This is a genomic window from Nostoc sp. (assembly GCF_036917415.1).
Taxonomy (GTDB): domain Bacteria; phylum Cyanobacteriota; class Cyanobacteriia; order Cyanobacteriales; family Nostocaceae; genus Nostoc.
Window position 1 is genome coordinate 57,672 of the sequence record NZ_JBALDJ010000021.1, and the last position, 91,689, is coordinate 149,360.

78 protein-coding genes and 2 pseudogenes (1 of these 80 cut by a window edge) are annotated in these 91,689 nt (G+C 41.4%); 44 read left to right on the top strand and 36 right to left on the bottom strand.

The window, feature by feature from the left end:
• The 7 genes from V7K41_RS02340 to V7K41_RS02370 all read left to right on the top strand — a co-directional run.
• Window positions 1-542 carry the 3' portion of a 4-hydroxybenzoate solanesyltransferase gene (locus tag V7K41_RS02340; RefSeq protein WP_334845540.1) on the top strand. The gene continues 340 nt to the left of window position 1, outside the view, so 542 of the gene's 882 nt are visible here — the last part of the coding sequence; its start codon lies off the left edge, out of view; the stop codon is at window positions 540-542.
• A 123-nt stretch (window positions 543-665) separates the two neighbouring features.
• Window positions 666-2,486, top strand: a complete 1,821-nt coding sequence (locus tag V7K41_RS02345; RefSeq protein WP_334845541.1) for an asparagine synthetase B family protein — start codon at window positions 666-668, stop codon at window positions 2,484-2,486.
• Window positions 2,487-3,006: 520 nt separating this feature from the next.
• Window positions 3,007-3,663 (top strand): pentapeptide repeat-containing protein, encoded by a 657-nt coding sequence (locus tag V7K41_RS02350; RefSeq protein WP_334845542.1) that lies wholly within the window; start codon window positions 3,007-3,009, stop codon window positions 3,661-3,663.
• 316 nt (window positions 3,664-3,979) lie between these two features.
• A complete protein-coding gene (locus tag V7K41_RS02355; protein ID WP_334845543.1) occupies window positions 3,980-4,141 on the top strand; it encodes a hypothetical protein in 162 nt (53 codons plus the stop codon).
• 173 nt (window positions 4,142-4,314) lie between these two features.
• A complete protein-coding gene (locus tag V7K41_RS02360) occupies window positions 4,315-4,464 on the top strand; it encodes a hypothetical protein (protein ID WP_334845544.1) in 150 nt (49 codons plus the stop codon).
• Window positions 4,465-4,469: 5 nt separating this feature from the next.
• A complete protein-coding gene (locus V7K41_RS02365) occupies window positions 4,470-4,772 on the top strand; it encodes a hypothetical protein (protein WP_334845545.1) in 303 nt (100 codons plus the stop codon).
• Window positions 4,773-5,065: 293 nt separating this feature from the next.
• A complete protein-coding gene (locus V7K41_RS02370; RefSeq protein ID WP_334845546.1) occupies window positions 5,066-5,461 on the top strand; it encodes a hypothetical protein in 396 nt (131 codons plus the stop codon).
• A gap of 153 nt (window positions 5,462-5,614) precedes the next feature.
• On the opposite strand, the gene V7K41_RS02375 is transcribed toward V7K41_RS02370, so the two are convergent.
• The 3 genes from V7K41_RS02375 to fraC all read right to left on the bottom strand — a co-directional run bounded on the left by V7K41_RS02375 (window position 5,615) and on the right by fraC (window position 8,215).
• Window positions 5,615-6,394 (bottom strand): ABC transporter permease, encoded by a 780-nt coding sequence (locus V7K41_RS02375; protein ID WP_334845547.1) that lies wholly within the window; start codon window positions 6,392-6,394, stop codon window positions 5,615-5,617.
• A gap of 213 nt (window positions 6,395-6,607) precedes the next feature.
• Window positions 6,608-7,615, bottom strand: a complete 1,008-nt coding sequence (gene fraD / locus V7K41_RS02380; protein WP_334845548.1) for a septal junction protein FraD — start codon at window positions 7,613-7,615, stop codon at window positions 6,608-6,610.
• A 60-nt stretch (window positions 7,616-7,675) separates the two neighbouring features.
• Complete coding sequence (gene fraC / locus V7K41_RS02385; protein WP_334845549.1) at window positions 7,676-8,215, bottom strand: filament integrity protein FraC; 540 nt, start codon at window positions 8,213-8,215, stop codon at window positions 7,676-7,678.
• 237 nt (window positions 8,216-8,452) lie between these two features.
• On the opposite strand from fraC, the gene V7K41_RS02390 reads away from it, so the two are divergent.
• Complete coding sequence (locus V7K41_RS02390; RefSeq protein ID WP_334845550.1) at window positions 8,453-9,589, top strand: cob(I)yrinic acid a,c-diamide adenosyltransferase; 1,137 nt, start codon at window positions 8,453-8,455, stop codon at window positions 9,587-9,589.
• A 280-nt stretch (window positions 9,590-9,869) separates the two neighbouring features.
• Here the strand turns inward: V7K41_RS02390 and V7K41_RS02395 are convergent, their stop codons facing one another.
• The 4 genes from V7K41_RS02395 to V7K41_RS02410 form a co-directional block, all read right to left on the bottom strand.
• Entirely contained in the window at window positions 9,870-13,568 is a 3,699-nt protein-coding gene (locus V7K41_RS02395; protein WP_334845551.1) for a beta strand repeat-containing protein, read from the bottom strand.
• A gap of 441 nt (window positions 13,569-14,009) precedes the next feature.
• Window positions 14,010-14,978, bottom strand: a complete 969-nt coding sequence (locus V7K41_RS02400; protein WP_334845552.1) for a PleD family two-component system response regulator — start codon at window positions 14,976-14,978, stop codon at window positions 14,010-14,012.
• Window positions 14,975-19,129, bottom strand: a complete 4,155-nt coding sequence (locus V7K41_RS02405) for a PAS domain S-box protein (protein WP_334845553.1) — start codon at window positions 19,127-19,129, stop codon at window positions 14,975-14,977. The genes V7K41_RS02400 and V7K41_RS02405 overlap by 4 nt, the downstream gene beginning before the upstream one ends.
• Window positions 19,130-19,796: 667 nt before the next feature.
• Window positions 19,797-20,033, bottom strand: a complete 237-nt coding sequence (locus V7K41_RS02410; protein WP_104908728.1) for a hypothetical protein — start codon at window positions 20,031-20,033, stop codon at window positions 19,797-19,799.
• An 808-nt stretch (window positions 20,034-20,841) separates the two neighbouring features.
• Here V7K41_RS02410 and V7K41_RS02415 point away from each other — a divergent pair.
• The gene (locus V7K41_RS02415) at window positions 20,842-21,204 is read left to right on the top strand and encodes a hypothetical protein (protein ID WP_334845554.1); all 363 of its coding nucleotides are present in this window, start codon (window positions 20,842-20,844) and stop codon (window positions 21,202-21,204) included.
• A 217-nt stretch (window positions 21,205-21,421) separates the two neighbouring features.
• Here the strand turns inward: V7K41_RS02415 and V7K41_RS02420 are convergent, their stop codons facing one another.
• The 9 genes from V7K41_RS02420 to gatB form a co-directional block, all read right to left on the bottom strand.
• The gene (locus V7K41_RS02420; protein WP_334845555.1) at window positions 21,422-21,772 is read right to left on the bottom strand and encodes a hypothetical protein; all 351 of its coding nucleotides are present in this window, start codon (window positions 21,770-21,772) and stop codon (window positions 21,422-21,424) included.
• Between the two features lie 495 nt (window positions 21,773-22,267).
• Window positions 22,268-22,405: a hypothetical protein gene (locus V7K41_RS02425; protein WP_334845556.1), complete on the bottom strand. Its 138-nt coding sequence runs from the start codon at window positions 22,403-22,405 to the stop codon at window positions 22,268-22,270.
• 203 nt (window positions 22,406-22,608) lie between these two features.
• The gene (locus V7K41_RS02430; protein ID WP_334845557.1) at window positions 22,609-23,088 is read right to left on the bottom strand and encodes a YbjN domain-containing protein; all 480 of its coding nucleotides are present in this window, start codon (window positions 23,086-23,088) and stop codon (window positions 22,609-22,611) included.
• A 148-nt stretch (window positions 23,089-23,236) separates the two neighbouring features.
• Entirely contained in the window at window positions 23,237-24,091 is an 855-nt protein-coding gene (locus V7K41_RS02435; RefSeq protein WP_334845558.1) for a nitrate ABC transporter ATP-binding protein, read from the bottom strand.
• Between the two features lie 381 nt (window positions 24,092-24,472).
• Window positions 24,473-26,479, bottom strand: a complete 2,007-nt coding sequence (locus tag V7K41_RS02440; protein WP_334845610.1) for an ABC transporter ATP-binding/substrate-binding protein — start codon at window positions 26,477-26,479, stop codon at window positions 24,473-24,475.
• A gap of 136 nt (window positions 26,480-26,615) precedes the next feature.
• Window positions 26,616-27,455 (bottom strand): nitrate ABC transporter permease, encoded by an 840-nt coding sequence (gene ntrB, locus V7K41_RS02445; RefSeq protein ID WP_334845559.1) that lies wholly within the window; start codon window positions 27,453-27,455, stop codon window positions 26,616-26,618.
• 134 nt (window positions 27,456-27,589) lie between these two features.
• Window positions 27,590-28,972, bottom strand: coding sequence for a CmpA/NrtA family ABC transporter substrate-binding protein (locus V7K41_RS02450; RefSeq protein WP_334845560.1), 1,383 nt, complete (start codon window positions 28,970-28,972; stop codon window positions 27,590-27,592).
• A gap of 683 nt (window positions 28,973-29,655) precedes the next feature.
• Window positions 29,656-30,897: a bifunctional ornithine acetyltransferase/N-acetylglutamate synthase gene (gene argJ, locus V7K41_RS02455; protein WP_334845561.1), complete on the bottom strand. Its 1,242-nt coding sequence runs from the start codon at window positions 30,895-30,897 to the stop codon at window positions 29,656-29,658.
• A 1,118-nt stretch (window positions 30,898-32,015) separates the two neighbouring features.
• Entirely contained in the window at window positions 32,016-33,491 is a 1,476-nt protein-coding gene (gatB, locus tag V7K41_RS02460; RefSeq protein ID WP_334845562.1) for an Asp-tRNA(Asn)/Glu-tRNA(Gln) amidotransferase subunit GatB, read from the bottom strand.
• Window positions 33,492-33,620: 129 nt separating this feature from the next.
• Here gatB and V7K41_RS02465 point away from each other — a divergent pair, with 129 nt between their 5' ends.
• The 3 genes from V7K41_RS02465 to V7K41_RS02475 all read left to right on the top strand — a co-directional run bounded on the left by V7K41_RS02465 (window position 33,621) and on the right by V7K41_RS02475 (window position 35,089).
• Entirely contained in the window at window positions 33,621-34,139 is a 519-nt protein-coding gene (locus tag V7K41_RS02465; RefSeq protein ID WP_334845563.1) for a DNA topology modulation protein, read from the top strand.
• A 144-nt stretch (window positions 34,140-34,283) separates the two neighbouring features.
• Window positions 34,284-34,583: a hypothetical protein gene (locus tag V7K41_RS02470; protein WP_334845564.1), complete on the top strand. Its 300-nt coding sequence runs from the start codon at window positions 34,284-34,286 to the stop codon at window positions 34,581-34,583.
• Window positions 34,580-35,089, top strand: coding sequence for a PIN domain-containing protein (locus V7K41_RS02475; protein WP_334845565.1), 510 nt, complete (start codon window positions 34,580-34,582; stop codon window positions 35,087-35,089). The genes V7K41_RS02470 and V7K41_RS02475 overlap by 4 nt, the downstream gene beginning before the upstream one ends.
• Window positions 35,090-35,936: 847 nt before the next feature.
• Here the strand turns inward: V7K41_RS02475 and purH are convergent.
• Complete coding sequence (gene purH / locus V7K41_RS02480) at window positions 35,937-37,457, bottom strand: bifunctional phosphoribosylaminoimidazolecarboxamide formyltransferase/IMP cyclohydrolase (RefSeq protein WP_334845566.1); 1,521 nt, start codon at window positions 37,455-37,457, stop codon at window positions 35,937-35,939.
• A 229-nt stretch (window positions 37,458-37,686) separates the two neighbouring features.
• Between purH and V7K41_RS02485 the strand changes: the two genes are divergently transcribed.
• Window positions 37,687-38,265: a Uma2 family endonuclease gene (locus V7K41_RS02485; RefSeq protein ID WP_334845567.1), complete on the top strand. Its 579-nt coding sequence runs from the start codon at window positions 37,687-37,689 to the stop codon at window positions 38,263-38,265.
• Window positions 38,266-38,514: 249 nt separating this feature from the next.
• Here V7K41_RS02485 and V7K41_RS02490 read toward each other — a convergent pair whose 3' ends face one another.
• A complete protein-coding gene (locus V7K41_RS02490; RefSeq protein ID WP_334845568.1) occupies window positions 38,515-39,813 on the bottom strand; it encodes an MFS transporter in 1,299 nt (432 codons plus the stop codon).
• A gap of 941 nt (window positions 39,814-40,754) precedes the next feature.
• Between V7K41_RS02490 and V7K41_RS02495 the strand changes: the two genes are divergently transcribed.
• The 9 genes from V7K41_RS02495 (at window position 40,755) to V7K41_RS02535 (ending at window position 48,688) form a co-directional block, all read left to right on the top strand.
• A complete protein-coding gene (locus tag V7K41_RS02495; protein ID WP_334845569.1) occupies window positions 40,755-41,504 on the top strand; it encodes an SDR family oxidoreductase in 750 nt (249 codons plus the stop codon).
• Between the two features lie 128 nt (window positions 41,505-41,632).
• The gene (locus V7K41_RS02500) at window positions 41,633-42,238 is read left to right on the top strand and encodes an alpha/beta hydrolase (protein ID WP_442943106.1); all 606 of its coding nucleotides are present in this window, start codon (window positions 41,633-41,635) and stop codon (window positions 42,236-42,238) included.
• A gap of 153 nt (window positions 42,239-42,391) precedes the next feature.
• Entirely contained in the window at window positions 42,392-42,604 is a 213-nt protein-coding gene (isiD, locus tag V7K41_RS02505) for a protein IsiD (RefSeq protein WP_094351471.1), read from the top strand.
• A 96-nt stretch (window positions 42,605-42,700) separates the two neighbouring features.
• Window positions 42,701-43,903 carry a bifunctional phosphopantothenoylcysteine decarboxylase/phosphopantothenate--cysteine ligase CoaBC gene (gene coaBC, locus V7K41_RS02510; protein ID WP_334845570.1) on the top strand — a complete coding sequence of 401 codons (1,203 nt, stop codon included), beginning with the start codon at window positions 42,701-42,703 and terminating at the stop codon, window positions 43,901-43,903.
• Window positions 43,904-43,983: 80 nt separating this feature from the next.
• Complete coding sequence (locus V7K41_RS02515) at window positions 43,984-44,754, top strand: biotin/lipoate A/B protein ligase family protein (RefSeq protein WP_334845571.1); 771 nt, start codon at window positions 43,984-43,986, stop codon at window positions 44,752-44,754.
• Window positions 44,755-44,766: 12 nt separating this feature from the next.
• Window positions 44,767-44,916 carry a hypothetical protein gene (locus V7K41_RS02520; protein WP_334845572.1) on the top strand — a complete coding sequence of 50 codons (150 nt, stop codon included), beginning with the start codon at window positions 44,767-44,769 and terminating at the stop codon, window positions 44,914-44,916.
• A 306-nt stretch (window positions 44,917-45,222) separates the two neighbouring features.
• Complete coding sequence (locus V7K41_RS02525; protein WP_334845573.1) at window positions 45,223-45,579, top strand: hypothetical protein; 357 nt, start codon at window positions 45,223-45,225, stop codon at window positions 45,577-45,579.
• A gap of 103 nt (window positions 45,580-45,682) precedes the next feature.
• Window positions 45,683-46,705, top strand: a complete 1,023-nt coding sequence (locus tag V7K41_RS02530; RefSeq protein ID WP_334845612.1) for a spore photoproduct lyase family protein — start codon at window positions 45,683-45,685, stop codon at window positions 46,703-46,705.
• A gap of 501 nt (window positions 46,706-47,206) precedes the next feature.
• On the top strand, window positions 47,207-48,688 hold the full coding sequence (locus tag V7K41_RS02535) for a site-2 protease family protein (RefSeq protein ID WP_334845613.1): 1,482 nt from the start codon (window positions 47,207-47,209) through the stop codon (window positions 48,686-48,688).
• Between the two features lie 280 nt (window positions 48,689-48,968).
• Here the strand turns inward: V7K41_RS02535 and V7K41_RS02540 are convergent, their stop codons facing one another.
• The 5 genes and pseudogenes from V7K41_RS02540 to V7K41_RS02560 form a co-directional block, all read right to left on the bottom strand.
• Entirely contained in the window at window positions 48,969-50,228 is a 1,260-nt protein-coding gene (locus V7K41_RS02540; protein ID WP_334845574.1) for a glycoside hydrolase family 10 protein, read from the bottom strand.
• 53 nt (window positions 50,229-50,281) lie between these two features.
• Window positions 50,282-51,592, bottom strand: coding sequence for a nitrogenase iron-molybdenum cofactor biosynthesis protein NifN (nifN, locus tag V7K41_RS02545; protein WP_334845575.1), 1,311 nt, complete (start codon window positions 51,590-51,592; stop codon window positions 50,282-50,284).
• Entirely contained in the window at window positions 51,592-52,995 is a 1,404-nt protein-coding gene (gene nifE, locus V7K41_RS02550; RefSeq protein ID WP_334845576.1) for a nitrogenase iron-molybdenum cofactor biosynthesis protein NifE, read from the bottom strand. The genes nifN and nifE overlap by 1 nt, the downstream gene beginning before the upstream one ends.
• Window positions 52,996-53,563: 568 nt before the next feature.
• Window positions 53,564-53,902 (bottom strand): annotated as a pseudogene (nifH, locus tag V7K41_RS02555) (nitrogenase reductase); the annotation flags it as partial.
• A 426-nt stretch (window positions 53,903-54,328) separates the two neighbouring features.
• Window positions 54,329-55,621, bottom strand: coding sequence for a substrate-binding domain-containing protein (locus V7K41_RS02560; RefSeq protein WP_334845577.1), 1,293 nt, complete (start codon window positions 55,619-55,621; stop codon window positions 54,329-54,331).
• 541 nt (window positions 55,622-56,162) lie between these two features.
• On the opposite strand from V7K41_RS02560, the gene V7K41_RS02565 reads away from it, so the two are divergent.
• From V7K41_RS02565 to V7K41_RS02575, 3 genes are all read left to right on the top strand, one after another.
• Window positions 56,163-56,528: a hypothetical protein gene (locus tag V7K41_RS02565; protein ID WP_334845578.1), complete on the top strand. Its 366-nt coding sequence runs from the start codon at window positions 56,163-56,165 to the stop codon at window positions 56,526-56,528.
• Between the two features lie 99 nt (window positions 56,529-56,627).
• Entirely contained in the window at window positions 56,628-57,002 is a 375-nt protein-coding gene (locus V7K41_RS02570) for a hypothetical protein (protein ID WP_334845579.1), read from the top strand.
• Window positions 56,968-57,135 (top strand): hypothetical protein, encoded by a 168-nt coding sequence (locus V7K41_RS02575; protein WP_334845580.1) that lies wholly within the window; start codon window positions 56,968-56,970, stop codon window positions 57,133-57,135. The genes V7K41_RS02570 and V7K41_RS02575 overlap by 35 nt, the downstream gene beginning before the upstream one ends.
• Before the next feature lie 59 nt (window positions 57,136-57,194).
• On the opposite strand, the gene V7K41_RS02580 is transcribed toward V7K41_RS02575, so the two are convergent.
• A complete protein-coding gene (locus V7K41_RS02580) occupies window positions 57,195-57,416 on the bottom strand; it encodes a hypothetical protein (RefSeq protein ID WP_334845581.1) in 222 nt (73 codons plus the stop codon).
• 113 nt (window positions 57,417-57,529) lie between these two features.
• Between V7K41_RS02580 and V7K41_RS02585 the strand changes: the two genes are divergently transcribed.
• The 3 genes from V7K41_RS02585 to V7K41_RS02595 all read left to right on the top strand — a co-directional run bounded on the left by V7K41_RS02585 (window position 57,530) and on the right by V7K41_RS02595 (window position 61,243).
• Entirely contained in the window at window positions 57,530-58,171 is a 642-nt protein-coding gene (locus tag V7K41_RS02585) for a hypothetical protein (RefSeq protein WP_292856419.1), read from the top strand.
• 10 nt (window positions 58,172-58,181) lie between these two features.
• Entirely contained in the window at window positions 58,182-58,988 is an 807-nt protein-coding gene (locus V7K41_RS02590; RefSeq protein ID WP_334845582.1) for a pentapeptide repeat-containing protein, read from the top strand.
• Window positions 58,989-59,797: 809 nt separating this feature from the next.
• Window positions 59,798-61,243, top strand: a complete 1,446-nt coding sequence (locus V7K41_RS02595; protein WP_334845583.1) for a PQQ-dependent sugar dehydrogenase — start codon at window positions 59,798-59,800, stop codon at window positions 61,241-61,243.
• A 394-nt stretch (window positions 61,244-61,637) separates the two neighbouring features.
• Here V7K41_RS02595 and V7K41_RS02600 read toward each other — a convergent pair whose 3' ends face one another.
• Both V7K41_RS02600 and V7K41_RS02605 read right to left on the bottom strand, forming a co-directional pair.
• Window positions 61,638-62,993 (bottom strand): (Fe-S)-binding protein, encoded by a 1,356-nt coding sequence (locus tag V7K41_RS02600; protein WP_334845584.1) that lies wholly within the window; start codon window positions 62,991-62,993, stop codon window positions 61,638-61,640.
• 56 nt (window positions 62,994-63,049) lie between these two features.
• Window positions 63,050-64,399, bottom strand: a complete 1,350-nt coding sequence (locus tag V7K41_RS02605; protein WP_334845585.1) for an FAD-binding oxidoreductase — start codon at window positions 64,397-64,399, stop codon at window positions 63,050-63,052.
• Window positions 64,400-64,628: 229 nt separating this feature from the next.
• On the opposite strand from V7K41_RS02605, the gene V7K41_RS02610 reads away from it, so the two are divergent.
• A complete protein-coding gene (locus V7K41_RS02610; protein ID WP_334845586.1) occupies window positions 64,629-65,951 on the top strand; it encodes an FAD-dependent oxidoreductase in 1,323 nt (440 codons plus the stop codon).
• Window positions 65,952-66,105: 154 nt separating this feature from the next.
• Entirely contained in the window at window positions 66,106-66,864 is a 759-nt protein-coding gene (locus V7K41_RS02615; protein ID WP_334845587.1) for a red chlorophyll catabolite reductase, read from the top strand.
• A 127-nt stretch (window positions 66,865-66,991) separates the two neighbouring features.
• Here the strand turns inward: V7K41_RS02615 and ssuE are convergent, their stop codons facing one another.
• From ssuE to ssuD, 3 genes are read right to left on the bottom strand one after another with little or no spacing between them, the layout of a single operon-like run.
• Entirely contained in the window at window positions 66,992-67,558 is a 567-nt protein-coding gene (ssuE, locus tag V7K41_RS02620) for an NADPH-dependent FMN reductase (RefSeq protein WP_334845588.1), read from the bottom strand.
• 20 nt (window positions 67,559-67,578) lie between these two features.
• A complete protein-coding gene (locus V7K41_RS02625; protein WP_334845589.1) occupies window positions 67,579-68,193 on the bottom strand; it encodes a beta-class carbonic anhydrase in 615 nt (204 codons plus the stop codon).
• A gap of 27 nt (window positions 68,194-68,220) precedes the next feature.
• A complete protein-coding gene (ssuD, locus tag V7K41_RS02630; protein WP_334845590.1) occupies window positions 68,221-69,423 on the bottom strand; it encodes an FMNH2-dependent alkanesulfonate monooxygenase in 1,203 nt (400 codons plus the stop codon).
• Window positions 69,424-70,052: 629 nt separating this feature from the next.
• On the opposite strand from ssuD, the gene V7K41_RS02635 reads away from it, so the two are divergent.
• Entirely contained in the window at window positions 70,053-70,439 is a 387-nt protein-coding gene (locus V7K41_RS02635; RefSeq protein WP_442943104.1) for an MgtC/SapB family protein, read from the top strand.
• A 361-nt stretch (window positions 70,440-70,800) separates the two neighbouring features.
• Window positions 70,801-71,295, top strand: coding sequence for a peptide-methionine (R)-S-oxide reductase MsrB (msrB, locus tag V7K41_RS02640; protein WP_334845591.1), 495 nt, complete (start codon window positions 70,801-70,803; stop codon window positions 71,293-71,295).
• A gap of 570 nt (window positions 71,296-71,865) precedes the next feature.
• Here the strand turns inward: msrB and V7K41_RS02645 are convergent.
• From V7K41_RS02645 to V7K41_RS02655, 3 genes are all read right to left on the bottom strand, one after another.
• Complete coding sequence (locus V7K41_RS02645; protein WP_334845592.1) at window positions 71,866-72,309, bottom strand: DoxX family protein; 444 nt, start codon at window positions 72,307-72,309, stop codon at window positions 71,866-71,868.
• A 444-nt stretch (window positions 72,310-72,753) separates the two neighbouring features.
• Window positions 72,754-74,016, bottom strand: a complete 1,263-nt coding sequence (locus tag V7K41_RS02650) for an NAD(P)/FAD-dependent oxidoreductase (protein WP_334845593.1) — start codon at window positions 74,014-74,016, stop codon at window positions 72,754-72,756.
• Window positions 74,017-74,346: 330 nt separating this feature from the next.
• A complete protein-coding gene (locus V7K41_RS02655; RefSeq protein ID WP_334845594.1) occupies window positions 74,347-74,946 on the bottom strand; it encodes an MBL fold metallo-hydrolase in 600 nt (199 codons plus the stop codon).
• Between the two features lie 188 nt (window positions 74,947-75,134).
• Between V7K41_RS02655 and V7K41_RS02660 the strand changes: the two genes are divergently transcribed.
• The 4 genes from V7K41_RS02660 (at window position 75,135) to V7K41_RS02675 (ending at window position 79,410) form a co-directional block, all read left to right on the top strand.
• Window positions 75,135-76,076, top strand: a complete 942-nt coding sequence (locus tag V7K41_RS02660) for a pyridoxal phosphate-dependent aminotransferase (RefSeq protein ID WP_334845595.1) — start codon at window positions 75,135-75,137, stop codon at window positions 76,074-76,076.
• A 728-nt stretch (window positions 76,077-76,804) separates the two neighbouring features.
• The gene (locus tag V7K41_RS02665) at window positions 76,805-77,176 is read left to right on the top strand and encodes a four-helix bundle copper-binding protein (protein WP_322727073.1); all 372 of its coding nucleotides are present in this window, start codon (window positions 76,805-76,807) and stop codon (window positions 77,174-77,176) included.
• A 653-nt stretch (window positions 77,177-77,829) separates the two neighbouring features.
• Window positions 77,830-78,138, top strand: a complete 309-nt coding sequence (locus tag V7K41_RS02670; RefSeq protein ID WP_334845596.1) for an RNA polymerase sigma factor — start codon at window positions 77,830-77,832, stop codon at window positions 78,136-78,138.
• 132 nt (window positions 78,139-78,270) lie between these two features.
• Window positions 78,271-79,410, top strand: a complete 1,140-nt coding sequence (locus V7K41_RS02675; RefSeq protein WP_334845597.1) for a patatin-like phospholipase family protein — start codon at window positions 78,271-78,273, stop codon at window positions 79,408-79,410.
• A 40-nt stretch (window positions 79,411-79,450) separates the two neighbouring features.
• On the opposite strand, the gene V7K41_RS02680 is transcribed toward V7K41_RS02675, so the two are convergent.
• The gene (locus tag V7K41_RS02680; protein WP_334845598.1) at window positions 79,451-79,654 is read right to left on the bottom strand and encodes a hypothetical protein; all 204 of its coding nucleotides are present in this window, start codon (window positions 79,652-79,654) and stop codon (window positions 79,451-79,453) included.
• Window positions 79,655-79,689: 35 nt separating this feature from the next.
• Window positions 79,690-81,579 carry a molybdate ABC transporter permease subunit gene (gene modB, locus V7K41_RS02685; RefSeq protein WP_334845599.1) on the bottom strand — a complete coding sequence of 630 codons (1,890 nt, stop codon included), beginning with the start codon at window positions 81,577-81,579 and terminating at the stop codon, window positions 79,690-79,692.
• 2 nt (window positions 81,580-81,581) lie between these two features.
• Between modB and V7K41_RS02690 the strand changes: the two genes are divergently transcribed.
• The 4 genes and pseudogenes from V7K41_RS02690 (at window position 81,582) to V7K41_RS02700 (ending at window position 83,415) form a co-directional block, all read left to right on the top strand.
• Window positions 81,582-81,809 (top strand): hypothetical protein, encoded by a 228-nt coding sequence (locus V7K41_RS02690; RefSeq protein ID WP_334845600.1) that lies wholly within the window; start codon window positions 81,582-81,584, stop codon window positions 81,807-81,809.
• 47 nt (window positions 81,810-81,856) lie between these two features.
• Window positions 81,857-82,093, top strand: a complete 237-nt coding sequence (locus V7K41_RS02695) for a hypothetical protein (RefSeq protein WP_334845601.1) — start codon at window positions 81,857-81,859, stop codon at window positions 82,091-82,093.
• 93 nt (window positions 82,094-82,186) lie between these two features.
• A pseudogene (locus V7K41_RS32785) lies at window positions 82,187-82,273 on the top strand (IS5/IS1182 family transposase); the annotation flags it as partial.
• Between the two features lie 251 nt (window positions 82,274-82,524).
• On the top strand, window positions 82,525-83,415 hold the full coding sequence (locus V7K41_RS02700; protein WP_334845602.1) for a hypothetical protein: 891 nt from the start codon (window positions 82,525-82,527) through the stop codon (window positions 83,413-83,415).
• Between the two features lie 218 nt (window positions 83,416-83,633).
• Here V7K41_RS02700 and V7K41_RS02705 read toward each other — a convergent pair whose 3' ends face one another.
• Window positions 83,634-84,536, bottom strand: a complete 903-nt coding sequence (locus V7K41_RS02705; RefSeq protein ID WP_334845603.1) for a class I SAM-dependent methyltransferase — start codon at window positions 84,534-84,536, stop codon at window positions 83,634-83,636.
• A 271-nt stretch (window positions 84,537-84,807) separates the two neighbouring features.
• Here V7K41_RS02705 and V7K41_RS02710 point away from each other — a divergent pair, with 271 nt between their 5' ends.
• Together V7K41_RS02710 and V7K41_RS02715 are read left to right on the top strand one after the other, a co-directional pair.
• On the top strand, window positions 84,808-86,319 hold the full coding sequence (locus V7K41_RS02710) for a hydroxysqualene dehydroxylase (RefSeq protein WP_334845604.1): 1,512 nt from the start codon (window positions 84,808-84,810) through the stop codon (window positions 86,317-86,319).
• A 145-nt stretch (window positions 86,320-86,464) separates the two neighbouring features.
• The gene (locus V7K41_RS02715) at window positions 86,465-86,818 is read left to right on the top strand and encodes a DUF6464 family protein (protein ID WP_334845605.1); all 354 of its coding nucleotides are present in this window, start codon (window positions 86,465-86,467) and stop codon (window positions 86,816-86,818) included.
• A gap of 83 nt (window positions 86,819-86,901) precedes the next feature.
• On the opposite strand, the gene fmt is transcribed toward V7K41_RS02715, so the two are convergent.
• Window positions 86,902-87,906: a methionyl-tRNA formyltransferase gene (gene fmt / locus V7K41_RS02720; RefSeq protein ID WP_334845606.1), complete on the bottom strand. Its 1,005-nt coding sequence runs from the start codon at window positions 87,904-87,906 to the stop codon at window positions 86,902-86,904.
• Window positions 87,907-88,882: 976 nt separating this feature from the next.
• Here fmt and V7K41_RS02725 point away from each other — a divergent pair.
• Together V7K41_RS02725 and V7K41_RS02730 are read left to right on the top strand one after the other, a co-directional pair.
• Window positions 88,883-90,217, top strand: a complete 1,335-nt coding sequence (locus tag V7K41_RS02725; RefSeq protein ID WP_334845607.1) for a hypothetical protein — start codon at window positions 88,883-88,885, stop codon at window positions 90,215-90,217.
• Between the two features lie 614 nt (window positions 90,218-90,831).
• The coding region (locus V7K41_RS02730) for a DUF4347 domain-containing protein (protein WP_334845608.1) at window positions 90,832-91,689 on the top strand (858 nt) is incomplete at its 3' end.

The window sequence follows — 91,689 nt, forward strand, 5'->3', positions numbered from 1 at the left end:
CTTTTTATCTTAACCCCTTGAGTTTCTGGTTATGCGTGGCAGCAGTGCCTGTAATTCTGCTTTATCCAGGCGCAAAGCGGGTGTTTCCTATACCGCAACTAGTGCTTTCCATCGCTTGGGGTTTTGGGGTATTGATTAGCTGGAGTGCAGTCACACAAACCATTTCCCAACCAACTTGGTTACTTTGGGGCGCGACAGTACTGTGGACATTGGGATTTGATACAGTTTACGCCATGAGCGACAAGGAAGACGATCGCCGCATTGGTGTTAATTCTAGCGCCCTATTTTTTGGTAATTATGCCCCTCTAGCCATTGGAATTTTCTTTGCTGGCACAATCTTGTTGTTGTCTTGGTTAGGCGTAGTTATACATCTGCACTTAGCCTTCTGGATTAGCCTTGCAGTTGCTACTATCGGATGGGTTTGGCAGTCTCTGCGATTAAGAAAGCGATACTTACCTAATTCTGCTTATGGTAAGATGTTCCAGCAAAACGTGTGGATTGGTTTTATTTTACTTGCTGGGATGATTGCTGGATCTTTCTAAGGAGGCAGGAGGCAGGAGGCAGGAGGCAGGAGGCAGGAGGCAGGAGACCTTGTGTGTACACCGTAGCTTCGCTTGCTCTTAGGTGGTTGGGGATGGGGTTCTAATATGCGTTAAAACTTTCCCATGCTATTTGATGTGTTTAAAAATCGTAAATCTTCTAAAATCGAATTCATCAAAACTAACCCAACCTGGCGCGTAGCGTGGGGAACAGTTGATGCAAATTATGAAAATATAGCTTGGGGAGATGAAAAAATTTCTGTAATTTTACCACGCACAACTTCGGAATTTCCGACGGAGAAATTAGCAATTAGTTCTAGAGGACGATTTGTTGTTGTTGGTGATGTTTGGTTAACTAACCGAGTGCAGTTGTTGCAAAAGTTGGGAATTGAACCGGATAGCTTTCAAAGAAGTTCTTTGCAACTGGTGGCCAATCTTTGGGAACGATGGGGTAATGAAAGTCTTAGCCAACTTGTGGGGATGTTTGCGTTAGTGGTTTGGGATAGAGAGAAACAGGTGTTGAGATTGATTCGCGATCGCATCGGTGTTCGTACTCTCTATTACACTACCACTGGTTCAGTTCGTTGGATTGCGCCTCAACTGAGAACTTTAGCACCCCATCGTTCATCTGATTTAGATTTGGTGGCGTTGCGAGATTATCTTTGTTGTGCTTTTGTTCCCGGAGAACGAACCCTTTGGGAACAGGTACGGGAACTGCGACCTGGAACCGTTTTAGAATTTCCCGATTGCAAAGTTACAGCTTACTGGCAGCTTCAAGAACAGATTACAGCAATCGATCGACCCTTAGCATGGCATGGCGATCGCTTGCGAGAACTTTTAGACCAAGTTGTTCAAGAATATTTACCACCAGCAAATGAACCCGTTGGCGTTTTTCTTTCCGGTGGTTTGGACTCTAGCAGTATCACTGCTTTAGTAGCAAAATTCCACAAAGCACCAGTTCACACCTTCTCGATTCATTTTGGTTCGGAATGTCCCAATGAGTTAGAATTTTCCAGTCTCGTTGCATCCCATTGTCAGACGCAGCACCACATTTTAGAAATTACTTTTAAGGATATGTGGTCACGCCTGCCGGAAACAATGGCTTATTTGGATGACCCCATTGGCGACCCACTGACTGTTCCCAACCTGTTGCTGGGACGACTGGCGAGAGAAAGCGTAGAAGTAGTTTTGAATGGTGAAGGTGGCGATCCTTGTTTTGGCGGGCCAAAAAATCAGCCGATGTTAATTAATAGTTTATATGGCTCTGTCACCAATCAGGATGCATTGCAAGCTTATTTAATTTCCTTTCAAAAGTGTGCTGCTGACTTACCGCAACTTTTAAAACCAGAAGTTTGGACAGCAGTACAAACAGCGCCTTGGGTTTTTGCAGAAGACTTATATTCTCAAGCCAGCTATCTGAATCGTTTGATGGCAATGAATATCAAATTTAAAGGCGCTGACCAAATTTTGACGAAAGTCAGTAACTTGACTCAAGCTGCTCTTTTACAAGGTCGTTCTCCTCTGTTTGACCAACGAATAGTAGACTTAAGCATGGAGATACCTCCAGAGTATAAGCTTTCTGGAGTAGAAGAAAAAGCAGTTTTAAAGCAAGCGATTACCTGCGGTACGTCTTCTCTACAAGACGCTCCGCATAGCTTGCTTTCCTGTAAAGGTACGGCGATCGCAGATATTTTACCAGATAAAATTATTCATCGTCCCAAAAGTGGCATGATGGTACCGGTGCAGTTAGGGTTTCGTAAATATTGGCAGCAAGAAGCCAGAGATTTATTGCTCAATCAAAATGCATGTATTACTCCTTACTTAAACCAGTTGCCAATTCAGAATTGGTTAAATTATCAAGGAGATACTTGGAGTCGTTATGGAGTCAAGCTGTGGTTGCTTGCTAGTTTAGAAATTTGGTTACAAGTAAATCAAAAAGCGCAGTAGTGAAAGCAACAAAAGGATACGTCATGACTAAATTGGGTTATGCCTTCGCTATCAGTGCTGGGTAATAAGCGAAAAGAAGTACTCAGTACTGATGGAAATTTTGCATCTTACCTCATCCCCCGGCTTCTCATAAAAAGCCGTCGGGAAATAGAAGTCATATCATGTCCGCTTAAAGACTTATCATGAAGACCGCAGTTCTTGCAAGGAGCAGGGATAAAGAGGGTTTTCCGGTTTTTGCACAGATGTGGTAATCATAACTAATTAACCGGACATGATATTATTAGTACCAATGACAAATGACCAAGGACAAATGACTCTTCTTATATGAATATTTCCTGACTTATGTCAGCATTTTTTGTTTTAAAAACCACTGAGAAAACGTATTTTCAACTGATTGCCGATTTTTTGTTAATTTATTTTTGATTATTTACTGAGCTAATCTCCGTTTGCGGTGTACTCTCAATATACGGTAACTACCACACTCAACCTTTGAGATCAATTACACCCAGAGGTGAATACCATGAAAAATTATACTCAACAACAGGAATTTATTTTAAGTCAAATCACAAATAAATATTTTCAGCGTCGGGATTTCAGTGGATGTGACTTGAGAGGAATCGACCTGAAAGGAATTGATTTAAGTGGTATTAATTTAATTGGAGCAGATTTGCGTGATGCAAATTTGTCTGGCTGTGTTCTGACTCGTGCTAATTTAAGTGGCGCAAATTTGATGCAAGCTAGCTTACATGAAGCTAATTTGTATGAAGCATCTTTATGTGAAGCCAATTTGACTAATGCTGATTTAACACGAGCAAATTTGTGCGGAACATTCTTATGGCGAGTAAAATTCATAAATAGTAACCTTTGGGGTACTTCTTTATGTGATGTGGATTTGAGAGAAGCAGACTTAAGTGAAGCCAAATTAATTGAAGCATCGCTGATTGAAGCTAACTTAAGTTTTGCAAATCTCACACGAGCCAAGCTATGTGGAGCAAAATTACTAGAAGCTAATTTGACTGAGGCTAACTTAACTAGTGCAGACTTGACATGGGCAAATTTAACTAAAGCAAACTTGAATAAGGCAAACCTTTGGAAGACAAATTTGATTTATGCGAAGTTGCGAGATACTATCATGCCTGATGGTACAATTGAGCAACCTCAGATAGTTATTTATTAGCTAGAAATAGCTCTGTCAAAGTGAGATAATCTTGCGATTTCGTTTCCATGCAGAGCATGGAAACGAGATATAGCATAATTCAGAATTCAAAAGTCAGAATAAGTAAACTTGAAACCCAATACTTCTCGGGTTTTGGGGAAGAGGAAAGGGGAAAGAAAAAACCTTTAACCCTTAGTCTTTTCCTAAAACCCAATTCGGAATTAAAAATGCTTAACCGAGAAGTCTTGAAGCCTTAGTTAATACAACTTCAGCATTAATTATAAATATTTATTGTATGATAAGTAATCCTTAAGCTGTAATTAATACGACTTCTTCTGTGATTATGAATGCTCAAGGCGTAGTTAACACAGCTTCTTCTGTGATTATGAATGTTCAAGGCGTAGTTAACACAGCTTCTTCTGTAGTTATGAATGCTCAAGCTGTAGTTAACACAGCTTCTTTTGTAGTTAGGAATGCTCAAACTGTAATTAAAATTTAGATATAGCCGTTCCCATTCCGATGCAGTACAGCATTATACCGAAGGGTGTAGGGCACAACATTGCCCATTGGTGTCAACTTAAGAAGATGTAGAACCTCAAAGTTCACTCGCTGACTGACAAGAAATAAACACAGGAGAGAGAAAATCATGGCTAATTCATCATTATCTATGGCTTGAGTGGCAATGATTTATTGCGAGGCGGTGCTGGGAATGATACTCTCGTGGGTGGTGCTGGCAATGATACTCTTGTCGGCGGTGCTGGCGCTGACTGTTTCGTTTACAAAACACCGATGCAGTTTTTGGCGCGACTAATGTTAGTGTAGATGCGATGTCTACGACGGGCTACGCCTACGCTGACTTCAATAGTTCCCAAGCTGATAAGATTGTCCTAGATAAAACTATCTTTAGTGCGATCGCTTCAATTGCTGGAACAGGTTTTAGTAACAAGAGTGATTTTAAAATCATTTCTAATGGGGGAACCAGCACAGCGAAAATTATCTACGACGCTGTGAGTGGACAGCTATTTTACAACCAAAATGGCAGTGCGGCTGGTTTTGGTAGTGGCGGTCTATTTGCAACTCTGACTGGTGCGCCAACTCTGAGTGCATCAGATTTTGTTGTGGAAGTTTAGATGCTATTTTCAAGTAAACATAACGTGAGTTCGACAAGCCCTTTTTTGACCTCTCCCCCAACCCCTCTCCGACACGGAGAGGGGAGCCAAAACCCTAATTTCTCGTTGCTCCTCCCTTTCCCCGTGGGAGAGGGAGGTTGGCAGGGAGAGGTTCATCGAACTCACGTTAAATTAAGAGAATTTACCAGTATCTATCTCATAAAAAGTATCATTATTTTTGTGGATTTTGCTGAACCAGAATATATTTTTAATAGGGCATAGTAACTGTAGAAATGTTATAAGTAACTAAGTTTATGTCTTTGAGAAAACGTACATCCCGCGTTCTAGAAAATGCTGAGTTAAGATTTGCTGGACTCAAAGCAATTGATGCCAATCTGGATCTTGGAGAGACTTGCAATTTAAAAATACTGACAGAACTAATTGAACAATTACGCAGCAAGTTAGAAGCTCATAATACTGCTCTCAGCACGATTGACTCTTCCAAAGTAGAAATTGAAGAGTTAGAACAAACCTTGGGTGGTTTCTCCGAAAAAATGCTCATGGGAATCGGCTTTAAATATGGCAAAGATAGCCGCGAATATGAGATGGCTGGTGGAGTTCGCAAAAGTGAACGTATCCGTAAAAGTAGAGCGACTCGCTTGAAAACTATTGCACAAAAAGTATCTAGCCAAGGCACTCAACCCTTGTAGATGTGTAAACAATACAGTTTGGATAAGCGGGGGAGCAAGGGAGAAATCAATTCAAAATTCAAAATGACGCTCGCGGACTCGCTAACGCTGCGCTAACAAAATTCAAAATTAAAGAACTTCTGCCTCCTGCCTCCTCTGCCCAATGCCCAATGCCTAAAATTCGCGTTGTGAAAAGATCAGAATAGCGATCGCTAACAACAAGGTACTATAAACTAAGCCGTAACCAGCATTCATAATTAGTGTAATGTTGTCAGGTAGTGCTTGCAGACCATAAACGGCATCATTTTTCAAATCTAATCGAGATAAATCTGGCAAGAAAAGAAACAAAGCTTGAGTTAGACGTTCCATACCAGGGTTACGGCTCAGACGACCAAGTTGTACTAAATCTTGAGTAATATTTCCGATTAAATATACCGCAAAGGTTAAAACAGTCGCTAGCAAAGAAGCAGTAAAAACACCAAAGGTAATAGCTACGGCAGTAATTAATGACAACTGCAAAAATAAGAAAATTGCAGCAATTAGAATGCTTGCCGTCGGATGAGGAATATTACCAAATTGCAGAAATAGCAGATAAATTACTGTCATCGTGGCGACAAGCACAGCTAGGACTGCCGATAAACCCAAGTATTTGCCGACGATAATTTCGCTGCGACTAACAGGTTTAGCAATTAATACTAAAACAGTGCGTTTTTCAATTTCTTTATTAATTAGTCCCGTACCAATAAATATCGTAATAATTAACCCGATGGCATTCATCGCTGCCATCCCAAAGTCTAAAAACATTTTATCTTCAGCCGTAGCTGCAAATTCAGGAAGGACGCGGAAGGCAGTGGCGAGTACTAGCGCATAAAAACCAATAATATATAGGATGCGATCGCGTACCACTTCTTGAAACACATTCTTTGCCAATACAAAAATTCTGTTAATAGTCATTTGTCATTTGTCATTTGTCATTTGTCATTTGTCATTGGGAAGAGGCAGAGGGGAAAGAGGTAATTTTATTATTCTTCCTCCTGCCCTCTGCCCCCTGCCCCCTGCCTCCTGCCTCCTGCCCCCTGCCCCCTGCCCCCTGCCTCCTCTGCCTCCTGCCCCCTGCCCCCTGCCTCCTGCCCCCTGCCCTCTGCCCCCTGCCCCCTGCCCCACTCCTCACTGCTGCGGAGGCGGTGAACCAGAAATTAATTTACTGGCGCGATCGCATTCAATTTCTGCAACTGTAATCTTATTTTCTGAATTATTGGCTGCTGCAACTGGTTCAATGCGACAAGATTTTTTTAAGTAATAGCCTCGTGGGTTAGAACTTGGACCTATCCAAATACTTAATAAATCTAATATATATCCAGACTTTGTATTAGCTACACGCGGTTCAACACGCCATAGTTCCTTCTCTTCATATTTACTCAGGTTTTTTTGAATTATTCCCCTACCCAGATTTCCTACCCGTTGTTTCGCATCTAGCAACCATTTCTCTACTTCTGACCAAGGTCTTTTGGCTATTTGTTCTACTACCATTGGTTGAAGTTTTTCTAGAATTACAACGCCGTTTTGGGGAATTTTTACTAATTCTTCTGTTCTGGGAACAAAGGTACTATGTTTAAAAGTATCTGCCTGTAAACTGGGATATTGTCGTAACCAATTATCCATTACAAAGTGAAACTGAATCCAGCAACTTAGCAGCATACTACTAGCAACTAAAATTATAATTCTTTGGCGGTCTTCTGGCTTAGGAATGCGAGCTTTTGCATCGGTGTCATTTCCTTCAATAAACTCTGGTATTGCCGTAATTAGTGCTGAAATTGTCGGCCAAAAAACGATTGTTCTGGGTGTAATTACATCTCGTTGATCTCCAAATGCAAAAACACTCACTAAGAATCCGGTGATTACTGCCCCGACTGGCATAAAAGTACCAGGAACCCTTAAAGGATCTTCAGTTGTATACCAAGCTGTACCAGCAATTAAAAACAACCAACCGAAAAAGGCAATTATATCTTTGATATAACCTGTGGCACAATATGAAAGTATCCAAGAAAAAATACTCAAATAAATGAATGTCTGCCAAGAATAAGCTTTGGGTGGAACTAATATTTTTCTAATTCCTGCATAAAGCCCTTCAGCAAATTTAAAAACCCCAAAGACATCTTTTAGTAGCGTATTCATATTCCTCCTTACACCTGATTCATCAATAATTTTTCTCTAAATTAAACAAGTAATTTCTTGCTATTTTGAACGAAATAATAAAATAAGGGTTATTGCACTATAGCTCAGAGAATTTGCTATTAGTATAGTAGTAACTAAATTAGTATTTTGGAAATTCAGGGTGGTAAAACGACGCCGTTGCAGCCGCTGAGATGTTTGAGGTTCCTCTTCTTTTTTAGTAAATGATTCATTTAATGAGAATAGCAAAACCCTTAAAGTGAAAAATTTCATCAAAAAAGTAGTAAAAAAAATTATACAAGCAGTTAAAATAATTAAAGTCTGTGTATTCGACGATTTAAAGTTATTAAAAAGCATATAGTTAATTAATTCTGATTTCACCTGTATCGGCAACAGTGGTTCTGATACAAAAAATATAAACCAACCAATGACACTCGAAAACAGATTGATAGAAATTGCATAAAAAGTACTGGTTTTTTTGTCAAATTTTAGTCGATAATGCAAAACATAAGCTTCGATGGAGATGGCAATCAGTACAAATAAAAAGTCAAACAGAAATCCACCAATGGGAAAAATCCTGGGAAGCATCCAATTGTCAGGCATAAATGGTTAAGGGTAAGGGTTAACTGTAGTGAGTATAACTGGGATAGTAAGGGTGATGGGGGAAATTATCCCATTGTTCTTGTCCTTTACTATGTGGGTGTGCCAGTATTCCTCTATTGATATTGTTAATAGATCGAACTGACCCTTATACAGACGGGTTAGAGGGATAGTTTCTAAGATGAGAGTACAAGAGGTTAGGTAAGATTAAAGACTGCCATAGTTATAGCTTTTCGAGAGATGACAAGAAACGGTATTGGTATTCGGACAGCGCAAGCGCGTCAAGAACGGCTTATTGGTCAAATTCACGTCTACGATGGTCTGGGTAAAGGTAAATCTCAAGCGGCTTTGGGGGTGGTTTTGCGCTCCATTGGCTTGGGAATAAATACGCCTAGCAATTCTAATCGTGTTTTACTGCTGCGGTTTTTAAAAGGGCCAGAACGTGATTATGACGAAGATGGCGCGATCGCAGCTTTACAACGCGGGTTTCCCCATTTAATTGACCAGGTTCGCACCGGGAGAGCGGAATTTTTTGGAAGTGAGGAAATTACCCCCTTTGACCGAGATGAAGCAATGCGGGGTTGGGATGTGGCTAAAGGTGCGATCGCTAGTGGTTTATATTCAGTCGTCGTCTTGGATGAAATTAACCCAGTTTTGGATTTAGGTTTGCTACCAGTGGATGAAGTGGTAAAGACATTAAAATCCAAACCCCAAGAGTTGGAAATCATTGCTACCGGACGCGCCGCACCCCAAAAGTTGCTCGATATTGCAGATTTGCACTCAGAAATGAAACCTCATCACCACCCAACAGCCAAAGCCCTCTTCCTGGAAGGGATTGAAATTTATACTGGTGCTGGTAAAGGCAAGTCTACTAGTGCTTTGGGCAAAGCTTTACAGGCGATTGGTAGGGGAATTAATCATCCAGGGTCTACCCGTGTATTGATTATGCAGTGGCTAAAAGGTGGTAGCGGCTACACAGAAGACGCAGCGATCGCCGCTTTGCAGCAATCATATCCAGAAGTGGTGGATCATCAGCGTTGCGGTGGAGATGCGATCGTCTGGCGAAATTCCCGACAAGAATTAGACTACGTAGAAGCCGAACGAGGTTGGGAAATTGCAAAAGTTGCGATCGCCTCTGGATTGTATAAAACTATTATTCTCGATGAGCTCAACCCCACTGTTGACTTAGAACTACTCCCCGTTGAACCCATTGTCCAAGCTTTACTCCGCAAACCCCGCGATACCGAAATTATTATCACTGGCCGTTGCCAAAATCCACCAGCGTACTTTGATTTGGCTAGCGTCCACTCAGAGGTTTATTGCCACAAACACTATGCTAATCAAGGTGTAGAACTTAAACGAGGTGTAGATTTTTAGGCATTGCTGATTAATAGAAGGAAGGAAGCATTGATTGGTCAAAAGTTACTGTTTGGATAAATTTTCAATGCATGGAATAAGTAGACGATAATATAAATCGATATAACGAATTTACTTTCTAGGTTAGAAAATGCTGCTTGGTTTAACGGGAGCAATGCCTGACCCGTCTTGCTACGCCTCAAGGGTTGGCGAAGCAATCGGCGTGGCTGACGGTAAACCATTTTCCAACAAATACCATAGCTTTAACCTTGCCATCAGTGAGAGGTTTGTTGAACTTACATTAATTAGAACATTCTCGACTCAATAGCAATTGCCCATTATTCAGCCGATATAGACCAGTCGGTTCGATAATCGGATCACCTTTTTTCCAGGGACTGGATGTAGTTTCTACACCTCTGACCTCTCCAGTTGTGTAGTTAGAAACCGAAACACCAGGACGATTAGTGGTCAAGGCACCGGAACCTGTGATAGTAAAAGAGTTTTCTTGTCGCTTGGTGCCACGTGAAATACAACTATTGGCGATGAGTGCGTTGGCATCAATGACTGGGGGTAATTCGGTGAAGCTGTTTTGGATGGAACTGGTATCGGGTGCATTAATGTTGATTACACCTGAAACGCCTTGTTCAGAACTGGCTGTAATATCACTTTTTTCGGTTGGCTTTGTCCGCGACTCAATACCGAAGATACCTTGCGAGTTAATTTGGATGTTTCCACCTGTTCCCGTAAAGGCATTGGCTGTGATATCGCTATTTTCTTGGGGAATGGCGATGATAAATCTGGAATTGATATCGATGTTACCACCATCGCCACCTGATTGCGCTGTACCTGCGGTGGTCGAAATTTGGCTACCATGACGCAATATTAAGCGATCGCTAGCAGTTAAATTTATATTTCCACCATTACCTTGACCACTAGTAAAAGCGCCAAGTATACCAAGATTTTTTAGAAATAATTCTTTGGTGTTAATGCTGATATTCCCCGCGTTACCCGTGCTACTGCCTGTCCCAGCAGTGTTTAGGGAAGTAACTAAACCATTTTTCCCACCATCAAAAGTTACTGTATCATGGGCGTTGATGGTGATATTGCCTCCATTTCCCTGTCCACCTGTTAGTGCAGAAATGCTTGCACCGTTGGTGACAGAAAATGACTCTGTTGTAATTTCGATGTCACCTCCTTTACCTTCACCACTCAGCAAGGAACTAAATAAACCGCTACTTATATCAATTTCGCCACTACTAAAAGTTACACCCTTGACGACACCATCAATTCTGACGGTATCACGAGCATTTATGGTGATATTTCCACCATTACCTTTTCCTCCGCCATGTGAAGAAGATATCCTACCGCCATTTGTTAAAGACAATGATCCTGTTTCAATTTGAATATTTCCGGCGTTACCATTGGATGCTTCCGTATTGACAGTATTAGTTAAACTATTACCGCCAATTCCATCCAAAGTAATAGTATTGCCAACATCAAGAAAGATATTTCCTCCATTTCCTTGTCCGCTATTTTGAGCATTTAGTTGCCCGCCATCTTTCAGTAGTAAATTACTTGCAGTAATGCGAATATCGCCACCATTACCTATTGCGTTAGAAGCACCATCACTTAATACTTGACTATCAAAATTTCCCCTGCCTCCAAAACCTGAAAATGTCACATTATCGTGGGCATTAATAGTGATATTTCCGGCATTTCCATATCCAGCAGTATAGCTGGATATTCTGGCACCATTAGCAACAAAAAGTGATCCGGTTGTAACCTGAATGTTTCCTGCTTTCCCGACACCTCCAATCTCTAAGTTGCTTTGCAAACCACTGAACGCATCAGAATCCAAGTTATCTAGCTTGACATAATCAGAGGCTTCAACGTTAATCTTTCCAGCATTACCCTGTCCTAATACATTTGTTGATATTCCACCGCCATTAGTTAACGAGAGTGAACCTGTTTTAAGGTAAATATTTCCTCCGTCACCTATCCCCTGATTGTACACATCACTACTAGCATTGCTCTTGCTATCAAAGGCTATATTATCAAGGGCATTAATGCTAATATTCCCAGCGTTTCCTTTGCTAAAGGTACTGCTACTAATAAAGGCTCCATTAGTAGCTTTTAGCGTACCTGTAGTGATTTGAATATTACCTGCATTCCCTTCAGCAGTTGGTTGCACATCATTAATAATTCGGCTAAAAACATCACCGCTCCTACCATCTAACGAAATATGATTACGAGCATTAATGATGATATTACCAGAATTACCTTTTCCTCTAGTGCTACCTTGAATTTCTGAACCATCGTTTATTTCCAAGGAATCGGTATTGATAGTAACGTTTGCACCATTACCTCTTGCACCTTCACCTACCTGGGAAATAATTCCGTTAGTTTCCCCAGGTCTTGAGTTCCAAAAACTGATATCACCTTGGACGTTAATATTTATATTACCTGCATTTCCTTGTCCTCCTGGTAGTTGATCGTCAGCACCTTCAACTTGCGATTGAATCTGTGAGCTATCTGTTAAAGAAAGTGAACCCGCAGTAATGTTAATTTCACCACCTTTACCCACACCCCCAGTTCCAATACTGCTAAATATGAAGCCACGGGTAAGTTCAACCGCATCTGATGTTTGAATTGATATATTACCACCATTACCCTGTCCTGAAATACCAGTATTAAGGAAAGCATTATTACTTAGTGTAAAAGAATTAGATGTGATGTTGATATTACCACTATTACCCGTTGCTCCTGTCAATACAGCGCTACCAATTCCACTAGCTAAATCATCTTTTTGACCTGTAATAGTAACAGCACCTTGAGCATTGATATTTACATTTCCTGCATTGCCTTGTCCGAAAAGACTAGTATTGATTTTTCCATCATTGCGCAATGTCAATGTCCCAGTTGCAATATTGATATCGCCAGCATTACCAAATGCTCTTTCTTGTACTACGTTAGCGATAAAGCTCCCATCTATTAACTTTGTCTCTCCTGTGGCATTAATAATAATATCTCCACCTTTACTATTTGGAGTACCTAAACCTATATCTATTCCTGCTCTTAATTTACTTTGCTCTGCCAAGTTGACATTTCGAGCCTGAATTGTGATATTCCCGCCATCAGCACCGCGAACATTAACTTCTGCGCCATTACTCAGCGAAACATCGGCGCGTTCCACATTTTCAGGTATTACTAAACCCAGATTATCGTCTGCAATATTTAACCCTACATTTCCCGGTGCAGCCAAACCTGCTAACTCAATATTTCCGCCATAAGCGTGAATTCCACCACTATCTATATTGATATTTCCACCAACCAGCAGCAAACTTTTACCATCAGCAACTCGCAAACCCGTAACAGGTTCATCGATAGGATTAACACCTGCGGGTGCTTGGGATTGATTGATAATTCCCCCATTTGCTTGGATTTGATTAAACAGCAATACCGAAGGATTAATAGTCAACAATGGCGCTGTTTGGGGATTTGTGGCACTAAAAACCCCTTGATTGCCAAACTGCACACCGTTGGCAGTCGTCCCTATAAATGAACCCTGCACATCTAAACTGGCATTTTGCCCAAACACAATCCCATTGGGATTTATCAAAAATATATTCGGACTAGAATTACCAAATGTGCCAAGTGTCCCCAAAATTTCTGAACGGTTACTACCTGTTACCCGTGCCAAAATATTCTGAATATCTGCGCTAGGACTGAAGAAATAAGCCCCACGTCCCTCGCTGATATTAAATTCTTGAAAGCTGTGAAAAAGATTGATTTGGCGAGTTGTACCACCTGTAATTACTTCTATCGGTAGTCTCTGAAAGTTGTCTATAACTTGAGAGGACTCAGCCCCAAGTGTGTTATCAGGAATGATATTGCTTTGCTGTGCCAGGGTTTTACTAGTGAAGATACTGAAAACTAAGCAGCCTAGCGAACCTGCCAATCCGAACTGCAAACACTTGTGTAATCCGTATTTTCTCGTCATCAGACGCACTTTCATATAGATTATTTCAGTATCTAATAAAGCTGCACTTTTGGACAATAAACAAGCGAATATTCGTTAATTATGCAGTTTTCTGCAATCAGGTGATGTCTGAAGACAAGGACTGCATCTAAACAAGCAGAAAATGTGTGGATGTGTGGCATGAATATCTCGGATATTGTGTAACGTCATTGGCAACAGTAAAACTACTGTCCGCTAAGTAGTTCCTTGCTATTCCCATTAATGAAGATTGAAGTAATAATTGGGGAAGTATACACGGAGATGAAGAACTCACTGGTTATTGGTAATAACGTGTTAAATATTACACCTTGTTAGTAATTGAGCAAATAGACTACGGCGTTGAGCGTAAATAAAACACGCATTCCAAATCAATAAAACGCTTACGGTGTATTAATTTTAACTTTTGACTTTTGCCTTGTGGTACTAGCGGGAATTTGTACTTTCGGGTAGTAAAATATTTCGCACAAAGCGATCGCGTCCTGCTGCCTTTGCTTTATATAACGCCCGATCCGCTGCGGCAATCATTTCTTCTAAGTCAGAATCTGGCTGAGGAATTTCTGTCGTAAAGCCGACACTAATAGTTACGTAAGAACTAACTTGGGAATTTTGATGAGGAATTGCTAGTGCTCGGACAGCATGACAAATTTGATCGGCAACATGAGTCGCCCCCTTGGTGTCTGTGTTAGGTAAAATCACAGCAAATTCTTCCCCACCATAACGGGCAACTAAATCTCCGGGACGTTTAATAATATCTTTGAAAGCTTGAGCAATTTTCTGAAGACAGCGATCGCCTACCCGATGACCATAGGTATCATTATATAATTTGAAGAAATCAACATCGCAAAGAACCAGAGAAAGCGGACGTTGCTCGCGTTTTAGGCGCTGCCACTCTTGGTAAAAATACTCTTCAAACCGTCGGCGATTAGCTACTTGAGTTAATCCATCGATAGTAACTAATCGCTGTAATTCCAGATTCACGGCTTCCAGTTTTTCCTGTAACTGAGATTGCTGAATCAAGCGTTTTACCCGTTGTCGCAAAACTGGCCAGTGAATCGGTTTGGTAACAAAATCCATTGCTCCCACCGCAAATGCACGGTCAACTGACTCTTGATCTTCAAGTCCTGTAATCATTAAAACTGGAGTGTACTTGTTACAATCCAGAAGCTCCAACTGAGTGCAACACTCGAATCCATCCATATCCGGCATTATGGCATCAAGGAGTACTATATCAGGGTGCAATTGGTTAAAAACATTTATTGCCTCTATGCCATTTTGAGCTTCCGCTATTTGATAGCCTTCCCGCTCTAAGAAATGCCGCAATATCAGGCGAATAAAAGGTTCGTCATCAACAATTAAAACTAAAGATTGGCTTTCTTGAGCAGTGGCTTTCATGGTGCTTCCTTCGCAAGTTCTTTTTCTAAGGCAGTTTTAACTTGTTCATATTCCTGATACAGTAGTGAAAGTAATTCTAGATTGTTTTCTAAGTTACTGCTGCGTGCCTGTGATTCTAACACCTTGCAAAGCTGCGCTAGGGCGATCGCTCCAATAGAAGCACTGCTGGACTTGAGTTTGTGCGCTGTCTTCCATATAGTCTGGATATCCTGACTTGCGATCGCTGTGCTGATATATTGCACTAATTTGGCTGTCTCTGTAAGATAACACTCAATTAGTTCAGCAAATGCCACACGATCTCCTCCAACCATATTTTGCAAGGATTGGAGGATTTTGGCATCAATTTTGGTGCTTTTTAATATCTGGTTTTGCCCTGACTGTAAGATATTTGGCGAAGGTTGCAATTCTGGGCGCATCACTTCCCTTTGTTGTTTGATGGAAGTGAATTCAAAATTTCTTTGGGGTAGACATTTACTAAGTGCCTGAGCTAACTCTTGCAGCTGAATGGGTTTGCTAATGTAGTCATCCATACCAGCAGCAAGACAAACTTTGCGATCGCCCCGCATGGCATTGGCAGTTATGGCGATGATATGGGGACGAAAACCCACCTCCCATTCTTGACAGATTCTCCGAGCTGCTTCTAAACCATCCATTTGGGGCATATGAACATCCATCAAAACTACGTCAAATCGCTGTTTTTGCAGAGCTTCGATCGCTTCTAGCCCATTGCTGACGACATCTGCGCCATAACCTATTTTCTGTAGCATCAGTAGAGCAACTTTCTGATTAACAACCGTGTCCTCTGCCAGAAGAATTCGCAGTGGCAGTCGATGGCCCAAATGCCGATCTACCAAGGGAAAATGAGAAATACTGGCTAGGATCGGCTGATTTCCTAAAACACGAGTAATAACATCGTAGAGTTGAGAGTATTTGATGGGTTTACTCAAAGAAGCAGCAAACTGAACATCATTAAAGTCAGAAGAAGTTTCTACTTTCACTAAAGAGGTCATAATCACCAAAGGCAGATTTTGACAACCAGATTGCTTGCGGATTTGACGAGCTAGAGTTATGCCATCCATTTCCGGCATCTGTATATCTAAAATAGCAATATCAAACTGTGTTCCCTGAGCAAGTTTAACTAAAGCTTCTTTTCCAGATTTGGCAGCATAAGTTTCCATCTTCCAAGACTCAGCTTGCAAGCTGAGAATTTGGCGATTGGTTAGATTGTCATCTACAATCAATAGTCGCTTGCAGGCAAGCAGCGATCGCGAAGTGCTTAATTCAGCTTGTACTGACTTAGCAGCCACTTTGGTAATAATGGTGAAGTAAAATGTTGAACCTGATAAAGAGTCAGGAGATGATAATAATTTTCCATTATCCCATCTAGGGCTAGGATTGCCACCAATAAATCCCTGGCTTTCTACCCAAAGAGTGCCGCCCATCATCTTACTGAGCCGCTTACTAATCGCCAGTCCTAGCCCTGTGCCACCATATCGTCGAGTCATGGAGACATCAGCTTGAGTGAAGGGTTGAAATAACCGCTCTATTTTCTCTGGTGCTATGCCAATACCTGTATCTTTGATCGCAAATTGAATTTCGTAGAGAAGTTGCTCTTTTTCAACAGGTATCGGGGATTGGGAAGAAGTTTTTTTATTCAACTCAAGAGTCCCCAGTTCAACAGAGAGTACTACTTCTCCGGTTTCGGTAAACTTGATAGCATTATTGAGAAGATTCATCAAGACTTGGCGCAGACGAGTCAAATCACCGACGATCTGAATGGGAACTTGAGGTTGGATCAGATAAATTAGTTCGATATCCTTTTGGGCAGCTTTCGGAGCTAAAAAGAAAATAGCTTCCTCCACACAAGCTCTCAAATCAAAAGGTTGTTCTTCTAATTCCAGTTTGCCCGACTCAATTTTAGAGAAATCTAGAATATCGTTGATGATGGTGAGTAAAGTATCTCCGCTACTGTGAACTATTTCCACAAAGTCTTGCTGTTGAGGTGTGAGGTCAGTATCCAGCAGTAGACCTGTCATGGCAATAACAGCATTCATTGGAGTCCGAATTTCATGGCTCATCATCGCCAAAAACTCACTTTTTGCCCGATTTGCGGCTTCTGCTTGACGTTTTGCCTGCTCCAAGGCAAAGTTTTTCAAGGTAAGTTCTTCACGTTGGCGCGTTTCTTGTTCCAATAACTGAGCTTGTGCTAGAGCAATACCTAGTTGAGCCGCCACAGCTTCTAGTAATTCGATTTCGTCTTGTGTCCACTGGCGAAAATAGCTGCACTGATGTAAGCCGATCGCACCATTGGGTTCTCCTTGATAGGAGGTGCGGATTGACAGCATAGACTTTAGCCCAATTTCTCGGCAGATCGGTTCAGCCATTTGGAGTAAAGGCTCAACGTACACATCTGGAGAAGCGATCGCACTTTCTTGGGCCATCATCTGCTCGGCATGGGGATTGTTAGTCATGGAAACTTCCAATTTCAACATGGAGCAGTAACCAGGGATTGTATTATACTCTGCTACTAAGGGAATTCGGGGTGTGGGGTTACAAATGTAAGAGTGGATCAGACAGCGATCGGCTGCAAATGTTTGTCCAATTTGGGTAGCAGCCGTCTCAAAAATTTTGTTGGTATCAAGACTTTGACGAATTTCCTGAGTAATTTGTTCAAGTAGTAAGGTGCGATGCAATTGCCTTTGCAGCGCTTCTTTAGCTCGTTTGTTTTCAGTAATGTCGTGATTGATGCCAACAGTGGCAACAGTTTCCCCCTGTTCATCCTGTAAAGAGACTACGGTTGTTTCGCAAATTCCCTCACTGCCATCTTTGCGAATAAAGTGTATTTCCCCTGACCAGCGTCCTTGCTGGTTGACTGTTGACAAAATTTTGGTGCTTAATGTTGCAGCTACTTCCGGCTGATGCAAAATACTGGGATGTTGAGCTAAAATCTCGGCTTTGGTATAGCCAAACATGCTTTCAGCAGCAGGATTCCAGTCAATAATACTTCCGGTTAAATCTGTGATAATTACGCCATCATGCATATTTTCAAAGGTGAGAGCTTGGCGACGCAGACTGGCTTCGGCTTGCTTACGTAAGCAAAGCTCGTTGTAGACATCGCTAATATCTTTCTGAATGCCAATAAAGTGGCTTAACTCACCATTGTCGTCATGAATAGGAGAAATACTCAATTCATTCCAAAACAAAGTACTATCTTTGCGATAGTTGCGGAGAACAACTTTGCAACTTGTTCCAGCTTGAATAGATGAGCGCAATTCATTAAGTGCCGCTTGCTGGGTATCTGTGCGTTGCAAAAATCGACAACTTTGCCCAATTACATCAGTAGTACTATAGCCTGTTATTTGCTCAAAGGCAGGGTTGGCGTAAATAACTGGATTGGACGCGAGTCTGGCATCGGCAATAATAATTCCATTACTGGTAGCGGCAAGTGCCCTTTCCCTCAGTCTCAAGGTTTCTTCAACCAGCTTCAAATCAGTAATGTCAAACATAAACCCCCTCAGCCCGATCGCAGTTCCGGCTTCCTCAACGACACTAACAATGTCTCGCAGCCAAACAACTCGCCCATCAGCAGCTAACATCCGGTATTCCAATTCGTGATTTTCGCATTTAGCAGTTGCTTCTTGACAAAAACGAACAGAATTTTTCTTGTCATCTGGATGCAGATGATTAACCCAAAAATTTTCCTCGTACCACTCTGCGATCGGATAATTTAGCAAATCTACCACTTGCGGCCCTACGTAAATAAATCGCCAAGTTTTCAAGTCTAATTCCCAAGGGATGACTTTGACAGTTTCCAGTTGCTGTCGCAAACGATTTTCACTGGCGATCAGGGCAATTTCTACTTGTTTCTGTTCAAAAATCCTGTGAGTTAACTCCTGATTGATTGCTGTTATTTGTTGGTTTCTTGCATTCATTGCCAGGGCAAAATAGATTGATAATGTCAACATGACAACAACTAATAACCCTGCAATCAATTCTACTTGTGTTAATAACCCCGGATTTTGGATTAAAAGTCTCTGCCAGAGTAGGAATACAGAGATTGAGAAGAAAATCCCTAGCAACAGGGCGAGTAATTCTCGTTGACGGAAAAATATCACAGCTTTGAACCAGTCATATCGATGCTGTTTTATCACTTATTAACTCTCTAGCACTTTCAGGGCTTATTACACTAACTTTTACTTTTAAGTAATCTAAAATACCAGTAGCAAGGGGGCAATTACGGAATTTATTTTTAGTTAATATATCAAGATTTTTATCTATTGGCAGAAACACTTAATCATTTCTGATTGTCATTACGCTTTTTTTGATACCAATTCTGTATGAAGACGCATAGTAAAGAATCCCACCACCTGCGGCACATCTCTTTGCTGAGGTGGGGAGGGATCAAAATAATGTGCAGGTTCACAGAGAATTAGTATAAGAGCGGCATCTGTACTAGTACACTGTGGCGGAAGTTTGTTTACCTTTAACAAGTTGCTTTGAGCAACTTGTCTGGTTAATTGAGATGCTAGAAGTTACTACAAACCAAAAGATCCCCTACTTTTTGAAGAAAGTAGGGGATTTAAGCCTCTCGGTAGAGAGCAAATCAAATATAGTGGTTCCCGCAGATTTTAAGTAGAATACACCCGCGATCGCAAGAAAAGGGTAATGGAGATTTAAAACCAATACAGTCCAGATAAGCCCAAAACCCAGATTGTAGAGACGCGATAAATCGCGTCTTGAAAGATCAATTATCTACACCAATAACCCTTAACCCAAGGTATTGGATTAAAAACAAGGGTTAATGCCTATGCTTGTACTTTAAATTACAGCTTCTTGGCGTTGACAATCAAAAACAACCATGTAGGAAGCATTTGGTATTTCTTGAGGAAGGTGCCGCATATAGCCATCGGCATCAGAACGGCTGCGGAAGCGAGCAACAATCTCCCGTTGCGTATTAGGAAGTTGACGAGCGATCGCCCAAGAATTGAGGCGTTCTTTATACGCAATAGTTTGATTGTCTGATTGAGAAGTTTTGTTATCCGTATTTTCTGGCATAATTATGTTAACCGTATGAAGTTTAATGAAGGGCGTTAATTAGTTTCTAGGTAGGAATGCACCAACGCTTTTTTTAATGCTACTGCCACCTTGTTATTCGATTATTTATAAGTTGTCAACACTGAGCGCTATATTTTAGACCAATTAAGCTGGAATTTTCAGGTGGCAATGAATCTCAAAGCCTTAAATTGCAATTGTTTCCACGACACAACAATGTTCAAGCAGAAAGTTTGGCAATTATTGGGTTTGCATGATTTGTATGCATACACATAAGTAAAGTCCGCATCAGTGGTTAAACCAAGATTAGTGTCTGAAAAAATACTATTATCATCTGAGGAGAAAAGGAATAATAACGTGCGTAGAATTAATCAGCACGTACTTTCTATAGTGTGATTAGTAAAGCTGCATTGCGAGCATTTACATTTTTATAGTTATAGGACTTACGCAAAAACCCTTTCAAACTCTCATTTCTCCGTGACCTCTGCGTCCTCTGTGGTTCGTTTTCCGTTACCTGTGCGTAAGTCCTAAGTTAGTTGAAAATACAGCAGTTTTCATTTGCATGAAGTACAAAACTACGGGTTTGAAGGCAGGAGGCAGAAGGCAGGAGGCAGAAGGCAGGAGGTAGAAACTCTTTATATCTGATGCGTGAGTCCTGGATTTTGTACCTTACTTACTTGCAAACTGCTGTAATTAAATTTTCAAGTTTTTTGAAATATTCAAAAATGAATTTTTCTTCAGCTTTTGACTAGAGCTTTAGAAACAACACATAGTATAATATAGATTTTGAAGATTATAGAATAAAAAAAAATTGCGAAGACGGAAGCTAAATTTTAGTAATATTATACCTAAGAATAATATAATCTATCTTTTAGACAATGCAAATTTCTCAACTGGAGGTGAAGCAATAGATTTCACTGAAAATATCCATCCTGATTTTAAAAAATTAGCAGTAAATATTACAAAACATATGGAATTGAGATTATCAGGTGTGAATATTATTGCTAATGATATAACGTCACCAATGGGAGATTATACAATTATTGAAGTAAATGGCGCTCATAGCTTAACTCACTATGCGTCATTTGGTGAAGTTCAAATGAAAAGAGTAGAAAATTTATATCTCCAAGTTCTCAAAGTACTTGAAAACGAGAATAATATCATGTCCAGTTAAACATTTATAATATCTGTAGGTTGGGTTGAGAAACGAAACCCAACATTTTATCCTTGTTTATGTTGGGTTTCACTGGTATTCAACCCAACCTATATTGATAGATTTTATTACAAGTAATAACCCAAACTTGATATAATAGAGTAAATAATTGATTTCTACTGGAGGCGGAGCAGGGATTGCTCCCCTCTTGAATTCTTTTTCAATTCTACCTATCTCTTCACCACTCCCGATCTAGTAGGGATTCAAATTCAGCTTGTAAGGCGGTTATATCCGCCAACCTTGTGACTAATAAATTATCCTTACCAGCATCATTTAAACGTACTTTCCAATAACGAATACTGTCTGAGTTATTCAACCAAAACTTAATCACGGTATCTACCACTTGATCCAGATTCCAATCCCACTTTGCTGGAACTGATTCTACCGATTCTAAAAACGTATCTAGCGTACACGTATGCATTCCCAAGTATTCCACACCTTGTTGGGGTGGTTTTTGCCTATTTTGCTGTTGGTGATTAAAAAACTGCAACAGTGGAGATATTCCTACAATATCAAAAGTGTATTTCATGCCATTATTCCCAATTTTATATTACTTACAGGAAATATTTAATTTTTTCTCTTTATAAAATAATATCTGAAAAGGAACTAAAGCATCTACAAAAAGTGCAGTTTTGGTCTATATCATAGGCGTTAAACTTCAGTGAGGAATTAGCACTTACAAGCATTGAGTGCTAATATTTATTTGAGAGTTTGATTGATTACTAAAGAGTTTCAGGCATTATTAAGGAATGCATATATCTTTAATAATTATTTAATTAGTTATGTTAAGACTTGTAAAAGCTAGATCCTCCCTAATATCATGTTCGGTAAAAGACTTATCATTAAGAGCGCAGGGGGCAGGGGGCAGGGGGCAGGGGCTAGGGAGCAGGGAGCAGGGGGAAAGAGGGTTTTAAGATTTTTGCATAGATGCCCGGAATAATAACTAATCAAGCGGACATGATATAACTCAGTTTTTGAAGGCTGGTGATTACCAACAAAACGGCTATGTAATGAAATCAGTAGGTCAATACATATCTTGGACGCGATCGAGTCTGTCAAGTAAACCGCCTTTCTGGAGCGATCGCACCCAAAATGCAGATGTGGTCAAGTCAGGGTAATATAAACCTAAATTCAATTGACGGTGCAGTTTTAAAAGTGTCACTTACTAGACTCGCTTTTTGATTGAAGCAGTGATACTATTTATTTGTGTGAGGAGCAAGTTAAAAATAAAAAGCGCCTGGGGTGGAAACACGGCAACACTCCCAGGCGCTTTTAATTGGTACACAGAAAAAAGTCTTTGCATCGCCTAAACCGGATTGCTATGCATCGGATGTAGCAATAGCGCAATCTAAAATCTCAAATTCCTTAAGCCGCACCAAATTCAGCTTGTAAGGCTTCATCGTTATTATCAGCGATCGTTGCCACAATAGTAATTAGCCGAGACACTTCGCCAGGAGATAACTCTGCTAAAGTGCGTGTCGATATTACAACTACCCGGTTTTCAATAATACCGAAACGCGCTTCAAAAGTACTAGAGCAGTTTAACTCCAAAAGATACCGCATCAACTTAGGTTCATTTTTGGCAGGTAAATTTAGCACCGCAGACCAAACCGTTATTGTGTCTTCATCGGTTGTCCCGTTGAGTTGGACAAATACTTCCACACTTCCATATTTAAACTTCCATTGATAACCACCCTCTGGAGTTTGGCTAACCATCGCACTATCATCTTGTTCCAAAGAGTCGATAACATTTTCAATGACCTCAAGATGGCTAATGCTCGTCGTCTCGCCGATTAAAGCATTAACGGATTCGTTATTATTTAGGGTCTCTGGGTAGCTTGTCATACAGATTTTTTCTCAACATACTGGCTCTACACATACTTTATAACTTGTAGACGTAGTTGTAGGGGCAATCTATGAATTGCCCCTACTGATTGCAGGGTTCTTCCCGCCACCATCTGGTATTATTCTGGAAAAATGAATGACGATTAGCTCAACCTACGTCATCATGGGCAAAGCGGTTAAAGAGGAAGTCTAAGGCATAGTTACGCAGTTGGTAGTATTGTGGATCTTCCATAATGCGGCTGCGATCGCGGGGACGACCAAAAGGAATTTCCATAACTTCACCAATTTTTGCATGGGGGCCATTGGTCATCATTACCAATTTATCTGCTAAAAATAGTGCCTCGTCGATGTCGTGGGTAATCATCAGCACTGTACAACGGTTATCGCCCCATATTTTGAGCAATTCTTCTTGTAATTCTTCTTTGGTGATGGCATCCAGCGCCCCAAAAGGTTCATCTAAAATTAAAACTTTCGGACGAATCGCCAAAGCACGGGCGATAGAAACCCTTTGTCTCATCCCGCCAGACATTTGCATTGGTTTCTTTTCCATTGCATCAGCCAGTCCCACCATTGCTAAATGATCTCGGACGATCGCTCTTTTTTCGGCTTGTGGTTTGTTGGGATAAACGGCGTTGACAGCTAAGTAGATGTTTTCAAAAGCAGTCCGCCACGGTAACAGGGCATAGTTTTGGAAGACAACCATCCTGTCTGGGCCTGGTTGGGTAATGGGTTCTCCTTCGAGTAACACTTGCCCGGAGGTGGGAAAGTTAAAACCGGATACCATATTTAACAGTGTCGATTTGCCACAGCCAGAGTGACCGATGAGGCAAATAAATTCGCCCTGTTCGACGTTGAGGTTAACGCCATCAAGGACGGTGAAGGGGCCTTTCTTTGTGGGGTAGACTTTGGTAACGTCTTTAATTTCTAGGAAAGGTCTGCGGCTGGTGGCAGGGGATAATGGTTTTCCTAGTGTGTTTGTAGCTGTAAAGTTGGGATTTGGCATGGTGATTTGGGGATTAAAATGCTTAATGTAGGCGATGTGTCTGCAACGAATATTCTGACCTCACTTCCATTCCTCTCCCCTTCTAGGGGAGAGGCTTTGAATTTTCTTCCCCCTTCCCTTGTAGGGAAGGGGGTAGGGGGTTAGGTCTTTGGTTGGTTTTTCCAGATGACATGAAAAATCAAATCATTAACGGAGTTCAGAGGTTCATTAACGGAGTTCAGAGGTTCATTAACGGAGTTCAGAGGTTCATTAACGGAGTTCAGAGGTTCATTAACGGAGTTCAGAGGTTCATTAACGAAGTTCAGAGGTTCATTAACGGAGTTCAAAGACTCACGCATGATTTTCCTATTTCTTCCACTCCCTCTTTCACTTACCATTTTTTTATGATGCGAGTTTTCTTCTTGGTGCATCAAGAATAACTTCCGCCACTGAAAAATCACGTTTAATTTTCAAGCTGTTGAGATAAGCGATCGGATTGTCAGCGTTAAAGGGAGTACCATCGAACAGTTTGATCGGTTGGCGAATATAGCTAATATCCAAACCTAATTCTCGTGCGGCGGTGCTGAAAACACGCACTCGACACACCCGTTCAACAACTTCTACCCAATTTCTGGGGAAGGGAGTGTCACCCCAACGCGCCAATTGACTCATAATCCAAATTTGTTCGGTGCGACTGGGGCGGTTAATGGCAGACTGAGAATAAAACTGGTGATGGGCATAGTCCCGCAACGGATGATCTAAGTCACAGGTAAGACTATCTGGATCTTCCAGTTGAATGTATTCTAAATCAGTGCTGACGTACTCTCGCCCTGCTAAAATTTGGCGAATTTCTTGGGCATTTTCGGGATTTGCACAATATTGGCAAGCTTCTAACAAAGCTTTAGTCAAAGCAATATGCGTATTTGGATAATTTTCTGCCCAATCTTCCCGCACACCAAGAACTTTACCGGGGTGTCCCAACCAAACTTCTAAGTCGGTAGCGATAGTAAAGCCGACATTTTCCACAGCCGCGCGGTAGTTCCAAGGTTCGCCGACGCAGTAACCATCAATGCTTCCGGCTTTTAAGTCGGCTACCATCTGCGCTGGGGGAATGGTTTTCATGTCCACATCACCATCGGGGTCAATTCCACCAGCCGCTAGCCAGTAACGCAGTAGCAAATTGTGCATAGATGCGGGATGCACTACTCCCATCATGTGCCGTTGTTCGCGGGTGAGAATCAGGTGATTTCTGAAATCTGATAAGGTTTGCACACCTTGGTCGTAAAAGCGTTTTGCTAAGGTGATGGCGTTACCGTTGCGAGTCATGGTAAGGGCGGTGACAACGGGCAAAGGTTGGTTATTATGTCCTCCCAAAGTTAGCCACATCGGCATCCCTGAAGGCATTTGAGCCGCATCCAAATAACCGCCAGTCATGCCATCGACGATACCCCGCCAGTTACTTTCCCGCACCAGGTTAACTTCATCTAAACCGTGCTTGACAAAAAAGCCTTTTTCTTTAGCAACTGCTAAGGGGGCGCAAGCTGTCAGAGGTAAAAAGCCAATTTCTAGGTTAACTTTTTCCAATCCATGACGGGCAATGTCGGCAGTTTTCCGCGCCCGAATTTTCTTGATGCGTTTCTGCTGATTGAGGAAGTAAATCATCTCACTCCGCAAACTGTAGTAGCTGGGATGTTCTACTACTTCCATCCGCTTGCGGGGTCTGGGAATATCCACTTCTAAAATGTCACCAATTTTAGATTCGGGGCCGTTGGTTAGCATCACAATTCTGTCAGATAACAGCACCGCTTCATCTACATCATGTGTCACCATCACGGCGGTAACTTCATTTTCTTCGCAAATTTGCATCAGTTGTTCTTGCAAATTACCGCGTGTGAGTGCATCCAATGCACCAAAGGGTTCATCTAGCAAGAGTAATTTGGGACGAATTGCTAAGGCGCGGGCGATCGCAACTCGCTGCTTTTGTCCACCTGATAACATTCCCGGCTGTTTGTCAGCATGGGGACGCAAACCCACCATATTAATATGTTTTTCGATAATAGCGTTGCGATCGCTTGCGGGTAAACCTTTCATTACTGAGTCCACAGCGAGGGCAATATTTTCTCTCACCGTCCGCCAAGGTAATAGGGAATAATTTTGGAACACCACCATCCTGTCTGGGCCGGGTTTGGTGATTTTTTGTCCTTCTAAGGTGACAAGACCTTCTGTAGGCAAATCCAAACCTGCAATCATATTTAATAGTGTGGATTTGCCGCAGCCAGAGTGACCAATCAAAGAAATGAATTCTCCTTTTTTAATTTGGAGGTCGATTCCTTTAAGGGCAATATATTTGCCACCACCAGTTAATTCAAAAACTTTTTCAATTTGATCGACAGCTACAAACATACTTATTTGTCCTTTGTCATTTGTCCTTTGTCATTTTTCATTTGTCTTTCGTCATTAGCCCTTTGTCTTTTGTCCTTGGTACGTAGTCATTATTCTTTAGTTTTTTACAAATGACCAATGACCAATGACCAATGACCAATGACTATTTTTGCTCTGCTGGTAAAATTTTGTTTTGTAGCCAACCCATTGCTTTATCTAGGAGTAAACCAACGACACCGATATAAACTAGAGCTAAAATCACTTCGCTGACGTTGTTATTTTGATAGGCATCCCAGATAAAGAAGCCAATGCCGACAATACCGGACATGACAATTTCGGCGGCGATAATCGCTAACCAAGCTAAACCGATCGCAATTCTCAATCCGGTAAAAATGTAGGGTAATGCCGCCGGAATCAAAATATTAGTGAAATATTCTTTGCGGCTAAGTTGCAGAACCTTGGCGACGTTGTTGTAATCTTGAGGAATTTGAGTAACGCCGACAGCAGTGTTAATTAAGATGGGCCAAATGGCGGTAATGAAAATTACGAATAAGGCGGCTGGTTCGTTTTGTCGTAAAGCTGCTAAAGAAATGGGTACCCAAGCTAGAGGTGGTACAGTCCGTAGTAATTGAAAGATGGGGTCTAAAGCTTTGGACATGGTTTTATTAACCCCAATCAAAACGCCCAAGCCAATACCAACGATCGCAGCTAGAGTATAACTGATAGCAACCCGTTGCAGACTGGCGAGAATCTGCCAAAATAAACCTTTATCAATGCCACCTCGGTCATAAAATGGCCAGAAAATGAGAACCCAAGTATCTTGAATAACCTGTATTGGCCCTGGTAATGTGGCTCCCGGAGTGAAAGCGAAAAGTTGCCAGATAATCAGGAAGATTGCGATCGCGATCGTTGGTGGTATCAGGTCAGGAAATTGCTTTTTCAGGCTGGATATAAAGCTATTATTCAATCTAGGGCTTGCAGGGCGTTTTTGGGCTATTGTCATGATGCTGTATTCTCCTCAAATTTTATTTTTTATTTGTCCGTTGTCATTTGTCATTTGTCAGTTGTCCTTTGTCCTTTGCAAATCACCAGTGACCAATGACCAATGACCAATGACCAATGACCAATGACCAATGACTAAATACTAACCTTTTTGATTGTGAGACTCTTCAAATATGCTTCTGGATTTTCGGGGTCAAATTTGATGCCATCAAAAAACTCTTCTACACCACGGGATGTATTTGTGGGAATATCAGCAGTAGCAATTCCAACTTCTTTGGCAGCTTCTTTCCAAATATCTTCGCGGTTGACTTTGTTAATCAGTTCCTTAGCCTTAGCAGCATTATTGTCAATGTAATCTTTTGGCAAAAATCCCCAGCGAACATTTTCAGTTATGAACCATAAATCATGACTCTTATATGGATAAGAAACATTACCTTTTTCATCTTTCCAGTAGTAAGCAGCCATTGATTTATCATCAATTTTGCGACCATCACCCATGTCATACTTACCTTGGTATGGATCGGCCAGAATTTCTGGTGACGAAAGATTGAAATAATTTCGTCCAGCCAAAATTTCAGCGGCTTCTTTGCGATTATCAAAATTATCTAACCATTGTTGGGCTTCCATAATTCCTTTTAAAATTGCTTTGGTAGCCTTGGGATTTTTATCAACCCAGTCGCCTCTCATCGCAAAGTATTCTTCAGGATGATTCTTCCAAATTTCTGCGGTTAATGCTGCTACGTAGCCAATTTTTTCTTGTACCAAACGATATGGCCAAGGGTCGCCTGTACTAAAGGCATCCATTGTTCCTGTTTTCATGTTGGCTACAGTTTGCGCCGCTGGTACTGTGAGCAATTTGACATCTGCATCGGGGTCTAAGCCACCTGCTGCTAACCAGTAACGAATCCATAAATCTTGGTTGACATGGGGAAAGGTGAATGCAGCAGTGAAGGGTGTTGAAGATTTTAATTCCTTAAATAAGGACTTAGCGCCGGCAAGTTGTAAACTAATACCTTTGCCTTGGTGCTTGCTGGCGATCGCAATTCCATTTCCATGCGTAATTAATTGACATAATACATACATGGGAATTTTTTGATTGCCCTTGGTAATTAAACCTTCTGTAATTAAATGTGGCATTGGCATCTGCCATTGACCACCATCTATACCACCACCCGCCGAACCAATTTCTACGTTGTCTCTGGCTGCACCCCAAGAAGCTTGTTTGGAAAGGTCAACATTCTTCATGCCATACTTTGCAAAAAAGCCTTTTTCTTTAGCAATAATTAAAGGAGCCGCTTCCACTATGGGAATATATCCCAACTTGGCTGTAGTAGTTTCTGGTGTTTGTTCGGGACTAATATTAACTACTGATTGAGCAGTTGGTTGTGCTTGAGTATTTCCACCCGTGAGGTTTTCAGGAGGATTACCCAAACAGCCTTTGAGGAATACACTACCCGCCGATACTCCGGCTGTAAAGATGAATTTGCGACGAGAAATTTGATTAAAAAATTCTGTCATAATATCTCCTGAAAACGTAAATTTTATTTTTTATAGCTATGACAATTTAGGCAAGAAACACAACATTTTTTGCACTATTAATGATTAATCAAGCTATATTTGAACAAGCGATCGCAGCCATTTCCTCAATAAAATAGCTACCTATATAAAAACTCGGTTAAATTATTGGCTCTGCTTTTTTAGTGTAATGCAGAGGTATCATTCACCTTGTTGAAATCAGTTTACAGCCTTTGAAGCCGAAATTGTTAACTTGGGGTCGGGATTATTAAACAAATATTAAATTGGATGTATAAAGAAAAATTTATCTATTTTCCTTAACTACAGGAATAATTTTTAATATATAAACTCTTATTTATGAAGGCTATTATGTTTGCTTTATGATTCCCTATTTTTACTTTCTTCTTTTGTAACTTAATTTTAGTAGCGATTTGTCAGTCATATATAAGTTGTTATTTATAACAACTATTATGTTATCTCTATAACTTAATCGCGGACTGCGATGAGATTGAAATGGTAAGGCTAGGGAAGTTGGAGGCTTAAGCAAACAGCCATTTTCCCCGTCCAGCCACAGCATGAGAAACTGTAAGACTATTCTGATACCAATTCAATTAATGATTGCAACACATCACTTGGGTAAAGACGCGATGAATCGCGTCTTTACAGCGCAAACAATTGGGAGTAGTTTACGTAGTGTATTCGGCGTTAATCTTCACGTAGTCATAACTCAAATCACAACCCCAAGCTTTACCTACACTATAACCATTGCCAACATTAACGGAAATTAACACCGTATCCTGTTGCAGATAAGCACCCACTGATGCTTTTTTCAAATAAGCACTTGCTGCTGCCCGGTCAAATTGTAGAGGTTGTCCATTTTCTAACATTAAGAAATTCCCTAGCTTAATTTGCAAGTTTTCTTGCTCAAAGGGCACACCTGCACGTCCGGCGGCGGCGGCGATGCGTCCCCAATTTGGATCGCGTCCAAAGATTGCAGATTTGACTAAGGATGAACCAGCGATGGTTTTGGCTATTTGTCGGGCTGAGAGTTCATCATGGGCCCCTGTTACTTCTACTTCAATGAGACAGGTTGCGCCTTCACCATCACGAGCGATCGCTTTGGCTAAATGCTGGCAAACTGCTGTTAACATCGCCTCTAATTTCTCTGCTTCTGCGCCCCATTCTATAATTGCTGGGGTGCGAGATTGACCATTTGCCAAGGCAATTAAGCTGTCGTTGGTGCTGGTGTCACCATCCACAGTAATGGAATTAAAGCTTCTATCAGCTGCTCTTGCTAACATCTGTTGCCAAAGGTGAGGCGAAACCACAGCATCACAAGTCACAAATGCCAGCATGGTTGCCATATTGGGGTGAATCATGCCGGAACCTTTGGCAATGCCGCCAATTCGTACCGAGCGGTCGCCTATAGTTGTCTCTAGGGCAATGGATTTTGTTACCAAGTCTGTAGTGATAATCGCCCCAGCGGCCGCATCCGATCCTGTTTCTGATAGTGCTGCTACTACTTTGGGAATCCCGCTTCGCAAAGCATCCATCTTAATTCTTTGACCAATCACACCAGTGGAAGCCAATAACACAGATTCAGACGAGATGTTTAGAGCTTGGGCTATTGCCATAGCAGATTCTAGGGTATCAAGGTAGCCTTGAGTTCCTGTAGCAGCGTTTGCTTGTCCTGCGTTGCAGAGGATGGCACGAGCGCTTTGTTTGGCTTGCAAGCGTTGGCGACAATATTCTACGCAGGCAGCTTTGACTTGGCTGGTGGTGAACACACCCGCTGCGATCGCTTCCACCTCTGAGAATATCAAAGCTAAATCTGGCAACCCCGAAGGTTTTAATCCTGCGGTAATTCCCGCCGCCTGATACCCCCTTGGTGCTGTAATACCACCTGTTATTTCTTGCCAATCTGCCATTATTCTTCCTTACTAACTATCAGGTTGGATAGGTCAATATGTACTTTATAAAAGTGCCTTGGAAAAGTTCCCAGTGCTGAGTTAGGAGTTAAAAGTTATTAGTTTTGCCCTACTCCCCAGTCCCCAGTCCTTTTTATTGTGAGTTTATTTGCTGATGGCAATAATAATGCACCAATTGGCGATTGGCATAATTGTTTTTACCTTTCTTATGACGAAAAACAAAAACAAAAAAGGAGAGCCACTTGGGCTGCTCTGTAGATCGTTAGGATACATCTACTTACTAATCTCTCTGATTTCCTTTTTAAGGGTTAGTACTTATTTATTGAGATTATTTCTAAAATTGTTTGAATTTTATCCGTAAATACCACGAAAATAAAATAAAAAAGAGAGCTACTTAGGCAGCTCTCCAGATCATCAGGGTGCATCTACTTACCACAGCATATCATTTTACGTATGAGGGTTGTCACCAGTTTTTATATGAAGATTGTGTGAAGTAAGACCGGGAAAATACTTAGTTGGGGAATTTGGGCATGGGGCATTGGGCATTAGTCATTTGTCATTAGTCATTAGTCATTTGTCATTGGTTATTACAGCAGTTTTCATGTATTTGAACCACATCTGTCGTAAGGGCACAGCATTGCTCATACGTGTCAACTTAAGCCGAAAACTATATCAGACAGGCGTTTTGTAAATCTCTCACGCCCTCATCCCCTAACCGAGCAGTATTGATCCCCTAACCCCTTCTCCCAAGGGAGAAGGGGTTAGGGGATGAGGGTTCCCCTCTCTCTTGGGAGAGGGGCTGGGGGTGAGGGCAAAATGTTTTCACCAAGCGGGTTTAGCGTTAAGTTGACACCAATGAGCATTGCTGTGCCCCTACCGCGTGGTCTATTTACCTGAAAATAGCTGTAATTCTTCTTCCTCACTCCCTTATCTCCCCTTGTCCCCTTGTCCCTCCTGCTTCCTCACCCAGCAAAATTAATGGGACAGACCACTAGTGGTCTGTGTCATTAATTCTGAGGGGTAAAGGAACGAACCACAGAGGCGCAGAGAACACAGAGTAGGAGAAAAACAGAGAGATTAAAAATGAGTTTACCTAGCAAAATTAATGGGACAAACGACTAGGCGTTCAGTTTTTTCTCGACCAATTCGTTAGTCAGCTTAGGATCGGCACGTTTGCCTGTCTTTTTGAGAACTTGTCCGACAAAGAAGCCTTTGAGGTTAGTGTTACCGTTGCGATATTTTTCTAGTTCTTTGGAGTTGGCGGCTATGACTTCATCAACAATCGGTTCCAGTACGCTAGGATCGGTAATTAACTCTTGTCCGGCAAAGGCTTTCTCAGGAGAAATACCACTAAGCAAATCTGGCAACTTTTGTTTAGCTTGAGCATTGCTAATTTTGCCTGTTTCAATGCGAGTGATAATATCTGCTAAATTGGTGGGAGTCAGGGCGATTTGAGTAATAGTGAGTTTTTGCTTATTCAGGTGGGCTGCAATATCTTGAGTAATCCAGTTGGCAGCAGCTTTGGGATTTGCTCCAGATGCGATCGCAGTTTCAAAATATTCGGCGATTGAACGATCTTCTGTCAACACTCGTGCATCGTAAGGGGAAAGTCCCAACTCACTTTCATAATGATGGCGTTTTTGGGCTGGTAATTCTGGTAGTTCGCTACGCCATTGCTCTAATTGTTCATTTGAGACCTCAATTGGTGCTAAATCTGGTTCGGGGAAGTAGCGGTAATCGCTAGAACCTTCTTTCACCCGCATACTACTTGTGCATTGAGCGCCTTCTTGCCACAGCCGAGTTTCTTGGATGATGCGATCGCCTGCTTCGATTGCGGCGATTTGGCGTTCAATTTCGTAGTCAATCGCCCGTTGAATGGCGCTGAAAGAGTTCATGTTTTTAATTTCTACCTTGGTGCCAAACTCCTTTCGTCCCACTGGACGCACGGAAATGTTGACATCGCAGCGCAGAGATCCTTGTTCCATATTGCCGTCACTCACGCCGAGATATCGGACAATCCGGCGTAACTCTTCGGCATATTCAGCAGCTTCTAGTCCAGAACGCAGATCGGGTTCTGAAACAATTTCTACTAATGGGATACCTGCGCGATTGTAGTCTACTAGAGAATAGGAAGAACCAGAAAGGCGATCGCTACCTGCGTGTACCAATTTTCCAGCATCTTCTTCCATGTGCAGACGCGTAATGCCAATGCGTTTGCGAATCGGATTCCCCTCAGCATCTACCAACTCAATTTCTAACCAACCATGTTCTGCGATCGGTAGGTCGTATTGAGAAATTTGGTAATTTTTCGGCAAATCTGGATAAAAATACTGTTTTCGGTCAAACTTGCTATATTTAGCGATTTGACAATTAAGTGCCAAACCAGCTTTGACGGCGTATTCTAATACTTTTTCATTGAGTACAGGTAAGACCCCAGGTAAACCCATACAAATCGGGTCAATGTTAGTATTGGGGTCAGAGCCGAATGCCGTAGAGCTATTAGAGAAAATCTTAGTATTGGTACTCAGTTGACAATGGGTTTCTAAACCAATAATCGCTTCATACTCAGTTTTTACGGTCGTAGCAGTGGTCATAATATCAATAATTTGGGCATAATCCTTGTAGTGGTACTATTGTAGCGGCGTATTGAGTTGCCCTGAAGACGGTTATTGGGGTGAGCAATGCTTACCTCTTGAGCTTGAGAAGGGAGATGCACATTTAAGGTGAAGAAAATCTTAATCATTGGTTCTGGAGGTGCTGGTAAATCTACCCTAGCCCGCGAACTGGGAACCATCTTAGGTTTAGAAGTGATTCACTTTGATGCTTGGTACTGGAATCCTGGTTGGGTTGAAACTTCAAAAACTGAATGGCAGAGCATAATCCAAGACCTAACTCTACGAGAATCTTGGATTATGGATGGTAACTATAGCGGTACTCTCGACGTTCGTTTGTCGGTTGCAGATACGGTAATTTTTTTGGATTTTCCCCGGATTTTATGTTTGTCGCGAGTGATTAAACGTCGCTTCATATATGCAGGACAATCCAAACCCGATATGGCATCAGATTGTCCTGAAAGATTGAACTGGGAATTTCTCAAATATATCTGGTCATACCCAATTATTCGCCGTCCTGGAATTCTAAAAAAACTTAGTCAAGTAACACCAAACCAGCAAGTTATTATTCTCCCCAAACCAACAGAAGTCAGAGAGTTTTTGCAAAAGATTTCCCACTATTCAGATTGACTCAATTGATTTTTATTAAAATTTTCTGAAAAAATAGGTAAAGTAGATATTGTTACTTATGTGCTAACCAATTACCATAACCAAGGTTAAATTACTATAAAAAAGTATTTAATTAGTAAATTAAGTCAGGGAGTAACTAAGATTATGATTGATGTCAAAAGAGCAGTAAATGCTGCCTATGAATACATAAAATCCATACAAGACATGATGGGTTCTTCATTAAAAGATTTGAGACTTGAAGAAGTTGAACTTTCTGAGGATAAAAGCTTCTGGTTGATTACTTTAGGGTTTGATATTCCTAAAAAACCTCCTAAAAGCCAATTTGAAAACTTAATTGCTACCTCTAGGGCTTCTACCCCTGTGTTGTATGAACGAGAATATAAACTTTTTAAAGTAAATTCTCAAACTGGCAAAGTAGAAGCAATGAAAATTAGACAAGTATGAAAGATGTGATTAATTCCCTAATTCGTCGTTATCACCAAAAGGGAATTTTAATTGATACAAATATCTTACTTCTCTACTTTGTTGGGACGGTCAATCGAGAAAGAATAACCCGATTTAATCGAACGCAGCAATTTATACCAGAAGATTATGATCTTTTGCTAAGAATCATTAACAGATTTCGGAAACTTGTAACAACCCCAAATATTTTGACTGAAGTCTCTAACTTTGTCGATAAACTTGTTGAACCTGAACGTTCTCAGTGCTTTGCAATATTTGCTCTATTTGTTCAAAATGTTGATATATTGGATGAATACTATATAAAAAGTTTAGATGTTGTTAATACTGAAAAATTTGTCAAATTCGGACTTACTGACAGTGGAATCCTGATTTTATCTAAAGGGAAATATCTTATACTAACTGATGACTTTAAGCTAGCAAATTATCTTAAAAGTGTAGAAATTGACGTGATTAACTTTAACAATATTCGTGTCTTAAACTGGAAGTAAAAATATGAAATTAAACTACTATAGCTGTCGCCAGTCCAGTTAGGACATAGACTAAAAAGCGTATTGTGTTCCTCAATCAGGACTGACTACCAATGCCCATTGGTGTCAACTTAAGAAAAAATCCGCTTTGAGAGGACGTTTTGCCCTCATCCCCTAACCCCTTCTCCCAACTTGGGATAAGGGGAACTAGAGAATTTGCTCCCCTCTCCCAAAATTGGGAGAGGGGTTGGGGGTGAGGGTCAAACCTGGAAAGTTCGCCAAATCTAGCTTATATGTTTAAGTTGACACCAATGACCAATGCCAAACCCGTACAGTTATGATTTTTGGCAAAGTTTTTGGAAGCGTTAATTTCTATAATTTCTATACACAAATTAAAAAATGCCTGGGAGTGTTGCCGTGTTTCCACCCCAGACATTTTTTTATTCTTAACTTGCTCCTCACACACAAATAAACCGTATCACTACTTCTATCAAATGGCAAGTACTTTGAGTGACATTTTCAAAACTGCATAAGCAATCAAATTTCTGACAAATTAAAAAGCGCCTGGTAGTGTTGCCGTGTTTCCACCCCAAACGCTCTTTATTTTTAACTTGCTCCTCACACACGACTCAAGAATATCACTACCTCTATCAAAGGTCAAGTATATTGAGTGAGACTTTCAAAACTGTACAAGCGATCTAATTTCTGACAAATTAAAAAGCGCCTGGGAGTGTTGCCGTGTTTCCACCCCAAACGCTTTTTATTTTTAACTTGCTCCTCACACACAACTAAAGAATATCACTGCTTCTATCAAAAGGCAAGTATATTGAGTGACACTTTTAAAACTGCACACCTTACAACCAATAATTTAGTGTAAAAAGTGACGTACACCAGTTAAGACCATCAGTAAACCGAGTTCGTTAGCAGCTTTGATTGAATCTTTATCGCGCAAACTTCCTCCTGGTTGGACAATGGCTGTAATTCCTGCGGCTGCGGCTGTTCTGACTGAATCATCAAAGGGGAAGAATCCATCACTGGCGAGAGTTGCACCTTTGGCTTTTTCTTGAGCTTGTTCTAGAGCTATTTTAACTGAGCCAACGCGGTTCATTTGACCAGCACCTACTCCTAGTGTAGTGCGATCGCTGGTAACAACAATGGCATTAGATTTAACGTGTTTGCAAACTTTCCAAGCAAACAGCAATTCGGCTAACTCGTCGGGTGTGGGTTGACGTTCAGTCACAACTTGCCATTGACTGGTATCCGCAATGATGTCATCGCTAGCTTGGACAAGGAAACCACCTGCGATCGCTTTTACTGCATCTTTAGGGCCACTGCTTAAATCTGCTAGAGTCAAAACCCGTACTTTCGATTTAGCAGCCAGAATTTCTTGAGCATCCGCTTCACAACTCGGTGCAACCACACATTCTAAAAATGTTTTGGTTAACTCGCTTGCTGTATCATTATCAATCGGACGATTGAGAGCGACAATCCCACCAAAAGCAGAAACAGAGTCAGCATTGAAAGCTTTTTGATATGCTTCCACAATCGTGTTGCCTAGTGCCGTACCACACGGATTTGTGTGTTTGATAATTGTAGCTGCTGGGGTATCAGTAAATTCAGCAATAATTCGGCGTGCGGCTTCTAAATCAACTAAGTTATTGTAACTAAGTTCTTTACCTTGGAGTTTCATTGCGGCTGCCCATCCTGTTAGGGTAGTACCAGTTTGATACCAGGCGGCGGGTTGATGAGGGTTTTCGCCGTAACGCAGAGATTGCAATTGTGTGCCGCTTAAGGTGTATTGTTGTGCTTCTGCGAGGTAAGATGCGATCGCTTGGTCATAGCTAGCAGTATGCGAAAACCCTTTTAATGCCGCCTTTTGCCGAAACTCTAGGGATGCTTCGCCGTTATTTTGGCGTAATTCTTCCAAATACTCGTCATACTGTGCCGGATCGCATAATACAGCCAGATGGGCGAAGTTTTTCGATGATGCCCGTAGCATTGCTGGACCACCGATATCAATTTGTTCAACAGCTTGGGATAATGTTACCCCTGGTTTAGCGATCGTTTCCTCGAAAGGATATAGATTCACCACCACTAAATCAATCGGGCGAATTTGGTTATTTTCTAAATCTGTAATATCTTGGGGAACATCTCGCCGCGCCAAAATCCCGCCATGAATCCGGGGATGTAAAGTTTTGACTCGACCACCTAAAATTTCTGGTGAACCTGTGTAATCTGCAACTTTGGTAACAGGGAGTCCCGCATCTTTGAGGGCTTGTGCTGTTCCCCCACTGCTGATTAAATCAAAGTCGAATTCTTCAACCAAGCTACGGGCTAGGTCAATTAAACCAGTTTTGTTAGATACACTCAGTAGGGCTAGACGCACCATCGATCAATTCCTTAAAAGTAGGCTAGAAGCGAAGGATCTCAAGTTTTGCATAAGCCTTGGTTCACTTCAAGACCATGAGGAATAATATTGACTCGTGTAATTTAATATGCTTACATCCTCCAGAGTCAGCACTGTCGAAAATGCTGGAAATAAGGGCTAAGTGGGCTTAGTCTCTAATATTGGCGATCGCCTAAACTAAAAGTAAGCATCTTTTACGCACATAACCCCTATGGTTCAGTCTTCTAATCAACGCCTAACCCTAGAAGAATTTCTCGCACTTCCCGAAGGAGACATTACATACGAGTTTGTTAACGGTGAAGCTGTACCCAAATATAAAGATAATGAAATGTCACCAAAATTTTTTCATGGCTCGACTACTGGTGCTTTATTTATATTATTGTCTGCATGGGCACAAGTAAAAGGTCGAGTTGTGATTGAATGGGCAATTAAACTAACACGAAATCAACAAGATTGGATGCCTGTAGCCGATCTGACCTATATTTCTCATAACCGTCTTCCTGCTGATTGGCTATTAGACGAAGCTTGTCCTGTCGCACCTGAATTAGTCATCGAAATCATTTCACCTGGTCAAACTTTTGGTGAAATTGCCGAAAAAGCGACTGATTATCTGAAAGCTAGCGTTTCTCGTGTTTGGGTAGTTGATACAAAAGCTAGAACTGTAACTGTATTTGCGCCATCTTCTTTACCGATTACTTATCGATCTCATCAAATAATTACTGATAATTTACTACCAGAATTGGAAATTACCCCTCACGCAATCTTTCAACAAGCTGGATTAAATCCCTAAAATTTTATTAGTAATCAGAATCAGCTAAAGTCTTGCCAATGAAAAGACAATTTATAATCTGAATCGAATAGCACTAAAATCGGAAGCTGAAGGTATTTAAAATTTTGTCCCTTACTTATAGAAATCGCCCTTAAAAGATTTAGTTTAAGGTTTAATCTGATTGCTGCTCTCTACAATTACGAGCTTTGCCTCCCTAAAATTAAATCTTCCTGAGCGACCTTTGCAAGAGGTTTATTGCATTGTTCAGCTTCACAGAGTATCCAATCGCTCTAGAGAAGAGTCATTCGGCACTAACAGAGTGAGAATTCCACCAACTAGTAGTGTTGCTGCCATTACAAGCAACCCTCCAGTAAAACTATTAGTGGCATCTTTAACTAAGCCGATAACGTAGGGAGCAACAAATCCTCCTAAATTGCCCACAGAGTTAATCAAAGCTAAGGAACCAGCAGCAGCAGTACCGCTTAAAAAGGCGGTGGGTAAAGCCCAAAATGGCCCTAAAGCTCCCCAAATTCCTAGTGCTGCCAACGAAAGGGATGCTAGAGCAGTCACAGGCTGATGAAAGTAAGCACTAAGAACTAATCCAAATGCCCCAATGAAAGCACAAATAGCAACATGAGCGCGGCGTTCTCTAGTTTTGTCTGAGTGGCTACTAATAAAGGCCATTCCCAGCGCACCTACTAAATAGGGAATAGCTGAGGTAAATCCTACCCACAGGTCGCTTAATCCAGAAAAACTTTTAATAATTTGTGGTAGCCAGAAACTAATACCATAAAGACCAGTTACTAGAGTGAAATAAATTAGACTCAGTAGCCAAACTTTAGGATTGACAAGAGCTTGGAGTAAGGTGTAATTGTTGTGGCTAGTTTTGCGCTCGTATTCTAAGCGCAATCTCTCCTGGAGCCAGAAACGCTCCTCTGGTTCCAACCATTGAGCCTGCTGTGGAAGTTCACATAGATAACTCAGCACTACAAAACCCATAACGATGGCGGGTAAACCCTCTACTAGAAATAACCACTGCCAACCCCTTAATCCCGCAATTCCATGTAGAGTCAGTAGCAGACCAGAAAGAGGCGCTCCTACAACCCCAGCTATAGCAGTTGCTGTCATAAATGAAGCTATGGTTTTAGCGCGTTGAATTGTGGGAAACCAATATGTGAGGTAAAGAATAATCCCAGGGAAAAAACCAGCTTCTGCAATTCCTAAGAAAAAACGCAACAAGTAAAAGCTCAAAGGGCTTTTGACAAACATCATCCCGACGGCAATTACTCCCCAAGTGATGACAATCCTGGCAATCCAAACCCTAGCACCAATTCTTTCTAAGATCAGGTTACTAGGAATTTCAAACAAAAAGTAGCCCAGAAAAAAGACCCCCGATCCTAAACCGTAAACTGTGGAACTAAAGCCCAAATCCTGATTCATTTGCAAGGCTGCAAACCCGATATTAACTCGATCTAAATAAGCAATGACATAAAGAACAAACAATAAGGGAATGAGCCGCCGACTTACTTTGTTTAATACCTTTTGTTGGAATGTTTTATCTGAGGTCATCTTATTTGTCCGATATTATCTCTTGCGGTTGCTGTTGTTCAAATTTAAGTAATAACCTTTGAGCAAAGTAGGGTTATGTCTATATTAATTGCTCTACTTCTAAATACAGATTACAGCATCAGATGAAGCTCATTTGCATTTATATTTTGGGTAAATCCAAAGCTGGTGGGCATTTTCACGCTAGGGCGCAACGAAGAATGTCGGTACATTTTATTATGAGGATAAACCTTAGTAAAGACCAAGTACCAGAGATTAGCCCTAGTAATGAGATATCCCCTAGTAAAATGCGACGGTACAAGGGGTTTTTCTAGTAACTTCACAGAAACTTACTCTTGAAAGAGAATCCAGTTTTCCAGCTTTGGCAATCTCACAAAAATGCAGATGTCCACCACCAACTGGTAAAAGCATTCAAAATAACAGATCCCAATAACTAGAAGGAAGTTGTCATGTTAGAGCGGTCGTCGTTGTCACATCCAATGGTATTGAAAGTCTTGCTGCTCAATTCTGGGGTGTGAAACCTGAACCTAATCATACCTGTAGTACCTTACTATCGAGCATTTTTTTGGGTAGCTGTGGCAGATAGACGGATTTTTAGACAATTATAGGACTTACGCACAGGTAACGGAAAACGAACCACAGAGGACGCAGAGGTCACGGAGAAATGAGAGTTTGAGAGGGTTTTTGCGTAAGTCCTAAATTAGAAATAGTTTTTAGCGATCGCTACTTTATGGCATCCAGTGAACCAAATCTTCTGAACACCATTCTGCTGGAAGATGAAGCAGATAACAAATAGTTAATGTACGCTATAGACAAAACCTAGCCTTTTTTCTAGGTTTTCTTGCCTGTGACTTCGTGAGAGGATTGACCCAGTATTTAAACAAAGCTTAAGCATACTGTTTTTAAATACGTCGTAAATCCCCAATTCAATGGAGTGGCTAAGAGTGGTAAATAGCGAACTGAAGAATAAAGTAGCCTTGATTACTGGCGCAAATAAGGGTCTAGGACTGGAGATGAGTCGTCAACTGGGACAACATGGATTGACGATTCTGATCGCAGCCCGGAATTTAGAAGCAGCAAAAACGGCAGCCACTAACTTGCATAATGAAGGAATCTCAGCTCAGGCGATCGCTCTTGACATAACTGACAGTACTCAAATTCAGTCTGCTTTTCAAGAGATTAGTAACTCTTTTGGTAAACTGGATATCTTGATTAACAATGCAGGTGTGTTTTTGGATGGTGACTGGTTAACCAGTAATGCCAGTTCTGTTTCAATAAACATTATTCGAGAGACATTCAACACCAACTTTTTTGCCTTGATAGAACTGACTCAAGTACTGCTACCGTTAATTTTAAAGAGTCCTAGTGGTCGAATTGTCAATATGTCTAGTATTGAAGGCTCATTGACACTTCATGCTACTCCCAATTCACCAACTTATGACTCTAAACCATTTGCTTACAATGCTTCTAAAGCAGCAGTCAACGCATTCACCATCCATTTAGCCCATGAGTTACGCAATACTCCTGTGAAAATTAATAGCGCTCATCCAGGTTGGGTGAAAACTGAATTGGGGGGTGAAGGCGCAATGATGGATATCGCAGAAGGGGCGAAAACAGGCGTTGAGTTAGCGATGCTCCCTGACGATGGGCCGAGTGGTGGCTTTTTTCATCTTGGTGAACCAGTACCTTGGTAAAAAGTTTAACCAATAAGGTGGGTGTCTCTGTCGAAGTGGCATTCGTTTCTTAATACTAAGTCTACTTCAAGAGCTAGGATCTACTAAAAGAGTAGGATTTTAGGAGTAGACCTCTGTCTTTACAATTTATTAGCGTTCCCACAGCCAATTCTCAACCGCCCGCAGGCTTAATTGTCACTTTGCATGGTTGGGGTGCTAATGCTGAGGATGTAGCATCTTTGTTACCTTTGCTCAACTTACCCGATTACCAATTTGTATTACCCAACGCACCTTATCCTTATCCCTATTCCCCTATAGGGAGGGCATGGTATGACCTGCGGGTAGAAAATATGTATCAAGGTTTGGCACAAAGTCGGCAACTGCTAACAGATTTCTTGGAATCTTTAGAAAGTACCACTGGCATACCCTTGTCACGCACCATTTTAAGTGGATTTTCTCAAGGCGGAGCAATGACTTTAGATGTCGGCTCAAAATTGTCCTTAGCAGGTTTAGTTGTCATGAGTGGGTATTTACATCCTGATGCCGTAATGGCAAATCAAAAAGGGATTCCGCCGACTTTAATCACTCACGGTAGATATGATGAAGTTGTGCCCCTACAAGCTGCTTTGAAGGCACGAGAAACCCTCAAGTCTCTAAAAGTGGCAGTAGAATACCACGAATTTGATATGGGGCATGAAATAGATCCAAAAACGTTAGAGGTGCTACGAAATTTTGTTGTAAATACAATTGCTTAGTCAGGATTACGAATTTTTTATAAATTCTGGTACAAATTCTGACAATTTTCACGAACTTAATGACTTCTAATGAGTAATATATATTGGGTGGCTGCGTTCAGCGCAACTTAACCCATGCTGAAGGCGGTGCTGGATAAGGGAGGGGCAAGTATTATGACAACTCTAAGCATTTCCCAAAAAGAAATTGCTGCCATGAGTGCAGTAGAAGTAGAAGAACTAGCTACACGTCTGGAACTGGATAATTATAGTAACGCTTTTGAGGGTTTAAATGATTGGCATCTATTGCGAGCGATCGCATTTCAGCGTCCAGAGTTAGTTGAACCCTATATCTACCTCTTAGACCTGGAACCCTACGATGAAGCGTAGGTGAGAGTTAGGAGTTAGAAGTTAGGAGTTAGGAGTTGGAAATTAATATTCGTAACTACTTGCTCCTAAATTACTACTTCCTCCTAACTTTTTACCATGACTAATCCAAAATTGAACAGGGTTCTAATTGGTGTAGGTGGCGGTATCGCCGCTTACAAAATTTGTGAATTGGTTTCGACGCTGTTTAAAACTGGGGTGGAAGTCCGAGTCATCCTCACCGGTTCGGCGCAAGAATTTATTACACCTCTGACTTTAGCAACCCTATCTCGTCATCCCGCCTATACAGATGATCATTTCTGGCAACCAACTCACTCTCGTCCGTTGCATATTGAGTTGGGTGAATGGGCAGATGTCATGGTAATTGCTCCCTTGACAGCTAATACATTAGCAAAGTTAGCCTACGGGATGGCGGATAATTTACTCACAAATACCGTGCTGGCTTCTACTTGTCCTGTGTTGTTAGCACCCGCAATGAATACGGATATGTGGGAACAGCTATCGGTACAGCGAAATTGGCAACAGTTATTGATAGATAGCCGATATCATGGGATGGGCACAGCATCAGGGTTATTAGCGTGCGATCGCATCGGTGCTGGTAGATTAGCAGAACCTCCAGAAATTTTGGCTCACATCCAATCTTTGTTACACACTCAAGGCATACGAGATTTAGTAGGTAAACGAGTCTTAATTAGCGCTGGGGGAACGCGAGAGTATCTTGACCCAGTGAGGTTTATTGGTAATCCTTCTACAGGTAAAATGGGATTGGCGCTATCTCAAGCAGCATTTCACCGTGGTGCAAGTGTCACCCTCGTACATGGCCCAGCTAATTGGGATGTGCCATTGGGAGTACAAGCGATTCCCGTTGTTAGTGCCGACGAAATGCAACACGTCATGGTGGAATGTTTACCCAACGCTGATGTTATTGTGATGTCAGCAGCCGTGGCAGATGTGAAACCACGAGATTATAGTACAGAGAAATTGCCCAAGCGATCGCTCCCCCAAGCTTTACCTTTAGAACCTGTACCGGATATAGTTGCCCAGTTAGCACAACATAAACAGCCGCATCAAATATTAATTGGTTTTGCAGCACAAACTGGAGATATTGTCAAGCCCGCATTAGAAAAATTAGATAAGAAAAAATTAGATGCGATCGTTGCTAATCCCATCGATCGTCCTGATAGTGGTTTTGGGAGTGATAAAAATCAAGCGATATTTTTAGATAAACAAGGAAATCAGGTAGAAATTGCCCCTTGTTCTAAATTAGAAATGGCACATCAATTATTTGATTTTGTCAAATAGATTCTTCCTGATCATCTGAAACAAAAGTATTATTGAATACTGACATCATAATGTCAATCTGTTTGCAGAGTCCGAAACCGATGAAAGAATTAGCAACCGAGTCATCATCTACCTGGCGTTTCATCCCAATGCTTCAGACATTAGGAGGAGTGCAAATGGCGATCGATGCTTGGTTGTTCAACCAATGCGAAAATCGACAACATCCGCCTACCCTGCGTTTTTATACCTGGTATCCCTATGCTCTCTCCTTGGGACATTTGCAAAAACAATGGCCTGCCGAATGGCATAATCTGATTTACCAGGGACAGCCACTCAATCTAGTTCGTCGTCCAACGGGAGGTAGAGCTGTTCTCCACCAAGGAGATTTAAGCTACGCCCTGATTACCTCAGCTAGTACTGCAAAGAGCTGGGGTACTTATGAAAACATCTGTAATTTTTTGATCCAAGGCTGGCAAACCTTGGGTATTGAGTTAAATTATGGTTCTGCTGGACGGGGTTATATTCACAATCCCAGTTGCTTCAACACAGCAACAGCAGCTGACTTAGTTACAGTCGATGGAAGTAAATTTATTGGTAGCGCCCAACGCAAGGGAAGAAACACTATTCTGCAACACGGCTCGATGATTTTGTCTACAGACAAAGGTTTATTTCAAAAAATCTTTGAACAATCGGCTCCGTGGAATACCTCACTTTGCAACACATACCAAGAGGATAGCTGGATTGCAAAGATTGTGGATACACTGACAGAAACGGCAAAACAGTACTTTGGCATAGAACTAGTTACCCAACCATTCACCGATCTCGAATGGCAAGATATCCTCAAATTGCGATCGCTTTATGAAGTGCGTTAGCGACACACTGTTTTGGATAACGCGCGCCACCCTCTTGGTTCTGATCGTTGGGGGTTAAAAATTTTTAACCAATCAGACTTTCGCTTTTCTAACGCAACCATCATCGATCCAGATTTGCGAGTTCCCACCTCAGACTGTGCAGAGATTGCCAACCATCGTTAATGCATTCTGATGTATTGGCATTGCAAGGTATTGCCAAATTTAATCCGCTACGAATGAATGAAATGCTGTACTTAACAAGCCTAAGTTAGGACTGTAACCTAAGACTTGAGTTTAATCAGCTTGCTGAAACCTCAGAACAAACCCAAAAGCTGGTATGAATAGTGTAACTGACACAGAGATATCAAGTAGCAATTGCGAAAGGAAACTACTACTTTAAATTGGGTATAACCCGTATAGTCTATGGCTTTAAGTCATTTATCTAGCTTTTACAATATAAGTAAGACTTAAAAATAACGCTTCAATTATATGAAAATACTCTCATCAGAGCTAGTACATCTGGGATTTGGCAAATATGTGCGTTCTGACCAAGTTACAGCAGTTATCCCAATAGAAGAGGAAAGAGGCCCAGGACGGCGAACTTTTGTTCACATTCAAGGGCAAAGCGATCCAATTATCGCCTCTCGTGCTGAAGATACCATCGTGCGTGATTTAGTACAAGAGCCACGCGAGGTTACGCAAGCACGTCAGCAGCAGGAAATTCTTCAAGATTTATTGGTAAATTTAGGTAATGTTAATACGACTGTGCGTCGAATTAACCGTGATGAAGGCAGTTTGGATCTTGATTTGTTAGAGCGACGAATTAAGCAAGTCCTTGAAAATTAATTGCAGAAATCAGCAAACTAAATAACGGAGAAAGATATTGCTGAATACAATTACAGACCAGGTTTCAGTATCAGATACACAAGTAAGATCGCCAAGATTGTGGATACCTGAACGGGTACTGTTTACACCTGCTGCCCTAGATGAGGTTTGGGGGCAGCAGATTCTTACACGTGTGCAGTCACTCAACTTACCAATAGAAGAATTATCACAGAACCGCCTGAAGGGACTGCGGGGTGAGTCTGAGCGGGATACTTACAATATTGCCAAGCGTACCTTAGCGGTGGTTACTGCACCACCCAGTTCTTTTAAGCTTAGTCCCATCCCACCTTCTGCGGATTGGCAGTTTCACCTTGCTGAGGGTTGTCCGGCTCACTGTCAATACTGCTACCTAGCTGGTAGCTTGTCGGGGCCACCTGTTATCCGCGTTTTTGCAAACTTACCGCAGATATTAGATAACTTAGCTAACTACGAGCAACAGGGGAAAACTACGAGTTTTGAAGTTAGCTGTTACACAGACCCATTGGGTATTGAGCATTTAACTGGAAGTCTTGCTGAATGTATCCGTTACTTTGGCACTCGTACCAATGCACATCTACGTTGGGTATCCAAGTTTGATGCTGTGGATGGATTACTCGACTTACCACACAATGGGCATACCCGCTGTCGAATGAGCGTTAATGCAGCACCGATTTCTGGTAAGTTTGAAGGTGGCACAGCATCCGTAGCATCCAGACTTAATGCATTACGACAGTTGGCGCTACCAAAAGAGCGTGGCGGTGGCGGTTATCCAGTAGGCTTAGTTATTGCGCCAATTATGCCGATAGACGATTGGCAGATGCACTATAGTTGTTTGTTTGACCAGATAAACGAGGCACTGGATTTTGACTGTAACCTGACCTTTGAACTCATCTCGCATCGGTTCACGCCTGGGTCAAAAGAAGTGTTACAAACTTGGTATCCGCAATCAAAATTAGAGATGGATGAGGCAAAACGCAGTGTCAAGCGTAATAAGTTTGGTGGGACAAAGTATGTTTACGAGAAAGACACAATGAAGGCGTTGCGTTGCTTTTTTGAGAGTGAGATTAGTAGGCGCTTTCCAAATGCTGAAATTCTTTATTGGACTTAGTACAGCATTTCATTAATTCGTAGCGAATTAAATTTGGTAATATTCTGCAATGCCAATGCATCGACTTACACTGTTAATGCATTGGCTTGCATTGTTAATGTATCGACTTACATTGTTAATGCATCGACTTGCATTGTTAATGCATTGGCTTGCATTGTTAATGCATCCCGATGCAATGCCAATGCATTCCAAGTGAATTTTAATGCGTTGTCTTGCATAAAAAACGCTACATTTTTACGCGCAACTGTACTTAGAAGACCACTTCGCTCAAATATAGTTTGAGCAAATTACAGCTATTTTTAGGTAAATAGACCACGCAGTAGGGAACATTGCTGTGTCTTGACGACAGATGTGGTTCAAAAAAATGAAACCGACTTATTGGGCTATTTGGCGTCGCAAAGCCGCATAATTTGGGCAGACGACAGGCGGCGTTATACATTAATAAGTGTATCTGCAATACCGGACTTGTTCTGGCTTAGTCTCAATAGCAAAGGTTTGGAGATGTTTACTTTATCAGAAACTTCTATCCTGGCGGCAATCCTACTGGTAGCTTTAGGCATTTTGGGCTGGGGCTTTTATCGCGCCAGACCTTTTGGTAAACTGGGAATCTTAGCCTGGTTACAGTCAGTGGTGTTGATGACTCCTTGGCTCCTGTTTTTTGGATTGTTTGCCGCAGGGATTTACATCAATATAGCGGGTATATTGTTCTTAGTGGTGACTTCTGCCGGATTGTACGTTTATTTGGGTAGACAGTTACGCGCAGCCGGGCAAGATGCCATCCTCAAGCAACGCGCAACCGAGAGACTCGCTGCTGCTGACTCACTTGAAGCAAATTCCCCACAATTAGCAGTCGCAGAACTGAAAGCGGAGATCCCACCAATACCGGAAGATGACTTGAATGCAATTAAAGGCATTTTTGGTATCGATACATTTTTTGCTACAGAAACCATCGCCTACCAAGATGGAGCCATTTTCAAAGGCAATTTGCGGGGAGAACCAGAAGAAACTCACAACCGTCTAACTGCAAGTTTACGGCAACGCCAAGGCGATCGATATCGCCTCTTTTTAGTGGAAAATACAGACGGCAAACCTGTGGTGATTGTCCTACCTAGCCGCAACGATCCCCGGCCGATGTTGTTATCGCAAAAAGCTTTTGCAGGTATTCTGTTGATAGCAACCATTGCTACTAATTTAGAAGCTGCGGGATTACTGCTGAATTTTGATTTTTTTGGCAATCCAGGGCGGTTTCAAGAAGCTTTGCCCATAGGCGCTGGAATATTTTCGATTTTAGTAGCTCACGAAATCGGTCATTGGTTACTTGCCCAGCGTCACCAAATTCGTCTTAGCTGGCCCTTTTTTCTACCCGCAGTGCAAATTGGCTCCTTTGGTGCAATTACCCGCTTTGAGTCTCTGTTGCCCAACCGCAAGGTATTATTTGATATTGCCTTGGCAGGGCCAGCCGTAGGTGGTATTGTCTCTTTGTTAATGCTGGTGGCAGGCTTGGTGCTTTCCCACCCAGGTAGTTTATTTCAATTGCCCAATCAGTTTTTCCAAGGGTCGATTTTGGTGGGAAGTTTGGCGCGAGTTGTCCTTGGTTCGGCGTTGCAGTCATCCCTGGTAAGTGTTCATCCCCTAGTGATAATTGGTTGGCTGGGGTTAATTATCACCGCTTTGAACTTAATGCCCGCAGGACAACTAGATGGTGGGCGCATTATGCAGGCGATTTATGGACGCAAAACCGCAGGACGAGCAACGATCGCAACTTTAATTTTACTGGCATTAGTATCTCTCGGTAATATGATTGCCATGTACTGGGCGATCGTGATTTTCTTTTTGCAACGAGATCAAGAACGCCCTAGCTTGAATGAAATCACTGAACCTGATGATGCTAGAGCCGCTTTGGGGCTTTTGGCTCTATTCTTGATGATTACCACGCTTCTACCCCTAACTCCCGCCTTGGCTGGGCGTTTGGGAATAGGATAGTGCTTACATTGACAGGAGACGTGCCCAATCTTCAAATCAAGTGCCGATGACTATTGAGGAAGCAGAAGCTGATTTACAGAGACGGTTTGGACAACAAGCTAGTTAAAAGACCATAACAATTTCTTAAGTGATTGTCGGTGAGTCAGCGCGGTCTTCTCCCTTTGGGAGAGGCTAGCGCCTTCTCTAACACTAATGCGAACGCCAAAGCAAAGCGTCACCCCGAAAGGGTGAAGCTTCACTAAAATTAAGCGATGTGCTCACCAAAAGTTTCTTAGGAAAATTAACTAAACGGTTTCCAACCTGCTAGCAAATTCGGGTAAGCTGCTGGTGTCGGAAAAATTTTCTGTAAGCCAGTTTGACGCTCTTGAGGCTTTTCTTTGCTCATGTTCCAGAGGGTTTCATAGAAGAAGAATGAGACTCCGGCAAAATTGCGATCGCGTACTTTTTGCACTCGTGTCTGAATCTGTTGTATGGGTATTGCTCTGTTTTTCAAACCAGCTAAAATGCCGATACTCACAGGGATGTGACTGCGTGCTGCTTTGACTTCTGGATACTCTAATTCACTGATAAAGAAACTCAAGTCCTTACTATATACCTGCAATACCAACTCTTCAATCAGTCCCATCCGCTCCCATTTCTGCCAGTCTGCTAAAAGGAATTCATAAGAAAGACGTTGAGGATTAGGTGAAACAGAAACCAGGCAATCTTTTTTAGTAGCTTTGATGGCTGTAAATACCCGCTTCATAAACTCGGTGATTTTATTAGCTCTCCAACGCACCCATTCTGGATCTTGGGAGTTCTTAGAAGGAGCTTTTCCCCGGTGTTCTTTTTTGTAAAGTGCTACTGTATAAGCATCGTAGCCTAATTCTGAAGGTAAACCAAAATGGTCATCAAATTGAATGCCGTCAATATCGTAGTTTTTGACAATTTCAACTATTAAATCTTGGATGAATTGTTGCACATCTGGGCGAAAGGGATTTAGCCAAACGCGGTCATGTGTGCCTTCTTTGACAATTCGTGTACCGTTGCTGCGATTGGTAAGCCATTGGGGACGATTTTTAGCTAACAGGGAATCCGCTGGTGCCATGAAGCCAAATTCAAACCAGGGAATCACGGTTAACCCTTTTTTATGTCCCTCACTGACAACTTCTTTGAGCATATCTCGCCCTTGCAGTCCAGGTGTGGGATCGAGCGATCGCCCAATAACTTTACCTGCAACTTTGCTGGGATAAAGTGTATAACCCCAATTCCACACCGTAGGATAGACGGTGTTAAAGTTTAATTCATCAAGAGTTTGTAAGGCATTCTTCAAACGATCACGCTCAAATAACACATCACTATCAATATTTGTTAACCATACTCCCCTTAACTCAGATATTGGCTTTGACGGCAGATTTATTTGAGCGTTCAATGGGAACGACAACATCAACGTAGCGATCGCACTCAAGGTAAGCATAACGACAAACAAAAGAGACTTTCGACTTTGGCGAATATTCCACCAATCAGAAAACTCAACACACCACTTTACAAACCTTTTCATCTTTATTTAAAATGTCTGTGTCACTGAAGGAAACATCGGCATGATAATTAATATTAATGCTTAACCTTTATTTCCTGCTCTAAAAAGAGATTGCCAATATCAAATAAAAGTTGCATAGTACCTCGATAGCCAACCTTGGTGAACTGACCATAATTTAAGAGGTCAAAAATGGGAATCCCTTGACGGTAGAGAGGAATTTTTAAGCGTTGAGCGATCGCTACTCCATGAGAGTTGGTAATTAGTAAATCAGACCCAACCGCCAGTTGCTCAAAGTCTTCCAAATCGCCAATGGTGACGCTAGGAATCGGAAGTTTTTCGAGCAGAGGAAAGCGTGTTGTTGTCACTGCTGAGTGAATCTGAACTCCTAGCGATCGCAAAAAAGCAACTGTTGACCAAAGTAAATCTGGTTCCAGCGCCAAAGAAACTCGCTTGCACCCAAAGTAAAAATGATTCTCCAACATTACATATTGTAACTGACGGCGTTGACGGCGGTATTTCTCTGGTACGCTAACACCACTGATATCCGCCAATGCTTGCAGGAATTTATCTACTGCTGCTAGCCCCGTCAGTTCACCAAATACCTCATAAGGTATATTGAATCTCTGCTCCAAAATTTGCGCCCCAGCCCGCATACTATCACCTAGTGCCAAAGTGAATACAGAACTGCCAATTGAGCGCAACTGTGCCAAAGTCGTGCCATTAGCTGTAATGGCACTAGAAGAATCTTCTATATGAGCATCTAGTGAGCCAGAAAGGTCAGGTACAACAATAGGTACAAGTCCAAAAGAGGTGACAATCTCTTTGATTTCCTGTATATCCCCTGGTGTGAAGGCAGAACTCGCCAAAATAGTGATTTGTGTGGGATAAGCGTCTTGCTTGGAGCTTTTTTGAGGAATTTCCCTGACTATACTCTCAACTGCACCAGCAAAGCCATCCTGCAATGTACCTTTGAAATCTGGTGTAGAGACAAGCACAATTGGTAAATAATCCAGTTCTGGGTGACGGTGGCGAATCTCCTTGACAAAGCGCCCCATATCATCACCTCTGGTTTCCACAAGTCCAGTGCTACAAAGACCGATAATTTCTGGTTTGGATCTCTGCACTAAAGTCAAGATTGCTTCTTCAACTCTTTCCTCGCCACCCAAAATGGTTGCAACTTCAGTCATCGCTGTACTGGAAAGGGGAATCGTCTGACGAAAATGTTGTACTAATACCGCCTTAGTCAAAGCAGTACAGCCTTGAGAACCGTGTAATAAAGGCATGATTCCCTTCAACCCCAAAAAGGCTAAAACTGCACCCACAGTTTGGCTTTGCTTCAGGGGATTAACTGCAACTGATGTACTTGTAACGCTAATAATCGCCATCAAATGTTCTCCTCTGGAGAATTTTTTACTTCAAGAGCTTCCCACGGGGGTAGCTGGTATACTTGCTCCCATACAGGGTTGTAAAAAGCGGCATACAGCTCTCGTGCTACTTCTAAAATTCCTATATACCCTGCATAAGGATGGTTGCGTTCTTGATTAATATCTAGGAATGGAATTCTAGCTGTGAGAGAGGTATCTTGATGGCGTTTATCAGCAATTAACATATCAGCTTGATTTTCGTTAATTATCTGTAAAATTTCTTGAGGAGTATTTTGTTCTAGAATTATGCCATCTCGAGCCAACAAACTTTTGACTCTAATTTTATCCTCCTCAGTATTATCCTTAGTACTAATAGCAATAACTTCCATCCCCAATTTCTTAGCAGCAAAGAGAATCAACCAACTCTTGAAACTTCCAATAAAAAGCATAATGCGCTTACCTTGCAATCGGGTAATATACAGAGCAAGTTTTTCATCTATTGCAGTAGTTTCTTCTACAATTAACTTTTCTGTACGTTCCTGCAAATCAGAATTACCTAACTTTGCCGCAATATTCCTTAAACATTGATTGATTGACTCTATACCATAAATAGACTCTTCAATATAGGGAATGCCATATTTTTTTTCCATCCCTTTTGCCACGTTAATTAGTGCTTTGGAGGAGAGTATGACGTTAAGTTGGGCACGATGAGCATAGCAAACTTCTTTGTAGACAGCATCGCCTGTAATTTTTGCCAAAACTGTGATACCTAATTTTTCTAATAACGGTAGAACATTCCATATTGCACCTGCGATGTTATGTTCACCAATTAGGTTGATGTTGTATGGTGTACTCGTCTCTGGTTCAGCTGTTCCAATAACGTGTTCTAGCATTGCTTCACCAGCGACACGGTTGCCCAAATTTTGGTTCCCAATGAATCCAGGACAATGTACAGGGATAGTAGGTATTCCTGTTTTCTCGGTGGCATCTTTGCAAACTCCCTCAATGTCATCCCCAATCAGGGCGGTGATGCAAGTGGAGTAAACAAATACCGCCGCCGGTTTGTAGCGTCTTGCTAATTCTAAAATACCTTTGTACAGCTTTTTGGCTCCACCAAAGATGATATCGTTCTCATCGATGTCGCTGGTAAAGCGTATTTTGTACAGCATCGAACCAGAGGAGAGACTGCTGTAACTTCCCCAAATACTGGCAGCACAGCCACTTGGCCCGTGAACTACATGAGCAGCATCAGTGATTGGTACTAGGGTAATCATTGCACTATCAAAAGCGCAACTCCCTTGAGTAGTTCCAGGTTGGGGTAATTGTGTGGAGGACTTTTTTTTCTTTTGTTTCTGCTGCTGAGAAGCCTCTTCAGAATTGGAGTCACTGAGCGAATCGTTAATTTTTCCTGGGGTGGGATTCATTTGTTTGGTGACAATAAGTAGAAGTTACTAGGTGTTAAGTGAATTTCAAAAAGCTTTCATAGGATTTTCATTTATTAACCGTGTATCTAAAGTATGGAATAAAAGGGAATGAGATAAAGAATTTTCCATCCCCTAAAACATAAACACCAACTAGGTTAGAGAAGGAGAAAACAAAAACACGAACTAGACTATTAAAGTATTAATGTTGCTCTGTAGACCTTGAGAAATTAGTGTTAGCACGGTGAAGTTGAAACAAACAAAAGTTAAGATTGGCTATTCCATTACCTCTATTTTAAAGGATTTTTTAGGAGTGATGAGTGCTGAGTCCTGAGTAAGAAGTAATGAATAAGTAGTACTAATGAATCTTCCTACTCTCAGCCGAGGCATTCGCTACTCAGAACTAATTTGATGCTTAGTCGGTCTAATTTTACTTTTTACTCAGCACGGGCTAAACCTTAGCTCTCCGCTAATGTTACTCAGCACTCAGAACTGTTTCGGTGAGAGGGTGGGCTATTTTTGCCCACCTGATATTTACTCTGGATTTAACACCTGAGTCTAAACAAGAACTTTACTTCTTCTCGCTACCGGAAACTATTTCTACATTTACTTTTTTTAGAGCTTCTAGTGCTTCGCCTTGGGCATCTTCTAGCTTCTTCTCACCATCTGCTTGAGCGTTGGCGGCACCTGTCAGTTTTGCAGCATTTTCTTCGCTTTCGAGAATACCAAATTCAATCAACAAATCTTCTAGCTCGTCCATCTCAATGGGTGTGGGAACAGCGAGATTTGTATTGTTGATAATCTTGTCTGCTAGTGTACGGTATTCATTAGCTTGTCCACTGTCAGGTGCATACTCGTTCACCGTCATCCGACGCAATTCGGCGTGTTGCACGATATTGTCACGGGGGACGCGGTAGTAATACCAATTAGAAAAAAGAAAGCGAGAAATAGACCATTTGTAGAGACGCGATTCATTGCGTCTTTACCCAAGTACAGCAGTTTTCGTTTGGATGAAGTACAAAGTCACTAGTTTTGAGGCAGGAGGCAGAAGCCAGGAGGGAGAAGAATAATTTAATTTTTGAGTCCTCGGTTTTGTACCTCACTTAGTTGCAAACTGGTGTATGTGTTGCAGTCATGAATTGAATTGGTATAATACCAATTGGAAAAAAGCTACAGGTTCCAAGCCGGAAACCCAAATTCAATCCGAATTACGAATTCAGCACTATCAGTTGTTGTAATCTCCTGAAGGTTGCTCATACCTAAAGAGTGGTTGCAGCAGGATTTAAATTTACGCCAAGTTATCCTTTAAGCACACAACCAACCATTGCAATCTACTCTAAACAGTCGCTACAACTTCCCCGATTTTGCTGATATCGTAACCGCCGAGAATTTCAAATTGTGAGTGAACCATCCGATGTCCCAAAGTACTGAGCAACTGCTGTACAGGTGCTTCTTCCAAATATTCTTTGAGAATCACCAAATCATATCGTGACTGATGTAAAGGGATAAATCCCAACCCAAAAGCGGTAGCTACAGCTCCCGTACTCATACCAGCATCGGCAACTCCTCTGACTACAGCTTGGGCAACATCTTGGTGACTTTTGAGTATATTGTCAAAGCCCTGAACAGCATCGAACGGTATCTGCTCTTTTTGGAGTGTTTGTTCCAAAAGCATCCGACTACCGGAACCTATTTCGCGATTGACAATAGTCACTTCCCCTGCAACTAAGTCAGTAACTGTTCTAATTCCCATTGGGTTCCCTGACTTCAATAAAAGTCCTTCCTCCCAGACACCAAGGGTAATCAGAACTGCTTCCTTGCCAGCCAGAACATCTCGAACAAAGGGAGTATTATACTCCCCAGTTTTAGGATCGTACAGATGCATCCCAGCGATGTGCGCTTCACCTCTGCATAGACTGTGCAATGCGGCCATGCTATTGGCGAAGTTATATTGGACTCGCAATTGGGGATGCCAGCGTTCAGTGGCTCTTGCCCATAGTGAAATCACAGGTGCACAACCAGCAATCACAACGGTGTTGTGGAGTGTGTCGAGATTATCGTCTAGTAGCCTGACTCGAACTTTATTTGTACCTGTTTGGCTAGTACTTTCACCCTTCGGGTGACGCTTGTTCCTCGCTACCGCTGACGCTAACGACAGTTTGCTTATGCCGGGCAACCCTTTCGGCAGTTCCTCCTGGGGGAAACCCCCATCGCTCTTAGCGTCTCCCCTTGGGAGAAGATCGGACTGCCTCACCACCGCAACTGTCTCACCATCAGCCGGAATCATATCTTGGCGAAAAGCATCCTTGCCAATTAAGGGATAAGCTATCCATTGTCCTCCCACATGAGCCATGCTAACTCGTAGCTGCTGACCATTAGGAACAGGTTTGGCAAGAACGGCTTCAATTTCAGGTAAATCCCGTTCTAACCAGAATAGATCCTCAACTTGACAGCCAAGCGCTTTGGCCAAGCGAAGTGTTATGGCTACTGAGGGAGCATATTGCCCCGACTCTACACCACTAATAGTTTGACGAGTCACATTAGCAATCTTAGCCAAATCTTGTTGGCTCATGCCTAAGCGAGTTCTAATGGACTTCAAGTTATTACGGAGGTCACTATCCTGCTTCATTGGCTTTGTCTGTTAGTTTCAAAAAGCCGTAGCGGATTTAACAAAATATCTGCCAAGGCGAAAGTGTAGTCTTTGAGTTTATATCATTTCTCTTTGACGACATGAATGTGCTTTCGCTGTCTTGATTCCACATATAAAAAGACTATCACAGAAATTGCCAATTTGCTTGCAAAGCGCAAATTATTTTTGCGGGTGTTTGCTTTTTACCTACTATCTTGGCTTAAAAACCCCAAATTCCAATAAACAGAGCATTTATCAGCAGTAAAAGTTTCCCAATTAAATTGGTAAATAGTAATATTTAATACAGTTTTAGAGATTAGTTTCAGCTTTGATGCTTGATAGACGAGTAATACAAACAGTAGAAAACATACGAAGCAATTTTGCTTTTTGGGGTAAATTTTGCCCTGACGAAAAATTACCTATTTGACTAAAGTAAATATGCACGTAGCATCAGCAAAAAATTGCTGTTTTATTTTTTGCACAATCAATTAGGTATCTACCAAAGTATGCAATATATAGCAACAAACTAATGGAGAGAGTAATGATTACCGAAGAAGACTTAGCCCAGCAATTTAACGTAATTATTGAACACACTCATCCACGGGTGTGGAAACTGTTAAGCCAATGTTATGTGAAGATAATCAATCCTCATCCTCACTTAACAAGAGTGAATATAAAAATATGCATCCGTCAGTCAAAATACATTGGTATTTATTGCCCTGATAGACTAATTAGTGCTGTAGGAGAGCAAAAAAACCTACTTAAAGAAGTAGCAGAATACTTGGGGCTAGTTGAAGTCGTTTGCTTAAATGCCAATAACTTGATGCGCGATCCCCTCTCAAATATCAAGCAAGCTTATCCCCAGTTGTGGTTAGACTTGTTGTGGATTGTCACTCAAGAACAATAACCTAGTAAATCTGATTTTTCTGCAAGATTCAATCTGCAAAAAATCAAAATTACCAATCTTCATCGCAGCTTCGTTATTTTTGAAGCTTGCCAAAACCTTATGAATCAACCATGCTTACATCCAGATGATTTGCCTTCACCTCAAACAATCAAGGTGAGTGAAATACTATTCAGACAGCTTGAAGAAGCAACCAAAAAAAGCTTTTTTTTAGCGTGCGATCGCATGACACGAATTTTGTTATCAAGTTGTCATTGGTATTTCCAAATCAACAGTGGCGTTTTGATGTTGATCGTGATTTGTAATAATATGGAAAGTTATCGCAATATCATGAAAACTGTTTCCCAATTTGCTAACCACTTAAAACAGTTTGCCAATAGAGCTAAAATTACTGTCAGTTCTCCAATTGACAAAGGTATTCCGTGGGTACTCAGCATAGATAATGTCTTACCTGAAGGTGACTTGCCCAGTACCTGATAAATCAACCAGGAAAATCGCGATCGCCTCTTTTCCCGAACATTGGCGATCGCGCCAAAAAAGCCCGTCAAGCCTCTCCCCAAGCACGGCAAGCTGTTTAAGTGCTTTGGGAGAGGCTTATTTGCCTGATTAAGAGGATAGGAGAGGAAGTTACGGGCGTTTGTAAAAATACTTTAGGAAAAACAAGTTGAGCTAGAAAGAGCCATATTCATTGGTATCTAATCCTTGTGGTTCCGGTTGGGAGATGTTGGGGAAATATTTGGGGTAAAACTGGGGTAATGTAAAAGAGTCAAGATGTTTACAAAGCAGCTGTGTTAAACAAAAATTATGTCGTCCGATCGAAGTAGATTTTATCCCAAGACGACGATGGTCTTCTAAATAAGCATTAGCTTCTATAATTGCGATTTGACACACGGGTGTAGATCCGTTTAACGGATTTTGCGCTCCTTTATACCCTATATTGTCAAGTTAGGCACTTATATCTTGCATATAGATAACTTTTACCCTCACGACTGGAGAGCAAAATCTTGGGCATAGAATTACGCAGTTTCGTATTTCTCGACAGCCTGCAACCTCAACATGCAGCATATATGGGAACAGTAGCCCAAGGCTTCTTACCATTACCAGGAGATACATCACTGTGGATTGAAATCTCTCCTGGTATCGAAATTAATAAAATTACGGATATAGCCCTAAAATCTGCCTCTGTCCGTCCGGGAGTACAGGTAGTTGAACGACTATACGGACTATTAGAAGTTCATTCTAGCTCCCAAGGCGAAACCAGAGCTGCTGGTCAAGCTATTTTGGCGGCACTGGGAGTCCGAAGAGAGGAATGTCTGAAACCGCGTGTTATTTCTAGTCAGATTATCCGTAACATCGATGCTTATCAAACACAACTGATTAATCGCACCCGCCGGGGACAGCTACTACTAGCAGGTCAAACGCTGTATGTATTAGAAGTGGAGCCTGCTGCTTACGCCGCACTGGCTGCCAATGAAGCGGAGAAAGCAGCGAGGATTAACATTCTTGAAGTTCAAGCTGTAGGTAGCTTTGGACGGCTTTACTTAGGTGGACAAGAACAGGATATTTTAGCAGGAGCAGCGGGAGCATTAACGGCCATTGAAAGTGTCGCTGGTCGGGTAAATTCTTTGGGTGGGCGTCAGGAGTGAAGGAGAGAAAATGGCAAATCGAGAGCATCTAACTTTACTCAAAGCAGGTGCAGTTAGATGGATTGAATGGAGAAAGAAAAATCCCCAGATTGAACCAGACCTCAGCGCCGCTAATCTGCAAGGCGATAATCTCAGAGGCGCGAACCTCCAAGGGGTAAACTTGAGAAGAGTCGATTTGAGTAATGCTTTACTTGTGCGAGCAAACCTCAGTGGTGCTGACCTCAGTAGTGCCAACCTCTACAAAGCCTTCCTGAATGAAGCTAACCTGAGTGCGGCTAACTTCAGTGTTGCTAACTTGAGTGGCGCTATACTTACGCAGGCAGATTTGAGTCATGCCAATTTGATTGGAGCTGACTTGAGTGGGGTGGATCTTAGAGGCGCTGCGATCGCATCTGCTAATCTAATTGGCACTGATTTAAAAGGCGCTAACTTGAGAGATGCCGATTTAGGTGCAGCGAAGTTGATTCGCGCTAACCTCACTTTTGCCAACCTTATTGAAGCTAACTTGATTGCGGCTGACCTCAGTGAGGCGAGTTTATACGAAGCAGAAGTTTTAGGGGCTTATCTTTACAAAGCTGATCTATACAAAGCTAATCTGACCAAGGCTCACCTCAGTGGTGCATACCTATTGCAAGCTAACCTAAGTGAAGCTGACTTGAGTCAAGCTAACTTAAGTTGGACTAACCTTAGAGGCGCAAATCTGGCAGGGGCGAATCTCAGAGGAACTAACCTTAGAGGAGCCGACATTCGGGGAGCTAACCTCAAGGGCGTAAATCTTCAAGAAGCAATTATGCCTAACACTTCAACACATCATTAGTTTACAAGAACAAGGAATTGAGGTTTAAATTCATTTTTTGGGGCATTTTTTCGCACAAAAAATATATAACATTTATGTAAAGTTTAACTTTTATTAAGCTCAAAATGTTTTGGATAATCTATCAATTTAACTTATGTATTTTCAGAGGTATTTCTTTAATAGAAAAAGCATTTTTTTCCAAACTAAAATTGATATTGAAACCTAACTTAATGAAAATGTCGTATTAAGCTAAAAAAATTTGTAATTTTTACTAAAAAAATAGTGTTTTTTCACAAATACTTAATTAAACTTTATAAAACATTTTAACATTACTAAAAATTAAACAATTTGCATTTTGAAGATTTGGTAAAGAATTTGACGTTACCTTTTATTCATGATAATAAATAATTAGAAGAGAGTTGAAAATAAAAAAGCCTGGGGAAAATAAATAATTAAAATAGATTAATTTTGATTCAATTACTTATCATTTGCATATCAACTTACCAAATCAATAACTAATATTTTCTCAGTGTATTGGTATTAATTCGGTTAGCAAAGACATCTGTATTTAAACTTAGGGTTGTAATTCATCAATATTGAACTTATGAAAAGTTCTTTGACTGAGGCCGAACTTAGAGATTAGTTAGTAGAAATTAAAGAAAAATAATAAATATGGAAGTTATTTACGGTAATACATCTCCTGACATAGTAAATGAGACTTCGGGAGATGAGACGATATATATGGTTGGGCTAATAGTGGTAACGCTATTTTTTTCTATCATCTAGAGTATTTAGAAACAAAATTAACTGACTAATTTATCAAGAAACTCATGAATAACACTAAATTATTTAACCAAGTGAAAGGCCGATTGATCGGGAAGTTTGCTACTAAAACGCTGTTATTTACAATAACACTGTTATTCACAATAGTTTTATTAAATCATAGCACTACTGGACTAAATGTTGTACCACAAACCATGCGTCCTGATATTAAGGTTCGCAATATTATTAATACATTATCAGTCTCTCCTTCTGTTCGGATTGTAAAAGATCCACGAAACAATACCCTTTATTACCTCAAACTAAATGGTGAGATTTATCAAGTCGATTTAGATTCTTCTACTAAAACACTTGCGTACAATTCTAGTAATCATAATTTAAGTGAAACTCAAGGTATGGCCATTGGCCCTAACGGCACAATTTATTTAGTTGGCAATGCAGACCTTGTGAATAACCAGACTAAAGCAATTATTGTTAAAGGTGTAATTAATTCGAGTACAGGAAAGCGTATCTGGTCCATTTTAGCTAAGAGTGCAGACTATCCCAAAAGCAAAACAGCTTATGACCATCGGTTCAACGGTGTGGTTGTTAGCCTGGATGGTAAATTTATCTATGTGAATAGCGGTTCTCGTACCGATCATGGTGAGGTTCAGTCTGTTGATGGTCTATATCCCAATACTCGCGAAGTCGGATTAACCGCTTGTATACTCCGTCTTCCTAGTAATGGCAACAATCTCTTTCTGGCAAACAATCGAGCAACTTTAAACACAGCTGGCTATATTTTTGCAGAAGGAATACGCAATACTTTCGATATGGCTTTTGCGCCCAATGGGGATTTGTTTGGCACAGAAAATGGGCCAGATCGCGATATGTCAGAAGAATTAAATTGGCTACGTTTAGGTGGTAATTACGGCTTTCCTTGGCGTATTGGTGGGACAGACAATCCACAACAATTTACTAATTATAATCCTGCCACTGACCGATTGTTAAGCCCTCAATTTAACGCCATTCAAAAGGGCTACTATCGTAACGATCCAACCTTTCCTATTCGACCTACTGGAAATTTGATTGAACCAATTCCTAATCTTGGCCCGGACGCAGATAATTACCGCGATCCTGTAGATGGAAAAATCAAAGATGCCAGTGTTCTTGGACAAAGTATTAGCACTTTTACAACACACCGTTCTCCTTTAGGATTAGTTTTTGATACACAAGGAGTAATGAGTCGAGAATTTAACAGAGATGGATTTATGTTGAGTTGGACACCAGGCGACCCCACTGGCGAAACACTAATAGGCCCTTTTAAAGATGCTAGCCAAGACCTACTGCATTTAAAGTTAACTAAAGTAGGAAATACTAACTATAAACTTAACGCTACGCGCCTTGTCACAGGTTTTAGTAATCCCATTGATGCTGAGATTATTGGCAATAAGATTTATGTTCTAGAATATGGTGGAAATCAAGGAATTTGGGAAGTCTCTATGCCTACCAAGTAAAACATTAGACCTCTTGCACGAATACAAAACTAGCCCACCCTGCGGGAAGCGAGCTACATCCCCCAACCCCTTCTCCCAAAATTGGGAGAAGGGGAGTCCTCACCCTAAATCCCTCTCCCAAGCTTGGGAGAGGGATTTAGGGTGAGGGCTTTTGATTCATGCAAGAAGTCTATTACTTAGTCCTCTGGAGTGCTACCTCCAGTCAGACACTGAGTCAGAGATTCAATGAATGCATTCCCAGTCTGAGACTGGGAAGAGGAACGAGGAAAATCTTATCAAGCTAGGTTTTTAGGACTTCTGCATACACTGTAGGCAAGCGAGAAGGGGAGTAAAAACGTAGCATTGGCTCTTTGGTTTAAAATCAATGACAAAATGTCCAACCCACAAAAAATGTCTACAATTTCAACTTTTCACCGCGAATCGAATAATCTAACAACTCCATCGGGTGAATAACTGAAATCTTCTTACCTTGCAACTGCAAATGTTTAGTAATTTGCAAAGTACACCCCGGATTAGCAGAAGCAATTAACTCAGCACCAGTATTCAACAAATTCTGTACTTTTTGCTGACCCAATTCTTCAGAAACTTCTGGTTGCAGCATATTATAAACTCCGGCACTGCCACAACACAAAGCTGCATCTATTGGTTCTCTCAACTTCACCCCTGGAATTTGTCGCAACACTTGACGCGGTTGGACGCTAATCTTTTGTCCGTGCAATAAATGACAAGCATCTTGATAAACTAAATTCAATGGTTTATCAGTTAGCGGTGAAAGTTTTGCCGTTAACCCAACAGTTGCCAAAAATTCTTGAGCATCTTTAACTTTAGCGGCAAAATCCTTTGCCTTTTCTCGATATTCTAGGTCATCTTCTAAAATATGACCGTACTCTTTTAAAGTATGACCGCAACCAGCAGCATTAATAATCACGAAATCTACATCTGTTTTGGCAAAACTATCAATCATCTGTCTTGCTAAAGCTTTCGCCTGTTCTGTTTGTCCTTGGTGTTCGGGAAGTGCTGCACAACAACCTTGAGATTTGGGAATCACAACTTCACAACCATTCGCTGTTAAAACGCGAACTGTCGCTTCATTCACTGGTGAGAAAAACAGCCGTTGGACGCAACCCAAAATCACCCCAACGCGATACCGCTTTTCACCTTTAGCAGGAATCACAGTCGGCAAATTATCTTGAAAAGATTTGAGAGTAATTTTTGGCAGAATTGATTCCATTGCTGCCAAACGGGGCGATATTTTATTGAGTAAACCCGTAGACCGAAAGAATTTAGCAAACCCCAACTTTTGATAAACCAACAACGGAACTAATAAAATCCGTAAAAGATTGGGATAGGGAAATAGAGAAAATATCAGTTGTCGAAAAAATTGGTCTGGCAAACTGCGGGGATAATTTCGTTCAACTTGATGACGAGTTGCAGAAATTAACTTGTCATATTGCACGCCAGAAGGACAAGTACTCACACAAGCAAGACACCCTAAACAAGAATCAAAATGTTCTACTGTTGCCGTATTGAGAGCAATTTCACCCTCATTAATCGCATCCATTAAATAGATGCGTCCTCTAGGAGAATCCATCTCCTTACCAAGTACCCGATAACTGGGACAAGTCGAAAGACAAAATCCACAATGTACACAACTATCAATCAACTTCGAGTCAGGCGGATGACTCTCATCAAAGCCATTCAAATTCTTTAAACTTGCCGTATTATTAACAGAATTTTTTGAAACTTGCATATTTCTCTTTTTCCCCTCTCTATCTCAGCGTTCTCTGTGTCTCTGCGGTTTGTTTCTTAAATTCCACCCACAAACCGACCAGGACTTAAAATATTCTTACTATCAAACTGTTCCTTAATACGGCGCATCAACGGCAAAGCATTCCCCGTATAACCCCAAACATCTATTTGTTCTTTAACCGCCATTGGTGCTGACAAAATTGTTAAAAAACCTTTATGAGTTTGAGTGCGTAGGCGCAGCCCGCCGTAGGCATCGCCTCCAACAAAACCTAGCCTATCGCGCACTTCCAAAACCTGATTTTTATCCTCTAATTGTAACAAACCTAAACCACTACTAATATGAATTAAACCCAACTCCACCTGAGTCAAAATCTCCACAGCAGCAGTAGGCAACACTCCTATTTTGCAGGTAATTACTGATTCTGTAGCATTAGTATGTATTAGTTTTTGCAATCTCTGCCATAGATTAGCTTCATCAACATCGGCAAAAATTGCCCCATCTAAGCCCAACTTTTGCCCAACTTCCAAAACTCGGTTTGACTGTTCCTTAACACTCTCACTAATACTTTGAAAGCGAGCAATTAATCCCAGTCCTTCACCCAATCCTAAACTAGACACCAATTTAGTTGATAGCAAATCAGCCTGAACTGGTGTTAACGCCGAACCTCGAAGGATATCAGCCGCTTCAGATACAGCCTCAGCTTTCCCAGTTAGTACCACCGTTCCCGATGCCTCTGCTAGCGGATACAGGCGAAAAGTAAGTTGACTAATAAAGCCTAATGTGCCATAAGACCCCGTAAGCAACTTCATCAAGTCATATCCGGCGACATTTTTAACTACTCTTCCCCCAGCTTTGGCGACTTGTCCATCAGCACGCACAAAGCTAATACCTAATAACTGGTCGCGCACACTACCATAGCGTTGCCGCAGAGAACCTGTATCACCGGTGGCAACAATACCGCCAATGGTTGCTGACTCTGATGCTGTGGGATCGAGGGCGAGAAATTGCCGCGATTTTGCCAAAAGTGCTTGTAAATCGGAGAACTTCATCCCAGCTTCTACTGTGACAGTTAAATCGCCAACAGCGTGTTCAATCAGTTGGTTAATGCGTTCTGTACTAACTACAACATCAATGCCCTTAACTAAACCGCCCCAGTTGAGTTTACTGCCACTACCACAGGGGAGGACGCGCCAGTTGTTTGTGTGAGCTGTGGCGATGACTGCGGCTAGCTGTTGTTGGGTACGCGGATAGACAATACAACTGGGAAGCTTTCCAGAAGCCATAGCCTGTTGAATACGTTTTTGTTGATCTAGTTCGATATTTTCCCAAAAGCAAACAGCATTTTCTTCGCCGACGATAGATGCAAAATCAGAAGCGCAGACGCCTTGCGGCTTGTCGTTAGACATCGCTTTTATTTAGTTTATTTATTTTACGCCCTACATTTAATTTAACGTGAGTTCGACGCGGTGAATTGACTGTGGTAGTAGATTAGGGATGATCAAGTGAGATTGCATATTTCCGAAGCTTTGTCACTATATCCCTCTCAAGACCAATGAAAAATGTATTAGAGGATGTAAAAATTTTTAGTGTTATTAAGTATTATGATTATTTAACTAATGCGGAAGTCATAGAATTATGGTCAAGAAAGTAGTTATTGTAGGTGCTGGACCTTGCGGACTTCTGCTTGCTCACTATTTGTTAAGTCGTGGCGACAAATACGAAATCGACATTTATGAACGTCGCAGCGACCCTAGAATTGTTTCATTCTCTACATCCAGAACCTACCCTATCTCTCTGAACGAAAGAGGAATGAGAGCTTTAAGAAAAATTGAGGGTTTAGAGGAAGCGGTCAAATCCAGAAGTTTGGAGGTGACAGGAACGATTTTTCACCAAAAAAACGGTAAGACACGGTTGACACCAAGAAATAAATCTCTCTTTACGCTTGACCGCACTAGCTTGGCAATTGTGCTACTAGAAAATTTCAACCAAAAGTACGACAAGAGTAAACTCAACTTGAACTTCAACTCTCAATGTACTTCTGTGGATTTTGTGGCAAAGACAGTAACATTGAAAAATATTGTGGAAGCCTCTCGGGTTGGAGGAAAACATGAGTTCACTGTTGACTATGACCTGTTAATAGGTGTAGATGGAGCAAATTCTCAGATAAGAGAGAATTTTTTTGCTACAAAAAACTTTGAGTGCGAGCAGAAATATGTCCCTAATGACTATAAATCGATTTTCCTACCTCGTCCCAATGAAAATTCAGGTATCAACCTGGAACAAGGCAAAATTCATTCTTGGATACTAAAAGATAGTACGCTGATAGTACTATTACATCAACAAGATGGAAGCATGAGTGGAGTCGTTTTATTTCTCCATAAAAAAAATCAAGTAGTTAATCTTTCCAACACAGAAGAAGTTCTCACATTTTTTCAAAAGAATTTCCCAGAAGTTTATCAGATGATGCCCAGGGAAGAAGCTGAAGCTTTCCTCACTAGACCTGTATCAAGAATTTTAACAATTCGTTGTAACCGTTATCACCAAGGTGATAGTGTCCTACTCATGGGAGATGCAGCACATGCCGTATCTTCCTCTATTGGTCAAGGTTGCAATGCGGCACTTGAAGATGTTGTCTTATTTGACAACCTTTTAGACGAGTATTCTGACAATATTGGGGAGGTTGTTGAACAATTTACTGTTCGCCGTAAGCAAGATGCTCACGCCTTAGTTGAGCTTGGGGATAACGCATTTCCCTCGACTATGGGATTATTTATTGAATTTATATTGAGAGAAAGTATTACCAAAACTCTGCACAAACTGTTTCCTCATCGCTTCTCACCTTCACTATCTGATCTAATATTTGAAACCATAGTTCCCTATTCAGAAATTTTAAACTCATACAAAGGTTGGATATCCAAAGTGAAAAAATCAAATACCAAATTGTCAACGAACTTGTAGCAATTGGCGAGTTGACATCATAATGTAAATAAATAAATTACATTTATCCTCACAAAATTGGTACTCATTATCCCAGATTTGCTTAGTTTTTAGAATTAAGAAGCAATCATGAAAGTTTTTATTGTTCATGCTCAATGTACCAGCAAAAAAAACAATGATTTACCAACAACTCAACTCAGATAATACTTCTATATTTGAGCAGTTATGGACTATTACAAACCAATTGCGACAAAAGCTAGAGAATCGTTTTCAGCTAAATCCAGCACATTCTATAAATGATTTAAATAGCTACAGGAGCATTGACGGTAATTTTCAGGGTTCACTTAAGGCTTTTTCTGGTACGGAAATTGATTGGCTAGTGCATGTGTTGTCGCATAACGAAAAGTCAAATTTTAGTGTTATGCGTCTGACTGTTTGGTTAGGTTCCCACATCCGTGTTCCCCATCTAACGTTTGAGTTTGGTACGCTTCCAGATATTTTCTTTTATTTAGATTACATTCCTCGAACCGATTTATTGACAGACCTGGACTATCTGGAACGCTACTATGAGCCTGTTAATCAGTTATTCCTAAATTTGCAGCAAGAACCAAGTCTTTCAATGTACACCAGTAAGAGCGTCTATATTCGTCAATTCATGTCGCCTATCAGGTTATGCTATACAAGTCCTGCCACAAATGATACAGTCAACCTCATTCGTACATTTGCCAACGAAATGCTCGAACGCTGGATAAACTGGGTAGACGAAGCGGAGCCTGTGGCAGAAGATATACGGACTGCTTTGGCAGAACGTGACTTGTTTTTGCGCCGTAGTAGTGCTGAACAAGACCCAGGGAATAAGTTAGCAGAGCAGATGTTTGGTAAAGAATTGACTGATAAAGTAGTACAGGCATTATGGGGAGGAGATAGGAATTAATCTTGCTATAAAGGTGCAATTTATGAGAAGAAATTTATGTGGCTTTGATTAACTTTTAAAAAAAAGGTAGCAGATGGGTAGAAATTACCCGTCTGCTACAAGCAAACGGAGGTATAAACTTGATTATTTAATTGGCATGAACCAATTCTTGAGGTGCTGCGGCATCATATTCTACAGCTTTAACAAATTCCTTGAGAACGTCTTTGAGTCTTTGCTCAATTTCCTCATCTAATAGAACGCTGTTATCAGCTTGTCGTTGAATTTGTTTGTCTACTGCATAAATAGTAGCTAGGATATGCCGCGCTCCTAATTCAGATAACACAGGTTTCAGAGCATATTCAATTGCCAATAAATGAGCGATCGTTCCACCCAGAGCAATTGGTAACACAGGTTTACCTGTTAATGATTTTTGTGGCAGCAAATCTAGAAATGTTTTTAGCACTCCTGTGTAAGCAGCTTTGTAAATTGGGGTGGCAATAATCACACCATCTGCTTTTGCTAATAAAGCTTTTGGCTGTTCTAAAGCTTGGCTCTCGTATCGTCCAAAAACTAAATCTTCAGCAGGCAAATCGCGAACTGAAATAATATCTACGTGCAAGCCTTCTTGTTGTAAAAGGTTGGCAGTGTATTCAACAACACCATAGGTTCTAGATGGATGGGTTGGACTACCTGCGATCGCTAAAATATTTGTCATTCAATTAAACTCCCAATTTCTCAAACGGGTTCAGTATGTTTTGCAGTTTTGGTCTTCATAGCTGATGCTGTGTTCACCTTCTCACTCAGACGTTTGTAGGGATGGCGCAAACTCATACTCTCTACTTCCCAGATGTAGCCATGAATAACTACATCTTGGGGAATTAAAGGAGAATTGCGCAGTAATTCCACCTGCTGTGTGCAGATTTCATCCACATCGGTAAAGGTTTTGATCCATTTAGAAAAAACGCCTTTTGGTAGCTTTAATTCTGGCAAAGCAGGATCGACACTAACTCGATCTACGTCAATACCTTGATTTCGCAATACCTCACTGAGAAAGTCTCCTGATGCTGTCATCATGCCACATTCGGTATGATTAATGACGATGATTTCTTGGGTGCCAAAAAACTGTGTAGTTAACATCGCTGACCGAATCGCATCATCTGTAACTAACCCCCCAGCATTACGGAAAATATGAGCATCTCCTTCACCAATTCCTAATGCTTTCTCCACTGGTAAACGTTCATCCATGCAAGCTAGCACCCACAAGCGTTTATTATTAGGTACTCCCAATTGACGACGCAATGCCCACGCTTCTTTTTCTGAGATTTTTTGGTCGATTTGTTGGTGCAGCATGGCTGTTAATCTCCTAGTTCATAATTACTAGGATATGGACGTTGCTCTTTCTTGAGGCTTTTGCTTAGGGAAATCTTCATTTGCCACAATCTCACCAAATGGACTTAAGACATATTGCTTCTCCACTGCGGGCAAATTCTCTAATGGCAGATGGGGAAATAGAAGTTCTGCAACTCGATAAGCTTCCTCTAGGTGGGGATAGCCAGAGAGGATAAAAAACTCAACACCCAAAGAAGCGTATTCTAATATTCTGGCAGCTACGGTTTGGGGATCGCGTACTAAGGCTGTTCCCGCACCACCCCGGACTAAACCTACTCCCGCCCATAGGTTCGGGCTAATCTCTAATGCTTCACCATTACCGTGGTGTAATTGAGTCATTCGCTGTTGTCCAACTGAATCCATCCGGGCATAAGCTTTTTGGGCTTTAGCGTAGGCGTAGCCCGCCGCAGGCATCGCCTCATCATCTACATACTTAATCAATTGATTCGCCGCATCCCAAGCTTCACTCTCGGTTTCCCGCACAATCACATGTAGGCGAATCCCAAACTGCAAAGTTCGGCCTTGTGTTTCTGCAAGCCTGCGAACTGATGCAATTTTTTCGGCTACTTGCGCCGGTGGTTCGCCCCAAGTCAGATAGACATCTATATGCTTGGCAGCAATTTTTTGGGCGATGGCAGAGGAACCGCCAAACCACAAGGGCGGATATGGCTTTTGGACAGGTGGAAACAGCAGTTTACCATCCTGAATGTTGAGATAGTCGCCTTGAAGATTGGCTTGTTCACCACTAGCGTAGGCGTAGCCCGCCGTAGGCATCGCTCGCCATACTGTTAAAAATTCATCTGTTAATTCATAGCGCTGATCGTGATCCAAATGCAAGCCATCTCCCGCCAATTCTACGGGATCGCCACCTGTCACGACATTAATCAGCAAGCGTCCCCCAGAGAGGCGATCGAAAGTCGCCGCCATCCGCGCTGCCACTCCAGGCGATACCAAGCCGGGACGAATCGCCACCAAAAAACGCATCTGTCGCGTCAGTGATACCAGTGTTGACGCTACAATCCAAGCATCTTCGCAAGAACGTCCCGTGGGTAGCAATGCCCCTGTATAACCAAGGTCATCCACCGCTTGGGCAATCTGCCGCAGATAAGGAAAGCTTACTGCCCGTCCGCCTGTAGCAGTTGCAAGGTAACGTCCGTCGCCGTGGGTTGGGATGAACCATAGTAGCTGCATGAATCCTGTCCTTTTAAACTACGGCAAATAGATAAAATTACCGTATTTTATTTATAGTTTTTAGAGTATCACATATTCTACTTAACCAAGCAAGAAGTTTTTCAGAAAACTCCGGTATCTCTATCAGACCAATGTATATTAGGCAGTGTTCAATAAGCTAGCAATCAAAAAAATGGGCATTAGTCATTAGTCATTAGTCATTAGTCATTAGTCATTAGTCATTAGTCATTTGTTATTGGTTATTAATTCTTCTCCTAACTCCCTCATCTCCCCTTGTCCCCTTCTTTCTGTCTCTAGGGAGAATACAGCAGTGGCAGCTTTGTGTATATTAGTTTACTTATGCCTAAGCTTTTATTAAATTAACCTTAATGTACGACAAGCTGATTGACTTAATGTACTTAGTTTTCAGCTAGAAACGTAGGTGGGTAGCTATCGAGTCCACTGGCAATAGGCGCAAAATTCCGTTCTGTCTCTAGGAGAAATAATGCAATGGGGCCAATGTTTATTGCTGCCAACGATTGGCCACATATAGCGTTTAGATTGTCTTTGGCGCTCTTAGTTGGTTGCTTGATTGGATTTAACCGTCAGCAAGGGGGTAGACCAGCAGGGATGAGAACATTTTCGTGAGTATGGGTGCAGCACTATTCGTGATGATTCCTTTGCAGGCTGAGGGCGAGAGTCCCTATGCTGCTACTAATGCACTGAGTCGCACAATTCAAGGTGTAGCTACCGGGGTTGGATTTCTCGGAGCCGGATTGATTTTACAAGAGTCTCCAAGAAAATCTGCAACGCCAAAAGTAAAGGGTTTAACTACAGCCGCCTGTATCTGGACAGCGGCCGGATTGGGGGCTGCAATTGGTTGTGGTCTGTGGCAAATGGGATTATTGGGAGGCTTACTGACTCTGATTACCCTAAGTGGGGTGAAGCGGCTCAATCGTGTATTTGTATTTCTGACGAGTCAGGGTAAGCAGGGGATTACTCAGGATCTCACAACCACCTCTGATGAAGATGATTGATTAGACCTCTTGCAATAAGTCCCTAACACCCCACCCCCAACCCCTCCCCAAGGCATCGGGGAGGGGAGCGTTTGCTTTACTCAAATGCGGGGTGGGGTTCTTTATTTTTGATTTATGCAAGAGGTCTATTATCTATCGTTATGCTCTAGTTGAAAACTATACTTGTATTGTCCAAAATTAGGTCAAATCGATCGGATTGCCGCCTAGTATTTTATTAAAAAATAATTTGTTGTTTCTTAGCAAATTTTAATCAGTTTATCAGGGCTGATTCAGAGCGATCGCTGATTATAGTCATTCATGTAGGGAATTCCGTACTGGAGTTGATTGGCCAGGGAACCGGAAAATAGAAAATAATAGATATATGGACAAACGCTATTTTTTACAAGCTAGTGCAGTCATAGTCGGCACAGCATTGTTATCAAGGTATATCAATAGGGGGTCACAAGCAATGACAACTTCTAATAGTGGATTTGAAGTTACCAAACCAGAGTCAGAATGGCGCACGATTTTAACGCCAGAACAGTTTAATGTTTTGCGTAAACATGGAACTGAACGCCCTTACACCAGCTCATTGGATAAGGAATACGACCAAGGCACTTATTATTGTGCCGCCTGTGAACTACCACTGTTTACATCTGATACCAAATTTAATAGTGGTACTGGCTGGCCTAGCTTCTTTAATCCCATTGAAGGTGCGATCGCTACGACTGTAGACAAGTCGTTGTTTATGACCAGAACTGAAGTACATTGTAGTCGCTGTGGTGGTCATCTGGGTCATGTTTTTGATGATGGCCCTGCACCCACTGGTAAGCGCTACTGCATGAACGGTGTTTCGCTGAAGTTTGATCCTGCTTGATAAGTTGCGTAGACGTAGCCCGTTGTGACATCGCATACACAACCTAAATCATCAGATTTTGGAGCTTGACCAAGGGTGAATAAATTTTTGACAATAACTTTTCCTATTCAGTGCTAATGGACTAAGTATTGTCAATTTAAGGAAATGCAACTCTTGGTCTTCGCTATAACTATTTACCTAAATCGTCCTATTTGTTTGGGTCTTTTTTCTCCTTTTTGTCTTTGGGATCTTTTTTAGGTTTTTTAGCTTCTTTATTACTTTTTCTTTCCTTCGACATCAGCGTTCTCCAACTAGGTGAATCAGTAAAAGCTTTCCCATTCTGCCGTCAGGAAATCAGGATATTACTTACCTGATATTTTTTTATGGCAAAAAAGAAAGTATCAGACATAAATGCTACTAACTACCATGATACGATGTTGTTTGATTTTCTTCTGAGAGCCTTTTCATCTATTTGAACCACAATCTACTAGTAGGGGCGTACAGGTAGCTGTGCGCCCCTACTAATTTACTAATATTTCTTTATTTTAAAGTACTATGATTGGGTAAACGATTCTGTAGGCGACGTTTTATTCAAAAGTTATTCCTAAAGAAGTTGACCCTACCTTGTTCACGATTCGCTCCTGAGTCTACAAGGTTTTGTCTCTTTTTTCTCCAGCGATCGAGGGAGTAAATATTAAAGCTGCTACCTGCAAGCAAGATAAACAGCACAATCCCGTAAGAAAGCATCGAAGTAGCTGCACCCCAGTTTTGTATCGATGTCACCCCCAACTTCAGAACGATCATTAGGACAAAGGTGACAATCAAAGCGCTTCTGGTTGCTAACCCAAGTGTAATCAACACGCCTACAATTAACTCTACAGGAGGCACTAGGTAAGAATTGATTCTCACCAGAAATTCTGGAAAATAAGAATCTGCTAGTTCTTTGACAGTATCTTCAGCGAATCCAGGGATGTTGAAAATGCGAGTGAATCCGTGATTAAAGTAATTCACACCGATGAGAATTCGCAGCAACAAATAGGCGATCGCAACATCTTTTGATTTGAGACTAATGTAGTTTCTATAGCGGTTCCCATTCAGATGCAGTACAACATTACATCACGAGTGTAGGGGCACGGCACTGCCCATTGGTGTCAACTTAACGCTAAACCCGCTTGGTGAAGACATTTTGCCCTCACCCCCAGCCCCTCTCCCAAGAGAGAGGGGAGCTAGACATTCAATTCCCCTTCTCCCTTGGGAGAAGGGGTTAGGGGATGAGGGCGTGAGGGATTTACAAAACGCCTGTCTGATATAGTTTTCGGCTGAAGTTGACACGCATGGGCACTGCCGTGCCCCTACGGGTGTACCTCACGTAAACGAGAACCGCTATATTTTTAGTCATTGCCTGAACTCAAACTATGGTACGCCGACTGTAATTGATTTCAATAGGAGAAATTGGGAAGCACTTAGCGGTTTTGAGAGCTAACGTTCTTTCATAGACAGAATTAAGCGAACTGAGCGATCGCCGAAGAAGTAAGTGTGAAGCCAAGTAAGTAATACTAGGAAACGACTGCGATGGCCAGGAAGATATACTAAATGAACTCCTAGCCACATCAGCCAAGCCAAGCATCCCGTAAAGGCAAATGCGCCAATTTTTCCTACACCTGAATAACAGCCAATAATCGCTAATCTTCCCTTATTGAAATAGCTAAAATGCTCTGGTGATTTACCTCGAAATTGCCGCTGAATATTTCGGGCTACAGCAACACCCTGCTGAAGTGCCTCTGGTGCAACCCCAGTTAATGGTTTACCGTTCTGTTCGATATATGCCAGATCCCCAATGGCATAAATATTGGGTTGCTCTAGCAATTGTAGGGTGGGATGAACAAGTAACTTTCCCTTATTTGCTGAAGATACCTCCTCTGATGTTGTAGGAGAGTTTGCTTCTAACCCCGCAGTCCAAATGACGGTTGCAGTTGCTATTACCTCATCGTTTTGCAGATGTAAAGATTCAAAAGTCACTCTAGTCACTTTTGTTTGCAGATAAACCTCCACTCCTAGCTGATGTAATCGTTTGTAAGTGTAAGCTCCCAACTTCTTTGGCAGATCGGCCAATAAGCGATCGCCAGATTGCACGAGAATCAACCTGACTTGCTGCAAAAGTGTCGGATAATCTCGACGCAAGTGGCCTCGAAGCATTTCAACGAAAGCACCTGCAACCTCAACACCCGTTGGCCCGCCGCCAACGATGGTAAACGTCAGCAATTGTTGGCGTCGTAATGAATCAGATTCCTGGATAGCTCTCTCAAAACAAGAGTAAATATGATTTCGGATTGCTATTGCTTCTTCTAGCGTTCTCATCGAGAAAGCATATTCTAAAGCTCCAGGAACTCCCAAAAACTGGGTTTGGCTTCCAGTTGCAAGCACAAGAAAGTCATAGGTGATTGAACTACTATCTGTTTCAACAGTTTGCCTTGAAAAATCAATTTGCTCAACCTCAGCCATCAAAAACTGCACCTTAGACTTATTCCGTAGGAAAGAGAATCGCCGTAATATTGTGCGGATAGGGTAAGCAATGTACTCAGGTTCTAATTGACCTGTCGCAACCTGATACAACAACGGTACAAAGGTGTGATAGTTGTTGCGATCGATTAACAATACATCTGCACCAGAATCAGCTAAAGATTGAGCAGCTTGCAACCCACCGAATCCAGCGCCAACAATGACAACGCGGCGACTGTTCATTCTTCCCCTCTTGATTTAGCTAGTCGGTCAAGTTATTAACTGTTAATATATTGGTAACAAATTATTGATAGTGCCATCAGATTTCAGTATTAAACCTCGTCGATTTTGAAACCTGGAGTTTTTAAGCAGAGTATATTATTCGGTCGTAGCTTGAGTTATGAGCTTTACTCTAATTCCAAAAAACTATAGTTTTCAAGGTAGACGCGGTTTAGTAGCAAAATCAAAGCAGCGCTTCTGTAAAGAATTGGAGGAGTTTGGGCAACAGTCTGTTAAGCAGAAAGTATTGCCTCAACTTCCCCAACATTCAAACCGACGATCGCCCCCACTCATTTACAATGTCGCTACAAGATCCTGCAAGCGATCGCGTCCATCCCGAAAGACGGGCCAACCATCTCCCACCAGCACTGCTTCTACCCGACTCAGTTGAGCCAACCTCCGCACAGAAGCAACAGCCTCCTTTCGATTCAGCAGCTTGTCATCTGGTAAAATCGTTAAGCTACCTGCTTTACGTGCCCGAACTAAATCCCCTGTAATTAAAGTTGTCTCTTCCAGTAACAAAGCCAATTCACCGGGAGTTTTAGAACCATTGAGTTCAATCACCTCCAGTCCTGGGACAAATTCTTCACCATCAGATAGCCAGCGATCGCAAGGTATAGGGAAAGTGTCTTTTTCTGCAATCGGGCCAGCTATCTTAGCATAGGTTTGATCGGCAATTTCTTTACTTGCCCTGATATGCTCAGAATTCGTCAGCACAATCCAAACCACACCGCCGAGGGATTTTAGATGATTCCAATCATGGTTTGATAGGGCTACTGGGTCAATCAAGATGTTGCCATCTGCGCGAATCCAGGCAATCCCATTGAAATCAATATTTCTTGCCGGATTGAAATTAGACCAGCTATACAGATCGGGACGGTGCAAAGATTTCATGATGATTCTGGATCGGTACTTCAATAATTGACTATTAATCTCAATAATTAAGTATATAGATTATAAGGTTGCATTCCCTCTGGATCTGAGATTTGAGTATACTACGATAAATCTATCAATATTATGGTTTTTGTCTGGGTTACAGAAATTCCCGGATAACGGCAATAACGATCGACGGAGGTATAGGGGTGAGTAAGATTGGGCGGCAAAAAATATCAGCGAAGGCAGAACAGTTTACAGAGTCTGTGATTCGAGAAATGACCAGGGTGGCACTGCAACACGATGCAGTAAATCTGGCGCAGGGATTCCCTGATTTTCCTTGTCCCTTGGAGTTGAAACAGGCAGCATATCAGGCAATAGAGGCAGATGTTAATCAGTATGCCATTACTTGGGGCGATCGCTCATTTCGTCATGCGATCGCCAACAAAGTCCGTTGGTATCTCGGCTTAGATATCGATCCCGAAACCCAAATCACCGTTACTTGTGGTTCCACAGAAGCAATGGCATCTGTGATGCTGGCGACAGTCGATCCGGGTGACGAAGTAATTGTATTTGAGCCATATTACGAAAACTACGGTTCCGATGCGATTTTAGCTGGTGCTATACCCCGCTACGTGACACTGCATCCTCCCCATTGGACATTTGATAAAGCACAGTTGCGTCAAGCTTTCAATGCCAATACCAAAGCAATTATTATCAACACACCTCATAATCCTACAGGTAAAGTCTTCAGCCGTGAAGAACTCACCCTAATTGCTGAACTTTGTCAAAAATGGGATGTGTTAGCGTTCACTGATGAAATCTATGAACATATTCTCTATGACGGCACTCAACATATTGCCCTAGTGACCCTTCCCGGAATGGAAGAACGCACCGTTACTATTAACGGTTTGTCCAAAACTTATAGCGTCACTGGATGGCGAGTCGGCTACATTCTGGCAAACCCCGAATTGACAGGGGCGATTCGCAAAGTCCATGATTTTCTCACCGTTGGCGCACCTGCACCATTGCAACGAGCCGGAGTTGCTGCCATGCAATTACCAGCATCCTATTATGAAGAACTAGGCAAACTTTATCATCAAAAGCGGGACAGCATTTTACAAATTCTAGACCAAGTTGGGATTCCCTAGTTCGTTCCCAAAGGAGCCTATTATGTTCTTGCAGATATTTCCAAATTTGGCTATAAAACAGATATTGAATTCACTTACCATCTGATTAAAGATATCGGTGTTGCTGTAGTTCCCGGTTCTAGCTTTTTTAGCCAACCAGAAAAAGGACATTCATTGATTAGATTTTGCTTTAGCAAAAGACCTGAGACATTAAAAGCAGCGAGCGATCGCTTACTCAAATTGCAATCAAATCTATAACCGACATTATATTATTATGTAATTTGTGAAAATTACTTTTTTTGAGAAAATTTTGTTTTAAGTGCAGTTGAAATTTCATTATGAATTAGGAATTTTTCAGGACATATATCTTCAAATTAATATAAGTTAATAAAACATCGGTTAATATAAATTTACAAATGCTTAGTTTAGGCATTCATTTGTTAAAAATAATAACATTATTTTCGAGTTAAATTTAACTCTAACTTTTGATCCCCAAGTAAAGTTGACTTGCCACATGAAACCCCACTCCGAAACGAGCGTTTCTAAGCCTTAATGTATAGTAGTACCCAACAAAACAACACCAAACTAGTGTAGAATTAGTTCAGATTTCCGGTAATTATATCGGGATAGTAGGCTTAAAAATTCTGGATTAAAAACCCCATTGACTCTTTAAAAGGATAAGACTAATGTGATGAGTAGTCCTTCCGGGGACACTATTTTATGCATCAAAAAATCAGGAGGTATTTCCGATGATGATGATGATGACTGAAACCATGACTCCAGAAATGCAAACTTGCATGGATGTTTGTATGGACTGTCACAAAATGTGTATGGAAACCATGACTCATTGCATGAGCAAAGGTGGTCAGCAGATGGACAAGAGCATGATGAGCATGATGAGCATGATGCGTGATTGCTCTGAAATGTGTATGATGTGCATGAACATGATGATGAGCGGTTCTGAGTTCATGGAACGTACTTGTATGCTTTGTGCAGAAATGTGCGATCGCACTGCAATGGCTTGTGAGATGATGAGCGATGACGCGAAAATGATGGAATGTGCTGCTGCTTGCCGTAAGTGTGCAGAGTCTTGCAGAAGTATGCACATGATGCCCGCATAATTCCCCTACCTCGCAGAAGTTTATCTGCAACCTAATATTCAAGCGCTCAGACTCTTTAGGGTCTGGGCGCTTGAAGTAAGAACTTCTAAAATTCTCGGTTGATGCAAGTCTAAACCAATACTTTAAAAATCATTAATATTACTTAAAATAGTTTTGGGATTAGAAGCGATGCCTACGGCAACCCGTTCGCGTAGCGTCTCCGACAGGAGAAGCGGGAACGCACTAAAGCTAGTCTTATCCAGTACAATTTTGTCACCTTGGCATCTGTTGAAGTCACTAATGATATCTAGACCAATAGCAGAGCCGTTAAAAGCAGGACTAGTGTTGTCAAGGAATCTGTCAGCACCCGCACCACCTGTGAGTACGTCATTACCTGCCCAGTTTCTTGCGCTTCATATCTAGCAAGCTTTTTGCCTTTTTCTAACCGTAGAATTCACGTTAATTTAATATTCTTTAATCAAAGTCAATGATTTCACTGAGGACACCCATTGAGAGGGATGTTATATTCACAGCGGATATCACGCAGATATCATGCGTATATCACTACCTCATTATTTGATTCTCAGACCACATTTTATACTCTAACCCCTAGCACATCAGGAATTGAAGGCATTAATTTTGCACCAACTGCATACACTACCAGGTCAAAAGTTATGTCAAATTATCAATCAGTGGTTGCATCTGTTACGTCCTGCCTGCGGAATAACTCTGAAGATTCAGGGAAAAGGTTTTGGCAACAATGGCAGCAATATCGAGATTATCTCTATCGTTGCTGTCTCAAGTGGATGGGTGGAAATCTGACTGATGCGGAAGATGCCCTGAGTCGGACGATGCTCAAAGCTTGGGAAAAGGTGCAAAAGTATGCGGGGGAAATTGCTAATTTTAAGGCTTGGCTGACAAGACTAACTCATAATCTCTGTGTGGATATTCATCGAGAATGCGATCGCTTTTTCTGTGTATGAAATGCTTCTTGTGCTTGATGCTGGTGGGGTGGATCGGGTTAGGGAAAAAATGTCTCGAACTCAAAAAGTTCAGAAATTGATTTTGGATATCGTCTGAGATACAGAACTAACTAAATTAACAAGGAATTCGATATGTCAAAGACGTTTAAAATTCTCAGTTTAGATGGGGGTGGCATCCGTGGAGTTATATCCGCAACAATTTTAAAAGAGATAGAGACAACACTGAAAGAAAAGAAAAATGGGCAGAAATTACATGAATATTTCGACTTGATTGCTGGGACATCCACTGGCTCAATTCTGGCTGCGGGAATTGCCTGTCAGAAGAAAGCTCAGGAACTGATTAACATCTACGAGGAACAAGGAAAAGATATCTTCCTAGAGTCGGTACGTCGGCAGCGAAAATGGCGGTGGTTGAGTCAAATTCTCGGAGGTTATGTGTTATATCCCCACGAGCGTGGAGAGCAGGGGTTGGCTCAGGTCTTGAAAAAAAACTTGATTCTTCAGGGTAAATGCCCGACATTAGCAGAGATCAAGCAACCAAATCTTTTGATCCTTGCTTATGACGTTTTATCCCGAAACACAACGTGGTTTGCGAATGACGACGATAAAGAATGGTACTATAATACTGAACTATGGAAAATATGCACCGCCTCGGCTTCAGCACCAACATTTTTCCCTCCTTACAAACTCCCCTACAACTCCGAGGACTTTCTTCCCCACATTGATGGTGGGGTAGCGGCTAATAACCCAGAGTTGGCTGCGATCGCCCATGCTTTATCTATGCAAATAAGTGACCTTGGCAAAACCAGACCCAAGATAGAGGAAATTGCTGTTCTCTCCATTGGAACTGGTCGAACAACTTGTCCTTATACATATTCCCAGATCAAAAAATGGGGACTCCTGGATTGGGCAAAGAATATACCTAATATTTTCCTAGACCCTTCTGCGGAAAATTCAAACTATATTTCTCGGCGCATATTTAATAGCATAGGTAGTCAAAATTATCTGCGTTTGGATTTCGATCTAAACGAACGGTTTGAAAAAAAACAATCAGGTAGACTGCGGAAACTGCTAAAGAAGCCCTATAACAAGTACATTTTAAAAAAGGACGACAAGAATTATAAATACATCACCGAAGAGATGGACAATCCCGAAAAATGTCTTGACCTCAGAGAGGCTGCTGAATGCTATCTTGAGTACGGAGAAGTTACATTTAACAAGCAAAATATTAAAGTTCGGTCTGCGATTGAACAGTTTATCAACTCTCATTAAGCATTAAGCTGTCGGCAAAAAAGCGATCGCCCCTTTATTTTTATTTAAATTGAGACAATGTAGAAGTTGTGGAGAGAGCGATCGCATTTTCCATTGCACTTCTGCTTAACTCTGGTATAACAATCAATCCTGGTGGAGCCAAAAAAGGAGAACCCAATTCTACCTCCGAGTCTAAATCTTGCTGCATACGTATAGAATCGATAAAATAGACAGAATAGGCTTTGCCATCCGATAAGCTAACCATTCTATCTGGACATGATATTACGTCTATCTCTGCGTTCATTCCATCAAAATCAACCGCAGGGGATCTAAACGCACATACCAAGGAAAAGGTTGATCTTTCATCGTCGCCCATTTTTCTTTGAAGACTTCAGCTTGCAGATGATAATCTTGAGAATTCTTGCCAGCCGAATGTAGTTTGAGAAATAATGTCATTCTATGAGGCGTTTCATTTGTTCGTACTACCCAGCAGGGAAAAGTATTTTCCTGTGATAAGTCGTTGGTAAAAATGAACTGATGGGCGCGAATGCCGATGTGGGATAATTCGCTTTTGACAGGTTCAATTACTTGCAGAGTACAACCCCAATCAGTCGCTTCCACCTGTTGCGATGACTGGAGAACAGCACTTGAGAAGTTTTTACATCCAGTGAGTTGAGCAACACTCACAGTAGCAGGATGCTGGAAAATATCATATTTGCTGCCATAATGAACGGCTCTACCATGCTCCAATACCAACAGATTTGGGCAAATCCGATAAGCTTCTTCCATATTATGGGTGACAAATAAAGTCACACCTTGGTAGCCAGCTAAAGTTTCTGTCATTTGCTGCTCTAATTGACTCCGTAGATGGGTATCAAGTGCGGAAAACGGCTCATCTAAAAGCAGCGCTTCCGGTTGACTTGCTAATGCTCTTGCCAAAGCTACCCGTTGTTGTTGTCCCCCTGAGAGTTGGTGCGGATAGCGATCGCCTAATCCCTGCAACTGCATCGCTAATAGTTGCTCCTCTACCTGCACTCTAATACTCCCAGCAGATAGTTTTTTGGGCAAGCCGAAAGCGATATTTTGCGCCACACTCATGTGGGGAAACAGAGCGTAATTCTGCACTAAAAAACCAATGCGGCGATCGCGACTGGGTAAATTAATTCCTTGTTCCGAGTCAAACAGAACTCTGCCATTTAAAACTATGCGCCCGGTTGTGGGCATTTCTATCCCCGCAAGGCAGCGTAAAATCATGCTCTTACCTGCTCCAGAACCTCCTAACAATCCCAAGGGTTGCTCATCAGTACTGAAAGCAACTTTTAAATCAAAGCTAGGAAGTATTTTTTCAATGTTGACAAACAATCCACCAGATTCAAAGCTAGTGTGCGGAGTATAAAGATTTTCTCCCCCTGCTCCCTGCCCCCTGCCCCCTGCTCCCTCTCCCTCTGCCCCCTGCCCCCTGCTCCCTGCTCCCTCTGCCCCCTGCTCCCTGCCCCCTGCCCCCTGCTCCCCGCCCCCCACTCCCCTCCTCTTTTCCCTCAATTCTTGCCAGAAGTTGACTGCAATAATTCCAGATAGAGAAATCACCATAATTGCGATCGCCCAAAACCAAGCTTCATTCATTGCTCCCGCTTCCACTGCAAAATAAATCGCCATTGGGATTGTCTGCGTTTGTCCGGGAATATTACCAGCCAGCATCAAAGTAGCGCCGAATTCTCCTAAAGCACGGGCAAAAGCGAGCATTGTAGCCGCCACAATGCCGGGTAGTGCTAAGGGTAAACTGATACGCCAAAAGATTGTAGCTTCAGTTGCACCAAGGGTTCTAGCTACTCGCAGCAGATTACCATCTATTTGTTCAAAGGCTCCCAGTGCAGTTTTATACATTAAAGGGAAAGAAACTACCGTGGCTGCGATCGCTGCACCATACCAAGTAAAGACGATGGTGAAGTCAAAAGCCTCCATGAATTTCCCTACAGGGCCATTTTTACCAAAAAATAGCAGCAACAAAAAACCGACAACTGTGGGCGGTAAAATCAGGGGCGCAATAAAGATACCCTCAATCAACGATTTACCTTTGCCACGATATCCTAGCATCCAGTAGGCAGCAGCGATACCCAAGAAGAAGGTGATAAATGTGGCAAGTAATGAAGTCTTGAGTGATATCCAAAGAGGCGATAAATCCAATGGCATAGTTGCGTAGGGATGAATTAGCTCAACTAATCCCTAATTTACCAACTTTAGCTTTAATATGCTGGAAAAAGTTGGTAAAATACATCACAATCAATAAAGGAAATCCCAAAAACTATCCAAACTTCAATGCCGAGTTCGTTGACCAAGGCTTGCAAATCTTGTTTGAACAAATATTGTCGGGAACTATTGCTGCCACCACCGTCAACTCCAATTCGCTGGCGATCGCTTAATTGTTTTAGCTACAAGCAGTAGTTTGCAGCGAATTGAATGGGGTGAAATGCTGCCTCGTCTTTGGCAGGTGCAGATTGAAAAAGCTCTGACTACAAATACCATTATGTATGGTGCTGAAGAGATAGTTTTGATTACGGGATGTAGTTCCACTACTGCTAGGCGGATGAATAATTTGCCTAGAGTGTTACCGATACCACTTTATAAACATCAAGCTCAACGTCTCGTGCGCGAGTTAACAAAAGTACAAGTTTTGGCAAATCTAATCTTCATTGGACAGCCATGAACTTCTCATAACTAGAAGTAATATCAGGTTCGACAACGAGTCGAAGCTCGGAGATTTAACATCACTACTAAGCTTTTTAGCGTTTACTGAACCGTATTGGATTATGAACGCCTTCCTGAAACCTCAGAGACATTCATCTATATTGCCATGATTCGTATTATGATCAAACGACTTGCATGATTTTTGACTAGTTCCAACTTTTAAAACATCCTCTTAGCTCGACTTTATCCATTTTTTTCGCAACGCGATCGCTTAAGTTTAAACCTTTGTGGGGCAATGGTTTTATTTTTTTAACTTCATCCATAATCTGTGACGTGGAAAAAGCATTTGCTAAAAAACCAGGTTTTTTGCCGGAGAAAGAAAACCGAGTTCTTAATTTTGGATAAAGTCGAGCTTAGTTCCTAATCCCTAATCCCTAGTCCCTAGTTACTATGCTTCCAAATCTTACGCAGCAGTTTAATATTGGTAATATTGTTAGCCTTGCTAGCTATCTATATCGTTCAAATTTCAAAAAATTTTCTCGCTTGTCATTATTTGCCCATTTATGGCTAATAGTCCCGATTTATGGCTGGGCAAAATTTTATGCGTTCGCTGGTTTAATTTCCCGTTTAGCGTTTAGTGAAATTAGTGGTCAGCCTGAAAGCTCAAGATTTGCAAAAATTCAGATTAAAAAAAGATTTTGGCAATTTCTCATAACTGCAATTCTAGTTATATTAATATGTTTACTACAATTTTTTATTTTTTACATTGGAATTTTAATAATTGCCGTAATAATATATGGAATATTAGCAACAATTTTTGGTGCCATATCTCAACCAATCAATCAAGCAAATCCTTTTGACAATACTATATTTAGAATCATCATTATTCTGCCAGCTATAGCTGTTTATTCCAGCCCTCTGTGGTTTTACTCGCGTTTCTTCATTACTGATTTACCTCTAGCAATAGAAGATGATACTAACTTCATTGGCGCAATTAAGAGAAGTAGAGAATTAAGCAAGGGTTTAACATGGCGGATTATTGCCATTATATTCATATCATTTGTAATTACTTTACCTATACAAATTTTAGGATGGTTGATTTATAGTAAAGGATTCAACATTTTAATACAACTAATTTCCCTATTGTTATCTGGAGATTGGGCTAATGAAAATAAAATGTTTATCAGTACATTACTACTGATGATTTCAATTTTAATCACTAACATAATATTAATGCCCTTTTGGCAATCTATTAAATCTGTAGTTTACTATGACATTATTTGTCGTCGAGAAGGTTTTGATTTAAAAATCAATACAGTTCAGATAAGCCCAAAACCTTGATGTAGAGACGTGATTTATCGCATCTTGAAAGACTACGCCAATAACCCTTAACCCAAGCGTATTGAATTATAACTAATTAATCAGACACGATATCATAATCATCTATGGATAATTATTGGAATTAAAAGGCATTTCTTGTAAAAGTAAAAGCACAACAATGTTGTGCTCATGTAGATTATTTATATTCCGTTTATTGTGACAACCAGAGAGTTTCTTAATTAATCCAGTTGAGTACTGTAGGCACTAAAACCGTAAGCCAAAGTTTCTTTTAAATTATCTGATGGCTTGAGACTTCTGTTGATAGCATTAGCAAATGGCACAGGAATCCCTTTGATGGTTTCCGGCAAAATTGCATATTCTGCTGTTGGTTCGACAATGTATTCTGGACACTTAGCTTTCATCCCAGCAGTAGCTAACATTTCTTCTATTTCAGCAGCTGAATATTGTTTGAGATAAACTGGATTTCTCACAAATGGGTTCAGCCTTCTGATAAAATTATGGATAATATGAGAAGGACAAGACTTATTGTGAAAGGAATGATTAAAAACAAAAATTCCACCAGGTTTTAGCACACGAGTGATATCAGCCAATAAATTTCTTAATTGTGCATCTGGAATATGCATAAAAACGCAGTTAGAAATTACCAAATCTATAGAATTATCTTCTAAAGGCAATGTCTCAGCAGAAGTGCAAATCAAGTGAAATTCAGCTTCTGGGAAAAAATTGTATTCTTGTTTAACTTTGATTAACCGCCGCAATAAAGGTTCAGAAATATCAATGCCGTAATATTTCTCACATCTCAGATTTTTCGCTTTCGAGAGATGTAAAGGTGCGCGACCATAACCAGAACCAATTTCCAGAATAGAACCGACAGATTTATTCAACGGAAATTTGTTCCAAGTACCTCCAGGCGTACCAGTTAGCAGAGTGTAATCTTGTTTAATGGGCGATGTCGCTGCAATTTTTTCAATTTTTTGGGAACCATAATATGTTTTACCAATTGCGTCCCATGTTTTTTTATGTTGAGTATTAGTTAATTGTTCATAATCGCTAGGAAAATAAATGCCATCTCGTAATTCAAAGTCATTCAAATTAAATTTTACATTTGCTAATCGAGTCATTCTGATTATTCCTCATCAATAGTTAAGTCTGTTTTCTGTTATACTCTTAACTCAGCATTATCCGCAAGTGATTTTGACTGAACCGCTTCCCCTGAGCCTTTTTTTAAAGTCTATAGCTATTTTAATTCGCTGGAATATGGTGAGGCTACACAGATGTGCTACCAAATCTCCTATTGCATCCAAGTTAAAACCGTTATAATAACAAGCCTTGCCCGATTAGAACACAAGTTCGTATACATTAGTTGATGGACTGCAACAATTGGAGGCTGTGATGGTAGGAGGGTTACAACAAAAACGGGTGGTAGTTGTAGGTGCTGGTTGGGCTGGTTTAGGAGCAACCTACCATTTGGCAAAACAAGGTTATGATGTGACACTTCTCGAAGCAGGCCCCTATCCTGGTGGATTGGTGGCAGGTTGGCAAACAACAGCCGGAAAATCTGTTGAAGCTGGCATTCATGGGTTCTGGTATCCTTACAGAAATATTTTTTCTCTAATCAATGAATTAGGAATTAATCCTTTTACTACTTGGACTCGTTCTTCGCAATATTCGCCAGCAGGTTTGGAAGTTGAATCACCAATTTTTCAAGACTTACCGCGACTCCCCTCGCCACTGGGAACTTTTCTCTACACACAGTTTAAACGATTGCCACTAATTGACCGTCTCAGTGCCCTGCCTTTACTTTATTCTGTTATTGATTTTGACAATTCTGATGCAGCTTGGCGGCGCTATGACTTTGTAACTGCCCGTGAATTGTTCAAAGACTTTAACGTTTCTGCACGACTTTATCGCGAGGCTTTTGAACCGATGTTATTAGTGGGCTTATTTGCCCCTGGTGAACAATGTTCAGCCGCCGCAACTTTAGGGATGCTTTACTTTTTTATTCTGGCTCATCAACCGGATTTTGATGTAGTTTGGTGTCGCGGAACTGTTGGAGAAAAAATATTTCGTCCTTGGGTGGAACGTATCGAAAAAGCTGGTGTGCGAGTGCTACCTAAGCGACGGGTTACAGATTTAATTGTTGATAGTAATCATCGAGCCAAGGGTGTGGTTTGCGGTGATGAAGTTTTTGATGCAGATGCCGTGATTTTTGCGGTTGGGATAACGGGGATGAAAAAAATTGTCTCAACTAGCCCGAGTTTACAAAGCCGTGAAGAATTCCGTAGTTTGAGCAATTTAGGAGCAATTGATGTTTTAGCAACGCGACTATGGTTTGACCGCAAAATTGATATTCCTCGTCCTTCTAATGCTTGTTTTGGATTCGACGCAAGTACAGGTTGGACGTTTTTTGATTTGAATGCTCTACATGATGAATATCGGGATGAGCCAGGAACAGTGATTGAAGCTGATTTCTATCACGCAAATCAGTTTCTAGGTTTGAGCGATGAGGAGATTTTAGCAATAGTTCAGGGTTATTTAGCAACTTGTATACCAGCATTTGGGCAGGCAAAGATAATTGATAGTAGTGTAATTCGGCTACCTCAAGCGGTGACTCACTTTGCACCTGGTAGCTATCGTTATATGTTGCCCGCTAAGACAAGTTTTGAGAATGTATTTATGAGTGGGGATTGGATTGTGAACCGTCATGGTTCCTGGTCGCAGGAAAAAGCTTATGTTACTGGTTTAGAGGCGGCGAATTTGGTGGTGTCTTATTTAGGAGAAGGTCAGCCAGCTGAGATTTTAGCTGTAGAAGAGGATGAAGTGCATATCCAAGTGGCGCGATCGCTCAACCAAACTTTGCGTAAATTCAGTAAATCTATCCTACCTAACTTCTGGTTGCCGTAATCTGTAGGGTAGCACAGCAGTGCATCCCTACTCTATGTATATTTCTCGCAAATTTAGTTAATCATTAATTGTAATTTAAATTCGGTAAGCTAAAGAAAGCGATCGCGATACCATCCTTGTAATGTAAATCAAATCACATAAGCTTATGGAGTCAGACTCTTTACAAACTGAGGTGATTTTGACGCACCCGCGTGAGTCCCTTGGTAGAGTGCAACTTGATTGGACACCCCAACCCGGAAACTATCTCGATTTTGAAGGCAAAACCTACGCGGTTTTAGAACGCCGCCATAGATACAAACTTCAAGCTGGGCGCTACCGCTTGCATAATATTGCCATTTATGTACAGTCTGCTAAACGACCATCTGAGAAAAGTTTGGTAGCAGGACGTTGGGTAATCGGTGATGCCACCTGCTGCTACAATGCTCATTCAGAACTCATTCGCTGTGCAGTCAACCCAGATGGCCCTTGCGAATCTTGCCGCTTTTATGAAAAGTCTTAGGAGAGACGCGATTAATCGCGTCTGTACAGGAGTTAGGAGCTAAAAATTATTCTCCATAATCTCCCTCATCTCCTCCATCCCCGTCAGCTTCCCGTACCAAAAACTTCTCCTACAGTTAAGCGCGTACCATTAACAAAATCCCATCCCGACTGGGGACGTTTACCGGCTAGCTGAACTTCTCGCAACAGCAACAAACCTTCCCCAGTTTGGACGATCGCGCCAATTCCTTTGGCAATACTGACTACAACTCCGGGTTGCTCGGATACATTTGACAAATCAGGCAGTTTATGAATCAATTCTTGCAATTCTGCTGGGAGATCGCGATCGCCTACAGAACCAAGGGGAGCAGAAGCGGTGATTTTAAACAAGTTGTCACGAAAGGTAGCCGTGCAGTTAGGGTAAAAGCCTCTAATTTGATTGTGTAATTGGATCGCGCTTTTTGACCAATCCAAAGCATAATCTGGTTTTTGAATCAAAGGTGCATAAGTCGCTGCTAAATTATCTTGGGGAATTGGTTGAATTTCTTTACGTTCCAACTTCAACAGAGTTTCCATCAATAAATCCCCACCGATCCCCGCTAGTCTGTCGGCTAAATCTTGGGCATTATCCAGTAATCCAATGGGTGTAGTGGCTATTTGGAGCATTGCGCCGGTATCCATCCCCACATCCATTAACATGGTAGTGATCCCCGTTTCCCTCTCCCCCTTATACAAACACCACTGAATCGGCGCGGCACCGCGATATTTGGGTAAAATCGAACCATGCACATTAATGCAAGCCAATTTCGGCATATTTAAGATTTTTGACGATAAAATCTGTCCATAAGCGACAACGACAAATACATCTGCATCTAATTGTTTGAGTTTGCTTAAAGTTTCAGTGTCTTTTTTCACCCGTTCGGGTTGCCATACTGGTAAATTGTGAGCAGTTGCGATCGCTTTTATAGGTGAAGGTGTAAGTTTATTTCCGCGTTCCCGGCGTTTATCTGGTTGGGTGACAACCGCCAACACCTCAAATTCTGAATGATTCAATAATTTTTCCAAGGTGGGTACAGCAAACTGGGGTGTACCAAAAAATACAATTTTCATTAATAATTAGTAGTTGTTAGTCGTCAGTCATTAGTTAATCGTAAGTGCGCCTCTGATAACTGACAACATTTAAGTTGTATGTTGAAACAGAATTCACTAAGCCAGCATCTAGCAGGTTCTTGTATTCGGGACGCAGTTGCAAAATACAGTTGTTCGCTGTAAATAATATTGGCTGTTTGGTGGTACAATATTTTCGTATTCATGAAACCAAAAGCTGCTTGATTAACTTGCCGGGTTAAGTTGACAAGCGTAACAGCTAGTATCAGCCGCATTTGCCTCTAGTGAAACTAATCACTTAGTGGTTTTTCTTTGCGAGTCGCTAGAGCATCTACCGAGTGAATTTTGTTGTGTTCCCGATCGTCTTCCCGAAATTAGCTTTAAATGTAGTTAAATTTCCGAAAAAATATTGCGTCTTCTAACTATTTTTGTAGTTTAGATAGCAATTTATAACTTTGGGTTGCTGATAGCAATATCTTCTGAGTATGATGTATTATGCGTCCGCTTTCCCAGGTTTTTAATTAACGCCTCACGTTTACCATCATGAGGGTTTGCGCTGTTTTATTTAGTGTGTAACCTAGCTTATTTGCTGTGTACTAGCGATCGCTAGTACGATCCCCGATAACTAAGTTATCTCACTCTTGTTTGCCAGCCTCATTCCTCAAACTATACCCGAAATATTTCTTAACTAAGACTTATTTTTGGTGTGGTCGAGTATAGCGACATTATATATCGTGTAGTAATTACTGAGTTCTCAGCATATTTACTATACTCGCATATTTTTGCCAAAAAATATTCAGTACCTTAGTAAGAAAAGGTGTAGACAATGATACTTAATTTTTGTAAAACTCTGCAAACTTTAAAGATATTATCTCGTCATTAGTTTTAGTTTCTTGTTATACATATAACTACCACCTGCCCCATTGCTGTTAATGTATTGCTTCTCACATAGCAATTGCCCCCTCTAGAGAGTCTACAAATGCTTAAACCCCTTTTGCTGTCAGGATGGTTCCGCACACAACCATTTCTCAATTACGTTGTCGTTGCGATACTGCTTGCACCTTTATTAGGAGCATCGGCTCACTCGATCCCAGTAAGATCCGAAGTACATAAACTAACTTCGATGGCTGGAGAATCTGACTCTGTATCAAAGGAAATAGCTGTAGTTGGGGAACCTGAGATAGCTGAAACATTAAAAACAGATCAAATCGAATCGACAACAGAAGAATTTGACTCTGTGCCAACCCAAAGTACTGCTGTTCAGAAACCGCAAGTATTACCAGCGGATAAAATTGAGTCTTCGGCTCAAGTAGATAATTATCTGTCAAGCAGCGATTTAGATTTAAGCGATGTAACTGTTCCCGATTCTTTGGCAGCAGTTGAACTCGCACCATCAACAGATGTTCCTGTTAGTCAACTTAATTTAATACGCAAACTTAAAGCTGCTAATGTCAAGTCTTTGAGAGGACAAGAAAATTATCTCTCTAGAGAAAAGTCTTTTACTGAATCATTGACAGCAACTCAAGTAGCACCAACTATTAGAGAATCCCAATCAACTACAACGACCGAAATACCTGTTGTAGAACCAGTTGATGAGTCCCAAGCAGAACAAATAGATCCCATCGGTAGTCCTCATCCGATTCCTTGGAAATGGATTACAGCAACTCAAGAAGCTATTGCTTCTAATGGTGGTTCTGGAGTGCGTCACTATCGCAGCGTACCCGTGATTTCTCCAGATGGTAAATATGCTGTTTATAGCCGAGTGCAACTGGAGGTAAAACCCCAAATGTACAACAGCCGTGTCACCAGCGTTATGTTTGTCCAAGATATGCACACTAAGAAATTGTGGGTGATGGCTTCAACAACTCCAGTTAGCGATCCTTTATTAAAGGTAAAAGCTGCAAAAGTAGAGTCTTCAGAAGAAACCGATACGAGCGGTAAGATTGGGGTATTAGTTCCAGTTAGCTGGTCAGAAAAAGGCGATCGCTTCTTAGCACGCAAGTTTGAAGGTATATTTAACACAGGTGATTCTACAGATAGTGCAGTGATTTGGGATCGGCAAAAAAATCACGCTAACACAGTAGCTCCTGTTAGTGAGGAAGAGCATGAAAAAGTTGCCGTATTGTTAGGCTGGAGTAAAAGCCAACCGGATCGCGTGTTATTCCGTGCAGGGGAATTGGGCGAGGAAAACTGGCCATTAATGCAAGTTGCTAATGATGGTAAGACTATCACTACAACAGACAGCGATCGCCCGATTACTTTTGGTAAAAAGGTGACAGAAATTTGGGCAGGCCCACAAGTTGCCTACCGATAGATTATAAAAAATCCTACATACTCCCGTTGTCGTCACTGCTGACAACGGGATTTTTTTATATAGCACAAGTCTTGGTGATTAGGACATCAACAGATGTTAACAATTCAAAATTCAAAATTCAAAATTCAAAATTAAAGACATTTTCAGACGGGGATTTAAACCCCGACTAAAACTAGGACTACGTATAGACGTAGCGCAAAGTCAGAGCGGAGGTTTCCTCCGCTCTGAACTTTGTAACAGAAAGGTCTTAAACCCTTTGACCTACGATAAAACTTAGACACAAAAAGACTTTTCACCCAGTCCCCAGTCCCCAGTCCCTTGCTATATATCCCAAATGGGTTCTATAAAAGTGGATTTGGCATTATTCAATTTCACCGAATCAGAACCTGACTTTCAAGAGCAAAGTTAGCGGAATACTATTTGTCACTAAACAACATAATATTTGACATCCATCAAGAAGAAGAGTTATCAAGTATACAGCTAATTGAAGGCAGAACTAAACTGCAATTATTGTTCACAACTACAGGATAGAAATACCTGTTGCACCCCATTCAAAAATCTCGAATTGGGCAAGCTTTTAGCTGGTCAGCAATTTATAGAAATAGAAACAAACTATGACAACAGTATCATTAGCCCCTCAACGTAACTTCAGCATTGGGTATAATTCTAATTTAGATCGTCTTTGCAAGTATCAAAAGCTACAAATAGGATTGATTGAGTGTGAAGCATTGGTAATCTTTGACAGCCGTGTTGAGGATCTTGAGATTCTTTATGCTGCCTTGTCACCTAAGGCTTTGGGTTATACTCTCACACCCGAAGACGATGCACTAGTAGTGATTACAAACTTGTTAGCACAAACAGGAGCAAAACGGTTAGCCATTGCCGCCCACGGAACCCCCGGAGTCTTGCAAATTGGGGCATTGCCAATCAATCGCCAACAAATCAAAACACAAGCCCAATTATTGCAACAGTGGCACGTTGCCGAAATTGCCCTCTACAGTTGCCAAGTCGGCAAAGATACCCAGTTTATTAGCGAATTGGCGCAGTTGACGAAAGCAGAAATATTTGCAGCTGCGGGTAAAGTTGGCGCACCAACTCAAGGCGGAAGTTGGCAGTTGGATATTCAATCAGGCGGAGGGAAAATGAATCCGCCTTTGACAGTAAATGGGTTAGCAAAATATCCAGGTGTGTTAGCTTCCCCAACAGCCCTTAATCTCTACTCCACCAGCAACACCCGCTTATTACGAGAACCAAGCGGACAAAGAGGTGGGATAACAGATGGTCATACCTATAGAAATTATTATGCCTTTGCGGCGTTGAAAGAAGATGGTTCTGTGGTCACTTGGGGCAATAGTAGCTCTGGAGGAGATAGCAGTACAGTCACTAGCCAATTTACTGGTGTCACCAATATCTTTTCTACAGGTTTTGCCTTTGCGGCGTTGAAAGAAGATGGTTCTGTGGTCACTTGGGGC

Coding starts and splice junctions, on each gene's coding strand:
- V7K41_RS02345 (WP_334845541.1), top strand. CDS start 666: ATGCTATTTGATGTGTTTAAAAATCGTAAATCTTCTAAAATCGAATTC.
- V7K41_RS02350 (WP_334845542.1), top strand. CDS start 3,007: ATGAAAAATTATACTCAACAACAGGAATTTATTTTAAGTCAAATCACA.
- V7K41_RS02365 (WP_334845545.1), top strand. CDS start 4,470: ATGTCTACGACGGGCTACGCCTACGCTGACTTCAATAGTTCCCAAGCT.
- V7K41_RS02370 (WP_334845546.1), top strand. CDS start 5,066: ATGTCTTTGAGAAAACGTACATCCCGCGTTCTAGAAAATGCTGAGTTA.
- V7K41_RS02375 (WP_334845547.1), bottom strand. CDS start 6,394: ATGACTATTAACAGAATTTTTGTATTGGCAAAGAATGTGTTTCAAGAA.
- fraD (WP_334845548.1), bottom strand. CDS start 7,615: ATGAATACGCTACTAAAAGATGTCTTTGGGGTTTTTAAATTTGCTGAA.
- fraC (WP_334845549.1), bottom strand. CDS start 8,215: ATGCCTGACAATTGGATGCTTCCCAGGATTTTTCCCATTGGTGGATTT.
- V7K41_RS02390 (WP_334845550.1), top strand. CDS start 8,453: ATGACAAGAAACGGTATTGGTATTCGGACAGCGCAAGCGCGTCAAGAA.
- V7K41_RS02395 (WP_334845551.1), bottom strand. CDS start 13,568: ATGACGAGAAAATACGGATTACACAAGTGTTTGCAGTTCGGATTGGCA.
- V7K41_RS02400 (WP_334845552.1), bottom strand. CDS start 14,978: ATGAAAGCCACTGCTCAAGAAAGCCAATCTTTAGTTTTAATTGTTGAT.
- V7K41_RS02410 (WP_104908728.1), bottom strand. CDS start 20,033: ATGCCAGAAAATACGGATAACAAAACTTCTCAATCAGACAATCAAACT.
- V7K41_RS02420 (WP_334845555.1), bottom strand. CDS start 21,772: ATGAAATACACTTTTGATATTGTAGGAATATCTCCACTGTTGCAGTTT.
- V7K41_RS02430 (WP_334845557.1), bottom strand. CDS start 23,088: ATGACAAGCTACCCAGAGACCCTAAATAATAACGAATCCGTTAATGCT.
- V7K41_RS02435 (WP_334845558.1), bottom strand. CDS start 24,091: ATGCCAAATCCCAACTTTACAGCTACAAACACACTAGGAAAACCATTA.
- ntrB (WP_334845559.1), bottom strand. CDS start 27,455: ATGACAATAGCCCAAAAACGCCCTGCAAGCCCTAGATTGAATAATAGC.
- V7K41_RS02450 (WP_334845560.1), bottom strand. CDS start 28,972: ATGACAGAATTTTTTAATCAAATTTCTCGTCGCAAATTCATCTTTACA.
- argJ (WP_334845561.1), bottom strand. CDS start 30,897: ATGGCAGATTGGCAAGAAATAACAGGTGGTATTACAGCACCAAGGGGG.
- gatB (WP_334845562.1), bottom strand. CDS start 33,491: ATGACCACTGCTACGACCGTAAAAACTGAGTATGAAGCGATTATTGGT.
- V7K41_RS02470 (WP_334845564.1), top strand. CDS start 34,284: ATGATTGATGTCAAAAGAGCAGTAAATGCTGCCTATGAATACATAAAA.
- V7K41_RS02475 (WP_334845565.1), top strand. CDS start 34,580: ATGAAAGATGTGATTAATTCCCTAATTCGTCGTTATCACCAAAAGGGA.
- purH (WP_334845566.1), bottom strand. CDS start 37,457: ATGGTGCGTCTAGCCCTACTGAGTGTATCTAACAAAACTGGTTTAATT.
- V7K41_RS02485 (WP_334845567.1), top strand. CDS start 37,687: ATGGTTCAGTCTTCTAATCAACGCCTAACCCTAGAAGAATTTCTCGCA.
- V7K41_RS02490 (WP_334845568.1), bottom strand. CDS start 39,813: ATGACCTCAGATAAAACATTCCAACAAAAGGTATTAAACAAAGTAAGT.
- isiD (WP_094351471.1), top strand. CDS start 42,392: ATGACAACTCTAAGCATTTCCCAAAAAGAAATTGCTGCCATGAGTGCA.
- coaBC (WP_334845570.1), top strand. CDS start 42,701: ATGACTAATCCAAAATTGAACAGGGTTCTAATTGGTGTAGGTGGCGGT.
- V7K41_RS02515 (WP_334845571.1), top strand. CDS start 43,984: ATGAAAGAATTAGCAACCGAGTCATCATCTACCTGGCGTTTCATCCCA.
- V7K41_RS02525 (WP_334845573.1), top strand. CDS start 45,223: ATGAAAATACTCTCATCAGAGCTAGTACATCTGGGATTTGGCAAATAT.
- V7K41_RS02535 (WP_334845613.1), top strand. CDS start 47,207: ATGTTTACTTTATCAGAAACTTCTATCCTGGCGGCAATCCTACTGGTA.
- V7K41_RS02540 (WP_334845574.1), bottom strand. CDS start 50,228: ATGAAAAGGTTTGTAAAGTGGTGTGTTGAGTTTTCTGATTGGTGGAAT.
- nifN (WP_334845575.1), bottom strand. CDS start 51,592: ATGGCGATTATTAGCGTTACAAGTACATCAGTTGCAGTTAATCCCCTG.
- nifE (WP_334845576.1), bottom strand. CDS start 52,995: ATGAATCCCACCCCAGGAAAAATTAACGATTCGCTCAGTGACTCCAAT.
- V7K41_RS02560 (WP_334845577.1), bottom strand. CDS start 55,621: ATGAAGCAGGATAGTGACCTCCGTAATAACTTGAAGTCCATTAGAACT.
- V7K41_RS02565 (WP_334845578.1), top strand. CDS start 56,163: ATGATTACCGAAGAAGACTTAGCCCAGCAATTTAACGTAATTATTGAA.
- V7K41_RS02570 (WP_334845579.1), top strand. CDS start 56,628: ATGAATCAACCATGCTTACATCCAGATGATTTGCCTTCACCTCAAACA.
- V7K41_RS02575 (WP_334845580.1), top strand. CDS start 56,968: ATGTCTTACCTGAAGGTGACTTGCCCAGTACCTGATAAATCAACCAGG.
- V7K41_RS02590 (WP_334845582.1), top strand. CDS start 58,182: ATGGCAAATCGAGAGCATCTAACTTTACTCAAAGCAGGTGCAGTTAGA.
- V7K41_RS02595 (WP_334845583.1), top strand. CDS start 59,798: ATGAATAACACTAAATTATTTAACCAAGTGAAAGGCCGATTGATCGGG.
- V7K41_RS02600 (WP_334845584.1), bottom strand. CDS start 62,993: ATGCAAGTTTCAAAAAATTCTGTTAATAATACGGCAAGTTTAAAGAAT.
- V7K41_RS02605 (WP_334845585.1), bottom strand. CDS start 64,399: ATGTCTAACGACAAGCCGCAAGGCGTCTGCGCTTCTGATTTTGCATCT.
- V7K41_RS02610 (WP_334845586.1), top strand. CDS start 64,629: ATGGTCAAGAAAGTAGTTATTGTAGGTGCTGGACCTTGCGGACTTCTG.
- V7K41_RS02615 (WP_334845587.1), top strand. CDS start 66,106: ATGATTTACCAACAACTCAACTCAGATAATACTTCTATATTTGAGCAG.
- ssuE (WP_334845588.1), bottom strand. CDS start 67,558: ATGACAAATATTTTAGCGATCGCAGGTAGTCCAACCCATCCATCTAGA.
- V7K41_RS02625 (WP_334845589.1), bottom strand. CDS start 68,193: ATGCTGCACCAACAAATCGACCAAAAAATCTCAGAAAAAGAAGCGTGG.
- ssuD (WP_334845590.1), bottom strand. CDS start 69,423: ATGCAGCTACTATGGTTCATCCCAACCCACGGCGACGGACGTTACCTT.
- V7K41_RS02635 (WP_442943104.1), top strand. CDS start 70,053: ATGGGTGCAGCACTATTCGTGATGATTCCTTTGCAGGCTGAGGGCGAG.
- msrB (WP_334845591.1), top strand. CDS start 70,801: ATGGACAAACGCTATTTTTTACAAGCTAGTGCAGTCATAGTCGGCACA.
- V7K41_RS02650 (WP_334845593.1), bottom strand. CDS start 74,016: ATGAACAGTCGCCGCGTTGTCATTGTTGGCGCTGGATTCGGTGGGTTG.
- V7K41_RS02655 (WP_334845594.1), bottom strand. CDS start 74,946: ATGAAATCTTTGCACCGTCCCGATCTGTATAGCTGGTCTAATTTCAAT.
- V7K41_RS02665 (WP_322727073.1), top strand. CDS start 76,805: ATGATGATGATGATGACTGAAACCATGACTCCAGAAATGCAAACTTGC.
- V7K41_RS02670 (WP_334845596.1), top strand. CDS start 77,830: ATGTCAAATTATCAATCAGTGGTTGCATCTGTTACGTCCTGCCTGCGG.
- V7K41_RS02675 (WP_334845597.1), top strand. CDS start 78,271: ATGTCAAAGACGTTTAAAATTCTCAGTTTAGATGGGGGTGGCATCCGT.
- V7K41_RS02680 (WP_334845598.1), bottom strand. CDS start 79,654: ATGGTTAGCTTATCGGATGGCAAAGCCTATTCTGTCTATTTTATCGAT.
- modB (WP_334845599.1), bottom strand. CDS start 81,579: ATGCCATTGGATTTATCGCCTCTTTGGATATCACTCAAGACTTCATTA.
- V7K41_RS02695 (WP_334845601.1), top strand. CDS start 81,857: ATGCTGCCTCGTCTTTGGCAGGTGCAGATTGAAAAAGCTCTGACTACA.
- V7K41_RS02700 (WP_334845602.1), top strand. CDS start 82,525: ATGCTTCCAAATCTTACGCAGCAGTTTAATATTGGTAATATTGTTAGC.
- V7K41_RS02705 (WP_334845603.1), bottom strand. CDS start 84,536: ATGACTCGATTAGCAAATGTAAAATTTAATTTGAATGACTTTGAATTA.
- V7K41_RS02710 (WP_334845604.1), top strand. CDS start 84,808: ATGGTAGGAGGGTTACAACAAAAACGGGTGGTAGTTGTAGGTGCTGGT.
- V7K41_RS02715 (WP_334845605.1), top strand. CDS start 86,465: ATGGAGTCAGACTCTTTACAAACTGAGGTGATTTTGACGCACCCGCGT.
- fmt (WP_334845606.1), bottom strand. CDS start 87,906: ATGAAAATTGTATTTTTTGGTACACCCCAGTTTGCTGTACCCACCTTG.
- V7K41_RS02725 (WP_334845607.1), top strand. CDS start 88,883: ATGCTTAAACCCCTTTTGCTGTCAGGATGGTTCCGCACACAACCATTT.